The 113,551-nt window shown below is 67.9% G+C and carries 106 protein-coding genes, 1 tRNA gene and 9 pseudogenes; 50 read left to right on the top strand and 66 right to left on the bottom strand.

From position 1 onward, the window contains the following. Positions 1-81: 81 nt before the first annotated feature. From ACFQBT_RS00810 to dcd, 3 genes and pseudogenes are all read right to left on the bottom strand, one after another. Positions 82-1,811 (bottom strand): annotated as a pseudogene (locus ACFQBT_RS00810) (ABC transporter ATP-binding protein). A 48-nt stretch (positions 1,812-1,859) separates the two neighbouring features. After that, entirely contained in the window at positions 1,860-2,351 is a 492-nt protein-coding gene (locus ACFQBT_RS00805; RefSeq protein WP_377819934.1) for an alpha/beta hydrolase, read from the bottom strand. Positions 2,352-2,510: 159 nt separating this feature from the next. Further along, the gene (dcd, locus tag ACFQBT_RS00800; RefSeq protein WP_377819933.1) at positions 2,511-3,086 is read right to left on the bottom strand and encodes a dCTP deaminase; all 576 of its coding nucleotides are present in this window, start codon (positions 3,084-3,086) and stop codon (positions 2,511-2,513) included. Positions 3,087-3,176: 90 nt separating this feature from the next. Between dcd and ACFQBT_RS00795 the strand changes: the two genes are divergently transcribed. Further along, positions 3,177-3,250: transfer RNA gene (locus tag ACFQBT_RS00795), tRNA-Gly, on the top strand. A gap of 25 nt (positions 3,251-3,275) precedes the next feature. Here ACFQBT_RS00795 and ACFQBT_RS00790 read toward each other — a convergent pair. Together ACFQBT_RS00790 and ACFQBT_RS00785 are read right to left on the bottom strand one after the other, a co-directional pair. Beyond that, positions 3,276-3,611 carry a nuclear transport factor 2 family protein gene (locus tag ACFQBT_RS00790; protein WP_377819932.1) on the bottom strand — a complete coding sequence of 112 codons (336 nt, stop codon included), beginning with the start codon at positions 3,609-3,611 and terminating at the stop codon, positions 3,276-3,278. Positions 3,612-3,637: 26 nt separating this feature from the next. After that, a complete protein-coding gene (locus ACFQBT_RS00785) occupies positions 3,638-4,396 on the bottom strand; it encodes an SDR family oxidoreductase (protein ID WP_377819931.1) in 759 nt (252 codons plus the stop codon). Between the two features lie 70 nt (positions 4,397-4,466). On the opposite strand from ACFQBT_RS00785, the gene ACFQBT_RS00780 reads away from it, so the two are divergent. Together ACFQBT_RS00780 and ACFQBT_RS00775 are read left to right on the top strand one after the other, a co-directional pair. After that, positions 4,467-5,165: a TetR/AcrR family transcriptional regulator gene (locus ACFQBT_RS00780; protein ID WP_377819930.1), complete on the top strand. Its 699-nt coding sequence runs from the start codon at positions 4,467-4,469 to the stop codon at positions 5,163-5,165. A gap of 114 nt (positions 5,166-5,279) precedes the next feature. Further along, a complete protein-coding gene (locus ACFQBT_RS00775; protein WP_377819929.1) occupies positions 5,280-5,657 on the top strand; it encodes an SHOCT domain-containing protein in 378 nt (125 codons plus the stop codon). 59 nt (positions 5,658-5,716) lie between these two features. Here the strand turns inward: ACFQBT_RS00775 and ACFQBT_RS00770 are convergent. Both ACFQBT_RS00770 and aroQ read right to left on the bottom strand, forming a co-directional pair. Next, a pseudogene (locus tag ACFQBT_RS00770) lies at positions 5,717-7,371 on the bottom strand (AMP-binding protein). Between the two features lie 12 nt (positions 7,372-7,383). Continuing rightward, entirely contained in the window at positions 7,384-7,839 is a 456-nt protein-coding gene (gene aroQ / locus ACFQBT_RS00765; protein ID WP_377819928.1) for a type II 3-dehydroquinate dehydratase, read from the bottom strand. Positions 7,840-7,911: 72 nt separating this feature from the next. On the opposite strand from aroQ, the gene ACFQBT_RS00760 reads away from it, so the two are divergent. Next, complete coding sequence (locus ACFQBT_RS00760; protein ID WP_377819927.1) at positions 7,912-8,199, top strand: excalibur calcium-binding domain-containing protein; 288 nt, start codon at positions 7,912-7,914, stop codon at positions 8,197-8,199. Between the two features lie 105 nt (positions 8,200-8,304). After that, complete coding sequence (locus ACFQBT_RS00755) at positions 8,305-8,817, top strand: YbhB/YbcL family Raf kinase inhibitor-like protein (protein ID WP_377819926.1); 513 nt, start codon at positions 8,305-8,307, stop codon at positions 8,815-8,817. Between the two features lie 100 nt (positions 8,818-8,917). Here the strand turns inward: ACFQBT_RS00755 and ACFQBT_RS00750 are convergent, their stop codons facing one another. Both ACFQBT_RS00750 and cutA read right to left on the bottom strand, forming a co-directional pair. Further along, complete coding sequence (locus ACFQBT_RS00750; protein WP_377819925.1) at positions 8,918-9,349, bottom strand: Fur family transcriptional regulator; 432 nt, start codon at positions 9,347-9,349, stop codon at positions 8,918-8,920. Then, positions 9,346-10,293: a divalent cation tolerance protein CutA gene (cutA, locus tag ACFQBT_RS00745; RefSeq protein ID WP_377819924.1), complete on the bottom strand. Its 948-nt coding sequence runs from the start codon at positions 10,291-10,293 to the stop codon at positions 9,346-9,348. The genes ACFQBT_RS00750 and cutA overlap by 4 nt, the downstream gene beginning before the upstream one ends. A gap of 170 nt (positions 10,294-10,463) precedes the next feature. Here cutA and ACFQBT_RS00740 point away from each other — a divergent pair, with 170 nt between their 5' ends. Then, positions 10,464-12,317: an acyl-CoA dehydrogenase gene (locus ACFQBT_RS00740; RefSeq protein ID WP_377819923.1), complete on the top strand. Its 1,854-nt coding sequence runs from the start codon at positions 10,464-10,466 to the stop codon at positions 12,315-12,317. Positions 12,318-12,441: 124 nt separating this feature from the next. Beyond that, complete coding sequence (locus ACFQBT_RS00735) at positions 12,442-13,068, top strand: trimeric intracellular cation channel family protein (RefSeq protein ID WP_377819922.1); 627 nt, start codon at positions 12,442-12,444, stop codon at positions 13,066-13,068. Between the two features lie 411 nt (positions 13,069-13,479). Here ACFQBT_RS00735 and ACFQBT_RS00730 read toward each other — a convergent pair. Together ACFQBT_RS00730 and ACFQBT_RS00725 are read right to left on the bottom strand one after the other, a co-directional pair. Next, a pseudogene (locus ACFQBT_RS00730) lies at positions 13,480-14,915 on the bottom strand (amidohydrolase). 170 nt (positions 14,916-15,085) lie between these two features. Beyond that, the gene (locus ACFQBT_RS00725; RefSeq protein WP_377819921.1) at positions 15,086-16,570 is read right to left on the bottom strand and encodes a purine-cytosine permease family protein; all 1,485 of its coding nucleotides are present in this window, start codon (positions 16,568-16,570) and stop codon (positions 15,086-15,088) included. Positions 16,571-16,742: 172 nt separating this feature from the next. Between ACFQBT_RS00725 and ACFQBT_RS00720 the strand changes: the two genes are divergently transcribed. Then, positions 16,743-17,744 (top strand): LacI family DNA-binding transcriptional regulator, encoded by a 1,002-nt coding sequence (locus ACFQBT_RS00720; RefSeq protein WP_377819919.1) that lies wholly within the window; start codon positions 16,743-16,745, stop codon positions 17,742-17,744. Here the strand turns inward: ACFQBT_RS00720 and ACFQBT_RS00715 are convergent. Then, on the bottom strand, positions 17,725-18,021 hold the full coding sequence (locus ACFQBT_RS00715) for a protease inhibitor I42 family protein (protein ID WP_377819918.1): 297 nt from the start codon (positions 18,019-18,021) through the stop codon (positions 17,725-17,727). The two genes, ACFQBT_RS00720 and ACFQBT_RS00715, sit on opposite strands and share 20 nt — an antisense overlap. A gap of 94 nt (positions 18,022-18,115) precedes the next feature. After that, positions 18,116-19,903, bottom strand: coding sequence for an NHL domain-containing thioredoxin family protein (locus ACFQBT_RS00710; RefSeq protein WP_377819917.1), 1,788 nt, complete (start codon positions 19,901-19,903; stop codon positions 18,116-18,118). Positions 19,904-19,951: 48 nt separating this feature from the next. On the opposite strand from ACFQBT_RS00710, the gene ACFQBT_RS00705 reads away from it, so the two are divergent. The 3 genes from ACFQBT_RS00705 (at position 19,952) to ACFQBT_RS00695 (ending at position 21,627) form a co-directional block, all read left to right on the top strand. Beyond that, entirely contained in the window at positions 19,952-20,173 is a 222-nt protein-coding gene (locus ACFQBT_RS00705; RefSeq protein ID WP_377819916.1) for a hypothetical protein, read from the top strand. A gap of 115 nt (positions 20,174-20,288) precedes the next feature. Beyond that, positions 20,289-20,750, top strand: coding sequence for a hypothetical protein (locus ACFQBT_RS00700; RefSeq protein WP_377819915.1), 462 nt, complete (start codon positions 20,289-20,291; stop codon positions 20,748-20,750). 25 nt (positions 20,751-20,775) lie between these two features. Beyond that, entirely contained in the window at positions 20,776-21,627 is an 852-nt protein-coding gene (locus ACFQBT_RS00695; RefSeq protein ID WP_377819914.1) for a restriction endonuclease, read from the top strand. A gap of 309 nt (positions 21,628-21,936) precedes the next feature. Here ACFQBT_RS00695 and ACFQBT_RS00690 read toward each other — a convergent pair whose 3' ends face one another. From ACFQBT_RS00690 to ACFQBT_RS00625, 14 genes and pseudogenes are all read right to left on the bottom strand, one after another. Then, positions 21,937-23,964, bottom strand: coding sequence for an AAA family ATPase (locus ACFQBT_RS00690; RefSeq protein ID WP_377819913.1), 2,028 nt, complete (start codon positions 23,962-23,964; stop codon positions 21,937-21,939). Further along, positions 23,961-24,344, bottom strand: a complete 384-nt coding sequence (locus tag ACFQBT_RS00685) for a hypothetical protein (RefSeq protein ID WP_377819912.1) — start codon at positions 24,342-24,344, stop codon at positions 23,961-23,963. Before ACFQBT_RS00685 ends, ACFQBT_RS00690 begins: the two co-directional genes overlap by 4 nt. Before the next feature lie 576 nt (positions 24,345-24,920). Beyond that, complete coding sequence (locus tag ACFQBT_RS00680; protein ID WP_377819911.1) at positions 24,921-25,163, bottom strand: HNH endonuclease; 243 nt, start codon at positions 25,161-25,163, stop codon at positions 24,921-24,923. Continuing rightward, positions 25,160-25,522, bottom strand: a complete 363-nt coding sequence (locus ACFQBT_RS00675; RefSeq protein WP_377819910.1) for a hypothetical protein — start codon at positions 25,520-25,522, stop codon at positions 25,160-25,162. The genes ACFQBT_RS00680 and ACFQBT_RS00675 overlap by 4 nt, the downstream gene beginning before the upstream one ends. After that, on the bottom strand, positions 25,519-25,749 hold the full coding sequence (locus ACFQBT_RS00670) for a hypothetical protein (protein ID WP_377819909.1): 231 nt from the start codon (positions 25,747-25,749) through the stop codon (positions 25,519-25,521). The genes ACFQBT_RS00675 and ACFQBT_RS00670 overlap by 4 nt, the downstream gene beginning before the upstream one ends. 699 nt (positions 25,750-26,448) lie before the next feature. Next, entirely contained in the window at positions 26,449-26,817 is a 369-nt protein-coding gene (locus ACFQBT_RS00665; protein ID WP_377819908.1) for a DUF7169 domain-containing protein, read from the bottom strand. Further along, positions 26,814-27,632, bottom strand: a complete 819-nt coding sequence (locus ACFQBT_RS00660) for a hypothetical protein (RefSeq protein WP_377819907.1) — start codon at positions 27,630-27,632, stop codon at positions 26,814-26,816. Before ACFQBT_RS00660 ends, ACFQBT_RS00665 begins: the two co-directional genes overlap by 4 nt. A 101-nt stretch (positions 27,633-27,733) precedes the next feature. Continuing rightward, positions 27,734-28,027, bottom strand: coding sequence for a hypothetical protein (locus tag ACFQBT_RS00655; RefSeq protein ID WP_377819906.1), 294 nt, complete (start codon positions 28,025-28,027; stop codon positions 27,734-27,736). Between the two features lie 192 nt (positions 28,028-28,219). After that, entirely contained in the window at positions 28,220-28,384 is a 165-nt protein-coding gene (locus tag ACFQBT_RS00650) for a hypothetical protein (protein WP_377819905.1), read from the bottom strand. 314 nt (positions 28,385-28,698) lie between these two features. Continuing rightward, entirely contained in the window at positions 28,699-30,063 is a 1,365-nt protein-coding gene (locus tag ACFQBT_RS00645) for a recombinase family protein (protein ID WP_377819903.1), read from the bottom strand. Between the two features lie 59 nt (positions 30,064-30,122). Further along, a pseudogene (locus ACFQBT_RS00640) lies at positions 30,123-30,518 on the bottom strand (recombinase family protein); the annotation flags it as partial. Positions 30,519-30,564: 46 nt separating this feature from the next. Beyond that, on the bottom strand, positions 30,565-30,699 hold the full coding sequence (locus ACFQBT_RS00635; RefSeq protein ID WP_377825578.1) for a thioredoxin domain-containing protein: 135 nt from the start codon (positions 30,697-30,699) through the stop codon (positions 30,565-30,567). A 27-nt stretch (positions 30,700-30,726) separates the two neighbouring features. Continuing rightward, positions 30,727-30,915, bottom strand: coding sequence for a hypothetical protein (locus ACFQBT_RS00630; RefSeq protein WP_377819902.1), 189 nt, complete (start codon positions 30,913-30,915; stop codon positions 30,727-30,729). A 20-nt stretch (positions 30,916-30,935) separates the two neighbouring features. Continuing rightward, a complete protein-coding gene (locus tag ACFQBT_RS00625) occupies positions 30,936-31,538 on the bottom strand; it encodes a hypothetical protein (protein WP_377819901.1) in 603 nt (200 codons plus the stop codon). 142 nt (positions 31,539-31,680) lie between these two features. Between ACFQBT_RS00625 and ACFQBT_RS00620 the strand changes: the two genes are divergently transcribed. After that, on the top strand, positions 31,681-32,883 hold the full coding sequence (locus ACFQBT_RS00620) for an MFS transporter (protein ID WP_377819900.1): 1,203 nt from the start codon (positions 31,681-31,683) through the stop codon (positions 32,881-32,883). Here ACFQBT_RS00620 and ACFQBT_RS00615 read toward each other — a convergent pair. The 9 genes from ACFQBT_RS00615 to ACFQBT_RS00575 form a co-directional block, all read right to left on the bottom strand. After that, positions 32,856-34,481 carry a LuxR C-terminal-related transcriptional regulator gene (locus ACFQBT_RS00615; protein WP_377819899.1) on the bottom strand — a complete coding sequence of 542 codons (1,626 nt, stop codon included), beginning with the start codon at positions 34,479-34,481 and terminating at the stop codon, positions 32,856-32,858. The genes ACFQBT_RS00620 and ACFQBT_RS00615 overlap by 28 nt on opposite strands. Positions 34,482-34,517: 36 nt before the next feature. Next, positions 34,518-34,742 (bottom strand): tautomerase family protein, encoded by a 225-nt coding sequence (locus ACFQBT_RS00610; protein ID WP_377819898.1) that lies wholly within the window; start codon positions 34,740-34,742, stop codon positions 34,518-34,520. A 180-nt stretch (positions 34,743-34,922) separates the two neighbouring features. After that, positions 34,923-35,411: a DinB family protein gene (locus ACFQBT_RS00605; protein WP_377819897.1), complete on the bottom strand. Its 489-nt coding sequence runs from the start codon at positions 35,409-35,411 to the stop codon at positions 34,923-34,925. Positions 35,412-35,421: 10 nt separating this feature from the next. Then, positions 35,422-35,655 (bottom strand): hypothetical protein, encoded by a 234-nt coding sequence (locus ACFQBT_RS00600; protein WP_377819896.1) that lies wholly within the window; start codon positions 35,653-35,655, stop codon positions 35,422-35,424. Between the two features lie 56 nt (positions 35,656-35,711). Then, positions 35,712-36,497 carry an MBL fold metallo-hydrolase gene (locus ACFQBT_RS00595; protein ID WP_377819895.1) on the bottom strand — a complete coding sequence of 262 codons (786 nt, stop codon included), beginning with the start codon at positions 36,495-36,497 and terminating at the stop codon, positions 35,712-35,714. Between the two features lie 99 nt (positions 36,498-36,596). After that, positions 36,597-37,397 (bottom strand): carbon-nitrogen family hydrolase, encoded by an 801-nt coding sequence (locus ACFQBT_RS00590; RefSeq protein ID WP_377819893.1) that lies wholly within the window; start codon positions 37,395-37,397, stop codon positions 36,597-36,599. Then, positions 37,397-38,347 (bottom strand): cytochrome c oxidase assembly protein, encoded by a 951-nt coding sequence (locus tag ACFQBT_RS00585; protein WP_377819892.1) that lies wholly within the window; start codon positions 38,345-38,347, stop codon positions 37,397-37,399. Before ACFQBT_RS00585 ends, ACFQBT_RS00590 begins: the two co-directional genes overlap by 1 nt. Beyond that, complete coding sequence (locus ACFQBT_RS00580; RefSeq protein ID WP_377819891.1) at positions 38,344-38,634, bottom strand: CopD family protein; 291 nt, start codon at positions 38,632-38,634, stop codon at positions 38,344-38,346. Before ACFQBT_RS00580 ends, ACFQBT_RS00585 begins: the two co-directional genes overlap by 4 nt. Continuing rightward, positions 38,604-39,359, bottom strand: coding sequence for a hypothetical protein (locus tag ACFQBT_RS00575; protein WP_377819890.1), 756 nt, complete (start codon positions 39,357-39,359; stop codon positions 38,604-38,606). The genes ACFQBT_RS00580 and ACFQBT_RS00575 overlap by 31 nt, the downstream gene beginning before the upstream one ends. Positions 39,360-39,479: 120 nt before the next feature. Between ACFQBT_RS00575 and ACFQBT_RS00570 the strand changes: the two genes are divergently transcribed. Further along, the gene (locus ACFQBT_RS00570) at positions 39,480-40,367 is read left to right on the top strand and encodes a maleylpyruvate isomerase family mycothiol-dependent enzyme (protein ID WP_377819888.1); all 888 of its coding nucleotides are present in this window, start codon (positions 39,480-39,482) and stop codon (positions 40,365-40,367) included. Between the two features lie 54 nt (positions 40,368-40,421). Further along, the gene (locus tag ACFQBT_RS00565; protein WP_377825297.1) at positions 40,422-42,068 is read left to right on the top strand and encodes an MDR family MFS transporter; all 1,647 of its coding nucleotides are present in this window, start codon (positions 40,422-40,424) and stop codon (positions 42,066-42,068) included. 1 nt (position 42,069) lies between these two features. On the opposite strand, the pseudogene gndA reads toward ACFQBT_RS00565, so the two are convergent. The 5 genes and pseudogenes from gndA to pdhA all read right to left on the bottom strand — a co-directional run bounded on the left by gndA (position 42,070) and on the right by pdhA (position 48,064). Further along, positions 42,070-43,513: pseudogene (gndA, locus tag ACFQBT_RS00560) on the bottom strand (NADP-dependent phosphogluconate dehydrogenase). A 98-nt stretch (positions 43,514-43,611) separates the two neighbouring features. Then, complete coding sequence (locus ACFQBT_RS00555) at positions 43,612-44,526, bottom strand: SDR family oxidoreductase (protein ID WP_377819887.1); 915 nt, start codon at positions 44,524-44,526, stop codon at positions 43,612-43,614. An 18-nt stretch (positions 44,527-44,544) separates the two neighbouring features. Next, positions 44,545-45,897: a dihydrolipoamide acetyltransferase family protein gene (locus tag ACFQBT_RS00550; protein WP_377819885.1), complete on the bottom strand. Its 1,353-nt coding sequence runs from the start codon at positions 45,895-45,897 to the stop codon at positions 44,545-44,547. Positions 45,898-45,906: 9 nt separating this feature from the next. Beyond that, on the bottom strand, positions 45,907-46,893 hold the full coding sequence (locus tag ACFQBT_RS00545; protein WP_377819884.1) for an alpha-ketoacid dehydrogenase subunit beta: 987 nt from the start codon (positions 46,891-46,893) through the stop codon (positions 45,907-45,909). A gap of 1 nt (position 46,894) precedes the next feature. Continuing rightward, entirely contained in the window at positions 46,895-48,064 is a 1,170-nt protein-coding gene (gene pdhA / locus ACFQBT_RS00540; protein ID WP_377819882.1) for a pyruvate dehydrogenase (acetyl-transferring) E1 component subunit alpha, read from the bottom strand. A 344-nt stretch (positions 48,065-48,408) separates the two neighbouring features. Between pdhA and ACFQBT_RS00535 the strand changes: the two genes are divergently transcribed. Next, positions 48,409-48,657, top strand: coding sequence for a cold-shock protein (locus ACFQBT_RS00535; protein ID WP_377819881.1), 249 nt, complete (start codon positions 48,409-48,411; stop codon positions 48,655-48,657). A 111-nt stretch (positions 48,658-48,768) separates the two neighbouring features. On the opposite strand, the pseudogene hisC reads toward ACFQBT_RS00535, so the two are convergent. The 6 genes and pseudogenes from hisC to ACFQBT_RS00505 all read right to left on the bottom strand — a co-directional run bounded on the left by hisC (position 48,769) and on the right by ACFQBT_RS00505 (position 54,635). Next, positions 48,769-49,862, bottom strand: a pseudogene (gene hisC / locus ACFQBT_RS00530) (histidinol-phosphate transaminase). Beyond that, entirely contained in the window at positions 49,859-50,257 is a 399-nt protein-coding gene (locus ACFQBT_RS00525) for a phage holin family protein (protein ID WP_377819880.1), read from the bottom strand. The pseudogene hisC and the gene ACFQBT_RS00525 overlap by 4 nt, the downstream one beginning before the upstream one ends. Before the next feature lie 29 nt (positions 50,258-50,286). Next, on the bottom strand, positions 50,287-51,090 hold the full coding sequence (locus tag ACFQBT_RS00520; RefSeq protein ID WP_377819879.1) for an NUDIX domain-containing protein: 804 nt from the start codon (positions 51,088-51,090) through the stop codon (positions 50,287-50,289). A gap of 22 nt (positions 51,091-51,112) precedes the next feature. Then, positions 51,113-51,880 carry a hypothetical protein gene (locus ACFQBT_RS00515; protein WP_377819878.1) on the bottom strand — a complete coding sequence of 256 codons (768 nt, stop codon included), beginning with the start codon at positions 51,878-51,880 and terminating at the stop codon, positions 51,113-51,115. Positions 51,881-51,888: 8 nt separating this feature from the next. Beyond that, positions 51,889-53,841, bottom strand: a complete 1,953-nt coding sequence (locus tag ACFQBT_RS00510) for a S53 family peptidase (protein ID WP_377819877.1) — start codon at positions 53,839-53,841, stop codon at positions 51,889-51,891. A gap of 197 nt (positions 53,842-54,038) precedes the next feature. After that, entirely contained in the window at positions 54,039-54,635 is a 597-nt protein-coding gene (locus ACFQBT_RS00505; protein ID WP_377819876.1) for a DivIVA domain-containing protein, read from the bottom strand. Here ACFQBT_RS00505 and galE point away from each other — a divergent pair. Both galE and ACFQBT_RS00495 read left to right on the top strand, forming a co-directional pair. Next, a pseudogene (galE, locus tag ACFQBT_RS00500) lies at positions 54,634-55,685 on the top strand (UDP-glucose 4-epimerase GalE). The gene ACFQBT_RS00505 and the pseudogene galE overlap by 2 nt on opposite strands. Before the next feature lie 74 nt (positions 55,686-55,759). After that, a complete protein-coding gene (locus ACFQBT_RS00495) occupies positions 55,760-55,984 on the top strand; it encodes a hypothetical protein (protein ID WP_377819875.1) in 225 nt (74 codons plus the stop codon). Positions 55,985-55,988: 4 nt separating this feature from the next. Here the strand turns inward: ACFQBT_RS00495 and argS are convergent, their stop codons facing one another. Further along, entirely contained in the window at positions 55,989-57,722 is a 1,734-nt protein-coding gene (argS, locus tag ACFQBT_RS00490; protein WP_377819874.1) for an arginine--tRNA ligase, read from the bottom strand. Between the two features lie 62 nt (positions 57,723-57,784). Between argS and ACFQBT_RS00485 the strand changes: the two genes are divergently transcribed. The 16 genes from ACFQBT_RS00485 (at position 57,785) to ACFQBT_RS00410 (ending at position 76,795) form a co-directional block, all read left to right on the top strand. Further along, positions 57,785-58,507: an alpha/beta hydrolase family protein gene (locus ACFQBT_RS00485; protein ID WP_377819873.1), complete on the top strand. Its 723-nt coding sequence runs from the start codon at positions 57,785-57,787 to the stop codon at positions 58,505-58,507. 51 nt (positions 58,508-58,558) lie between these two features. Beyond that, on the top strand, positions 58,559-60,676 hold the full coding sequence (locus ACFQBT_RS00480) for a PI-PLC domain-containing protein (RefSeq protein WP_377819872.1): 2,118 nt from the start codon (positions 58,559-58,561) through the stop codon (positions 60,674-60,676). Between the two features lie 2 nt (positions 60,677-60,678). Then, positions 60,679-61,491 (top strand): hypothetical protein, encoded by an 813-nt coding sequence (locus tag ACFQBT_RS00475; RefSeq protein ID WP_377819871.1) that lies wholly within the window; start codon positions 60,679-60,681, stop codon positions 61,489-61,491. A gap of 111 nt (positions 61,492-61,602) precedes the next feature. Beyond that, positions 61,603-63,060 carry a cytochrome ubiquinol oxidase subunit I gene (locus ACFQBT_RS00470; protein ID WP_377819870.1) on the top strand — a complete coding sequence of 486 codons (1,458 nt, stop codon included), beginning with the start codon at positions 61,603-61,605 and terminating at the stop codon, positions 63,058-63,060. 28 nt (positions 63,061-63,088) lie between these two features. Next, positions 63,089-64,123, top strand: a complete 1,035-nt coding sequence (gene cydB / locus ACFQBT_RS00465) for a cytochrome d ubiquinol oxidase subunit II (protein ID WP_377819869.1) — start codon at positions 63,089-63,091, stop codon at positions 64,121-64,123. Next, a complete protein-coding gene (gene cydD, locus ACFQBT_RS00460; protein WP_377819867.1) occupies positions 64,110-67,391 on the top strand; it encodes a thiol reductant ABC exporter subunit CydD in 3,282 nt (1,093 codons plus the stop codon). The genes cydB and cydD overlap by 14 nt, the downstream gene beginning before the upstream one ends. Beyond that, positions 67,391-67,783, top strand: coding sequence for a BlaI/MecI/CopY family transcriptional regulator (locus tag ACFQBT_RS00455; protein ID WP_377819865.1), 393 nt, complete (start codon positions 67,391-67,393; stop codon positions 67,781-67,783). The genes cydD and ACFQBT_RS00455 overlap by 1 nt, the downstream gene beginning before the upstream one ends. A 23-nt stretch (positions 67,784-67,806) precedes the next feature. Continuing rightward, a complete protein-coding gene (locus ACFQBT_RS19890; RefSeq protein ID WP_417281781.1) occupies positions 67,807-68,832 on the top strand; it encodes a hypothetical protein in 1,026 nt (341 codons plus the stop codon). Positions 68,833-69,352: 520 nt separating this feature from the next. Next, complete coding sequence (locus tag ACFQBT_RS00445; protein WP_377819861.1) at positions 69,353-70,471, top strand: ROK family transcriptional regulator; 1,119 nt, start codon at positions 69,353-69,355, stop codon at positions 70,469-70,471. Between the two features lie 89 nt (positions 70,472-70,560). Beyond that, positions 70,561-71,298, top strand: a complete 738-nt coding sequence (locus ACFQBT_RS00440) for an extracellular solute-binding protein (protein WP_377819859.1) — start codon at positions 70,561-70,563, stop codon at positions 71,296-71,298. Further along, positions 71,268-71,852 carry an extracellular solute-binding protein gene (locus ACFQBT_RS00435; protein ID WP_377819850.1) on the top strand — a complete coding sequence of 195 codons (585 nt, stop codon included), beginning with the start codon at positions 71,268-71,270 and terminating at the stop codon, positions 71,850-71,852. Before ACFQBT_RS00440 ends, ACFQBT_RS00435 begins: the two co-directional genes overlap by 31 nt. Positions 71,853-71,969: 117 nt before the next feature. Continuing rightward, positions 71,970-72,926 carry a carbohydrate ABC transporter permease gene (locus ACFQBT_RS00430; RefSeq protein WP_377819849.1) on the top strand — a complete coding sequence of 319 codons (957 nt, stop codon included), beginning with the start codon at positions 71,970-71,972 and terminating at the stop codon, positions 72,924-72,926. Next, entirely contained in the window at positions 72,923-73,750 is an 828-nt protein-coding gene (locus ACFQBT_RS00425) for a carbohydrate ABC transporter permease (RefSeq protein WP_377819847.1), read from the top strand. Before ACFQBT_RS00430 ends, ACFQBT_RS00425 begins: the two co-directional genes overlap by 4 nt. Beyond that, positions 73,750-75,204, top strand: a complete 1,455-nt coding sequence (locus tag ACFQBT_RS00420; protein WP_377819846.1) for a glycoside hydrolase family 3 protein — start codon at positions 73,750-73,752, stop codon at positions 75,202-75,204. Before ACFQBT_RS00425 ends, ACFQBT_RS00420 begins: the two co-directional genes overlap by 1 nt. After that, a complete protein-coding gene (locus ACFQBT_RS00415) occupies positions 75,201-75,992 on the top strand; it encodes a hypothetical protein (RefSeq protein WP_377819845.1) in 792 nt (263 codons plus the stop codon). Before ACFQBT_RS00420 ends, ACFQBT_RS00415 begins: the two co-directional genes overlap by 4 nt. Before the next feature lie 26 nt (positions 75,993-76,018). Continuing rightward, the gene (locus ACFQBT_RS00410) at positions 76,019-76,795 is read left to right on the top strand and encodes a hypothetical protein (protein ID WP_377819844.1); all 777 of its coding nucleotides are present in this window, start codon (positions 76,019-76,021) and stop codon (positions 76,793-76,795) included. Between the two features lie 3 nt (positions 76,796-76,798). Here the strand turns inward: ACFQBT_RS00410 and ACFQBT_RS00405 are convergent, their stop codons facing one another. The 3 genes from ACFQBT_RS00405 to ACFQBT_RS00395 are packed head-to-tail and all read right to left on the bottom strand — an operon-like array spanning position 76,799 to position 80,697. Beyond that, the gene (locus ACFQBT_RS00405; protein WP_377819843.1) at positions 76,799-77,713 is read right to left on the bottom strand and encodes a M56 family metallopeptidase; all 915 of its coding nucleotides are present in this window, start codon (positions 77,711-77,713) and stop codon (positions 76,799-76,801) included. A 50-nt stretch (positions 77,714-77,763) separates the two neighbouring features. Beyond that, positions 77,764-80,094 (bottom strand): MMPL family transporter, encoded by a 2,331-nt coding sequence (locus tag ACFQBT_RS00400; RefSeq protein WP_377819842.1) that lies wholly within the window; start codon positions 80,092-80,094, stop codon positions 77,764-77,766. Between the two features lie 24 nt (positions 80,095-80,118). After that, complete coding sequence (locus ACFQBT_RS00395; protein ID WP_377819841.1) at positions 80,119-80,697, bottom strand: TetR/AcrR family transcriptional regulator; 579 nt, start codon at positions 80,695-80,697, stop codon at positions 80,119-80,121. 180 nt (positions 80,698-80,877) lie between these two features. On the opposite strand from ACFQBT_RS00395, the gene ACFQBT_RS00390 reads away from it, so the two are divergent. From ACFQBT_RS00390 to galK, 3 genes are read left to right on the top strand one after another with little or no spacing between them, the layout of a single operon-like run. Beyond that, entirely contained in the window at positions 80,878-81,633 is a 756-nt protein-coding gene (locus ACFQBT_RS00390; protein ID WP_377819840.1) for a DUF4282 domain-containing protein, read from the top strand. A 6-nt stretch (positions 81,634-81,639) separates the two neighbouring features. After that, the gene (galT, locus tag ACFQBT_RS00385; protein ID WP_377819839.1) at positions 81,640-82,737 is read left to right on the top strand and encodes a galactose-1-phosphate uridylyltransferase; all 1,098 of its coding nucleotides are present in this window, start codon (positions 81,640-81,642) and stop codon (positions 82,735-82,737) included. Then, positions 82,734-83,906 (top strand): galactokinase, encoded by a 1,173-nt coding sequence (gene galK / locus ACFQBT_RS00380; protein WP_377819838.1) that lies wholly within the window; start codon positions 82,734-82,736, stop codon positions 83,904-83,906. Before galT ends, galK begins: the two co-directional genes overlap by 4 nt. Before the next feature lie 99 nt (positions 83,907-84,005). Here galK and adhP read toward each other — a convergent pair. Beyond that, positions 84,006-85,024, bottom strand: a pseudogene (adhP, locus tag ACFQBT_RS00375) (alcohol dehydrogenase AdhP). Between the two features lie 105 nt (positions 85,025-85,129). On the opposite strand from adhP, the gene ACFQBT_RS00370 reads away from it, so the two are divergent. From ACFQBT_RS00370 to ACFQBT_RS00355, 4 genes are read left to right on the top strand one after another with little or no spacing between them, the layout of a single operon-like run. Continuing rightward, complete coding sequence (locus ACFQBT_RS00370; protein WP_377819837.1) at positions 85,130-85,903, top strand: VOC family protein; 774 nt, start codon at positions 85,130-85,132, stop codon at positions 85,901-85,903. Positions 85,904-85,947: 44 nt separating this feature from the next. Then, complete coding sequence (purB, locus tag ACFQBT_RS00365; protein WP_377819836.1) at positions 85,948-87,363, top strand: adenylosuccinate lyase; 1,416 nt, start codon at positions 85,948-85,950, stop codon at positions 87,361-87,363. Between the two features lie 37 nt (positions 87,364-87,400). Further along, positions 87,401-87,682: a metal-sensitive transcriptional regulator gene (locus ACFQBT_RS00360; RefSeq protein ID WP_377819835.1), complete on the top strand. Its 282-nt coding sequence runs from the start codon at positions 87,401-87,403 to the stop codon at positions 87,680-87,682. 10 nt (positions 87,683-87,692) lie between these two features. After that, on the top strand, positions 87,693-87,911 hold the full coding sequence (locus ACFQBT_RS00355) for a heavy-metal-associated domain-containing protein (protein WP_377819834.1): 219 nt from the start codon (positions 87,693-87,695) through the stop codon (positions 87,909-87,911). 12 nt (positions 87,912-87,923) lie between these two features. On the opposite strand, the gene ACFQBT_RS00350 is transcribed toward ACFQBT_RS00355, so the two are convergent. The 7 genes from ACFQBT_RS00350 to ACFQBT_RS00320 all read right to left on the bottom strand — a co-directional run bounded on the left by ACFQBT_RS00350 (position 87,924) and on the right by ACFQBT_RS00320 (position 94,228). Beyond that, positions 87,924-88,577: a VOC family protein gene (locus ACFQBT_RS00350; protein WP_377819833.1), complete on the bottom strand. Its 654-nt coding sequence runs from the start codon at positions 88,575-88,577 to the stop codon at positions 87,924-87,926. A gap of 43 nt (positions 88,578-88,620) precedes the next feature. Further along, complete coding sequence (locus tag ACFQBT_RS00345) at positions 88,621-89,430, bottom strand: TrmH family RNA methyltransferase (RefSeq protein WP_377819832.1); 810 nt, start codon at positions 89,428-89,430, stop codon at positions 88,621-88,623. Further along, complete coding sequence (locus ACFQBT_RS00340; protein WP_377819831.1) at positions 89,427-90,218, bottom strand: HAD family hydrolase; 792 nt, start codon at positions 90,216-90,218, stop codon at positions 89,427-89,429. Before ACFQBT_RS00340 ends, ACFQBT_RS00345 begins: the two co-directional genes overlap by 4 nt. A 42-nt stretch (positions 90,219-90,260) precedes the next feature. Then, the gene (locus tag ACFQBT_RS00335; RefSeq protein WP_377819830.1) at positions 90,261-91,322 is read right to left on the bottom strand and encodes a hypothetical protein; all 1,062 of its coding nucleotides are present in this window, start codon (positions 91,320-91,322) and stop codon (positions 90,261-90,263) included. Positions 91,323-91,413: 91 nt separating this feature from the next. Next, positions 91,414-92,595: an ABC transporter permease gene (locus ACFQBT_RS00330; protein ID WP_377819829.1), complete on the bottom strand. Its 1,182-nt coding sequence runs from the start codon at positions 92,593-92,595 to the stop codon at positions 91,414-91,416. Continuing rightward, the gene (locus ACFQBT_RS00325) at positions 92,592-93,503 is read right to left on the bottom strand and encodes an ABC transporter ATP-binding protein (RefSeq protein WP_377819827.1); all 912 of its coding nucleotides are present in this window, start codon (positions 93,501-93,503) and stop codon (positions 92,592-92,594) included. Before ACFQBT_RS00325 ends, ACFQBT_RS00330 begins: the two co-directional genes overlap by 4 nt. Before the next feature lie 65 nt (positions 93,504-93,568). Further along, positions 93,569-94,228, bottom strand: a complete 660-nt coding sequence (locus tag ACFQBT_RS00320) for a response regulator (RefSeq protein WP_377819826.1) — start codon at positions 94,226-94,228, stop codon at positions 93,569-93,571. A gap of 54 nt (positions 94,229-94,282) precedes the next feature. On the opposite strand from ACFQBT_RS00320, the gene ACFQBT_RS00315 reads away from it, so the two are divergent. Both ACFQBT_RS00315 and ACFQBT_RS00310 read left to right on the top strand, forming a co-directional pair. Next, a complete protein-coding gene (locus ACFQBT_RS00315) occupies positions 94,283-96,031 on the top strand; it encodes a pyruvate dehydrogenase (protein WP_377819825.1) in 1,749 nt (582 codons plus the stop codon). A 131-nt stretch (positions 96,032-96,162) separates the two neighbouring features. Further along, a complete protein-coding gene (locus tag ACFQBT_RS00310; RefSeq protein ID WP_377819824.1) occupies positions 96,163-96,552 on the top strand; it encodes a hypothetical protein in 390 nt (129 codons plus the stop codon). Positions 96,553-96,559: 7 nt separating this feature from the next. Here the strand turns inward: ACFQBT_RS00310 and ACFQBT_RS00305 are convergent, their stop codons facing one another. Beyond that, complete coding sequence (locus ACFQBT_RS00305; RefSeq protein ID WP_377819858.1) at positions 96,560-97,831, bottom strand: sensor histidine kinase; 1,272 nt, start codon at positions 97,829-97,831, stop codon at positions 96,560-96,562. An 18-nt stretch (positions 97,832-97,849) separates the two neighbouring features. Then, positions 97,850-99,160 (bottom strand): serine--tRNA ligase, encoded by a 1,311-nt coding sequence (gene serS / locus ACFQBT_RS00300; protein ID WP_377819852.1) that lies wholly within the window; start codon positions 99,158-99,160, stop codon positions 97,850-97,852. Positions 99,161-99,304: 144 nt separating this feature from the next. On the opposite strand from serS, the gene ACFQBT_RS00295 reads away from it, so the two are divergent. Further along, positions 99,305-100,111 (top strand): diacylglycerol/lipid kinase family protein, encoded by an 807-nt coding sequence (locus ACFQBT_RS00295; RefSeq protein ID WP_377819822.1) that lies wholly within the window; start codon positions 99,305-99,307, stop codon positions 100,109-100,111. Positions 100,112-100,168: 57 nt separating this feature from the next. After that, positions 100,169-100,906, top strand: a complete 738-nt coding sequence (locus tag ACFQBT_RS00290) for a class F sortase (protein WP_377819821.1) — start codon at positions 100,169-100,171, stop codon at positions 100,904-100,906. On the opposite strand, the gene pheA is transcribed toward ACFQBT_RS00290, so the two are convergent. Beyond that, entirely contained in the window at positions 100,903-101,820 is a 918-nt protein-coding gene (gene pheA, locus ACFQBT_RS00285) for a prephenate dehydratase (protein ID WP_377819820.1), read from the bottom strand. The genes ACFQBT_RS00290 and pheA overlap by 4 nt on opposite strands. After that, positions 101,820-102,244, bottom strand: a pseudogene (locus ACFQBT_RS00280) (DUF4446 family protein). Before ACFQBT_RS00280 ends, pheA begins: the two are co-directional and overlap by 1 nt. Before the next feature lie 90 nt (positions 102,245-102,334). On the opposite strand from ACFQBT_RS00280, the gene ACFQBT_RS00275 reads away from it, so the two are divergent. Beyond that, positions 102,335-102,976, top strand: a complete 642-nt coding sequence (locus ACFQBT_RS00275) for a TMEM165/GDT1 family protein (protein WP_377819819.1) — start codon at positions 102,335-102,337, stop codon at positions 102,974-102,976. Between the two features lie 18 nt (positions 102,977-102,994). After that, on the top strand, positions 102,995-105,103 hold the full coding sequence (locus ACFQBT_RS00270; protein WP_377819818.1) for a hypothetical protein: 2,109 nt from the start codon (positions 102,995-102,997) through the stop codon (positions 105,101-105,103). Here the strand turns inward: ACFQBT_RS00270 and ACFQBT_RS00265 are convergent. Genes ACFQBT_RS00265 through ACFQBT_RS00255 form a run of 3 tightly spaced genes read right to left on the bottom strand, consistent with a single transcriptional unit; the run spans position 104,994 to position 106,904 of the window. Then, positions 104,994-106,217: a glycosyltransferase 87 family protein gene (locus ACFQBT_RS00265; protein WP_377819856.1), complete on the bottom strand. Its 1,224-nt coding sequence runs from the start codon at positions 106,215-106,217 to the stop codon at positions 104,994-104,996. The two genes, ACFQBT_RS00270 and ACFQBT_RS00265, sit on opposite strands and share 110 nt — an antisense overlap. A gap of 25 nt (positions 106,218-106,242) precedes the next feature. Beyond that, positions 106,243-106,737, bottom strand: coding sequence for a hypothetical protein (locus tag ACFQBT_RS00260; protein WP_377819816.1), 495 nt, complete (start codon positions 106,735-106,737; stop codon positions 106,243-106,245). After that, complete coding sequence (locus ACFQBT_RS00255; RefSeq protein WP_377819815.1) at positions 106,680-106,904, bottom strand: hypothetical protein; 225 nt, start codon at positions 106,902-106,904, stop codon at positions 106,680-106,682. Before ACFQBT_RS00255 ends, ACFQBT_RS00260 begins: the two co-directional genes overlap by 58 nt. Before the next feature lie 73 nt (positions 106,905-106,977). Here ACFQBT_RS00255 and ACFQBT_RS00250 point away from each other — a divergent pair, with 73 nt between their 5' ends. From ACFQBT_RS00250 to aspT (ACFQBT_RS00235), 4 genes are all read left to right on the top strand, one after another. Then, on the top strand, positions 106,978-109,005 hold the full coding sequence (locus ACFQBT_RS00250; protein WP_377819814.1) for a DUF2339 domain-containing protein: 2,028 nt from the start codon (positions 106,978-106,980) through the stop codon (positions 109,003-109,005). A gap of 126 nt (positions 109,006-109,131) precedes the next feature. Next, entirely contained in the window at positions 109,132-109,941 is an 810-nt protein-coding gene (locus ACFQBT_RS00245) for a GNAT family N-acetyltransferase (protein ID WP_377819813.1), read from the top strand. Positions 109,942-110,025: 84 nt separating this feature from the next. Continuing rightward, a complete protein-coding gene (gene aspT / locus ACFQBT_RS00240; RefSeq protein ID WP_377819812.1) occupies positions 110,026-111,714 on the top strand; it encodes an aspartate-alanine antiporter in 1,689 nt (562 codons plus the stop codon). Positions 111,715-111,741: 27 nt separating this feature from the next. Further along, positions 111,742-113,445, top strand: coding sequence for an aspartate-alanine antiporter (aspT, locus tag ACFQBT_RS00235; protein WP_377819855.1), 1,704 nt, complete (start codon positions 111,742-111,744; stop codon positions 113,443-113,445). The last annotated feature ends 106 nt before the right edge of the window (positions 113,446-113,551 follow it).

Here is a 113,551-nt window from a genome sequence, read left to right as displayed (position 1 = left end):
TTCTCCCCGGGCCGACGCCCATCCCCGGGCCCCGGGTCGGACGGGTCGGCGGGCGCTGCGTAGTGGTGTCCTCCTCGTCACTCACGCCGCATCCACCCCCAGCTGGGACTGCACGATCTCGCGGTACGGCGTGCAGCCGGCCAACAGCTCCTCGTGCGTCCCGAGGCCGACGGACTGACCGTCCTCCAGGACCAGGATCTGATCGGCCTCGGTGATCGTCGAAACCCGTTGCGCGACGATGAAAACCGTGGCCTCGCGCGTGACCGGCTTCAGCGCGGTGCGCAACCGGCGGTCGGTCTGCAGATCCAGCGCGGAGAACGAGTCGTCGAACAGGTAGATCCGCGGCTGGGCGACCAGTGCCCGCGCGATGCACAGTCGTTGCCGCTGCCCGCCGGAGACGTTGGTGCCCCCTGGGAGATCGGCGCCTCGAGTCCACCGTCGAGCTTGCGCACGAAGTCCGCCGCCTGGGCGACCTCGAGGGCGTGCCACAACTCCTCGATCGTCGCGTGCGGGTTGCCGTACCTCAGGTTGCTGGCAACGGTCCCGGTGAACAGGTAACCCTTCTGCGGGACGATGCCGATGTGCCCCCACAACTGGGTGGGCTCGAGGTCGCGGACGTCGACTCCGTCGACCAGGACCGACCCGTCCGTGGCGTCGAACAATCGCGCGATCAGCGACAGCAATGTCGACTTGCCCGAGCCGGTCGAACCCATGATCGCGATCGTCTGCCCCGGTCGAGCGGACAGCGAAATGTCCTGCAGTACCGGCGCATCCGCTCCCGGGTACTGCATCGAGGCATGGCGGAGTTCCACCTCTCCGCGCAACCGCGACGGGGTGATCGGGTGCGCGGGCGGGACGACTGAGGGCTCGGTGTCCAACACCTGGGTGATCCGGTCGGCGGACACCGAGGCCCGCGGGATCATCATGAACATGAAGGTCGCCATCATGACGGCCATCAGGATCTGGATCAGATAGGTCATGTAGGCCGACAAACTGCCGATCTCGACGTCCCCGGCATCGACCTGGTGGGCACCGAACCACCAGACCCCCACCGTGGAGAGGTTCATGATCGTGAAGACGATGGGAAACATCGACATCATCAGCCGGCCCACCCGGATCGAGGAGTCGGTCAGCTCATCGGTCGCGACCCCGAACCGCGCGGTCTCGAACGGCTCCCTGGTGAACGCCCGGATGACTCGGACGCCGGTGAGGTGCTCGCGCAGGATCCGGTTGACGGTGTCGAGCCGGGCTTGCACCATCCGGAAGCCGGGCACCATCTTGCGCACCACCAGGGCGATGGCCACCCCCATGATCCCGACCGCTAGCGCCATCAGCCAGGACAATCCCGGGTCGGTGCGTACCGACATGATGATCCCGCCGGCCATCATGATCGGCGCCGACACCATCAAGGTCGCGCCCATCAGCACCAGGAGCTGCACCTGCTGGACGTCGTTGGTGCTGCGAGTGATCAGCGACGGCGCGCCGAACGTGTTGACTTCGCGGGCCGAGAACCGACCGACGGCGTGGAAGACGCTCCCCCGGATGTCCCGGCCGACCGACATCGCGAGGCGGGCGCCGATGTAGGCCGCCCCGATCGCGGCGAACACCTGCACCACGCTGATCGCCAACATGATGCCGCCGGTGTGCGTGATGTAGCCGGAGTCGCCGCGGGCAATGCCCTTGTCGATGATGTCGGCGTTCAGGGTCGGCAGGTAGAGGTTGGCCGCGACGCTGATCAACTGCAACACGATCAGGGCCGCGACGTACCCCAGGTAGGGCGCGAGACTGTCCCGGATGAGTCGCAGCAGCATGGTCCCTGCAGCATATGGATCGCTACCGACAGATTGCTATGCGGATTGTCATACCCCGCCCAACCGGGCCGACAGGAACGCGGCGGTCCGGGCGTGCCACTGGGTGGGCCGACGCAGCATCGCGTGACCGTCGTGGATGCTCTCGAAGGTGGCGTCCCCGCCCAGAGCCTCCACGCGGCGTACCAGCTCCTCGGAGGTGCGCGCATCGGTCACCCGGTCCTCGTCCCCGTGCAGGACCAGCAACGGGGTGCCGGCGAAGGACGCCGCCGGGTACCCCTCGGCATACCAGGGCGCCAAGCCGACCACCGCTCGCACCCGCTCATCGGGCGCTAGTTCCAACGCGACCCGGCCGCCCATCGAGTGACCGACGAGAGCGATGGGTACGCCGGGGTGGCGCCGGCCCAGCTCGTCCAGGGCCCAGCGCGCATCGAGGACCGGGGATCGACGTACGCCGTTCCAGCCCTTCACCGCGTAACGCAACACGGCGGGGTGCACCAGACCGTGAGTACGCCGCCGCAGCGCCGCCGCGAACGGGACCATGACCAGGATCGGCGGATGCAGGCGACCGACCTCGTGGTCGCTGAACGGCGAACCCCGTGGAGCATCAGGGCGATGGCATCGCCGGGGGCGACCTTGCGCGGCACGCTCAAATAGGCGTTTGCGCCGTCATGGGCCGGACCGGTGAGAGACCGGCGCCGGTCAGACATCCGACTTGTGGAAATTCTGGTAGGAGCGGCTGGCGGTCGGACCGCGCTGGCCCTGGTAGTGGGAGCCGTACTTCGCTGAGCCGTAGGGGTTTTCGGCGGGCGAGGACAACTGGAAGAAGCACAGCTGACCGATCTTCATGCCCGGCCACAGTTTGATCGGCAGGGTCGCCACGTTGGACAGTTCCAACGTGACGTGCCCACTGAAGCCGGGATCGACGAACCCGGCCGTTGCGTGGGTGAGCAACCCGAGACGACCCAGACTGGACTTGCCCTCCACACGTGCGGCGACGTCGTCGGGCAGGCTGACCTGCTCGTACGTCGAGCCGAGGACGAACTCCCCCGGGTGCAGCACGAAGGGCTCGCCATCAGCGCATTCGTGCGCCCGGGTCAGCTCCTCCTGCTCGGCCGCGGGGTCGATGAAGGGGTACTTGTGGTTGTCGAACAGCCGGAAGTAGCGGTCGAGACGGATGTCGATACTCGAGGGCTGGATCATCCCCGGGTCGAACGGGTCCAGCGCGACCCGGCCGGCATCGATCTGGGCGCGGATGTCGCGATCAGAGAGCAGCACCCGCTCAACCTACCCTGCGTTTCGATGATCAACGGCTCGCGGGTTAGACTCTCGCACTGGCTGGTCGGGGCGATCCTCCGGCCGCCGTACGCGGGCGTAGCTCAATGGTAGAGCGCCAGCTTCCCAAGCTGGACACGCGAGTTCGATTCTCGTCGCCCGCTCCAACCATCAAGCCCGCCCGCGCGGCCGCTAGTGCTCCGGCGGGATCACGAAGCTGGCGAGGTGCTCACCGTCCACGGTGAAGATACCGGTGGACTCTCCGGTAAAGACGCTGCTGCGCCAGTCGAATCGGACGGTGGTGACAGCGCCCTCAGTCTTGGCTGAGCGAATCTGCATCTGGGCGCCAGCGCCGATCGCGTCCGAGCCGGCCCACTGGCGGACCCGCTGCGAGCCGCGGTATTCCGTGCCCCAATCGCTGATCAGGCCGTCGGGGAGGAAGAGGGCCACGAACCCCTCTGTATCCGCTTCGTTGATCGCGGCGACAAATGCCGAGACCGGTGCAGGTACGTCGATCTGCTCAGTCATGCTCGCTCCTTGCGTGAGGTGGGGATTCAGCGGGTGGTGTAGCCACCGTTGGGGAAGAGGATCTGACCGGTCAGCCAGCCGCCATCGGTCGCCAGGAACAGCACGATTGGCGCGATATCTTCGATCTCGGTGAGCCGGTTGCCCATGGCCTGCGATTTGTGGAACTCAACGCGCTCCGGGGTCTCCTGGCCGTAGAAGAACGGGGTGTCCATCGGGCCGGGGGCGATCACGTTGACCGAGATCATTCGGTCGGCGAATTCCTTGGCTGCGGCCCGGGTGAAGTCCTCGACGGGGGCCTTACCGCCCGCGTAGGTGGAGTAACCGTCGGTGAAGGCGTTCAGCAGCGAGGTCGCAATCGTGATGATCCGGCCACCATCGGCCAATCGCTTGCCGGCCTCCTGGATGAAGAAATACGCAGCCTTGGCGTTGATGTCGAACATCGCGTCGTACTCGTCTTCGGTGGTCTCGACGATCGGCTTGCGCAGCACCTTGCCAACGGTGTTGATCGCGACGTCGATCATGCCGAGTGCTGCTTCGGCGTCGGCGAAGAGCGTCGCGACATTCGCCGGGACAGTCAGGTCACCGGTCAGCAGGACGCCCTTGCCGCCAGCCTCCTGCACCGCGGCCAAAGTCTTCTCGGCCTCGGGTCGGGTCTCGGGCGAGTTGTAGTGGATGGCCACGTTGGCACCAGCCTTCGCTGCGTCGCGGCTGATCAGCCCGCCCAAGTTCTTAGCGCCTGCTGCCACCAGGACGTTCTTGCCGGTCAAGTCGTATGAGTTGGCCATGGGTTCTCCTCGTTATCTATCTCGCTGCTACACCATGTGTGTATCACTTAGATACTGTTAATGTAGCACTGTGATAGAGACCGTCAAGTCGGCGTCCCCCGGCAACCGGGACCAACTCCTGGACGCCGCTGCTGCGCGCATCGAAGCCCACCCCGGGGAGGAGCTCTCGCTGCGCGCCGTGTGTGCCGATGTCGGCGTGAAGATGCCGACGCTCTATCACTACTTCGGCTCCAAACAGGGCTTGGTCGATGCCGTCGTGGCTCGCCACTTCGAGCGGTACCGCGCTCTCAAGGCTGAGCAGAAACCGTCGTCCAATGCCATCGATGACATCTCCGCCGGCTGGGATCAGCACGTCGAATTCGGGCTAAGAAGCCCCGCGATCTACGCGTTGATGTGGCAGGTCGTACCCGGGCATCGCACGCCTGCCGCGGAGCAGGCGCTCGCGGCACTCCTGCAGCAAACCCGCCGGGCGGCGGCGACGGGGCGACTGGTCGTCAGCGCCGAGGAGGCGGCCGACCACGTGCTGTCCTCCTGCGTGGGCGTCACGCTCTTCCTCATCACGTCCGCGGATCACCCGGCCGGACTGTCCGACCAGGTGCGGGACGCCACGGTAGCCGCGATCACCGGTCAGGCAATCGAGCGGGACCGCGTCGCGCCGGCGCAGCTGGCCGCAGACCTCGCCTCAGCCCTGCGAGCCAGCCCCCGCGACGCACTCGGCGCCGAGGAGAACGCCCTGTTGATTCGCTGGCTGGACACCATCTCGCGCTGAAACGGTGCGAAATGAATCACATCGAGACAAAATGCGCCAGTCTGCCGCATGCGCGAAGGCGACGGCTCTAGGGTTTTGCCCGACAGCTTGAGCACTATCTCTCAGGGGGACCCCATGCACGATTTCTGGCAATTCCTTCTCTACGCCCTGTATATCTTCTTCTTCATCGCCTACCTGCTGGTGATGTTCCAGATCATCACCGACCTCTTCCGCGACCGGGAGAGCAGCGGCTGGGCCAAAGCGATCTGGGTGCTTTTCCTGATCCTCTTCCCGGTGCTGACCGCGCTGGTCTACCTGATCGTCAAGGGCAAGGGCACGGCCGAACGGCAGGCCGGCGCCGCCCAAGCGGCCGAGCAGCAGACCCGTGAGTACGTCCGCGAGGTCGCCGGTCGCAACCCGGCTCAGGAGATCGCCGACGCCAAGGCGCTCTTGGACTCCGGCACCATCTCCCCCGAGGAATACGAAGTCCTGAAGGCCAAGGCGCTCGCCTGATCCCTGCACAGACAAACCCTCCCGGTCGCGCTGACGGGAGGGTTTGTCTCTTGCCCGGATCAGACCTGCAATCCCAGATCCGCGATCGACTTCTCCCGCATCTCCACTTTGCGGACCTTGCCGGTCACCGTCATCGGAAATTCCTCGACGATCGTCACGTAACGCGGGATCTTGTAGTGCGCCAACTGGCCGGTCGCGAACTCGCGCAGGAGTCGGCGGTGAGCGGCGCCGTACCCTCCCGCATCCGGATCCACGCGCACAACTCCTCGCCGTAGCGCTCGTCGGGCACCCCGATCACCTGGGCGTCCACGATGTCGGGGTGGGTGTAGAGGAACTCCTCGATCTCGCGGGGATAGATGTTCTCCCCGCCGCGGATCACGATGTCCTTGATGCGCCCGGTGATCTGCACGTACCCGTCCTGCCCCATGACCGCGATGTCACCGGTGTGCATCCACCCGTCGCGCAACACCTCGGCCGTCTTCTCCGGCTGCTCCCAGTAGCCGATCATCACCGAGTAGCCCTTGGTGCACAGTTCGCCCGGCTCCCCGCGCGGGACGGTGTCGCCGGTCAACGGGTCGACGACCTTGATCTCCAACTGCGGCCCGACCCGCCCCACGGACCCGACCTTGTGCTCGAACGAGTCGTCCACCCGGGTCTGGGTGGAGACCGGTGAGGTCTCGGTCATGCCGTAGCAGATCGTCATCTCCTCGATGCCGACCGCGATCACCTTCTTCATCAACTCCGCCGGGCACGGCGAACCGGCCATGATTCCGGTGCGCACCGTGGACAGGTCGTAGTCGGCGAAGTCGGGCAGCGACCATTCGGCGATGAACATCGTGGGCACCCCGTAGAGCGAGGTGACCTTCTCCTCCTGTGTCGCCTCGAGCGTCAACGCAGGGTCGAAGGCCGGCGCCGGGATCACCATCGTGGAGCCGTGCGTGATGCACGCCAGGTTGCCCATCACCATCCCGAAACAGTGGTAGAACGGCACCGGGATGCACACCCGATCGGCCTCCGTGTAGCCACACAGCTCGCCGACGAAGTAGCCGTTGTTGAGGATGTTGCGATGGCTGAGCGTGGCGCCCTTGGGGAATCCCGTTGTGCCGGACGTGTATTGGATATTGATCGGGTCGGTGTTGGTCAGCGCTGCCTGGACCTGCGCCAAGTCTTCCGCGCTGCGCCGGTCGGCGCCGGCCAGGAGTGCGTCCCACGACTGTGTGCCGATCAGGACGACCTGCTCGAGATCGGGTACGTCCGCCCGCACCTGATCGATCATCGCCGCGTAGTCGCTGGACTTGAAGCTCGGTGTCGCCACCAGCATCCGGACCCCTGCCTGGCCGAGCACGAAGCCCAGCTCATGGGTCCGGTACGCCGGGTTGATCGTCACCAGGATGGCGCCGACTTTCGCCGTGGCGAACTGGGTGATCGTCCACTCCGCGCAGTTCGGCGCCCAGATTCCGACCCGGTCGCCCGGCTGGATGCCCGCGGCCAGGAACCCGCGGGCGGCCCGATCGACGTCGGCCTGCAACTGCGCCCAGGTCCAGCGGCGGCCGGTGGCGCACTCGACGAGAGCCTCACGATCGGCGTACCTGCGCGCGGTCTGATCAAAGGTGTCCCCGATCGTGGCCTCGATCAGCGGGACGTCGGTCTCTCCGGCGGCGTAGGACGGGTCACTACTCACGAACGGCTCCTTCGGATGTGATGCGGGACACATCCGAGTATGCGCTCAGGCGAGTTTGGGTGGGTCCATCAGCCGTGAGGCGAGGATGCGGATCGCAAGTTCGTACCCCAGCACTCCGGCACCGACGATGATGCCGTCCGCAATGTCGGACAAGTAGGAGTGCGCCCGGAACTCTTCTCGCGCATGCACATTCGAGATGTGCACCTCGATGAAGGGGATACCGACGCCCTTGAGTGCGTCACGGATGGCGATGCTGGTGTGCGTGTAGGCGCCGGCGTTGATGACGATGCCCTTGTACGTGCCGCGGGCTTCCTGGATCAGGTCGACGAGGGTGCCCTCGTGGTTGGACTGCTGCCAGGTCGTGCGGACGCCGAGTGTCTGCGCGACCTCCTGGGTCCGCTTCTCGACGGATTCGAGGGTGTCGCGGCCGTAGACACCGGGCTCGCGAGTGCCGAGAAGATTGAGGTTCGGACCGTTGAGCACCAGCACGTCGATGGACATGGCCTCAGGATAGTGACGGCGTGTTGACCGATTCGGCGGACAGCCGAGGGGGTCGTGCGGATACTTGCATTTATGTTCACATCTCGTCGCATCGTCGCGGCTACCGTCACCGCAGGATTCCTCGTCAGCCTCTCCGCCGCATTGCCCGCCGAGGCTAAGGCGCCCGCGAAGCCCCCGGTCTTCGCCAATTGCAGCAAGCTGAACCAGAAGTTCCCCCACGGCGTGGGCAAGACGGGCGCCAAGGACCACGTCTCGGGCAAGTCGAAGCCGGTGAAGAACTTCACCGTCAACAACGCCATTTACAACGCGAACAAGAAGCTGGACCGCGACAAGGACGGCATCGCCTGCGAGAAGCGCTGATCGGGTAGGGCGCCGGGGATAAGGTCGGGTTATGAGCTCCGACCGAGGTGACGAAACGAGCGCTCGCGAGGCCCGGAGCCGAGGACAGAGGAGCGACCGATAGCCATGAGCCTGGATCGACCCCAAGCCCCCGATCCCTACGAGCGGATGCCGAAGCTGCCGGCGTTCACGCTGACCAGTGCTGACATCACCCCCGGTGAACCCCTCGACAAGGACTTCTCGGTCGACGGCGAGGGCGTCTCACCGCAGTTGAGCTGGAGCGGATTCCCCGCAGAGACAAAGTCATTCGTGGTGTCGTGCTATGACCCGGACGCGCCGACCCCGGACGGTTATTGGCACTGGACCCTTGTCGACGTCCCCGCCACGGTGACCTCGCTGGAGCGCGGTGCCGACATCCCGGACGGCGCATTCGTCGTCGCGGGCTCGGGCGGCACGAAGGGATTTGAGGGTGCCGGGCCGCCGGAGGGCGACGTACCGCATCGCTACTTCTTCGCGGTGCATGCCGTCGGCGAGGAGTCACTCGGCGTCGATGACTCGGTCACGCCGACGGTGGTCGCGTTCAACCTGGCTTTCAAGGGCATCGGCCGGGCTGTGCTGATGGGCACCTACCAGCGCTGATCGTTCGTATCCCTGCAACACAGGGACTCTCGACCCACGGCGGCGGGTTGCCCAGGCCGCACCCCCGCAACACAGGGACTCTCGACCCGCTGCCGGCGGGTCACTCGTGGACAGCGCAGTCAGCGCACACCCCGAGCAGCGCCGCATGCGAACGGTCGATCGCGAATCCGTACCGCTCGGAGGCGTTCCGGGCGATCTGGTCCAACCATTCGGCCGGCACGTCGAAGAACTTCTCGCAGCGCTCGCACTGCAGATGAGCGTGCTGCGGCGCGCTCTGCGCCAGGTGATAGATCGTCGCGCCGCTGGGCACGTGCGTGTGCGTGACCACCCCGCAGTCCGACAACGCCTGCAACGAGCGGTAGACGGTGGCGCGGTGCACTCCGGGCTCACGATCGGCGACCTGCGTTGCGATAGTCTCCGCGTCCAGATGCCGCGGGTCGTCGCGCAGGACCGCGAGGATCGCGCGACGGGCCGGCGTCACGCGCTCACCGTGGGCGCGTAACTGCGCGATCGCCTGCTCCACCTCGCTCATGACCCCGTCGGCTCCAGACCGGGATCGGCGCGACGAAGCAGGGGACCCAGGGCCATCGCCAGTTTCGAGGCGACGCTGGCCTGCTGCACGCCGTACTGCGCCAGATGGTCGGCGACCTCGTCCAGGAAGTCCATCCCGCCGCTGACCAGCTCGACCTCGAGCTCGTGCCAGTCGCTGTCCAACTGGTCATCGAGCAGGTTGTGGGTGCTCACGTGGTCATCGCACAGGCAGGCCAGATGGACCTCGCCGGCCAACAGATCCCGTTCCACCCGGTGGGTGCGGACCTCGCAGACCGGCACCAAGGCGGCCGAGCCGAGCAGGTGGCGCACCTGGTCGCGGAACTGCGCCGGCGGCGCGTCGTCCGCACCGAAGGGCATCCACTCCTCCATCCGGGCATCGCTCGAGCGTGGGAGTTTCAGATGCCAGCCCTCATCGGGTCCGCCCTCGCGGCGCCGCAAGGTGATCCCGTGTGAGGCCAGATCGAGAGTGGGGGTGTCGTAGTAGGTGGCCTGAAGGAGGTACCGCCGCTCATTGCTCACCTGGCCAACGCGCGGCCACTCGCCCGGCTCGGGCACCAAACCGTCGTCGGCGAGGGTGAACTTGCGCTCGATCTCCAGATGAACGGCCGGGGCGGTGTGGTCCTCGCCCGGCCCGAGGAGCGACCCGGCCAGCCACTCGGCGTACGCCGGACTGACCTGGGTGAGCGGGCTCGCCACGATCTCGGGCACGTCGTAGGAATGCAACGCGGTCACGCGCTCGGCCAGTTGGTCGAACAATCCGGCCCGTGAGGTCACGACGGCGACGGCTTCGGTGGCGGTCTCGACCTTGCCGTCCCAGCGGTAGGTGGAGTGCACCCCGGGCGTGACCTGCACGCACGCCGCGAGCCGCTCGGCGACCAGCTCAGCGGCCAGTTGCTCGGCCTCCTCGAGGGTCGGGCACGCCACCCGGACCTGGATGAAGGGGTCGACTCGTCCTGCTGCTGACTCACACCACCATCATCCCCGATGCGACGTGGATCACGGCACCACCGCGGGCGCAGACCACCGGGTTGCAGACATTACTCGTGAGTAGGACAATGATTACTGGCCAGTAACATCGCCTTCTGAGGAGCCGCATGTCCCATTACAAGTCCAACCTGCGCGACATCGAGTTCAACCTTTTCGAACTCCTGGGCCGTGACGAGGTCCTCGGCACGGGCCCCTACGCCGACGTCGACGCCGACACCGCCCGCGAAATGCTCCAGCAGCTGGTGACTCTGGCCGAGAACGACCTCGCCGAGAGCCTGCTGGACTCCGACCGCAATCCGCCGGTGTACGACCCGCAGAGCAAGACCGTTCAGATCACCCCGTCCTTCAAGAAGTCCTACCAGTCCTACGTCGACTCCGGCTTCTGGGCGATGGACCTGCCCGAGGAGCTGGACGGCACGGTGACCCCGCCGTCGCTGCAGTGGGCCAAGAACGAGCTGTTGCTGGGCGCTAACCCGGCGGTCGCGATGTACGGGTCCTCCTACATGTTCGCCAAGCTGCTCTACGTGCTGGGCAACGACGACCAGAAGAAGATCGCCAAGCTGATGGTCGAACGCGGCTGGGGTGCCACGATGGTGCTGACCGAGCCGGACGCCGGCTCCGACGTGGGCAACGGCCGTACCAAAGCCGTCCAGAACGACGACGGCACCTGGAACATCACCGGCGTGAAGCGGTTCATCACCTCCGGCGAGAACGACATGGTCGAGAACATCATCCACTTCGTGCTGGCCCGCCCCGAGGGCGCGGCGCCGGGCACCAAGGGCCTGTCGCTGTTCATCGTGCCGAAGTTCAACATCGACCTGGAGACCGGCGAGCTGACCGGCCGCAACGGTGCCTGGGTGACCAATGTCGAGCACAAGATGGGCCTGAAGGTCTCCACCACCTGCGAGATCACCTTCGGCGACAAGGAGCCGGCGGTCGGCACCCTCTTCGGAGACGTCCACGACGGCATCGCGCAGATGTTCCGCGTCATCGAGAACGCCCGGATGCTGGTGGGCACCAAGGCGATCGCCACCTTGTCGACCGGTTACCTGAACGCGCTGGAGTACGCCAAGGTGCGGGTCCAGGGCGCCGACATGCTCAACCCGGCGAAGGATGCGCCGCGGGTCACGATCACCCACCACCCCGACGTACGTCGCTCGCTGATGTTGCAGAAGGCGTACGCCGAGGGGCTGCGGGCACTGGTGCTCTACACCGCCAGCCAGCAGGACATCGTGGACGCTGACTTCATCGCCACCGGCAACGAGCACCCGGCCGACGGCACTCCGGCAGCAATGGCGGCGCGCCTCAACGACCTGCTGCTGCCGGTCGTCAAGGGCGTCGGCTCCGAGCGCGCCTGGGTGCTGCTGGGCACCGAGTCGCTGCAGACGTTCGGTGGCTCGGGCTTCCTGCAGGACTACCCCATCGAGCAGTACGTGCGCGATGCCAAGATCGACACCCTCTACGAAGGCACCACCGCGATCCAGGCCCAGGACTTCTTCTTCCGCAAGATCCTCAAGGACCAGTTCGTCGCGCTCGGCGCGCTGGCCGAGCAGATCCTGCAGACCGTGAAGGGCGGCGCGGGTGATGACAAGTTCACCACCGAGCGCGGCCTGCTGGGCAAGGCCATGGAGGACGTCCAGGGCATCATCGAGAACCTCGGGATGACCGCCATGGGCGCCTACTCCGAGGACGGCGACCCCAAAGCGATCTACAAGGTCGGCCTGAACACCTCCCGGCTGTTGCTGGCCGCCGGCGACCTGATCATCGGCTGGCTGCTGCTGCGCCAAGCCGAGATCGCCCAGGACCATCTCGACGCCGGTTCCACGGACCCGTTCTACGTGGGCAAGGTGCAGGCGGCGAAGTTCTTCACCTCGCAGGTACTGCCCCGCTTGACCGCGGAGCGGGCGATCGTCGAGGCGACGGACCTGTCGCTGATGGAACTGCCGGAGGACGCGTTCTGATCGATATCCCCTCGTTGCAGTAGCTCGGCATTCCGCGCAATCTCGGTTGTTCTCACCCAGAACAACCGAGATTGTGCGTTTTGCCGAGACACTGACGACGTCGCGGCGCGGGGAGAATGGCGCCATGACCTGGTCCCTGGCCTTCGACCTGCTCGGCGTCTTCTGCTTCGCGATTTCCGGCAGCTTGCTGGCTGTCACCCGCGGGTACGACCTGGTGGGATCGGTCGTCCTCGGCTCCCTGACCGGCCTCGGCGGCGGAGTGCTCCGCGACCTGGTGCTGCGGATCACCCCGACGGCGTTCGATCGGCCGGCCTACATGGTGCCGCCGCTCGTGGCCGCCGCGCTGGTCTTCTTCATGGCTCCTGAAGTGCAGCGCTTCCCGCGCACCCTGCTGGTCTTCGACGCGGCGGGCCTGGGCCTGTTCTGCACCGCCGGCGCGGTCAAGGCGCTGCAGTTCGGCATGAATCCGGTGGCGGCCACCTTGTTGGGTTTCACGACGGCCATCGGCGGCGGACTGCTGCGGGACGTGTGCGCCAACCGCAACCCCAAGCTGTTCGACCCGCGCGACATCTACGCATTGCCCGCCCTCTTCGGAGCGGGTGCGATGACCGCGCTGTGGCACTGGGGTGGCGGCATAGGTGCCCAGTTCCTGGTCGCGCTCGCGGTCTTCGCGATCCGTGTGCTGTCACTGCACTTCCATTGGCGCATCCCGTTGGCGGCCGGGGAGCGAGCACAACCGAGGGCGAGCTGATCCCGCTGTCGGGCGAGGCAGCAACTCGTGGCAGTTCCGTCACAGATCACGGACCGCGGGACCGGCAAGGCAGCAACTCGTGCCGGTTCCGTCACGAATCACGGACCGCGGGACCGGCGAGGCGACAACTCGTGCCGGTTCCGTCACGAATCACGGACCGCGGGACCAGCGAGGCAGCAACTCGTGCCGGTTCCGTCACACATCACGGACCGCGGGACCAGCGAGGCGGCAACTCGTGCCGGTTCCGTCACACATCACGGACCGCGGCCGGCATCACCGCGACCGGCCTGACCCAGGGCATCGTCGCGGCAAATGCCATGTGGCGCAGACGATTCCGCCGCACCGCCGACGGGACGACCGGCGCCATGATGCTGGGTTCGCCGGGATGCTGACCAGCGAACACTGAGCTGCTCAGCCGCCGTACACCCACCTGCCCGCCGCCATGGTGTGCGTCACCGTCGCGTCTGCCGGCCGCACGCCCGCGTCGAAGATGTTGGTATCCAGGATGGCCAGGTCGGCACGTCGACCGACCGCCAGCCAACCGGCGTCGTCATCATGATTGACGTACGCCGAGCCAGCCGTGAACGCCGACAGAGCCGTCCGCAGGGCCAATCCCTCATGCGGCAGGAACGGTTCTTCCTCGCGTGTCGCCGGGTCAGTGCGATGGACCGCCACCTCGATCTGCTGCAACGGATCTGCCGTGGTCACACCCCAGTCCGAACCCATCGCCAGCACTGCGCCACTGGCCGCGATGGTGGCGAAGGGGTACATCTGCGCGGACCGCTCCTGCCCCAGCACCGGGAAATTGAGCTCTCGCATCTGCGGCTCGTTCTGGGCCCAGTAGGTCTGCATGTTGACGACCACATCGAGTTCCCGGAAACGCGGAAGATCCTGCGGATTGACGACCTGCAGGTGCGCGATGTGATGACGTAGATCGTTGCTGCCGTTGGCTTCCCGCGCCGCTTGCACCGCGTCGAGGGCCGATCGGACCGCGGCGTCGCCGATCGCGTGCTGGTGCACCTGGAAACCCAGCCCGTCCAGAGCGGTGACGGTTTGCGCCAGAGCCTGGGACTCGACGTACGTCAGCCCGTTCGGATGATCACCCAGGTCGTGGCGGCAGTACGGCTCCAGCATGGCCGCGGTGCCGTTCTCGACGATCCCGTCGACCATGATCTTCACCGAGGTGGCGTGGAAATTGCCGACCTCGCGCCGGCGCTGGATCAGCGAATCGATCTGCTCAACGCCCCGGTGCCTGTCCCACCACAGCGCGCCGACCACGCGAGCCGTGAGTTGCCCTGCGCCAGCGAGATATTCGTAGGCGTCCTGGGTCGCCGGGGTCACCCATGCGTCCTGCCAACCGGTGATGCCCAGCGAGTGCAGATGCCGTTGCGCGCTCAGGATGTGGCTCGCCCACTGGTTCGTCGTGGGCGCGGGAACGACCTGCGCCTCAAAGGTGTAGGCCGCGCCCTCCTGCAACATCCCGGTCGGGGCGCCGGTTCCGGGCACTCGTTCGTACCGGCCATCGGCCGGATCCGGCGTCGCGGCGTCGATTCCCCCGCGGCGCAGTGCCTCGGAGTTGACCCACGCGCCGTGAACGTCCTTGTTGAACAAGAACACCGGGCGATCGGGCACGACACTGTCGAGATCCTCCTTGCGGGGTTGACCACCGGGGAACGACTCCAGGGCCCACCCCCGCCGACGATCCATTCCCGGTCCGGATGCGCGGCGGCGTACGCGCGGATGGCCTCGAGATAGCCCGGCAGGCCGGTCACCTCCGACAGGTCGACGTTGTCCAGATTGCGCCCCGCAAAGGGCGCGTGGACGTGCGCGTCCTGGAAGCCGGGCACCACCAAACCGTCCGGAAGAGTGACCCTTTCGGTACCCGCCCCGACGTGGTCCGCGCACGCGTCGCGGCCCAGAGCGAGGATTCGACCTCGGCGTACGGCGATCGCGTCGGTCCACGACCCGGCCGGATCACCCGTCCAGATCGGGCCGGTGAGGATCAGCTCCGCCGCGCTCACGCGTCGATCCCCTCCCGCAGATCGTGGGTGACATAGATCGGGTCGTTGGCGGCCAACTCGCGCTCGCGGGTCAGGTCGAGGTTGCGGGTGAGCAGCCAATAGAGCGCTGCGCCGACGACCAGGCCGATCAGGATCGAGTAGTCAACACCGCCCAGTTTGGCGGCAAGGAAGCCGGTGTATTTGGGCGCGTTCACCATGAACGGCAACATCACCAGGATGGTCAGCACGTACGCCGTGTTGCCGCGCCAGCCCCACCTGCCGTAGATGCCGTCGGGTTTGAAGATCTCGCTCACCGCGTAGACACCGTGGCGGACGAAGAAGAAGTCGACGAGGTTGATCGCGGTCCACGGGGTAAAGGCGTACGCGAGATAGATCAGGGCACTGGCGTAGAACTCGTTGAAGCGTGCTTCGCCGACCCAGGCGGAGATCAGCCAGACGATCACCGCCATTGCCAGGATGGTCGCGACCCGTGCGGTGCGGCCGGGTTTGAACGGCTTGAGCGAGTGGGCGATCGACAGCATGGTGAGGCTGCCTCCGTACTGGTTGATGGCCATGACCGCCAGCAGTCCGATGAGCAGACCGACCACGATGATGTCGCCGGCGCCGTTGAACAGGTTGTTGCCGGCCGCTTGCAGCGCGGGGATCAGGTTGGCCTGGCCGGTGCCCGCACCCACTACCGCGCCGAGCCCGAAGACCCAGACCGCGGACAGTCCACTGGGCAGGAAGGTCCACCAGAAGCTGGCCTTGGTGCTGGTGCTCGCCGGAAGGTAGCGCGAATAGTCCGACACGTACGGCGCCCAGCCGAGTTGGAATCCGCCGACGATGGCCAACGTGGTCATGAACGGCGCGAGCCGGAAGGGACCTGGCGCAAAGAGCGCGGCGCTGAAGTGCTCGCTGGTGCACGCCGCGATCGTGGCGAAGACCATCAGCACGATGACCGGCACGGTCAGGATGCGGTTGATCTTGTGGATCAGGTCGTAGCCGAAGATCGCGATCGTGGCGGCGATTCCGGCGGCCAGCAGGTAGCCGAGCCAGAGCGGTAGATGCAGCACCGTGTGGGCAGCATCGCTGGACAGCAGGGCATCGGAAGTGTTGTAGGCGATGTAGTTGGCCAGCGCGAAGACGAACACCGTGATCGCGGCTCCGACGTAACCGAACTGCGGCCGGGACTGCACCAGCTGCGGCAGTCCCAGATGCGGTCCCTGCGAGGAGTGGAACGCCATGAAGACCGTGCCGAAGAAGGCCCAGACGATGATGGCGACCAGGGTCCAGAACAAGGTGCCACCCAGCCCCAGGCACACGATGCCCGTGGCCATCGCGGTCAGGTTGATGTTGGCGACGAACCACACGGCACCGAGGCTGCGCAGACTGCCGTGGCGTTCATCGAGGGGAACGACGTCGATGGAGCGGCGCTCGACGCGGCCGGCAGCCTCCACGGCCTGGCCGGGCTGACCGGGTTGGGCGATGACTTCTTGGGACATGCGAACTCCCATGCAAATTTCAGTCGGGAAAGACGCGCAACGCTGCGATGAACGGCAACGCTAGGGCGTGCCAAATCGTTTTGGCAAGGCTTTCGGACAAACTCGTTCGCCGTGCGCGGACCCCAGGACCACCTCTCGGGTCCGCGCCGCGCTCGCGGCTAAGGTGACCGCCATGACCAGTCGGCGCGTGACCATCCGGGACGTCGCTCTCGCCGCCGGGGTCTCACCGACGACCGTTTCGCACGTGCTGAGCGGTAACGGCCGGGTCCACCCGGAGACGCGGGCACGCGTCAACGACCAGGTGGCGCAACTCGGCTACCGCCCGAATCCGGTCGCGGCCAACCTGCGTCGCAGCACCTTCGGTTCCGTCGGCCTCCTGCTGCCACCGTCGAGCCTCAACTACGCCTTCTACGGCGAGTTGATGATCGGCGCCTCGGAGGTCCTGCTGGAGGAAGCGACCGCGTTGTCGATCATCCCGCCGAGCACCGACCCGGGACAGCTGTCCGAGCTGGCGGTCGACGCCGTCATCATTGCCGAGCCGCGGACGAATGACCCTGTGCTGCAGGGGCTCAGCCGGTCCGGCAAACCCACCGTGCTGTGCGAAGGGACGACCGACCGCCTCCCGCCCGACACGTGGACGGTGGACAGTGACACCACGGCGAGCGTGGGAGCGACACTGGACCTGCTGCATGATGCCGGTGCCCGTCGGATTGCCGCGGTGGTCGTCGACCCGGTGCTGTGGTGGGGACGCAACGTGCTGGCGGCCATCGACGCATGGGAGCAGAGCACCGGTCGCGTGGTACGACGGGGCATCATCCCGTTCGCTGTCACACCCACCCATGCCCGCGATCAGATCCGCGCCCTGCTGCAGGATGGTTGGGCCGACGCGCTGCTGGTCTGTCACGAGGGCCTGGGGGCCAGTGCGCTGGCGACCGCCCATCGCCTCGGCCGCCGGGTACCCGATGACCTGCTGGTGGCCTGCACCGTGGACGGACCCGACCTACTCACGCTGGAAACGCCGGTCACCGCGCTCGACCTGCAGCCCCGGCAGATCGGTCAGGCGGCCGCGCGCTTGGTGCTCGAGCGGCCCAGTGGGACCGGAACGACGGTTCGGCCGCAGGTGCACGCGCGCGCTTCGACTGCTCGGAACCGACCTACCGGATCTGCACGGTGATCAGGACGCGACGCTCAGGTGCCGCCTCCCACGGGCGCCCGAATTCGCCGTACACCTCGTAGTCACCCGGATCCGCCACCAACAGTTGCGGAAGCGAGCCGTCCGGCGCGCCGGGCATCATCACCTCGGGCGGATCCGGCAGATCGGGCAGCCGGGTGACACCGTCGGGCAGGGTCCACTGCCACTCGTACCCGGTCGCGGGGCCCTTGGGGAACGGCAGCGTGAAGGCCTCTCCGGCCGTGCCCTCGAGGAGCAGTTGCGTCAGCGGTACGTCCACATCGCCATACTGGTCGCTGCGGCGGGGTCGATGCGCCGGTTGGCCGAAACTGCCCATAACCGCCCATGCTTCGGTCCCGAGCGACTGATCCGGATCACACCCCGCGCAGGTCCAGTTGCAGGTGTGCGTCCGCGGTGTCGTCGAGCACGACCGGGATACCCCAATCCTGTTGGTAGAGATGACAGGCCGCGTGCTCGCTGTCCCCGTCACAGGCGGCAGCCCGCACCGAGATGTGCAGCGTGCCGTCGCCGACGGCAGGGTCCAAGACCAGGTGCCGGGTGAGACCCTCACCGGTCCCGCCGCCGTCGCGTAGCAGTGCCCCGGGAGTCGCCGACACCATGAGTTGGGTTGGATCGCCGTACCGGTAGTCGAGCTTCTGACCGGGGGGCGGAGTGAAGGCCACGGTCAGCGTGACGGCGCCCGACGCGAGTGGCGTGGCCGGGCGCGCAGTGGTGTGCGAGTCACCCTCGATCCGTTGCGCGTCCTCGGGGACGGGTACGGCGAGCACCCGGTGCGCACCGGACTCCACCACCAGCAAGTGGCCGGCGAAGAGAACGTCACTGGGCTCCGCCAACCCCGTCGCCAGCGTCGTGACTTCGTCCCTCACCGGGTCGTAGCGGCGGATCGCGCCGTTGTAGGTGTCGGCGATCGCTACCGTGCCGTCGGGCAACTCGCTCACCCCGAGCGGGTGCTGCAGGAGAGCCTCGTCCGCGGGCCCGTCGACATAGCCGAAGTCGAAAAGTCCTTGACCCACATGGGTTTTCAGCACGAATCCCTCGTCCGAAAGCGTGATGGATCGCAAGGCGGAAGTCTCGGCGTCGGCGATCCAGACCCGCGCGCCGTCGGCGGAGGTGGCCAGTCCGGAGGGTTGCGCGAGCCACGCGTCGTGCGCGGCTCCGTCGCGGATCCCTTCGGCGGAGGTGCCGGCGAGGACGGCGACGGTGTTGTCCGTCGGGTCGGCGGCCAGATGCAACGCCCACAGCTGGTGGGTGCCGGCCATCGCGATCACCACGCGATCGATCCACCAGGTCACATCCCACGGTGTCGACAGCGGCTGTTTCAGCGCGGCCCCGCCGCCCGAGCGTTCGCGCAACTGCTCCCCCGTACCGGCCAGCACTTGGACGTGGCCGTCGGACAGTCGGATTGACCGGATCTGGTGATGAACGCTGTCCGCGACGACGACGTCGTAGCCAACCCGCTCGGCCACTTGCGTCGGCAGCACCAGAAGGCCCTGCGGTTCGTTGAATCCGCCGAACCGGGCCCGCTCGGTGCTCAGGTCCGGTTCGAACCAGACGACCTCGTGGTGCGCGGTGTCGGAGACCAGGAAGGAGCCGTCATGGTGGGCGGCGATCTTCCCCGGGAACCTCAGCGCAGTGGCCTGCGGAGTCGACGGGACGTAGGGCGAATTACCCTGCCGCAGCGTGCCTTTGGCGCGATGCTCGACGATGAGTTCGTCGATCAGGCCGGCCAGCCCGGCCGCGTGACCCTCCCCGGACATCGAAGCCACGATGGCGCCCTCGGGGTCGATGACCACCAGAGTCGGCCATGCGCGGGCGGTGTAGGCCTGCCAGGTCGTCAGCTCCGGGTCGTCCAGGACGGGGTGGTGCACGCCATACCGCTCGACCGCGGCGACCAGAGCATCCGGGTCGGCTTCGTGCACGAACTTGGGTGAGTGCACGCCGATCAGGACAAGTTCCTCGGCGTACTTCTCCTCCAGGGGCCGCAACTCATCGAGCACGTGGAGGCAATTGACACAGCAGAAAGTCCAGAAGTCGATTATCAATATGCGACCTCGCAACGAGGCCAACGTCAGTGTTTCGCCGCCCGTGTTCAGCCAGCCTCGGCCTTGCAACTCGGGAGCACGAAGTCGGATGCCAGCCATTCGAGCATTGTCGTACACAGTGAGCAGGACCGATCAAACGGAGGAACCATGAACGCAGCAACCACGGCGCAGGACTTCATCGCAGCCGCGATCGAGCAGCTACAGCGCGGCGACGCGGCGGCGGCGCTCGACACCCTGACGGGGGCACGCGCCGAGGTCGGGCTCGTGGCTGGCCGTGACGCAGGGCAGACCGTCGACGAGACTCTCGCGCAGCTCGAAGCAGCGGGCGTGCCGTGGGCGGTCGAAATGGCGGCGGCTGTGCGCGACTGAGCGTCGCGGCTGCGAGCGCCCCGCTTCCCTGTCGCAGGGGGCGGGGCGTTTCGCTGCGCCCGGCGCGCGCATCGCGAGCGCGTGCCGTGTCTAGGCTCGGCGCTAGCATCGCGGCATGTGTACGGCCGTTTCGGAAGCCTCCGGTCACGATTGGCTCGACTACCTGAGCGGGTTCTCAGGCCTTCTAGGCGTCGCGATCGCGGTCTACGCGATTTATTACGCATCGCAGCAGGCCGAGCAGACACGCCGTGACGTGATCCGGGAGCGTCGCGCGGAGTTCGACCTTGGGCTATTGGTCAAACTGCGTCATCAGATGTCACTGACAGGCGAGCAGCACATATCGGGCTATGTGGACGCGCTCATCCGCGATCCTGCCGACGAGGAAGACCTCCCGATTACGCGAGCCGTGGTTCAGCGCAAGGCGGGACCGCTCGGCACGGCCGAACTCGCGAAGCTGAAGGGGGCGGCTGCGGACGTGTGGGCGGCCAAGAGCATCTATCTGCCTCGGATGGAGCGGGAAGTCGACGAGGCCATACAGCGGAGACTCACCGCCGATGCTGCGGAGACGAGCGGCTGACGTCTGGCGGCGATACCCTCACGCCGTGGACGCCCGAATCCCGCAGTATCAACAACTCCTCTGGCCGACCGTGCAAGGGCTGCGTGCTCTCGGTGGGTCTGCCTCGATCGAGGAGATAGTCGAGGAAGTGCTACGCCGGGAGGACTTCAGCGACGACGCGCAGGCGGTCCTTCACAAGGACGGGCCGAGCACCGAGATTGAGTACCGGCTCGCGTGGGCGCGCACGTATCTAAAGGGCATGGGCCTTGCAACGAACTCTCAGCGCGGCGTGTGGTCGCTGACCGAGCGCGGGAGCACGGTCGCCGAGGGTGAGCTAGAACCGCTGCGACTCGAATACATCGCGGCGTCGCGCGCGAAGCGTGGCCCCGGCCGCGGGGCGACCCGCCAGGACGAGGACAGCGAGCCCGCCGAGCTGACGTGGCAGGAGCAGCTCCTCGACTCGCTCATGGCGATGCCACCGGCCGGGTTCGAGCGGCTCGCGCAACGGCTCCTACGTGAGGCCGGATTCGTGAGCGCGACCGTGACCGGGCGGACCGGCGACGGCGGCATCGACGGGCTCGGGGTGTATCGAATGTCGCTTGTCTCGTTCCCGGTCTTCTTCCAGTGCAAGCGGTACAGCGGCAGCGTGGGCGCGGGGGCGGTGCGCGACTTCCGCGGCGCTATGGCGGGCCGTGGCGACAAGGGCCTTCTCATCACGACAGGCACCTTCACAGCGGACGCGAAGGCCGAATCGACGCGGGACGGTGCGCCGCCGCTCGACCTCATCGACGGGGCGCGGTTGTGCGAGTTGCTGAAGGAGTACCGGCTCGGCGTCGCGGTTAGCGAGCGGACGGTCGAGGACGTCACGGTGCGGGCGGACTTCTTCGCGGATATGTAAGCCTGTCGCCGTGCCTCGGCGTGCCCATCCCGCGTAACTAAGGGTTACGCGGTGGGCACGGCACGCGAGACGGTGGGCTCGTGCCCATCGAATCGGCCGCAATGGGCACGGCAGAATTGCCCGTCATTCCGGCGGATTCTGTGGCTCGGGGCGTTCATCGTGCCCATGCGTGCCCATCGTGCCTACGTCGGTGGGCACGATGGCCGCCGTGCCCATCGCAGGGGCACGCTCTATCCACACGTTATCCACAACGCAGAACGCCCCGGCGACCTCGTGAGGAGGTACGCCGGGGCGTTGTGTTGCAGGTGCTCAGTCGAGGGCGGCATCCCAGCCGGGCGGCAGCGGGTCGGGGCCAGCGCCGGTGACCGAGCCTGCCGCTGCCGGGCCGGGGTCGACGGTGGGTAAGGCGTACCCGCCGCGCTTACCGACGCAGAGGAAGCCAGCAGCAGCCATGCGAGCCAGCGTCTCTCGAATCGTCTTCGTGCTGCCGGACACGGCGGCCGCGATCTGGGTCTGACCGATGAAGACCTCGCTCGCCTCGTGCGCCGCGACCGTGTGCAGGTACTCGCGGATATCGTTCGCGATCCGGTCACGGGTTGCCGTTGCGCTCGTCGTCGCCGGGTCGCCCTCGACCACGACCACTGAGGCGGCGACCTCGCGCAGCGCGAGCGCGTGCCGGTCTTCGGTCGGGCCTTCCTTGCGTTTGGTGCGGATCAGCTCGAATGTGCCGCGACCATCGCCCTTGACCTGATAGACGATGTCCATCGCACCACCGATCGCCGAGGATCCCCGACTATCGCCCCGGTCACCCTTGCCGCTGTGGTGCACGACCAGGACCGACCCGCCGTCGGTGCGGCGGCGGATCGCGTCGAGCGCAGCGACGAACACGCCCATATCGCGGGCGCTGTTCTCTTCGAGGCCGACGCTCATGCGGGCGAGGGTGTCAAACACGACGAGGGCGTAACCGCGCTCGGCGACCAGTTCCTCGACCTCGGGCAGGTCATCGCCTGCGATCTGCGCGGCCACGGGCAGCACGTCGAGCCACCCGTCCTCGATCGCGGCGCCGTGGTGCAGCTCCCACGCCGCGAGCCGGGCGTGTACGCCGTAGGCGCCCTCACCGAGGACGTACAGCACACGACCACGCTCGACCGGGCGCCCGAGCCACGGTGTGCCCGTGGCGATGCTCGCGGCCCAATCGAGGGCGACGAAGCTCTTACCGGTGCCGTAGTACCCGGCGAGCATCATCACCGAGTGCTTGTCGAGGGTGTCGGCGATCAGCGGCTCGGGCTTAGGCAGGGCTCGCAGTCCCGACCGGCTCAGCAGTTGCCCGGCCAGCGACCGGACGGGCCGACCCGCCGGCCTAGCGGCCTGCGGCCGTGCCGTGGACGGGGCCGACTTGCGCCAGTCGAACCCGCGCCGGGCATCGTCGGCGACGACCTCGACGGCGAACCCAATCGCAGCCGGGAACAACCGCGCCCACTCAGCCTCGACCTCGGGCGTGTGACCTTTCGCGGCCAGGAACGCCGCGCAAGCCTCGTCGTGCGCGGCCCGGGTGCCCGGCTCGTCGCGCTCAACAGCTACACACAACGCACCGACGAACGACAGCGCGGCGGCGTGCCGGTCGGTGCCAGTGTCGAGGGCTTCGAGCAGACTCGCGAGCTTGCCCGCCAGGCGCTCCCCCGGGTCGCCGTCGGTGAGGCGGTCCAGCCACGCGGCATCGTAGGTGCCGTGCTCGGTCCGGGCGGGCGCGAGCGCGGACAGCCCGGCGACCCAACCGGCGGGAAGCTCGGGAAGCTCTGCGACGGTAGGGATTCCGTTGATCGGCTCGCGGGTGACCGAATGCAGCCACCGATAGCGCGCACCCGTGGGGTGCACCGAGGGCCAAACAACGGCGTACCGGTGGGCGGGTTGGATAACGTCGATCGCCTCGCCGACACTGCCCGGGAACCGGGAGCCCGGCGGGACGCGATACAACCGGATACCCGACACCCCGCCATCGCGTGAGGTCGTCATGGCAGTGGGCGGCAATGCGCCCCACTGTGCTTCACGCTCGGCGAGGGTATCGGCGGCGGGCTTGCCGTCGTAGTCGTCGACGTCAATGCCGACAACTCCGTCAGGCAGCCGTAGGGCGGTGTTGCCGTGTTTCATGCTTCGGCGCCAGCCCTCGACGTCAGCGGGCGTCACAGGCGCAGCGAGGGCGCCCGTAGTGCCGTACGGCGGCGGGTACTTGTCGCCCGCGGGCAGCGGGAGCGGCTCGAACCCTGCGGCGAGGTATTCAAGCGCAGCGTCGGCATAGGTCAGCTCCGCATGGTCCGGCAAACCGGCGACGGCGCTCACAGCTCGAAGCTCTCGGCGACCGCGTCGGCCAGCTCGGTGGTACGGGCAAGGACAACGGGGGTTGTCGAGCCCTCGTCGCCGCCGAGGCGGAAGGCGGCGGCCTCGGCGTGCGGTCCGGTGCCGGGCTCGCCGACAGCGAACGCGAGGCCCTCGGCGTCGCACACGGCGGCCAGGACGTCGAGCGCGGCGGCGTCGAGGCTGTAGGGCGCCGCGATCACGACGCGCGAGCCGTCGAACCTGTAGCAGCGGGCGTGATCGAGGGCAGCTAGCGGGTTCGAGCAGGCGCACGTGCGGCCAGACTCGCGGCGGCAGCGGCGCCCGGCGAGGCGTCGCAGGCAGCGCGGGTTGTGGTCGTCGATCGGTTCGAGAGTTGTACTCATTGGGCGAATCTCCTAGTAGTCGAGCGGTATTCGGGCCGTGCGCCAGGTCAGGACACGCGGCGATCAGTGAGCGGAGCGATACGACGAGCCGGGGCGCTCGTCACGCCCCGGCTTGTCACATCGGCCGAGTGACCAGCTCGGCTAAAGGGTCCGCTCGACCCAGGCCAGCCCGAAGGCTGGGAATCGTTGGCCGCTCGCGCGGGTGCGCGGCGGGTCGGTCCGATAGAGACACCGCTAAGCGGGGCGCGATCTGCCCACCCGAGCTGAGCGGGCTATGTCGTCGTGACGTCGGCGGCTAGCTCCTCATCGGGGCAGCTTGGGCAGCTACGCGACGTGTCTAGCCGCATGCGAAGGCGCGCAGAATGAGGCTCGGTTCAGCCACGCCGGGCACCCTTCGGGCGGACGCCGCCGAGGATCGCACGGCCTCGCTCAGGTGCTACGACGACGAGCGATCGCTCTCCGCAGGGACACATCGAGTCCAAGGCGGTGCCGAGGCGGTGCTCGCGGGCGGCGATCGCGTGGTAGCGGTGCGAATGGGTAGTCATAGCAGTGCCTTTCGTCGGTGTGGGTGGCCGCTCACCAGTCGCCGAAGTCGCCGAGGTCGGCGAAGCGGGTCGGGGCGCGGTTGCCGCGTGCGGAGTTGCAGGAGCGGTGCGCAGGGCGCAGGTTGGCGCGGTTGTCGGTGCCGCCGTGGGAGTACGGCACGACGTGGTCGACGGTGTCCGCGCCACGCTCGCCACACAGCCAACAGACGTCCGAGACGGCGAGGACGGCGGCCCGCTCGGCGCGATAGCGACGGTTGGCGGTCCGGCCGGTCACTCGTCCGGCTCGTCTGTGCCGTAGGCGATCGCGTTGGGGGTGCTGGGCGCGTCGCGGCGTACCGGCTTCGGCGGCTCGGGGTTGTCGAGCAGCCATGCGGCTTTCCATGACTCGATTTCACGGCGGCGGTCGACTCGGAGGTCGAGGTCGGCGGCCTTCATAGCGTGGAAGCGACGCCGGAACCACTCGACCCAGGACTCAGCCGATGGGGGCGTGCGGTCCTCGATCGCCGCGAGTACGTGCAGCAGTTGTCGCACCACGGCGGCCAGCTCGCGGGCGGGCAGACCGGCTGCGATCTGGTCGGTACACACGTCGCGCAGCTCGCGCAACGTCACGAGGTCTTCATCCTCGAAGCTCATTGCCCTGCCTCTCGTAGTTCGGTGATCGCCTTATCGACCGCACGGGCGACCGAGACAAGCGCGGCGACCTCACGGGCGGGTACGCCCCCGTCCAGGCGGCGGCTCAGCAGGTCACGGCACGCGATGAGAGCGGGCTCGTAGCCTTCAGCTACGGCGGCGGCGAATTCGGGCTCAGCCGGTGCGCCGTAGGGGCTAGGACGGCCTCGGGGGCGCGTCGGATTGGGCATGGTGCCTCCTTGGGCTTTGGCGGGTCGATTTATTTGGCGAAAATTGGCCCGGTCACGCTCGATCGCCTCGCATGTGGGCAACGTCCCGAGGCGGCGCTTGGGGTACCCTGCCCGGGTCCGGCTCGAATTAAGCTGTTTTGCAATGGGATTCGCCCAGCGAAGACAGACGCGATCGCGTGCCGACACCTTGGACGCCGCGAGCGCCCCTAACGGCGTCGGTGTCGTGTGGGCGACAACGGCCGGACCTTCGAGCCTTCGAGCACCGACGAGAGGGTCGAGCTTGCCGAAGTGTTCGAGTCATCATGCGTTCGAGTCGTCGCTCGCGTGCTCGGCGATCTAGTCGAGCACGAGCCGAGAGCGACAGGCTCGCAAGGATCGGGCGACCCTCGGCCCGCGCCGTGCCACCCTGCCCGCGCGGCGGTGAGTCGCCCGAAGCGTCCGCACTTCCCACACGATCAAGCCCGACGCCGACGCGCGCACACCGCGAGACGCAGGCACCGAGCCCAAACACACGCGACAGTCGCCCGCGCCTCGCAGGCACAACATGGCCAGACTGAGACGGGGGCGGGGGCAGGACCGGGTACGGGCAGGCAGTGCCGGGCAGCGGCGCCGGGGGCAGCGGCGCCGGGGGCAGCCGCGTTAGCGGGCTACCCCCGGCGTCGGGTCATGGGGCCGGATGTCGAGCTGACACCCCGGGTGTCAGTCGAGCACGGCCTCGATCTTGCGACGTGCCACGACCAACGCGCGGGCCGCGTCGCCGAGCACCCGGTCGGCCTCAACCATCCGCGCCCGCAAGGCGAGGCGACGGCCGTCGGTCGCAACCTCTCCGACCGGGTCGGCGTACCCGGTCGCCGGGCTGTGCGTCCCGCCCGCCGTCCATTGCGTCTCGTCCAGCTCGTGAAGCAACGCAGCCAGCGCGGCAGCGTCCAGCACGACACGACGGGCAGCGCCACGCAGCGCGGCCACGTCGACCGGGCGGGCTGGGGCGACGACAGGCTCAGCCCGGCAACGGTCCAGCCGAACCGGTGACGGCTCGGGCGGCGGGGTAGCGAGTGCGACCGCGGTCACGGCTGCCGCAGCTTGAAAGACAGGCTCGGCAGATCACCGCGGGCGACCGCAACGAGCGCCAAGTCAGCGACGCCGTGGGCCTCGAAGATGCTCAGCTTTAGGCGGTCATTGCCGATCGTGTCTGCCTCCTCGTCGAAGGCGACGACCTCTGAGAGCCAGTGATCGTGTCGGGTCACGGCACACGCGGCCAGCCGGGCGAGCGCGTCTTCGGCCTTCCACACCGTGGGCGCGAGGCTCCGGTCAGCCTTCGCGGCCTGCCCGAACGCGCCTGCCTCATCCCAGCTCGGCACGTCGTACCCAGCGAACTGACTCACAACATCAGGCTTAGCGAGCCACGGCTCAGGCAAGTCGGCAGCCGCCGCCGTAAGCGCCTTCACCGCCGCTGCGAACGGCTTCGAGAGCCGCCCGGCGACCGCGCTCATGCGATCGGCGGCGGCGGCGAAGTCGTAACCGTCCAGCAGGTCGAGCACCAGAGACGAACTGAACTCGGCGCGGGCGGCGCGCTCGGTTGCCTCGGCCAGCAGCTCGGCCGTGTCCTCACCGTCGACGAATCGGCGGGCGACGTCGGCGGCTACCGAGGTCAGCGGCTCGCGGGTCGCTGCGGCGGCGCGCTCGAAGCTGGCGCGGTAGCGCGGCGGCGGGTCGAGGGCGATTCCCGCCAGCGGGGCGGCGCCTTCGAGCCATGCTTCGATACGCGCCGCTTGCTGCCGGGTCGAGGTCGATAGGGCCATGTCGCCAGGAAGCGCGGGGTCGTAGGCCTGCAGGCGACCTTGATCGATCGGGCCTGCGAGGTCAACGGGCGCGAGGATGGTCATGGGAACTCCTTAGGTGGCCGAGGCCGCAACAACATTCGGCCGGTGTGTGTAAATGCATCGCCCGGGTTGCGGTCCGGGCGAGGTTGGGTAGGTGGGGCGTTCTAGAACGGCCGCCGGGGCGTGCCCTCGGGTAGCCGCGCTAGGCCGGACTGAAGCGCGGCGATCGCAGCGTCGAGCCCGCCGCCGCTACCGCTGCGCGTCCCAGCACCGATACCGACGTCGCTCGCCGACGCGACAGGCGGCGTAGCGGCCGCAGCAGCGGCCCGCTCGGCCTCACGGCGCGCGGTATCAAGCTCAGCCGCACGGGCGGCGTCGCGGGCGTCCAGCGCGGCGCTCAGAGCCTCCCAGCGGGTCGAGCGGCCAGTCGGTTCCGATGCCGGAGTGTGGTCGGTCATCAGTCAGCCTCCGTAGATAGATAGGTAGAAGGGGCGGCCCGCCGCGTCACGAGGACACGGCGAGCCGCCCGGCCAGGAGTCGGCATCCCAAGCGACTCGAACCGGCCAGCGCCGCACGCCGAGAAGGAGTGCTCGGCGTGCGGCAGGAAGCCCGCGAGGCCGGAAAGGAAGACGGCCGGGCGGGGTCGGGGGTCAGGCAGCGAGCAAGGCGCGCAGCTTCAGCAGCTCGCGGCGATCCTCGGCGATGCGCTGACGATGCGCGGCGCTGCGGCATCGCTGCGAGCATGTCTTCGCGACGTCCACACGGCGGGCGGTGAACGGCGAGCCGCACACGCGGCAAGTCAGGGTGTTGGTCATGGGGTGCGCCCTTCAGGGGTCGCAGGGGCCGGAAGGGTCCGGCGGTCCGCACGTTCGCTCTGTTGCGGACACTTAGATAACACCGCTCGCGGGTGGGGCGGGCGGTCGTTGGTGTTGCTCACGTAAGACACCGCTAAGGGGGCGGGGAAGGTGGCTCCTCGTGTTGCGTACAGATAGGACACCGCTAAGCGGCGGTCAAGGCTCGGCCGCAAGTCGCCGTGAAGCGGTAAGGCGCGGCTCTCGCGCGGCGCGATCCTTCGGTCGTGTTCTGCACACTTGATACACCGCTAAGCGATCGACTGAACTACGCGCGCCTACTGCCCAACCCGATCCTGAAACGTCGACCGCGCAGATTCCGGTGAAACAGCCACCGACGCCCGGCGCCGGATCGAATCGGCCCACGACCGTCCGTACCCGAGGTCCGCTCCCAGCGCCGGACCGAGCGCGGTCGCCCTTACACCATCCGCGAGAAGCTCGACGACGCGCTCGACCAGCGCGCCGCGATCGCCGTCAGCGATGAGCGCCCGAAGCGCCGTGACCTCGTCACCCGTGGGCAAGCGTGATGGTCGCTCGCTCGGGACCCCGCCCGGTTCAGCGCGCCCGGAATGCCACACCAGCCGCACCCGATCGCCGCCACGAAACCGGCTGCCCCGCACGGGCGCTCGCAGAAGCTCCACACGGGACAGGCCGAGCGCTAGCAACCGGCGACGCTCCGCGAGGTCGAGCGCGTCCCATGCGTCGCGAGATTGCGCCAAGTCGAGCAAGGGGGCTAGGTCCGCGTCCGGTGTCGGTAGTTCGCTCAGCGCTCGCGCCGCCAAGTCGCGGGCTGCCTCCGCGCGCTCGATGCGGTGGCGGAGCCGGTCGCCGGACAGAGCGCCGGACTCGGCGAGGTCGAGCAGGTTCTCGACGGCTGCCTCGCGGGCTTGCAAGCTTTCGGCTAGTCGCTGGCGTTCAGCGTCGGCCTCAGGGTTGTTCGTCGTGATCCATCGCTGAGCGATCGCCGCTAACAGCTCCGCGTCGCCCTCGCTGTGCTCGGGGTCCAGCAGCGAGAGACGCCGCAGGAATGTCGACGTAACCGCCTCATCGACGAGGCCGGACACCGCCGAGGAGCCCTCGCAGCTCCCGCCCGTGCGCCGGTTCAAGCACGCGTAGGAACGCTGGGAGGGGTCGGCGCCGCTCGCCTTCCCGACGATGCTCGCGGCAGAGCCGCAGTGAGCACACACCGCCAGTCCTCGCAGTAGCGACGAGGTACCGCTCGGCTGCCGGACGCCGCGCTTGCCGGTTGGCGTGGCTCGGGCGCGGGACGCGATCGACGCTCGGATGCGCTCGCGCTCGGCCTCGGTAATCACGCCGTCGCCGACTGAGACGGAGTTACCTTCTGCGTCGAGGTAGACCTCAGCAATCGCGCGCCAACCGCCCTTGGCCGTCCGCTCCCGAAGTGAGCTAAGCCCCGCGAATCCCGGCGAGAGGAGAAGCTGCCGGACGCTGCCCGCTCGCCATTCCTCGGCGCGCGTCGGGCGGATACCTCGTCGATTCAACTCTGCCGCAATGGCCTTAGGGGTATTGCCGTCGAGCGCCATATCGGCGATGGCTCGTGCCGCCTCATACGTGGCCGGGTCGTGTTCGAGCTTGCCGTCAGCTCTGCGCCGCAGACCGAAAGGGGGCGGCCCGCTTGCCAAGTGCCGAGCCTGCGAGCGTCCGCCCGCGCACGACGTACGCGCTTCGATATCGCTTCGGCTTCCTCGCGGGCGACCTCGGCGCGAACGATGAGCGCGAGCCGTTGGTGCTCGTCGCCCGTGTCGGTGCCGTCTACGCCGAGCACTCGCCGGCCTCGCCCCGCGTGCCGCTCGATTAGCTCCGCTACCTGTTTCGCCCCGCGACGCTCTGCCCTGTCGAGCGCCCACACAATGAGCGTGCGGAAGCTGTCGCCCTCGTCGAGGTCCGCAAGTGCCTGCGTCCATTCGGGGCGCTCTTTGCGGCTGTGCCGACTGGCCCCGGTGCCTTCGCGCTCGCGGTAGACCGCGACAACGTCGAGCCCGACACGAGTAGCGAGCGCGCGGCAGTCCGCTTCCTGCTGACGGAGGGACCGGCCCCGCCGGTCGCTACCTTCCGCGTCACTCGCGGATCGGCGCACGTACACCGCGGCGCGACCGAGGGGTTCGACATGCAGTGATGCTAGCTCACGCGTTGACAAATAACGTCCAGAAGTCCAGGACGACGATCTTGCCGCGAAGGTCGGCGAGGGTCAGCTGCCGGTCGCCGGTGTTCAGCCAGCCACGACCGACGAGTTCGGGCGCACGGAGCTTGAGAACCATGCCTTTATTGTCGGCCCCGGTGAAAGCTCAGATGACAGCGGAGCCGACGGCCCAGATCTGAGCAGGCACCTGGCTCTGGGTGGGGTCTTTCGACGCCGTCGTCGCGGAGGCCGCAGAGTCTGTCGTGGGCTCAGGCGCTGGGGAACCGGTCGAGGTCGTCGGCGACGGGACATCGCTCGAGGTGGGAGTGCTACTGCTGGTCGGGTCGTCGGTCATGGGTTCGCCAATCGTGAGGGTCAGATAGTGACGGGGCCACGTAGGAGCATGACTGGCGTGCCGCCCACGGACACCGTGCGGCGGGCGTAGAGGTCGACCCCATTGCGACAGTAGGTACCTGCCCCGCTGACTCGGCCGCTGAAGCTCGGTTGACCGTCAGCGGTGCTGTACGGACCGTCGGCGCCGGTCGCGTGATACGTCCAGGTCCCGGAGTAGCGCGTGGTGTACGCCGTGAAGCCCGATATCGGGGTGGCCGAGGCGTCGACCGCCGGTATGGACCAGTTCGAATTCGCGGAGTTGGCCGACCACGAAATCGGTGCGAGGCCGGTGGGGTAGTAGAAGGTGATGTACGCACTGCTGAGCTGGGAGGGCTGCGCGTTGTAGACCCACAGGCCGCGGTCGGGATAGGAGCCGGTCCCGTCGATGGTCAGCGTCATGGTCGAAACCAGATTGCAGGACTTACCGACGTCGACCCAGCCCTGCAGACCGGGCTGCGCGCTGGCCGACACAGCGGGGGCGATCGCACCCGTCATGAGGACCGGTGTGACCCATGCGGCACCCTTGGCCACCGCCCGCCGGGTGAGCGGCCGCGCCGTCGTCTCGGGGGGCCTTGCGTGGGTCACCGCTGATCCGCCTTGTCCTCTGCCTACGCAGGTGGGGTCACCTGCTCGGTTGATCGGAGGGTAACAGTCGCGACCTGCACCGATCCTCCTATTGAAGGAAGGGAGCGGAAGCCCACATTCATTGTTTTGCAATGATTATGGGGTGAGTCAGCCACGTCTTTCCCGCGCCGTCGTCCTGCTGATGGCAGTGGCGACGGGCATCTCGGTGGCCAACCTCTACTACAGCCAGCCGTTACTGGACCTCATCAGCGGTGACCTGGGCATCAGCACCGCGAGCGCCGGTGCGCTGGTCACGATGACCCAGATCGGCTACGCCCTCGGATTGCTCTTCGTGCTGCCGCTGGGCGACCTGCTCGAGCGTCGCGGTTTGATCCTTGCTCTCTCCCTGGCCTGCGTGGGCGCGCTGATCCTGACCGCGACGGCCCAGAACGCGCCGTGGCTCTTCGCCGCCTCCATCGTGCTCGGCCTGTTGACCGTCGTGGCGCAGGTGCTCGTCCCGCTGGCCGCGACACTCGCCGAGCCGCGGGAGCAGGGCACCGTGGTCGGGATCGTGATGAGCGGCCTGCTGCTAGGGATCCTGCTGGCCCGGACCGTGGCCGGTCTGCTGGCCGAAGTCGGCGGTTGGCGCAGCGTCTACTGGGTCGCCGCGGTGGCCATGTTGGTGGTGACCCTCGCGCTGTGGCGCGGACTGCCGGTGTCCCGCCCGACCCAGCGATCGACGTACGGCGCGCTGATGCTCTCGATCGGGCATTTCATCCGCACCGAGCCGGTGCTGCGCCGGCGGATGGTCTATGGAGCACTGACGTTCTTCCAGTTCAGCGTCCTGTGGACGGCGCTGACCGGCCTGCTGGCCGGTGCGCCCTACCGCTATTCCGAGGGTGTGATCGGGCTCTTCGGCTTGATCGGAGTGGCCGGGGCGCTGGCGGCGCAACTGGCCGGCAGGTACGCCGATCGCGGCCGGGCCGTGCACCTCACCGTGATCTTCACCGGGCTGCTAATCGCCTCGTGGCTGGCGCTCGCCCTGGGCAAGGTCTCGTTGGCGGCTCTCGTGATCGGCATCGTGGTGCTCGACGCCGGGGTGCAGGGGATGCAGGTGACCAACCAGACGCAGATCTACGCGATCTCGCGGGAAGGTCGGGCACGGGTCAACGCGGCGTACATGACCAGCTACTTCGCGGGCGGCGCGATCGGCTCCCTGGTCTCGACCCGGGTCGCGGCCGCCGGCGGCTGGGTCGCGGTGTGCTGGCTGGGTGCGGCCGTCGCGGTGGCGCAGTTGATGTTCGTCGTCATAGGGGAGCGCTCGCGGCCGCGGGCCGATCAGACCAATCCGTTACGCACTGCGTAGGCGGCCGCTGCTGCCCGCGAGGTGACACCCAGGGCCTCGAAGATGTTGGCCACATGCCGATGCACGGTGTGCGGGCTCACCACCAGCGCCCGGGCGATCTGGTCGTTGGACATGCCCTGGGCGAGCAGCTGCAGCACGTCGCGCTGACGGGCGGTGAGCGGAGACGGACTCGTTCCCGTGAGACGGCCCGCACGCAGGTATCCCGGAGAGGTCGGCATCGCGGCGAGCAACTCGGCAGCTCGTCGTGCCTGCTCCCGCGAGGCCTCCGGCGAGCCGTTGGCCGCGTGCGCTGTCGCCAACTCCAGGCGGTAGTCCGCTTCGTCGAAACGCAACCCGGCGCGGGAGGCGTGCCGCACCGCGTCGGTCCACAGATCGACCCGTGCGATCTCATCGGCGACCCATGCAGCCGTCGCCGACGCTGCGGCCTTCAGCGAGTCGGTCGGGACGGCTTCTGCGATGGTGCGCAGTTCTTCGGCCAGCTGCGCTGCCTCGTCCCGGCGACCCAGGGCGACGGCGGCAGGAACCGCCGCGGACAGGACCCGGGCGCGGGTCAGTCGTTGGTCGCCCGGCACCGTGGTGAGCAGCCGGGTCATGAGTTCCCAAGCCTGCTCGGGATCGCCGCGATCGAGCCGGATGCGCGCCCGTGCGATGGTCGACTCGGTTTCGAATTCGGCCTGCGCCAACAGGGTCTCCGCCTCTTCGTACCGGCCCTGCCGACGGCGCAATTCGCCGAGTTGGGTCACGACATCGAGACCTGAAACACGCCGCGACTCGCGGGTCCGCTGCACCAGGTCGGACAGCACGTCCTCTGCCTGCGTGCACTCACCCTGGGCCAGCAGCACCGATGCGTACTGGGTGCGGCAGGCGGTGAACAGCGGTGCCAACTCGCGCCGAAGGCTCAGATCGGCGACTCGATCACACCACGAGGCCGCGCGGCTCAGATCACCGGCGGCCTGGCAGGCCGAGATCAGCCAGCACAACGACTTGCCGGTCCACATCAGATCGTCGAGGTCACCGGCGGTCGCGGCGGCGGCGGTGCCGTCGAGCATCGCCATCCCGGTGTCGACGTCGCCGAGGTGGACCCGCGCCAGTCCGGCCAGCGCCTGACCCGCCAGCTCCAGGTCGGTCGCGCGAGACTCCCTGCCGATGCGATGCGCCGCTTCCGCGTGCACCAGTCCCGCGCGCGCATCGTGCTCGGCGTTGAGGATCAGCTCGGCACGGCGCAGTTCGAGCCATCCCACCTCCACCGCGGCGGGTGTCTCCCGCAGCAGATCGCCCGCTCTGGCCAGCCAACCCCGACCCACCGCGAGACCGCGCCCGAACAGTACTGAGTCATAGCCAAGACTGGCCGCCGCCCGCGCGGCTGCCCGGGGGTCATCGAGGGCTCGGTAGCCCCGGTACGCCGCCTCACGGGCACCGAGTGCCGCGTCGGCGTCGTCCATCCACCAGGCGACCTGCGCCAGACCGTCGTAGGCGGCGGGGTCCCCGGTGGACTCGACGAGGGCACCGAACGCCTCTCGCGCTTCTTGCCACCGACCGGCGCGGAGCGCGGCGTTCGCGCTCGCGGCGGGGTCGTCGACCATGACCTCGTCAGTCATGGCCGACGGCCCGCCGGGTTGAGCACGAGGGGAGCACTAGACCCCGGCGCCGGCGGCCAGGGCCTTGACGTCGGCAGTGCTGAGGGGGCTGCCGGCGATGCCCCAGTCGCCGCTGGCGACTTCGCGGACCACACACCAGGTGACCGGGCGCATGTTCTCGCCCTCGATCTGGACCATGGCCTCGGTGAGACTGCCGATGATCTGCTGCTTCTGCTGCGGGGTGAATACGTCCTGGATGACGCTGACTTCGATGAGTGGCATGGCGGTGTTCCTTTCGTGATGGTCGGCACCGTGCCGGCGCCGATGTCATCACCATCCGCCTCGGCGACCGGTGAGCGCTTCGACATTGCGGGCCATCCTGGGAAAGCAGATCTGATGGCCTGTTCGGGCCACTCGGCGCAAGCATCCCGCCGGTGTCATGCCCGCACAAGAGCACCGCCGTCAAAGCACGATGTACTGCTTGCCGTCCAGGAGCTCGCGGACCGCGTCGAGGTGCCCGGCGTGGTTGGCTGTCTCGACCAGCACGTGGACCATGACCGAGCGAAGGTCCGGGAAGGACATTCCGGCTCCCGCCCACCACTCCTCCGTCGTCGCCGGGGGATCCTCCAACGACCGAGCGGCGACGATGGCTTCGGAGTTCGCAATGGCGGCGCGGTAGTCGTCGATGACCAACTGAGCGGGCTCGTCGGGGCCGACCTGCCACTCCGACGTCTCGTCCTCCGGCCAGAAGTCGAGCGGACCCCCGGCCACGATGACCTCGAACCAGTAGCGCTCGTCCGACAACGTCAGATGACGCAGCAACCCCAGGATCGACCACCCCGACGGCAGTACGGCGGTCCGCAGCTGTTCGTCGCTCAGCCCGTCGATCTGGTCGAGGACGTGCCTGCGTTGGCCGGCCAATCGGCGTACCAGGAGTTCTCTTTCGCTCATCTGCGCGACGCTACCGCCAGTGCTTGAACTGCCACACCCCGGCGATCATCAAGATCCCGAAGACCACGAAGACGAGGCCGACCACCCAGGCCATGAACCGGTTGTAGGCGCGCATCTTCGGGCCGCCGCCGTGGCCGTTCCACATCGCCTGGTTGCTGGCGGCGTTCGCGCGCGCGATGCGGTCGCGCAGCAGGATCTGCCCGATGCCGACGACGATCACGATGGCCCCCACGAGATAACGCATAAGCCGTCCATAGGGGCAGGTGCTGGGAGCGCGCTGGGAACGGCGGCCCGGAAGGGTTACGCGGTGCCGCGCAGGCGTCCGCTGATCAGGTGACGGGCGTGCGTCAGTCGAGGACCGATGCAGGTGCCGACCCAGAGGTGCACTCCGCCCTCCACCCGGGTGACGCCGCCCCCGGCCAGGTGACTGGCGGACAGAGCGCCACGTAGCGACGACTCACCGAGCGGCAGCGGGTGCTCATCGGGATGGAACCGGGACTTGATCGGGAAGTCCGTGCCGTCGGCAGCCAGTTCGTTGTGACCGCCGAGGATCCGGGTGATGCCGTAGCGTCGGGCGAGCGTGTCCAGCCGGCCGAAAGTGTCCTGCAAAGCTGCCAGATCCTGCACGTAGATCCGCCCCGGGTAGAGCGTGTCACCCGACAGCATGAGCCCGCGCGAAGGATCCACCACCACGATCGAGCGTTTGTCATGACCCGGGGCACCGGTGATCGACAACGGTCGGCCGCCGAGGTCGAATTCGACCACCTCAGCGGGCCATTGCTCGAAACCGAAGAACGCCTGGACTCCGTCGACGTCGATCGGCACGAGCCGCGTGCGGGGCCGGCCGGTGAACTGGGCATCGCCACGGCGGTGGTCGTAGTGGCCGTGACTGTGCGCGATGACCAGGTCGACGACGCGGTCGGCCAGGAGGTGATCGACGGTCTCCCGCAGCGGGCAGTCGGCGGAGTCCGTCGAGTCGCCGGTGTCCAGCAGCAGCGCACGCTGGGTGCCGATCAGCAGATACATGAACGGCGCTTCCGCCGTGACCGAGAGCGACTGGCGCAAGACGTAAGTGTCGTCATCCACGGCGCGCACCTGCAGCAGCGGCCCGTCGGGCTCCCCGCCGGTGGCCGTGGATCCACGGCGCCTCCAGAGGCTCCTCATCGAAGAGCACCCGGTCCAGGCTCACAATCGGCGGTCCTGCAGGACGGGGAACGACTCCCGCGCCTTGGCGATCTCGTCGAGGTCGACCTCGACCGACAGCACCTGCTCCTGCGTGCCTGCCTCGGCCAGCACCTCACCGCCGGCCGCGATCACCGCGCTGTGCCCGCCCATCGGAGTTCGGGCGTGGGTGCCAGCGGTGTTGCACGCGATCACCAGGCATTGATCCTCGATGGCCCGGGCCCGCAGCAGCGTGCGCCAGGCCTCCACCCGCGCAGCGGGCCACGCCGCCGGAATGAGGAAAACCGTTGCGCCGGCGTCGAGTTGGGCGCGGTAGAGCTCGGGAAAACGTAGGTCGTAGCACGTCGACAACCCGGCGACGAAGTCCCCTGCGTCCTGGTCGAAGAGCTCGACGGTGACCATCGCGTCACCCGCCTCCATCAACTCCGGCTCACCGGTTGCAAAACCGAACCGGTGGATCTTGCGGTACGCCGCCCACTGCTGACCGTCCGGTCCGAAAACCAGCGAGGTGTTCCACAGATCCTTGCCCTCGGGGCCGAGCGGCCCGCGCTCGACGATGGACCCGCCGTGCAGGATGCAACCCAGTGACTCCGCCAGCTCGCAAAGGCGTTGCGCCACAGGACCGTCCAGGCCTTGCGCATACTCGGGCCATTGCCGGTAACTGAACCCACCGGCGTACCACAGCTCGGGCAGCACGATCAGGTCGTGCCCGGCCAGACCGGACACCAGCGAGGTCACCCGCTCGAGGCGGTCCGGCGGGGACTCGGCGTCGTCGTAGGCCAACTGCACCAGCGCGACTCGCATCAGGAACGTCCCTTCGAGCGGGCGGCGAGCATGTCGTTGTACGCGTTCAACTCGGCGTCACCGTCGCGCTCCGCCTGCCGCTCGGCACGGCGCGCGTCGGCGCCGTCCTTGCGCGCCCACTCCATCGCGATCAGCAACGCCATCATCAAGGTTGGCAGTTCGCCCACGCCCCACGCAATGGTGCCGCCGCGCTGCTGGTCATCCAGCGGATCGGTGACCCAGGACAGGTGCAGCACCGAGAACACGTCGGGGGCCAGCAACGTGGTCCCGGTCATCAACGCGACACCGAAGAACGCATGGAACGCCACGGCCACCAGGAGCACGAGCAACCGGGCGGGCGGACTCCATCGCCGCGGGCCGGGGTCGATGCCCGTGAACGCCCAGGCGAACAGATAACCCACCAGCACGAAGTGCACCACCATCAGCACGTGCCCGGTGTGCGTGCGCAGCGACATCTCGAACCACGGCGTGTAGTAGAACGCGATCAACGTGCTGATGAACAACAGCGAGGCCACGATCGGATTGGCGAAGAAGCCGACGTAGCGGGAGTGCACGATCGCCAGGATCAACTCCCGCGGGCCGAGGGTCCGGTCCGAACGTTTGGGCAGCGCGCGCAGCGCGAGGGTGACCACCGCGCCCTGGACCATGAATACCGGTGCCAGCATCGAGATCGCCATGTGCTGCAACATGTGCGCCGAGAACATCACCCGCCCGTAGACCGCCGGCGGCCCGCTGACGAAGTAGATGAACAGCACCCAGCCGACCACCCAGCTGATGGTGCGCAGAACCGGCCACCGGTCGCCGCGCCGGTGCAGCCGCCACATCCACACCAGATAGACGCCGATCGCGATGATGGCCAGCGGGGTGAAGAGCCAGTCGAAGCGCCACTGCGTGAACCAGTTCGCTGCGGTCGGAGCCGGGGGCGCCGGATAACCGGTGATCGAGGTCACCGTGTCGGCGTTCTCGACGGTGCCCGAGGGGGTGCCGAACGGGCCAAGGCGTTACCCAGACCGAAGGCGGCCGCCATTGCCAGGATCTCGATCGCGGCCAGCCGCGCGAACAGCCCACGCGTCGGCTCGCCGAGTTGCCCGACGACCCGCCGCCGCTGCAGGTAGCCGAGGGTTCCGAGCGCCGCCAGCAGGACCGCTTTGAGGATCAACTCCACGCCGTACGCCGTGCCAAGACCCGACCATGAACCCAGCCGGTTCACCGCGAGGACGACCCCCGAGATCCCCACGATGACGTAGCACCAGGTCGCGATCTTTGAAAAACGAGCGACGACGTCACCGGCGGACTTGCCCAGCCGCGACCACACCAGGCCGAGCGCGAAAAGACCGCCGGCCCACAGGGCCGCCGAGACGATGTGCCCGGCGAGGAGTTCACGCCGGTCTCATGGTCGTTGCTCGTCGCGGAGTGACCGACCAGCGCCAACGGCAGGATCGCGAAGCCGGTGAGGAAGAACAACCACGCCTGCCCGTTGCGACCCGGCCCCAGCCAGGCGCACACGGCGACCACCAGCGCGATCAGGGCGCTGATCGCCGGCGCGCGCAGCACTTCCAGCTGCCACGTCGTCGTCCACGCACTCGACAACAGACCGGACGTGCCGAGCGGGACACCAGCCACATCGGCGTACGCGAAGACGATCCCGACCACGGCGACGAGGAACCACACGGTCGCCGACCAGGCCGCCACCCGGGCGAGGAAAGCGCGGCGCTGGGAGGTCGCGCTCTCCGGCACCAGCAGGCCGCCCAGCAGGAAAGCGCCGAGCGTCACTGCGAGTGCACCGTCCTGCATCGCGTGCAGCAACGGCAGACCCCACCGCACCACGGCGCCTGGGTCGCCCAACTGCAGCGGTGCGGCACCCTCGGCGTACCCCAGGGCGAGTGCCGTCACGGCGAGCAGGACGGCCACGGCGAGGGCGGGTACGCCGATCCGCCAGGTGCTGCGCTGCGTACCGGCCATGCATCCAGGGTAAGGATTGCCGCAGCGAAGGTTCACCCGCACGTCCCGGCAGCGGCGCGGACCGCGTTCCACCACCCGGGATGGAACGGACCACCCGGACTCCTCACTATGTTGGAGATCATGCCGACGAATCCCCCGCCGCCGACTGACCTGCCCGGCCTGATCGAGGCCTACGCCTCCACCGGCCAGGCGATCCTCGACATCGGGATGATGTGCAAGGCCGATGAATTCGACAAGCCGACCCAGTGCCCGGGCTGGACCGTGAAGGACCAGATCTCGCACGTGGTGGCCCTGGAGAACCTGACCGGCGGAGGCGTCGAGGAGGAGGTCGAGGTCCCCGATTACCCCTGGGTGACCTCCGACGTCAAAGGCTTCATGGAGCGCGGCGTCGAGTCCCGGCGCAAGAAGTCCGGCCACGACGTGGTCGAAGAATGGAAGCGGCTCTTCGCCAAGCGGATGCGGCAGCTGCGCGACACCGCGCTCGACCCGGACACCGAGGTCGACAGCCCGTTCGGTCCCCGGCCGCTGCGGAAGGTGCTGGAGGGGCGGATCGCCGACCTGTGGGTGCACGAGCAGGATTTGCGCCAGGCGGTGAACTGGCCGGGCAATCTCGACTCCGGCGGCGCCGCCATCTTCAGTACCTGGGTGCTGGACGCCTTCCCCAAGAACCTCGCCCGTCGCGCCGAGGTGCCGATCGGGACCTCGGTGATCCTGGACGTGTCCGGGCCGGTGTTGGCCCGCGAGGGTGTCCGCGTGGTGCCCGGTGAGGGTGACAAACCGTTCGGTGAACGGCTGTTCTCCGGCACCACGCACGTGGACGACATCGACCAGGCCACCGGCGAGATCATTCCGCTACCACCCGGTTCGACCGTGTCCATCCAGCTGTCGACCGAGTCGCTGACCCGCCGCGGCGCGGGCCGCGTGCCGACCGACGAATTGAGGTACGGCGTGCAGGGCGATGAGCAGATCGCCCGGCGTGCGCTCGATGCTCTGACCATCACTCCCTAGGATCGCGCGGGATTAGACGGAGGCAGCCGCCGGTTCTAGACTCTTCGGGTGTCAATGAAGTCTGAGAGCGCTCCCGCTGCTGATCACGGATCCCCCGCCCACATCAAGGCCATTCTGGCCGGCCTGATGCTGGGCATGTTCCTGGGAGCGCTCGACCAGACGATCGTCGCCACCGCCATCCGGACGATCGCCGACGACCTGCACGGCCTGTCCGCGCAGGCGTGGGTGACCACGGCGTACTTGATCACCTCGACGATCACGACCCCGATCTACGGCAAGCTCGGCGACCTCTACGGCCGCAAGAAGCTGTTCCTCTTCGCGATCACGATCTTCATCATCGGTTCGTTCCTGTGCGCGTTCGCCCAGTCGATGTACATGCTGGCCGCGTTCCGTGCGTTCCAGGGCCTGGGCGCCGGTGGCCTCTTCACCCTGGTGCTGGCCATCATCGGGGACCTCGTGCCGCCCCGGGAGCGCGCGAAATACACCGGCTACTTCATGGCGACCTTCGCCACCTCCTCGGTGCTCGGCCCGGTCATCGGCGGCCTGTTCGCCGGCGCTCCGACCATCCTGGGGCTGACCGGATGGCGCTGGGTCTTCATGGTCAACGTCCCGATCGGCATCTTCGCGCTAGTTGTCATCTCCCGCACTCTGCAGATCCCCGCCTTCCGCCGCGAAGCGCGCATCGACTGGTGGGGTGCGATCACCCTGGTCATCGGCCTGGTGCCGTTGCTGACCGTCGCTGAGCAGGGCCGCGAATGGGGATGGGGCTCCGGGAAGTCCCTCACGGCGTACGCCATCGGCATCATCGGTCTGGCCGCGTTCGTCTTCGCCGAGTGGAAGATGGGCGACGACGCGCTGATTCCGTTGCGGTTGTTCAAGATCCGGGCCGCCTCGGTCACCATCGTGGCCAGTGTCATCGTCGGTATGGCGATGTTCGGCGGCATCACGGTGCTTCCGCTCTACCTGCAGATCGTGCACGGTGCCTCACCGATGGTGTCCGGCTTCGAGATGCTGCCGATGGTCGCCGGCATGATGACGGCCGCGATCACCTCCGGTCAGCTGACCTCCCGCACCGGGATCGTGCGGCCGTTCCCGATCGTCGGCACCGCGATCGCGGCGATCGGCCTGTTCCTGCTGCACTGGATCTCGGCCGACACCCATCTGTGGCTGGTCATGATCTTCATGTTCATCGTCGGTATCGGCATCGGTAACTGCATGCAGCCGCTGACGATCATCGTGCAGAACGCCGTCCCGCCCCAGGAGATCGGTGTGGCCACCAGCGCCGCGACGTTCTTCCGTCAGGTCGGCGGCACCATGGGTGTGGCGATCTTCCTGTCGATCCTGTTCAGCACCCTGGGCGACAAGATCACGGACGCCTTCAAGACCGCCGCACCGGGCATCCAGCAAGCGGTCAAAGCCGACCCGTCGATCCTGGCCAACCCGTTGAACAAGGCCGTTGTCGAGGGCGACCAGAGCGTGCTGGCCCAGGTGCAGAACGACTCCTCCATCATCAACAAGATGGCCGACGTGATCGCCCACCCGTTCAAAGTGGGCTTCTCCGACTCGATCGACCTGATCTTCCTGTGCGCCGCATGCGTCATGGTGCTCGGGTTCCTGGTCACGCTGATGATGCCCAAGGTCACCCTGCGCTCGCAGTCCCCGTCGCAGGAGGCTGCCGCCGCAGCCGAAGCACTCGGCTGAGTCAGTCCTTGACCTTCGCCTCGGACCGGTCACCGGACCAGTTCAGGTGGAAGGTCCCCGGCTTGTCGATGCGCTGATAGGTGTGCGCCCCGAAGTAGTCGCGCTGCGCCTGGATCAGGCTGGCGGGCAAGCGCTGCGAGGCCAGGGAGTCGTAGTAGGCCAGCGCTGAGGAGAATCCGGGTGCGGGCACACCGCTGGCTGCCGCTATCGCGACGATCCGCCGCCACGCCGCCTCCCCTTGGGCGACCGCGTCGGCGAAGTACTCATCGGCCAGCAGCGACATCAGGTGCGGGTTGCGGTCGTATGCCTCGGTGATCCGGTTGAGGAACCGGGCCCTGATGATGCAACCGCCTCGCCAGATCTTGGCGATCGCCCCGCGGTCGATGTTCCAGTCGTACTGCGCCGCGCCCGCGGAGATCAGGTCGAACCCTTGGGCGTAGGCGACCACCTTGGAGGAATACAACGCGGCCCGTACGTCGTCCGCGAAGCTGTCCGGCACGCTCACCTTCTCCGGGCGCTGGGTAATCGTCTTGCGGACCGCATCCCGTTGTTCACCCTTGTCGGACACGGCTCGTGCGAATACCGCCTCACCGATCCCGGAGACGGGGATGCCGAGGCCGACGGCGTTCTGCACGGTCCACACACCGGTGCCCTTGGACCCGGCGTGGTCCAGGATCTTGTCGACCAGCGGCCCGTCGCCGTCCGGGTCCTTCTGGGTGAGGATGTCCGCGGTGATCTCGATGAGGTAGGACTCGAGGTCGCCTTCGTTCCAGGCCCTGAAGACCTCCGCGATCTGCGGGACGTCCATCCCCCGGCCCGGCGCAGCAGGTCGTAGGACTCGGCGATCAGCTGCATATCGGCGTACTCGATGCCGTTGTGCACCATCTTCACGAAGTGTCCTGCGCCGTCGTGGCCCACGTGCGTCACGCACGGCTCGCCCTCGGCGACCGCGGCGATGGATCGCAGGATCGGGCCGAGGGTCTCCCAGGACTGGTCCGACCCGCCCGGCATGATCGACGGACCGTGCAGGGCGCCTTCCTCACCACCGGAGATGCCGGTGCCGACGAAGTGAATACCCTTCTCCCGCAGGGCTTTCTCGCGCTTGATGGTGTCCTGGAAGTTGGAGTTGCCGCCGTCGACGATGATGTCGTCCGGCTCCATCAGGCCGGCCAGCTCCTCGATCACGGCATCGGTGCCGGCACCGGCCTGCACCATGATGATCGCGGTGCGGGGCTTGCTGAGGAGTCGACGAAGTCCTCAATCTTCTCCGACTCCACGAACCCGAGGTCGCCGTGCTCCGCGACGAGTTTCTGGGTCTTGGCGTAGGTGCGGTTGTAGACGGCGACCGTGTTGCCCTCGCGGGAAGCGAGATTGCGGGCCAGGTTCGAACCCATCACGGCCATCCCGACCACGCCGATGTTCGCCGTACCGGTCTTGTCGCTCATCGCGCTCTCCTCTGGTCGTCGTGAACGCCCAGCCTACGCATCGACGTACGGCAGGGACCCTCCGAGAAGGGCCGGCACTCACCCGAAGGTGACCCCCGTCAGTTCCTGCGACAGATCCCAGAGCCGCGCGGCAGCATCGGTGTCCCGCAGCGGTGCCCACAGCTTCTGCGGCCCGGGTGGGCCACCCATCCCGCCGATCCACTGCGGCCCGTAGAAGCCGCCGTCCTCAGCGGCCGAGGAGGCGACGGCGACCACCGCGGGAAGCGACGCCGTCTGCGTGGTTCCCACGACCAGGCCGTGCGAGGACAGCCACCGGATGAGCGTGACCTCCCGGTTGTCGGCACTGCGGCCCATCTCGGGGCGGGCGGCCAGCAGATTGGTCGGCGCCACGCCCGGATGGGCGAGGTTGCTGCTGACCCCCACCCGCCCGCGCCGGCGCGGCGACTCAACTCCAGGCCGAAGAGACCGACCGCGATCTTGGACTGCCGATAGGCGCGCATCCCGTTGTAGTCGCGCTCCCAGTTCACGTCGTCCCAGTTGATGCCCCCGCTGCGGGCGGCGATGCTGGTCTGCGAGGTGACCCGCGCCCGGCCGGCTTCCAGCAGCGGCAACAACCGACCGGTCAGCGCGAAGTGACCCAGGTGATTGGTCCCGAACTGCACCTCGAATCCGTCCTCGGTCTCCTGCCGGACGGGCGGTGTCATGAGACTGGCGTTGTTGACCATCCGGTGGATCGGCTGACCCTCGGCGAGCAACGTGTCGGCGAGTTCGGCCACTGAATCCAGCGACGCCAGGTCGAGCTCGAGCAGTCGCAACCGGGCGCTCGGATGACGCTCGCGGATGGCTGCGGCCGCCGCCTCACCTTTCTCCTGGTTGCGGACGGGCATCAGCACCTCCGCTCCCGCGGCGGCAAGGCGGTCGGCGATGCCCTGGCCGATCCCGTCGCTGGCTCCGGTCACCAGCGCGCGGGTCCCGGTCAGGTCCGGCAGCTCGTCGTACGTTCGCTTGGTCATGAGGTCAGTCCCGGGTGGTCAGCCCCAGACGAGCGCCTTGCCCGGGTCCGCCACCAGCGCCGCCAGGTCGGCCAGGAACTTCGAGCCGAGCTCTCCGTCGATGAGCCGGTGGTCGAAGGAGCAACCGAGCTGGGTGACCCAGCGCGGTTCGATCCGCTCGGTGCCGTCGTCGGCGGTCACGACCCAGGGCATCCGCCGGATCGCGCCGAGACAAACGATCGCCGACTCGCCGGGGTTGATGATCGGCGTACCGGAATCGATGCCGAAGACGCCCACGTTGGTGATCGTCATCGTGCCGCCGGCCTGATCACGCGGCTGTGTCTTGCCGGCACGTGCGGTGTCCACAAGTTCGCCCAGGGCAGTGGCGAGTTCGCGCATTGTCATGCGGTCGGCGTCCTTGATGTTGGGGACGATCAGACCGCGTGGCGTCGCGGCGGCGATCCCGAGGTTGACGTAGTGCTTGGTGACGATCTCCTGGGCGTCTTCGTCCCAGACCGCGTTCATGCCCGGGTTGCGGCGGATCGCGATGCACAGGGCCTTGGCTATCACCAGCAGCGGACTGACCCGCACATCCTTGAACTCGCGGTCGTTGCTGAGCCGCTCGACGAGCTCCATCGTCGCGGTGGCGTCGACGGTGACGAACTCCGTCACGTGCGGCGCCGTGAACGCCGAGGCCACCATCGCCTCGGCCGTCACCTTGCGGACACCCTTGACCGGAATGCGCGTCTCCCGCTCGCCCGTGGTTTGCGGAGGTCCGTCGATGAACGCGCGCAGATCCTCATCGGTGACGATGCCGCCGTCGCCGGATGCGGGTACGTCGTGCAGATCGATCCCGTGCTCCTTGGCCAGCCCGCGGGTGGCCGGCTTGGCAAGCACTGTGCCGGAGGCGGCAGCGGCGGGGGCGGGACTTGCAGCGCCGGCGCGGGGGCGGCGCTTGGTCGCGGCAGCCGCTGCGCCGTACCCCACGAGGTTCGGCCCACTGCCCTCCTCGACGGAGCCGCCGGGCTGGAAGGCATCGGCAGCCATCCCCGAAACGACCTGTGCCGCAGTAGGTTCCGCAGGCTCAGTCGCAGCCTCTTCGGACGCGGCCGGCGCAGCAGGTGACGGCACCGGCTCCGAGACCACGCCGTCGTTCACCTCGACGGCGATGATCGGCGTACCCACATCGACGGTGTCGCCCTCGGCGACCAGCAACTGTGCGATCGTGCCCTCCCACGGGATCGGCAACTCGACCAGCGACTTGGCGGTCTCGATCTCGACCACGACGTCGTTGACCTTGACGGTGTCGCCGACCTGCACCTTCCAGGTCGCGATCTCCGCGTCGGGCAGGCCCTCGCCGGGGTCGGGAAGGGTGAACTGCTGGATGCTCATGCCGTCCTCTCAGTACTTCAGCGACGTGTCGACGGCATCGAGGATGCGGTCGAGGTCGGGCAGGAACTCGCCTTCGAAGCGGCTCGGCGGGTAGGGCAGGTTGTAACCGCCGACCCGCAGCACCGGTGCCTGCAGGTGGTAGAAGCAGTCCTGCTGGATCTGCGCGGCCAACTCGGCGCCCATGCCCAGGAACGTGCTGGCCTCGTGCACCACGATGACGCGGCCCGTGGCGCGAGCGGCGGCCATGATGGCGTCCTGGTCCAACGGGTTCAGCGAGCGCAGGTTGATGACCTGGACCGACTTGCCTTCGGAGGCAGCGGTTTCCGCCGCCTGCAGGCACGTGCGCACCATCGACCCGTAGGTCAGCAGGGTGACCTGGGTGCCGTCGCGCACGATCCGCGCCTCACTCAGCCCCGCGGGCGCGGCGTCACGAGCGCCGAGCGGGATCTCGGCCTTCTCGTGGTAACGGCGCTTGGGCTCGTAGAACATCACCGGATCCTGGCTGGCAATGGCCTGCTGGATCATCCAGTAGGCGTCGACGGGGTCGCCGCACGCCACGACCCGTAGGCCGGCGGTGTGCGCGAAGTAGGCCTCGTTGGATTCGCTGTGGTGCTCGACCGCACCGATGCCACCGCCGTACGGGACACGGATGACGATCGGCAGTGACAGCGAGCCGTTCGAGCGGGCGTGCATCTTGGCGACCTGGCTGACGATCTGGTCGAAACCGGGATAGATGAAACCGTCGAACTGGATCTCGACGACCGGTCGGTAGCCGCGCAGGGCCAGTCCGACGGCGGTGCCGACGATTCCGGACTCGGCCAGCGGGGTGTCGACGACGCGTTCGTCGCCGAAGTCCTTCTGCAGACCTTCGGTGATGCGGAAGACACCGCCGAGTTTGCCGACGTCCTCGCCCATCAACACGACCTTGGGGTCGTGCTCGAGAGCGGCGCGCAGACCTTCGTTGAGGGCTTTGGCGAGAGAGATCTTCTCGGTCATGTCAGGCACCGGCCCCTTCGAACGACGAGACGTAGGAGACGAATCGCTCACGTTCGCGCTCGAGCGGCTTGTGCTCCTCGGCGTAGACGTGGTCGAACATCGTCGGCAGTTCCGGGTCGGGGATTTCGCGGCATTGCTTACGCATGTCCGCGGCAAAATCGTCTGCTTCCGCGTCGACCTCGTCGAAGAAGCTGCGCTCGGCGTGCGCACGGGTCAGCAGGAAGGCCTTCATCCGCAACAGCGGGTCCTTCTCCTTCCACACGTCGACCTCGGCGGCGTCGCGGTAGCGGGTCGGGTCGTCGGAGGTGGTGTGTGCACCGAGACGGTAGGTGAACGCCTCGATCAGCGTGGGCCCCTCCCCTGCCCTGGCGGCGTCCATGGCCACCTTCGTCACGGCGTACGTCGCGAGGACGTCGTTGCCGTCCACACGCACGCCCGGTAGGCCGAAGCCCTTGGCGCGCTGGTAGGGCGGGATGCGGAACTGGCGGCTGTTCGGCTCGGAGATGGCGTAACCGTTGTTCTGTACGAAGAAGACGACCGGCGCGTTGGCGACCGCGGCGAAGTTGAGCGCCTCGTTGTAGTCGCCCTGGCTGGTGCCCCCGTCGCCGGTGAACGCGATCACGGCCGCGTCCCGCTCCGGGTCGCCGGTCGCGACGGCGTGGTCGCGCTGGATGCCCATCGCGTAGCCGGTCGCGTGCAGCATCTGGTTGCCGATGACGATCGTGTAGAGGTGGAAGCGGTGCTTCTCGGTGTCCCAGCCGCCGTGGCTCACGCCGCGGAAGAGGCGCAGCATCTGGGCGGGCTGCACGCCGCGAACGTAGGCGACACCGTGCTCGCGGTAGCCGGGGAAGGCGTAGTCCTTGGGGCCCATCGCGCGGGCGGCGCCGACCTGCGCGGCTTCCTGACCCAGCAGGCTCGGCCAGAGGCCCAGCTCGCCCTGGCGCTGCAGGGCGTACCCCTCGGCGTCCAGGCGGCGCGCCATGACCATGTCGCGGTACATCGACCGCGCGTCCGCGCTGGTCAGTGCCTCGACCACGGGGGCGTAACGCTCGTTGACCTCGTTGGTCGACAGCCGTTTGCCGGTCGCGTCGACGAACTGGATGAGATCGGGTCCGCCGTCGGTAATGTCAAGTGTTGCAGGGCCGTTCACAGTCGTGCGTGACTCAGTCATGGCGCTCCTTCGTCTCCGGAGCGTGGTGACTCCGGCCTCGACTCACCCGGGCCAGCTGCGGGGTCGCCGCGTGTGGATCGGGTGGCGGATCACGGGGTGTGACACCGCTCACAATGCCAATGCGATGAGGTTACCGCGCACCCGTCACGCTAGAAGAATCGACGGGGCTACCGGTGGGTACGTTTTCACGGCGTCGGTCCCCCAAGTGCGGCAGACTGACAAGCGTGAAGAGCGCCGCCGCCCAATGGCCACCTGCCTGGTTCGGCGTGGTCTTCGCCATCGGGGTCGCGGCGCTGGTCATCGCACAGTACGTCCGCTATCGACGCCGTAAGTAGCCTGCGGTCATGTCAGACACCGTCATGCCGGGCACCGAGGCCGAGGGCGTTGTGAAGTTCTGGAAGTCCGAGAAAGGCTGGGGCGCGATCAGTTCGCCGGCGCTGCCTGCCGGACCGGATGCGTTCGCGCATTTCATCGCCATCGAGGCGAACGGTTTTCGCGAACTCACTACCGGCCAGAAGGTGCGCTTCCGTTTCCACCCTGCCGAACAGGACAGCTTCAACTACGTCGCGTCCTGGGTGCTGGCGCTCGACTGACCATCGCGCCTCGATCAGGTCGACCCGTGGCAGCCCACGCGTTGGCTGCGCGGGGTTTGGAGGCTGGTGGCTCATGGGATTGCTTCCCGTTAACCACCAGCCTCCAAACCCTCACCGACTGCCGGATCGGAAGGCGGCCGCGACTTCGATCAGCCGGTCGTTGGCCTCGACCTCGGCGATGGTGCAGCGCACCCCGTCCCCGGCGAACGGCCGCACGACCAGTCCCTGCTCGGCGGCGACCTCGGCGAAGGCCAACGCGTCCTCACCCAGCGGAAGCCAGACGAAGTTCGCCTGCGAGTCCGGCACCTCCCAGCCCTGCTCCCGCAGGGCTTTGATCACCCGGGACCGCTCGATCACCAGATCCTCGACGCGAACCGCCAACTCGTCGTACGCCGAGAGGCTGGCGATCGCCGCCTGCTGGGCGAGGTCGCTCACCCCGAACGGGACTGCTGCCTTGCGCAGCGCATCCGCGATCGGTTCGTGGGCAATGGCGTAACCAACACGCAGACCGGCCAACCCGTAGGCCTTCGAAAACGTGCGCAGCACAATGACATTCGGCTGCTTACGCCAGACGGCGATCGCATCCGCGGCCCGAGGGTCGCGACCGAACTCGACGTACGCCTCGTCGATGACGATCAGCACGTCGGAGGGCACCGACGCGAGGAAGGAATCCAACTCCGCAGCAGTGACGATCGGCCCGGTGGGGTTGTTCGGGGTGCACACCAGCACGACCTTGGTGCGATCGGTGATCGCCGCGGCCATCGCCGGCAGGTCATGCTCGAATCCTTCGGTCAGCGGCACCGGCACCGCCGTCGCACCGGACAGGCCCACGATGATCGGGTAAGCCTCGAACGATCGCCATGCGTACACGACCTCATCGCCGGGGTCGCAGGCGATCTGCATGACCTGGCCCAGGATGCCGACGCTGCCGGTGCCCGTCGCGACCTCTTCGGGTCGCACGTCGAAATGCTCCGCGATCGCCGTACGCAGCGCCGTCACGCTCATGTCCGGGTAGCGGTTGACCTGGGAGGCGGCCTCGGCGATCACCGAGAGCACCGACGGCAGAGGCGGATACGGGTTTTCGTTGGAGGAGATCTTGTACGTCGTGAACCCCTCGCGCTGGGGGCCGGCTTGCCGGGGACGTAACTGGGGATCAGGTTGAGCGCTTGACGCAGCCGCACCGAGCGGGCAGAGTCCTCGGTCACCGCTTCCACTCCATGTCATCGGGCAGCAGCGCGCTGAGCAGCATCCCGACCAGGGCCACGATCAGCCCACCCCAGACCGCGTCCCACCAGAAGTGCGCCACGTGGAAGGGCAGGTTGACCTTGCTGCTGATCCAGGACAGCAGACCCAACATGCAGGCGTTGACCACCAGCAGGAACAACCCCAGGGTGATCACGATCAGCGGCACGCTGACCACCTTCAGCAGCGGCTTCACGAAGGCGTTGAGGATGCCGAAGATGGCGGCGATCACCACCACCGCCAGCACGTTGTGCGTCGTGTCCGCCGTGGGACTGCCCAGGGTAATGCCCGGGACGATCCACGCAGCGATCCACAAGGCGATGGCGTTGACACCAACGGTAATTGCGGCGACCTTCATACCTGCATCCTTCCAGACCGGCCCGCGGCTCAGGACCAGTCGGGCGGCTCACCGTTCTCCAGGTAGACCGGGCCTGAACCGGAGTCGACCGCGCGCACCGCCTGCTCGATCAACCGCGCGGTGTACGCCGCTGCGTGCTCCTGCACCGCGACCTCGTCGCACCAGTGCAGGGACTGGATCTCGCGGGGCTCCAGGTGGATCGCCGCCTCATCGGCCGGATCGAGCCGGGCGTCGAACAGGAACAGGACCGCGTCGTCCCACCCGCGCCACGGGGGCAGCCAGGTGACGGCGGCCAACCCGCGCAGCGCGATGGTGACGTCGAGTTCCTCCTTGACCTCTCGACGTACGGCGTCCGCGGGCGATTCGTGCGGGTCCACCACTCCGCCGGGCAGGTCCCAGAATCTCTTGTAGGACAACTGGCACAACAACACCTCGCCTGCGTTGTTGCGGATCAGCGCCTGCCCGATGGCTCGCTTGATGGGCAGCGACGCATTCAGCATGCGGTTGAAGGTCAGCGGATCGCTGAGCGGTGGGTCGCCGGCCACCCGGGCCAGGCTCACCACGTCGATCGCGTCGCCGCCCGCAGAGCGGCCGGCGTCGCGCAGCACTCCCTCACGTCGCAGGCCGGCGCGGCTCGCCGCCCGGATCCCCGCCCGGTCGTCAGCCGGCACCATCGCTTCGACCCGGACCGCCCCATCGGAAAGCGCCCGCTCGACGACCTCGATGACCGACGTCTCGAGGGTCGTGCCAGCGGGCGCTGCCGGATCAGGAAGATGCAAGCGCACCGTCCCGTCGACTGCGGTCTGGCGGATGGAAACCTCCGACTCCGTCATGTCCGCAATCTATCGCTGCCGGTTACTCCTGCCTGGTCCGGATGGTGTTGACGACCAGGGCGCCGGCACCGAGGACGGCCAGCCCCAGGCCGCCGATCGGCAGCCACGGGTTGGACGAATCGGCCGGACCCTGCGGACCGTCGGTCACGATCGGCGGTCCGGTGGTGCTGCTGGTCGGGCTCGGGGTGTCGGTGGCCGTGCTGGTCGGACTCGCCGTGCTGGTCGGTGAGGCCGTCGATGAGGTCGACGACGAAGAAGTGGACGACGTGGACGACGTGGGTGGCGGCGCCGCGGCGCACTTCACGCCGCCGAGGCGCACCCAGCTGCCCTCGACGCCGGGGCTGAAGTTGACGTAAGCGCCCGAGGTCACGCCCGATGCGGCGTTCAACAACCGCACCGTCCCCACCAGGTTGGCGTTGCTCGCGAACGACGCCAGCGACACCGTCGTGGGGGCGGTGTAGGTGCCGGCAGCTCCGCCGCCGGCCACCACCACACGCGGCTTGCCACCGACGCAGGAGGTGGTCACGGTCACCCGCGAACCCAGGGCGATCGCCGCGGTCACGGTGGAGGTGCCCCCACTGGTCTGCGCGCTGGCGGTGAAGAGGCCGTACCCGCTGGTCACCGAGCCGGTCGTCCAACCCGAGCTGCTGATCGGGTCGGCGAAGGACACGCCGTACGCGGTGTCACCCGTGGCGGCGAAGGAGGGCGAACCGGTCGCGAGCAGCAACCCGGTGGCTCCGGCCACCGCTGCGACGACCGAGCCGGCGAACATTGCGTTGTTGGATTTCACGACGCTCCTCACTTGAACGCCGCGAAGAAGGCGGCCCCGTTGGGCGTTCCGACGCCGGTCACGTTGTCCCAGTGGGCCGCGCTGACCAGGTTCTCCGGCTTGGCGTCCAGACCGACGACGTACCCCTGCCTCGGGACGATCTGCCCCGCGTCGTTGCGGGCGTTGTAGAACGCACCGGCTTTGTTCGGGTAGTTGATGTCCTTGATCGCGGAAGTCCCGGCAAGCCGGTAGAAGACGGGTGCGGCCAGACCGACCTTGGAGTTGTTCTTCTTCTTGGCCAGGCCGACCGTCGCCGCCACGATCGGCGAGGCGAGGCTGGTGCCTCCGACGCTGAGGTACGTCGGCTCGTTGCCGTTGGTCATGTCCGTGAACCGGATCGTGTACCCCGTGGCCGGGTCGGCGAGTGCCGACACGTCGGGTACGGCGCGGCGCGTGTAGCCGCCCACCTTGCCCTTCTGCCAGGACGGCTGGGCGTAGGACGCGCTCTGCCCGCCGCCGGCGCCCTTGATCGGCAGGAACGGCGCGGTGAACGTGACGTCACTGATGCCGGAAGAGGTGGTGTTGGTGTTCGTCTGACGGAACACCCGGTTCTCCCAGCCGGCGGCCACGGTCTGCACGCCCTTGGACGTCAGGCCGATCGCCGTACCGCCCACGGCCGTCGTGTAGTTGCTGGAGGCCGGCAGTCCGACGCCCGCATAGCCCTGGACCTTGCCGTCGTCGCTGACGGGAAGCGTGGTGTTGTTGCCGTTGTCACCCGAGGAAGCGAACGTGCTGATGCCGGTGAGGGAGGCCTGCAGCAGCGGACGGTCCCACGCCGCCTTGCTCGCAGCGGTCTCGCCGCGGTCGCTGCCGGAGCCGAACGACATCGAGATCGTGCTGACCTGGTGAGCGGTGACCATCTTCTGCAGCGTCGCAGTCAGCGGGGCGTCGAGGCACGACCCTGCGTCGTAGTAATGAATGGTCGCGTTGGGTGCAATGGCGTGCGTGGACTGCACGTCCAGGGCCTGCTCGACGTTGACACCCGTGGGGTCGCACTGCGCGGGGACCTTCTGGCCCGAGCTGAACACCTTGTAGTTGGCGGCAGCCAACTGCGGGAAACCGGCGTCCTTCATGTAGGCGTTGGTCTGCGCCAGCATCGTCTTGTCGTTGCCCCACAGCAGGATGCCGAGCGTCGGCTTCTGCGCGGCGACGCCGGCGCTGCCGTAGATCTTCTGTAGATCCTGCGGGATGTAACCGCACAGCCCGTTGGACATCACGCCATACTTCTTGGCCTTGGGGTAGAGGTGATCACCCCAGTAGAAGGCGCACTCGGCGCTGCCGTCGGTGGCGCCGTTGGCCTTCGGGGTCACCGCGTGGCTGCTCTTGAGGGCGCCGCGCGCCGCCCGGCTGGTGTTCAGACCGCGGGCGTTCAGCGGCTCCTTCTGGGAAAGGGTGCTCAGCCCGGCCACCGCGATGACACCGCTGGAGTTGGCGATCGTCGGATCGGTGTTCGGGGCCAGACCGGAGACGGCGTCGAGCGAGGCACGCTGCATCCGCAACGACAGCGACCTGTTCACCTTCGCCACGGTGCCGGTCACGAAGACCTGGCCGGAGTCGCGGCTGACGTAGGTCACGCGGTAACCGTTGGCCTTCGCCCACGCGGACGCCTTATCGACGGCGGCCTGGCTGGCACCGAACCGGCGGGTGTACTCGGCCGGGGTCAGCACGACGCCCTTGGCGGCGAGGGCTTGTGCCTGCGCCTGGCCCGGCAGCGGCACCAACAGACTCAGCGACATGGCGGTGCTGCCAGAAGCATCACCGTGGCGCAGCAGCTTCGACTGGGTCGGGCCGGTGAATACCCGTCCCGAGCCGACCAGGACGGACGAACCGCCTCCGGTGTCCGCCGCGATCGAGGCGGCAGCGGGCAACATTGCTGCGGTGGTGGCAACCAGGGTGACGGTTGCTATCCGACGGCGATTCATTCAGGCACTACCTTCGCTGGTGAACGTTGTGAGGGCACTCGCAGGCGATTCGAAGCTCGCCGACAGGCACTGACAGTAGCGGCTGTGTGATGCCATCGACACGGCGGCGACCCGAGATCGTGTAGGGAATCCTCCCCTGGCGGCCACCGCCCGGACAGTCTGCGACCGGCGGTCGAAAATTCAACTATTCGCCACCGTCAGAAACCCGATCGGTCCGCCTGTTCCGACAGCGGCCGCAACCGGGCCAATTGGTCGAGGAAGGCGTCGACCTGCAGCGCGTCGTACCCCCGGCCGGTGCGACGCGGCGGATAGAACAGCACGGTCTCGATATCGGGAAGGTCGTCCCCGCGGGCCATCGCCACCAGCACCTTGTCGAGGAAGTCGTCGACCTCGTGCTCCACGTAGGCGCGCTTGCCGGTGCGGGTCGCGAACCGCGAATCGCGCACCCAGTCCTGCTGGGCCGGCGTCCACCGCAGCCTCGTCGCCCGCACGCTGCCGTCGTCGGACACCGCGGCCACCGGCTCCGGCTCCACCCGGTCCAGCAGATCGCTCTGCCAGAGATACACCTGCCGCAAGAACCCGTCCACTGAATCGACGGCCAGTCCGCTGGCCAACGGGACCCGGCGGATCGCCGTACCGACAACGTCGGGCAGCTGAGCACCGCGCTCCATGCTCAGCGCAATCCGATCCAGCTGCCGCTCCACGTCATCGCGCACATAACCGCCGCGCTCGGTCGGGAAAACCACGGACCGGACGGTCGCGATCTGGTCTGCGGGCCAGGGCAGGGACGCCATGGTGACAGTCTCGCACCGTAGGGTGGCCGATATGCGTGTCCTGGTCTCCGGCGGCGCCGGCTATATCGGATCCCACACGGTGCTGGCTCTGATCGCGAGCGGCCACGAGGTGGTCGTCGCCGATGACTTCCGCAACAGCAAGCCGACGGTGCTGCCCCGCCTGGAATCGTTGTCGGGTACGTCGATCCCCCTGTACGCCGTGGACCTCACCGACCCGGACAAGACCGAGCAGATCTTCGCCGAGCAGCCGATCGATGCGGTGATCCACTTCGCCGGTCTGAAGGCAGTCGGCGAGTCGGTGGCGAAACCGCTGGAGTACTACCGCAACAACCTGGACTCGACCTTCTCCCTGCTGACTGCGATGCGGCGGCACGGCGTGGGCCGGCTGGTGTTCTCCTCCTCCGCCACCGTCTACGGAGACAACGCCCCCGTCCCGTACGTCGAGACCTACCAACCGCTGTCCGCCGCCTCCCCTACGGCCGGACCAAGGTCATGATCGAGCAGGTGCTGTCCGACACCGCCCGGGCCACCGACGGATTGCGCATAGCGATGCTGCGCTACTTCAACCCGGTCGGCGCTGACGCCAGCGGCCATATCGGCGAGGACCCGCAGGGCACCCCGAACAATCTCATGCCCTACATCGCCCAGGTGGCGGTAGGTCGTCGATCCTCCCTGACCGTCTACGGCAACGACTACCCGACCGCGGACGGCACCTGCGAGCGCGACTACATCCACGTCACCGATCTGGCGGCCGGCCACGTCGTCGCGTTGAACCACCTGTCGTCGATGCAGGAGCCCGTGCGGGCCTTCAACCTCGGCACCGGCACCGGCACGTCCGTGCTGCAGTTGCTGCACGCCTTCGAGCGCGCCGTCGGTCGTGAGCTGCCGTGGCAGTTCGGCCCGCGCCGGCCCGGTGACCTCCCGGCGTACTGGGCCGACCCCACGCGAGCACAGACCGAACTGGGTTGGCACGCCACGAAAACCATCGACGACATGTGCGTCGACACGTGGCGCTGGCAGTCGGAGAACCCGGACGGCTTCCCCGACTGAGAAAGCGGCCCCATTTGCGCACGTTGTGCCACAAACCCGGGCGTGACAGGACCGGCGCTCCTACCATCGGCACCATGACCTTCGATGCAGCGGCGACGTGGCCAGATCTCTTCGAGGGCTTGACCGAGCAGCAGAAGCAGTCGGTGGATCAAGCCCTCGCCGCACTGACCTCCGACGGTTACGAGCCCGACAAGGACGAAGTGGCGGGCATCGTCAACGGGGCCAAACAGTCCTCGATCCGGTCCTTCGGACCCTCGGCAGCGTCCTCCGCCGACGGCGCCGGCGCCTCCTCCTGGTAGTCGGTTACATCTGCTCCGGGGTGGCGATCCCCAGCAGCGACAAACCGGTCTGCAGCACCTGCAACGTCAGGGCGCACAGGGCCAGACGCGAATCCCGCACGGCCGCGTCCTGCGCCTTCAGCACCGGGCAGTGCTCGTAGAACGCCGTGAACGTCTGTGCCAGGTCGAACAAGTAGGCCGCGAGGCGATGCGGTTCGAGTGTCTCCCCGACGGCGGCGACCACCGAGCCGAAATCCAGCAGTTTCAACGCCAGCGCCCGCTCCGCCGGCTCGACCAGCACGATCGGACCGTCGAACGCCACTGCATCCGCACGGCCGAGGATCGACCGGATCCGGGTCGCGGCGTACTGCAGATACGGTCCGGTATTGCCCTGCAGCGCAACCATTCTGTCCAGGTCGAAGGTGTATTCGCTGTCGTGCGCGACGGACAGGTCGGCGTATTTGATGGCGCCCACGCCGACCTGGTGCGCGATCACGGCCCGCTCGCCGGCGGGCAGGTCGGGCCGCGATTCGGCGACGACCTCCGCGGCCCGTGCGAGCGCGGCGTCGACGAGGGACTGCAGGCTGACCAGGTCGCCCGAGCGGGTCCGCAGCAGCTTGCCGTCAGAGCCCAGCACGGAGCCGATCTGCACGTGGATCGCTTCAGTGCCCTGCACCCAGCCCGCCTTCTGCGCGGTCTCCCACACCATGCGGAAGTGCAGGTTCTGCGGTGCGCCCACGACGTACAGCGCCCGGTCCGCCTTGAGATCCAGGGAGCGGTGCCTGATCGTCGCCAGATCCGTTGTGCCGTAGCCGTATCCACCGTCTGACTTGCGGATGATCAGCGGCACCGGTTTGCCCTCGCGACCGGTGTAACCGTCCAGGAAGACGCACAACGCACCATCGCTGATGGTGGCAATCCCCTTGTCCTGCAACTCATCACAGATGGCGGCGAGTTCGTCGTTGTACGTCGACTCACCGGCCAGGTCGTTGTCGCCGAGGGTGATGTCCAGCTCGGCGTAGACCCGGCGCAGGTAGGCCAGGGACAACTGGATCAGCCGCTGCCAGATCGCCAGAGTCTCCGGGTCGCCGGACTGCAGCAGCGTCACCCGCTTGCGCGCCCGCGCATCGAAACCGGGATCGTTGTCGAACTTCTCCCGCGCGTGCCGGTAGAACGTGTTGGGGTCGGTGGTCAGAAGGTCCGCCTCGGCCTCGTCGGACTCCAGCAGATGCTCGACCAACATGCCGAACGGCGTACCCCAGTCGCCGACGTGGTTCTGCCGGATCACGGTGTGCCCGATGAACTCCATCGTCCGCGCCAGGGAGTCGCCGACCACGGTGGTGCGCAGGTGACCGACGTGCATCTCCTTGGCGATGTTCGGCGACGAATAGTCGATGACGACCCGCTGCTGCGGCACGTCAGGCAGGCCGAGCTTCGGGTCGGCCAGTTCGCGGCCGGCAGCGTCGGCGATCCAGGTGGTCGCCAGGGTGACGTTCAGGAAGCCCGGGCCGGCGATCTCAACGCTGTCGATGAGTTCCGGCGCGTGCAGGTGCCCCACGATCCGGGCGGCGACGTCGCGCGGGGCCTGACCGAGCCGTTTGCCCAGCGCCATTGCGGCGTTGACCTGCAGGTCGGCGCTGGTCTGTTTCTTGTTGGCCGGACGCACCACCGGGTCCACCTGCGCGAACTCCGGTCCGAACGCCCGGGCGAGGGCGTCCTGGACCGCGCTGGTGAGGGCAACGGCGGGATCGACGGTCATGGGCTCAAGGTTAGGGCGGGGCGGGCTCCGGCTTCGAATCGGTTTCGTGACAGCCTCGGACGGTGCGCCTCGATCCCGTCCGCCGCGTGGTGTTCCCCTCGCCCGCGCCGGTTGCCTTCGAACCCGTCGCTCCGGCCCGTCTCGTGCACTGGGCCGGCGGCGCCATGCTGCACGCCGACGTCGGCTCGCCGGTGACCGTGCTGCACTTCCACGGCAACGGCGACGATCTACGCTCCTGCGCGCCCCTCGTCGCGAACGTGGCCGGCCACGGCGTCAGCATCGCCGTCGTCGAATACCCGGGGTACGGCGTGCTGGCCCGTCAGCGGGCCAGTGCCGTCTCGTTGGTGGCGGCAGCCCGGGCGGCTGCCCGACGGGTCCCGGGGCGCGTCGTCCTGTCCGGATACTCCCTGGGCACGGCGGTCGCCACCGCGCTCGCCGCGGACGGCCTCGGCGAGCGCCTGGTTCTCACGGCACCGTTCACCTCATCGCGAGAACTCGTGCGGGACATGCGGTTGCGGGCGTTCTGGCCGATCCTGCGCGACCGGTTCGACAGTGCCGCGCTGGCACCGCAGATCGGCATCCCCGCCCTCGTCCAGCACGGCGACCGCGACCGCGTTCTGCCCTTCAACCACGGTCAGCGCCTCGCTGACCTCCTCCCGGACGCCGTGTTCCGGCCGCTTCCGGGGCGCGGACACGGCGGGCTGGACCCCGTGATCGCCGACGCAGCGGTCCGAGCCGCCACGATCCCGGACGAGTCGTGGCGTGAAACGCCGCCCGCGCCCTGACGATCCGCCGATAGCATCGCGGCACCATCACCGCCCGCCCGGGAGGCACCCGTGTCACCAGACGCCGCACCGACCACGGTCCTGCGCCGCATCCTCATGGTGCTGGCGACCGTTCTCGCGGCCGCGGCCATGCTCGCCGGGCTGGCCAATTTCGAACTGCTCAACGGGAATCGTTTCGCCGGTCATGCCGACGACATCCGCAAGGACCCTGCCGTCGCTAGTGCGCTGGGCGTGATCGTCACCGACAAGATCATCACGGCCAACACCAACCTGGCCGCACTACGGCCGCTGGTGCAGAGCACGACGACGTCGGTCATCGAGAGTGACGCCGCGGGTCCGGTCTTCCGGACCGCGGTCCGGCCGCTGCACGAATACCTCACCTCCGACAACGACAGTCAGATCCTGCTGCAGGCCGCCGACATCGCCGCCATCTCGATCTCGGCACTGAAGGAGTTCAAACCGGATCTGGTGGCCAACGTGCCGGATGACCTGGACGTCACCTTCTCCTCGATCGGCTCGCAGTCCTTCGCCGCACACACCCTCCAGGCCGCTCGGTGGGTGCGGGTCCTGTCCTGGCTGCTGCCGCTACTCGCCGCGCTGTGCCTGCTGGCCGCCGTACTGGTTGGGCGTCGTAGCTGGCGATCCGCAGGTTTCACGGTCGGTCGCGTGCTGCTCTGGGCGGCAGGCACGTTCGCCGCGCTCCTGTCGGTCGGGGTCATCGCCAACACGTTCTTCACGCCGAACGGCCTGGTCCCGGCGGTAGCCTCCGCCGCGTGGTCGACGATGGTCGTCCCCGCCGCCATCCTGACCCTCATCGTCGGGTTCGCCGGGCTGATCCTGATCGGTTGTGCGCGCACCCTGCCGGTGCGCAACCTGCGCGAATTCGACCAGTGGGCCCTGCGAGCCGTGCGCTCGCGGCCCACGACGCCCGCCGGCTGGGGCGTGCGGGTGATCGGGTCGGGGCTGCTCGGCGTACTCATGGTGTTGCGCCCGGCCATGGTGATCCAGTTCCTGGTCGCCCTCGCGGGCGTCGGCCTGATCACGTACGTGCTGTGTGAAGTACTCGTCGCGGCGGGGGCAGTCGCTACCCGGCGCAACCTGGCTCCCCGGGGAGTGGCCTGGGTCCGTCGGTACGGCGCTCGTGTGGTGGCCGCACTGGCCGCCGTGGCGCTGTTGATCTCCGTCACCGTCTTCGCCTGGCCGCAGAGTACGTCGATCGCGGCCGAGACGGGGCCGGCGGACGAACGCTGCAACGGCTGGGTGCAGTTGTGCGACCGGCCGTACAACAACGTGGCGTTCGAGGCATCCCACAACTCGATGTCCGCACTCGATGAGAACTACTTCCTGGCCGAGCAGCCCACCGGGATCGTCGGCCAGCTCGACGCCGGAGTCCGGGTCTTCCTCATCGACAGTTGGTACGGCCAGTCCACCAACCGTCCCGGGGTCATCGCCAACTCCGATGCCACGCGAGCCCAGGCGGTGGCCCAGGCGAACGAGACCTTCGGAGCCAGCACCGTGCAGAGCGCGCTGCGACTGCGCAACTCGCTCAACGTCAGACCGCAGGGGCCGGTGGGGCTCTACCTGTGTCACGAGTTGTGTGAACTCGGAGCCACCGACTGGCCGAAGGTGATGGGCCAGGTCAAGACGTGGATGGACCGGCACCCGCGAGAGGTCGTCACCTTCTTCGTGCAGGACGTCGTCAAGCCTGATGACGTGGCGAAGATGCTCGGTGACGTCGGTCTGCTGGACACGCTCTACACCCCGCCGGCCAAGGGGCAGGACTGGGCGAGCCTCGGGCAGATGATCAGCAGCGGCAAACGCCTGGTGTGGTTGCAGGAGAACGAGGGCGGCGGGAGCAGCTACCCCTGGATGCTCGATGGCCCGCAGTGGTCGCAGGACACCGAGTACACCAACCCGTCGGTCTCCTCGTTCAGTTGCGCCATCAAACGCGGCGAGCCGGACAACCCGATCTTCCTGATGAACCACTGGCTGAGCGGATTCGGCAGCCTGCAGGCGGACGCCAAGAAGGTGAACGCGCGCTCGGTGCTGCTGCCGCTGGCGCAGAAGTGCGAGAAGGAGCGCGGCCAGATCCCCAACTACGTCGCGGTCAACTACGTCAACCTCGGAGATCTGAAGTCCGTGGTGCAGACCCTCAACGGGTTGGACTGACATTGGCCGCCAGGGCCGCTTCCGGCGTCCTCGCCGTGCTGGGAACGCTGTTGCTCGTCGTGGGCATCGTCGCCGGATTCGCCCGCTACGAGGTGCTCGACGGCGCCCGGTTCGCAGCGACCGCCGACCAGCTGCGCAAAGACCCCCAGGTCGCCGCCCAACTCGGGATCGTGATCAGTGACCGAGTCGTGGCCGCCAACCCGAATCTGCGCCTGCTGCGGCCATTGGTCCAACGGACCGCCACCTCCGTCCTCACCCGGGACTCCCTGACTCCCCTGGTTGCCGGTGCGGTGGAGCCGGTGCACGAGGCGATCGTGAGCGGTCGGGCCGCAGATGCGGCGTTGGAGCTGAATCAGGTCGGCGCACAGGTCGTCGATGCGCTGCGCACCGTGCGGCCCGATCTGCAGATCTCCGCACCCGCCGACCTGACCGTCGGACAACAGGCGCTCGGCGCTCAACAAGCGTTGGAGACGGCTGCCAAAGCCGCCGCCTGGGTGACCCTGGCGTCCTGGCTGAGCCCGCTCATCGGCGTACTCCTCCTGGCCGTCGCCGGCGGCCTGCGCGGCGGCCCGCGATCGGCGCTTCGTTTCGTGGGTATCGGACTCATCTGCGCGGCAACGGTTTTCGCCGTCGCCGTCGGAGTCGGCGCCTTCGCAGCGCGCTCGATCACGGTGACCTCGGTAGCCAGCGCGTCGATCAAAGCGGCGTGGACGCAGTTGGCACCGACACTGTGGATCCTGGCCGGAATCGCCGCCGTGATCGGTGTCGTGGTGACCGCGGTCACGCACGTCGGAGAAGGCCCCCGGCGCACTTAGGTCGCACTTCCTAGGCACCGCGCAAAATCCGGGAGTAGCTTCTACTACAGCGTGTAGTAGAAGACACCAAGGATCGGCTGTGCGCAGCCGCAGAACACATGGGGAGCGACCATGGATGCACATACCGCGCTAGACCTCGCGCGATGGCAATTCGCGATCACCACCGTTTACCACTTCCTCTTCGTACCGGTGACGATCGGCCTTTCGTTCGTGGTCGCGGTCTTCCATACCTTGTGGATCACCAAGCGCGACCCGCAGTGGATGCGGCTGAGCAAGTTCTTCGGCAAGCTCTTCACGATCAACTTCGCACTCGGTCTGGTGACCGGCATCGTGCAGGAGTTCCAGTTCGGGATGAACTGGAGCGATTACTCCCGTTTCGTCGGTGACATCTTCGGCGCCCCGCTGGCGATCGAGGCTCTCCTCGCGTTCTTCCTCGAGTCGGTCTTCCTGGGGTTGTGGATCTTCGGCTGGGGTCGGATCCCCGAGAAGCTGCACGCCGCGACGATCTGGCTGGTGCACATCGGCACCGTCCTGTCGGCGTACTTCATCCTGGCCGCCAACTCGTTCATGCAGAACCCGGTCGGTTACAAGAACAACCCCGAGACCGGTCGCGCCGAACTCACCGACTTCTTCGCGGTCCTCACCAACAAGGTGCAATTGGTGACGTTCCCGCACGTGCTCTTCTCGGCTTACCTGTGCGGTGGTGCCTTCGTCCTGGGCGTCGCCGCCTGGCTGGTGTGGCGCAACAAGAAGCACGAGGACCGCTCGATGTACCGCAAGGCCGCCAAATTCGGCGCCTGGATGACCTTGGTCGCCGGGCTGGGTGTTGTCGTCACCGGTGACATCCAGGGCAAGATCATGACCGAAGTGCAGCCGATGAAGATGGCCTCGGCCGAGGCCCTCTACGAGAGCCAGAGCGGTGCTCCGTTCTCGATCCTGACCATCGGCAGCCTCGATGGTCAGCACGAGAAGATCGCCATCACCGTGCCGAAACTGTTGTCCTTCCTGGGCACCGGCAGCTTCAACGGACACATCCAGGGCATCAACGACCTGGAGAAGGCTTACCAGGCCAAGTACGCCAGTGACCCGCTCACCCGGGCCGACAGCTACACCCCGACCATCCCGCTGACGTACTGGTCCTTCCGGTTGATGATGGGCTTCGGTTTCCTGGCGATGCTGATCGCCGCACTCGCCCTGTGGTCACTGCGTAAGAGCAACGGCGACAACGCCCTCACGAGCCGCTGGTGGAAGTGGCTGGGTCTGGCCGTCCTGCTCTTCCCGATTCTGGGCAACAGCTTCGGCTGGATCTTCACCGAGGCCGGTCGTCAGCCGTGGATCGTCTTCGGTCTGCTGACCACTTCCAACGGCGTGAGCCCCAGCGTGGGTCCGTGGACGGTGCTGCTCTCGCTCGTCGGATTCACCCTCCTGTACGGCGTGTTGGCCGTCATCGAGGTCGGCCTCACCTTGCGCTACGCGAAGGCGGGCGCTCCCCCGTTCGACGATCCGTTCAAGGACTCGGACGACGAGGATTCCGACGACGCCGACAAACAACTGGCCTTCGCCTACTGAGCTGCGGATCGGATAAGGAGACAACACCATGGGTCTGCAGGAGTTCTGGTTCCTGATCATCGCGGTCCTCTGGATCGGCTACTTCACCCTGGAGGGCTTCGACTTCGGCGTCGGTATGGCTCTGCCGATCCTGGGTCGCGGCCCGGACGGCGAACGCCGCAAGCGCGTGCTGCTCAACACGATCGGCCCGGTCTGGGACGGCAACGAGGTGTGGTTGTTGACGGCCGGCGGTGCGACCTTCGCGGCGTTCCCCGAGTGGTACGCCACCCTCTTCAGCGGCTTCTACCTGGCGCTGTTCCTCATCCTGGTCGCGTTGATCATCCGGGCGCTCGGTTTCGAGTACCGCGGTAAGCGCGACAGCGACGCCTGGCGACGCGGCTGGGACTGGTGCATCGCCATCGGCTCCTACGTGCCGGCGCTGCTGTGGGGTGTGGCCTTCACCAACATCGTGCGCGGCGTGCCGATCGACCAGCACCACGAGTACACCGGCAACCTCTTCACCCTGCTCAACCCCATCGCCCTGCTCGGTGGTCTGATGACGCTGACCGTGTTCTTCCTGCACGGGCTCAACTTCATCTCGTTGAAGACGACGGGCCAGATCCGGGACGACGCCCGGGCCATGGCCACCAAGGTGTGGGTTGTCGCGGCGGTCATCACGGTGGCGTTCATGCTGATCATCAACGTCCAGCAGGGTTCGATCTGGAGCTGGCTGTCCTTCCTGATCGCCGTCGTGGCGTGCGTCGGCGGCTTCCTCGCCCACCTGGCGGACCGGGAAGGGTGGGCCTTCACCGGCACCTTCCTCGCGATCGCCTTCGTGGTGGCCTCGTTGTTCTTCGCGCTCTTCCCCGACGTGATGCCCTCCAGCACGAACCCGGACTACTCGCTGACGATCTACAACGCCTCCAGCAGTCACCTGACGCTGCAGATCATGACGGTGGTCGCGGTGATCTTCACCCCGATCGTCCTGCTCTACCAGGGCTTCACCTACTGGATGTTCCGCAAGCGCATCTCCGTGGACAACATCCCGCCGGCCCAGGACGAGCGCGACCTTGCGACCGTTTGATCCGCGCCTGATCAAGCAGGTCCCGGCCACCCGCTTCCCCATCGCGGTCATCGCGGCGCTCGGTGTGGTGGCCGGGATCCTGGCGGTCGCGCAGGCCTTCGCCATCGCCGCTCTGGTCGTGGCCGTCGTGCACGGCCACGACCTGCGCACCCCCGCGGCCGCCGTACTCGCGGTGCTGATCGCTCGCGGATTGGTCACGGGCGCAGGCGATCTGGCGGCGGCGTGGGCCGGCAGCCGGATCAGTTCGGCGCTGCGCGAACGTTTCCTGGCCGGCGTCTTGCACCAGCCAGCGGACGAGCGGGCCGAATCCGGCACCTTGGTCACGCTGGCCACCGCCGGCGCCGCGAGCGTCGAACCGTACGTCGCCCGCTACTTGCCCTCACTCATCACCGCAGCGGTGGTGCCGCCCCTGGTCCTGCTGGCACTGTTGCTCACCGACTGGCCCAGCTTCCTGATCGTGGTGCTGACGCTGCCGTTGCTGCCGCTGTTCGCCGTCCTGATCGGACGCCACACCCAGGCACAGGTCGACAAGCGCTGGGCCGCGTCGAACCGCCTGGCCGGGCACTTCCTCGACGTCATGCGCGGACTGCCGACCCTCGTGGGCTACCAGCGCGCCGAGCACCAGGTCGGGGTGGTCTCGCAGGTCAGCGACCAGCACCGCAAGGCCACCAACCGCACGTTGCGCACCGCCTTCCTGTCCTCGGCCGCCCTGGAGCTGTTGGCGACGATCTGCGTGGCCATGGTTGCGGTCGCCGTCGGCCTGCGCTTGGCCGGTGGGCACATGCTGCTCGGCGTGGGCCTGACCGCCATTCTGCTTGCGCCCGAGGCCTATTGGCCGATCCGGCGGGTCGGTCAGGAGTTCCACACCGCCGCAGACGGCGTGCAGGCGATCGACGCGCTGCTGGCCGGGACTCCTTCTACTCCCGAGCCGGCCGGGGAAGGCACTCTGGCCGCCACCGACCTGACCTACCGCTATCCCGGCACCGAGCATGACGTCATCCGTGACCTGTCGCTGTCCCTCGAGCCGGGCCTGACGGCGATCGTCGGCGAGTCCGGCGCGGGCAAGACGACCCTGCTGGAGTTGCTCGCCGGCCTGCGCACACCCACCAGCGGCACCGTCCGCGGTCCGCGCACCCACCTGGTCACCCAGCGGCCGTTGCTGATCCCGGGCACCGTCGCGGACAATTTGTTACTCGGCAACGATGCGTCGACGCAGGATCTTCGAAAAGCCATGCAGCGCACCGGTTTCGACACGGTCGCCGCGTCGCTGCCGGACGGGTTGGACAGCCCGGTCGGCGACGACGGATCCGGTTTGTCGGCCGGTCAGCGCGGTCTGCTGGCCCTGACCCGCGCCGTACTCGACCCGTCGGCGGTCATCCTGCTCGACGAACCCACCGCCCACCTGGACACCTCCGTCAGCAGCGGCGTGGACGACGCGTTGCGCATCCTGTCCCAGGACCGCACCATTGCCGTGGTCACCCATGACCCGATGCTCACGATGTACGCCGATCGCGTGATCACCGTGCCCGTTGCCTCACGCGCCGAATCGGTGCCGACGCCCGTGGCCACGGATGCCGCGGCGGCGCATCAGCCGCTGGCTCAACCGAGTTCGCCGGAACCGGCCGTCCCGCAACGGCGACCGGTGCTCTGGCCGGCGAAGGGAGTGGTCCCTGCGGCGCTGGTCGGCTCGCTGGCCACCATGTGCGGTGTCGCCCTGACCGCGACGTCCGGCTGGTTGATCGTGCAGGCCAGTCTGCGACCGGTGGTGCTGACGCTGCTGGTGGCGATCGTCGCAGTGCGTACCTTCGGCATCGGCCGGCCGGTGCTGCGCTACACCGAGCGATTGCTGTCGCACAACGCGGCGCTGCGGGACCTGACCCTTCGCCGTACGGCCCTGTTCGCTCGGCTCATCCCGCTGACGCCGGCCCGGCTGGGTCGGCACCGCCGCGGTGACGTCCTGAACCTCGCCGTGCACGACCTCGACGACGAAGTCGATGCCCAGGTGCGGGTGCTGGTGCCCGCGATCGGCACGATCCTGACCCTCTTGATCGCGGTCCTCGTGGCGACGGTCCTGCTGACGGTCACCGGCCTGGTGCTGTTGGCAATCGCACTGGTCGTCCTGCTGATCGGGGTCCTCGGCTTCGTGCTGGAACGCCGTGCCCAACCCGACGTGCTGGAGACCCGCAGCGACATCGCCGCGGTCGCCGAGCTTGCTACCTCGAATGCGACTGCGCTGCAGGGGATTCACGCCCAACAGCCGGTGCTGTCGCGGCTGCGCGAAGCCCAGGCCCGCAGCGCTCGGGTCAGCCTCTCTGCCGCGACCGCGCGCGCGACGGGCGACACGTTGAGCCTGATGACCGTCGGTGTCGCCACCGTCGCAATAGCCGTGCTGACCGGTCACGCGGTTGCCGATCAGCGCATCTCGCTGCCGGTCGCGGGCCTGTTGACACTGCTGCCGGTCGCTCTCACCGATGTGCTGACCAGCGTGCCGGACATCGTGAACGCCCTGTGTCGCAGCCTGATTGCCCGTCGACGCTTGACGGCGTTGACCGATCAGGAGCCGGCGGTGCGGGACCGGAGCGCGGCGACGACGCCGCCGGTGCCGCAGCGTCCGACGCTCGAACTGGCCCAGGTCAACGCCTCGTGGGACGACGTGCACGACGCTCTGCGGCACGCCGACCTGAAGGTCGCACCGGGCGAGCACATCGCGTTGGTCGGAGACAACGGCGCGGGCAAGTCGACGGCGTTGGCCGTGTTGGCGCGACAACTGGAACCGACGGCAGGTCGTTACACCCTCGATGGGCTGGAGGTCGGCACGTGGGCACCGGACGACGTACGTCGATTGGTCGCGCTCGTGGACGACGAGCCGCACGTGTTCGCCGGCTCGGTGCGCGCCAACCTGTTGTTGGCCCGGCCGCACGCGACCGACCACGAGGTCACCAGCGCCCTCGTCGACAGCGGCCTGGGGCACTGGCTCAGCGGTCTGCCGCACGGCCTGGACACGATGCTCGGGACCGGCCAACGCGGGGTCTCCGGCGGTGAGCGGACCCGGTTGGCGATCGCCCGTGCCGTGCTGTCCGGACGGCCGGTAGTGCTCCTCGACGAACCCGTCGCTCATCTCGATGTGCCCACCGCCCGGTCGGTGCTGAGCGACGTTCAGGTTGCCCTGAGAGAGTCTTCCCTCGTGATCGTCTCCCACCAGCAGATCGGCCTCGAGGGCTGCGACCGGGTGGTCGCCCTTCGCGAGCGACAGGAGGTGAATCGCTGATGCCCCGCCACTCCTCCCTCGGCGACCTCGAACGCCAGCTCATGGACGTGCTGTGGGCGGCCGAACCCGGTGTCCGCCTCTCGTCGCGGCAGGTCCAGGAACGTATGGACCCCTCACAGGAGCGCGCCTACACGACCGTCAAGACGGTTCTCGATCGTCTGGTCGACAAGGGACTCGTGCAGCGCCGTCGCGACGGGCGGATCTGGCGTTATTACGCCCGGGCCAGCCGTCAGTCGTTGACCGCCGAATCCCTGCGTTCGGTGCTCGGCGACATCCAGAGCTCCGATCGCAGTACGGCCCTGCTGCACTTCCTCGAAGGCGTCGAAGCGACCGACCGAGCAGAGCTTCGGCGACTGCTCGACCAGGTCGAGGCAACCGACCGCCCCGCCTGACCGGTCGGCACTAGGGTGCCGCTATGAGTCTTCGCCGATCCGCCGGCGCCACCGTCGTCGCCGTGGCCCTGATGAGCGGTCTCGCCGGCTGCGGCAGCCAACATCTCACCGGTGCGGACACGGCCGCGACCACCGCTACGACGACCTCCGCGGCGCCGCCCGCCGCCAAGCACACCGCAGCCGAGCTGGTGAAGGCGATGCGCGCGAGCGTTGCGAAGGCAACGTCGTTCCAGGCCGCCGGAACCATCGAGTTCGACTTCAGCGACATCGAGGCGGAGTCGACCGGCACGGCTGACCCGGGCGGGTCGATGTCCCCCACGAGTTCCCCCGCCCAGGTGATGAGAGTGGACGCGGCCGGCACCACGAACGGAAGCGGCGTCCGCCTGACTGTGTCCTCGGACATGGGCACCATGAGCACGATGTACGTCGGCGATTCGACGTTTTTCCGTGCTGACAAGGGCTTTTTCGCCGACCTCGGCTCAACGGGTTCCGACGACTCGTCAGGGCAGCCCAGTAGTGTCGGCCCGTCCCTCGCCAAGTACGCGGATCGATGGATCTCCACCCGGGTCGTGCAGAACTCCACGCCCAGGTTGAAGCACACATTGACGCAGCTCCTGAACGAGACGGTCTCCCGTGAGGCGTTCCCCGACGCCAAGCTCGCCACCGCGACCGTGACCCCGATCGTGGACAACGGTGTGCCCGCTTACCGCGTCGACGTCGGTAAAAGCTCCTTGATCATCGCCGCTGACGATGCCTCGACGCTTCGCTACGCCGTCGTCGCTGAGTCCGACGAAACCCAGAAGTTGCGCTTCTCGCAATGGAATACGGTCCCAGCGATCACGGCCCCGGCCGACGCCATCCCCGGTTCGCAGATTCCCGGCTGGGACGCATCGGGATTGGGCCCCGAAGTGCTGGCTAGCTCTGACTCACAGTCCGACTCCGGCTCGGGCTCGAGCTCTGCCCCTTATGGGCTCGATCCCTCGGCCGGGCCCACCGGTGACGGATTCGACCCCTCGGCGGCCACCAGCTCGGTAGCCTCCGACGGCTGACCACACAGGGACACTCGACCCACACCGGACACCCCCGGCCGCCCTACGCTCGCAATACAGGGACACTCGACCCACACGGCGAGCCCGCCAACGCCCTACGCCCGCAATACAGGGACACTCGACCCACACCGAGCACCCCCGGCCGCCGCAGGCCTGCAATACAGGGACACTCGACCCACACCGAACACCCCCGGCCGCCGCAGGCCTGCAATACAGGGACACTCGACCCACACCGAACACCCCCGCCCGCCGTACGCCCGCAATACAGGGACACTCGACCCACACCGGACACCCCCGGCCGCCGCAGGCCTGCAATACAGGGACACTCGACCCACACCGGACACCCCCGCCCGCCGCAGGCCTGCAATACAGGGACACTCGACCCACACCGGGCACCCCCGGTCGCCGGCCGGCGACCTGCAGCGACGCGCCTCCTGTGACCCACGTTACCTATTTGTGACCCACCAATATCCGGCAAACCCCTTGCCAGGGGTTTGTTAGTAGCGTTTCCTAACTATCTATGAGCACCCAGGGCGCCTCTCCCCGCCGCGAAGTCCGCGGCCGTCGCGACGCGGCCAAAGTGCTGCCCGGCGATGCTCGTGCCCACAACCGCTCGCTGGTCCTCCAAGGCTTGTTCGACGACGGTCCGCTGAGCCGCGCCGACCTGGCCCGGCACACCGGATTGACCCGGGTCACCATCTCCGAACTGGTCGCCAGCCTCATCGACGATGGCCTGGTCGCCGAGGTCGGAACCCGCACCGAGTCCCGCCAGGGCAAGCCCGCGACGCTGGTCGACCTGGCCCCAGAAGGCCCGGTCGTCATCGCCCTCGACCTGTCCGGCGATCACCTGGTCAGCGGCGCCCTCGTCGATCTGGACGGCGCCATCCTGGCCCGCCAGAGCAAGCCGATCGTCGATCTGCAGTACGCCGTGGCCGACATCATCGAGGTAGCGACCGCGCTGGTGGGAATGAGCACCCGCCCCGTTCTCGGAATCGGGATCGGCACCCCCGGAATCGTCGACGTCACCGGGTCGGTCGTCGTAGCACCGAACCTCGGCTGGGAGAACCTGGATCTGGCCAAGCGGGTGAGCTCGTGGACCGGACTGCCGACGTACGTGCAGAACGACGCCAACGCGGCGACGCTGGCAGAGGGGACGTTCGGCGAGGGTGACAACAACGGACTCTTCCTGGTGACCATCGGCGCCGGCGTCGGCGGCGGGGTCCTGATCGACGGCCGGCCCCTGGTCGGCCCGCTGCAGTCCTCGGGCGAGATCGGCCACGTCGTGGTCGAACCGGGCGGCCCCGAGTGCGCCTGCGGCAACCATGGCTGCCTCGAGACGTACCTGTCCGCGAACGCGTTGCGGCAGGCCGACGAGGAGGGCCGGCGGCGGGCCGGTCAATTACTGGGCACGGTGATCACCCCGGTGGTCACCACGCTCGGAATCGCCGATGTCGTCTTCTACGGCGACGCGGACGTATTGGACGGGCCGGTCATCGAGGCAACACGGCAAGCGCTCGCCTTCCAGACCCTGCCCTTCGTGGCCCAGCGGATCCAGGTCCGTCAGGTCCCTCGCAGCGCCGAGCACGTGCTCACCGGCGCTGCCGCTCATGTCCGCTATCGAGAGCTCGGTGTCGTGTGACGCCTCCGACCACTAGCCAACCCGCCTGAGAACACCTCTCCTACAACGTAATTCAGGGCAATCCGCATTATCACCACCTAAGGGGAATCATGAAGATCAAGAACACGGTGAGCTTCACTCTCGCCTCCGTCCTCGCCGCAGGGGCGCTCGCAGCGTGCAGCAGCGGCAGCACCACGACCGGAGGGAACACCTCCGGCGCGGCCGCCACCACCGGAGGCGGTGCCAAGACCATCAACCTGTGGCTGGCCGGCAAGGAGGACACGCCCAAGGAACTGACCGACTGGCTGGCCAAGACCTGGACGACCAAGTACCCCGGCAGCACCCTGAAGATCACCCACATCGACTGGCCGGAGCTGACCACCCGCCTCAACACCGCCCTGCAGAGCGACACCCCGCCGGACGTGGTGGAGGTCGGCAACACGCAGGCCGCGGCGTACACCAGCGTTGGCGCCTTCACCGACCTGACCAGCAAGATGAGCGAACTGGGCGCCGACATCGGCCCGAAGAGCTTCATCGAGTCGGGCAAGTGGGACGGTAAGAACTACGCCGTGCCCTACTACTGGGGTTCGCGCTACATCTTCTACAGCAAGAAGGCCTTCAAGGACGCCGGTGTCGCCGTGCCCACCACGCTCGCCGACTTCAACAAGGCTGCGGTCACGTTGAAGCAGAAGCAGGCCGGCAACTCCAAGTACTCCGGCTTCTGGGTGCCCGGCCAGGACTGGCGTAACGGCATCAGCTGGCTGTTCGCCAACGGCGGCGACATCGCCACCCAGGAGGGGGCAAGTGGGTCGGCAAGTTGTCCTCGGCCAACAGCATCAAGGGCCTGACGCAATGGCAGGATCTGGCCAAGAACTCCACCGTCGCGCCGAAGGACGGTAAGGACGCCGAGCCGTGGACTGCCTTCAACAACGGCCAGAACGCCATGTTCATGGCGCCCAGCTGGGCCCGGTGGAGTGTCGACAAGTCCAAGACCGCTGACCTGGGCGCGTTCGCGCTGCCGGGCACCGACGGTGGAGCGGCCCCGGTCTTCGCCGGTGGTTCCGACCTGGGCATTGCGGCCAAGTCCAAGAACCAGGACCAGGCGTTCAACCTGTTGAAGCTGATCTACAGCGACGACTACCAGAAGCTGCTCGCCAAGAACGGCCTCGGGCCGGCGAACTCCAACTTCACCTCGCTGATGGGCACCGACGAGTTCGCCAAGGCCGCGATCTCGGCGGCCAGCAACTCCAAGCTGACGCCGACCTCGCCCAACTGGGCCGGCATCGAGACCTCCAACGTGATGGAGGCGTTCTTCGGCAAGATCGCGAGCGGCGCTGACGTGGCCAGCACCGCCAAGGCGACCGATGCCGAACTGGAGAAGGCGCTGAACGCCAGCTCCTGATCCACCGGGCTCGCAGAGCCCACACCAACTACGTCGGGAGTCCGGCGACCCCGCCAAGCCGGGCTCCCGACGTACACCAATCTTTCTGCCCAGCAATCGAATCGACCAGGCCAGGACATGACGATCCTCATCAACGAACCCGTGACCGTGACGGGCCAACAGCCCAAGAAGGTACGGCGCCAATGGGTCAGTCGGTCACTGGGTCCCTGGTTGTTACTGCTTCCCGCCATCGTCGTGCTGGCCATCGGACTGGGCATCCCGCTAGTGCGCCAGTGCATCATGGCGTTCCAGCACTACGGCCGCGCCCAACAGTTCGGACAGCCGGCCACCTTTAACGGGGTCGACAACTTCAAGGCCGTCTTCACCGATCCCGACGTATGGGCCGTGGTCATCCGGTCCCTGGCCTTCTGCGCCGTCAATGTCATCGTCACGATGCTCATCGCGACCGCCATCGCACTGCTGATGACCCGCATCTCGACCGTGCCGCGGATCATCCTGCAGGTTTGCCTCCTGCTGGCTTGGGCGATGCCCGTCATCGCAGCAATGACCGTGTGGCAGTGGCTCTTTGACACCTCCTACGGCGTCATCAACTGGACACTGGTTCACCTGGGGTTCTCCGGTTTCGACCAGCACAACTGGCTGATCAATCCGCTGTCCTTCTTCTTCGTGGCCACCGTGATCGTGGTCTGGATGAGCGTGCCCTTCGTGGTGTTCACCCTCTACGCGGCCCTCACCCAGGTCTCCGACGAGATGCTGGAGGCCTCCGCGCTCGATGGAGCCAGCGGTCTGCAACGACTCCGCTACATCATCTACCCCACCATCCGACCGGTGATCTCGATCGTGGTTCTGCTCCAGATCGTTTGGGACCTGAGGGTTTTCGCCCAGATCAACTACTTGCAGGGCGTCGGCGGAACCGTCAGTGAGACCAACCTGCTCGGCACGTTCATCTACCAACTCGGCGTCGGTAACAGCAACTACGGCGTCGCCTCGGCGTTGGCCCTGCTGGTGCTGTTGATGACGCTGATCATCAGCTCGGGTTACATCCGCTCGTTGCTGAAGGAGGCTCAGGCATGAAATCCAAGGCAATGCGCACCCGCGGCTGGAACACCGTCGCCATCCTGCTCGCGGTCCTGTGGGTCTTCCCGGTCTACTGGATCGTCAACAGCTCGCTGCAACCGATCGAGAAGCTGCGCGGCACGACGCCGGCCTTCTTCCCCAGCTTCGACTTCTCCGCCTACAGCAGGGTTTTCGGTGCGGACTTCCTGGCCTCGCTGAAACTGTCGCTGATCGTGACCCTCATGGCGATCGTCGCAGCGGTGATCTGCGCCTTCATCGCCGCGGTGGCGATCTCCCGGTTCCGCTTCCGGGGCCGCATCTCCTTCATCCTGATCGTGCTCGCCGTGCAGATGATCCCGCCGGAGGCGTTGTTCATCTCCCAGTACAAGATGCTGGCCGACTGGAACCTCTACAACACCGCCTTCGGCCTGGCGCTGCTCTACACCGCGATGATCCTGCCCTTCACCATCTGGATGCTGCGCGGATTCGTCGATGGCGTGCCGCTGGAGCTCGAGGAAGCCGCGATGGTCGACGGGTGCAGCCGCATCGGCGCGTTCTTCCGGGTGACCTTCCCGCTGCTCGCGCCGGGCCTGGTCGCCTGCAGCGTCTACGGATTCCTGCAGGCCTGGAACGAATACACCCTGGCCGTCGTGGTGATGGACCCCAACAACCGGACCCTGCCGCTGTGGCTGCGCGGACTGTCCAGCGTGTCCAACCAGGCCGTCGACTGGCCGGCCGTCATGGCAGGGGCGACCCTGGTCGCGGTGCCGGTGATCGTGTTCTTCATGATCGTGCAGAACAAGATGGCCTCGGGCCTGGTGTCGGGTGCGGTGAAGGGTTGATGAGCGCCGACATCAAACGCGCGGCGTACGGCGTCCTGCTCGCCGCGTTCGACGGCACCTCGATCCCGGCTTGGCTACCCGCCGCCTACGAGGCCGGGCTCGGCGGAATCTGCCTCTACGGCAACAACATCGCCGAAGGATCCTCACTCGCGGCGCTGGGACGCGAGGTACGCGCCCTGGCTCCGGACGCCGTACTCACCTTGGACGAGGAGGGCGGGGACGTCACCCGGCTGCACGCTCTCGACGGTAGCCCCTACCCGGGCAACGCCGCCCTCGGTCGGGTCGACGACGAGGACGCCACGCGCGTGGTCGCCGCCGCCGTCGGTACCGAATTGCGCGATGCGGGAGTGTGGTTCAACCTCGCGCCGGTGGCCGATGTCAACAGCAACTGGCGCAACCCGGTGATCGGCACCCGCAGCTTCGGTGCGGACGCGGAGCTGGTCGGGCGGCACACGGTGGCCTATCTCACCGGCCTCGCCGACGCGGGTGTCGCCGGCTGTCTCAAACACTTCCCCGGCCACGGCGACACCGCGACCGACTCCCACGTGTCACTGCCCACGGTGACAGCCGACGCGGCAACCCTGCGCGAGCGCGAGCTCCTGCCGTTCCGGATGGCCATCGCGTCACAAGCGCCGGCCATCATGACCTCGCACGTTGTGTTGCAGGCCCTCGATCCCGGCCGCCCCGCGACCCTGAGCCACCGGGTCCTCACCGAGCTGCTGCGCGACGAACTGGGCTACGACGGGGTCATCGTCACCGACGCGCTCGATATGGCCGGTGCCAGCCAGGGTCGCGGAATCCCGGCCGCTGCCGTCGAATCCCTCGTCGCCGGAGCGGATCTACTGTGCCTGGGCCCGCTTCTCGGACCGACGCCGACGGTACTGCTCGAGTGCGTGCAGGCCATCGAAGCCGCGGTCCGTGACGGCAGTCTCGCGGCCAACCGGCTGCTCGACGCAGCGCAGCGCGTCGGCGCACTGCGGCAGCGATGGACCGGCGCGGCCATGCCCGATCCGGCCACCATCGCCACCGGACGCGCTCGAGCACGAGCCGTCGCCGACCGGGTCGTGTCCGACGCGCCCCACCTTGCGCCCGGCCCGGTCACGGTCCTCCGCATCACCAGCGGCACGAACCCCGCTGTCGGAGAGACGGTCTGGGGTCAATTGGCCCTCGGCTCGAGTACCGACGTCGCCGTCGATGCGCTCGATCAGACTGTGCCGCCGAGCGGACCAGCGGTGATCGTCGGGCGCCGGGCCAGCAGTGATCCTCGGGTCTGGGCGTGGCTGGCCCATTGCCTGGAGCAGAATCCGGAAGCGATCGCCGTCGAGCTGGGCTGGCCCACCCCCGCCGCCCTGCGACACCCGGCCGTGGTGTGCACCTGGGGGCAGGCCCGCGTCCTGACCGACGCTCTTGCGGAGGCATTGCGTCCCGGGTCGCACCTACGATCAGACAGGTGAGCATCGCACGACCTCGTCTTGCCCGAATCGCCGCTTCGTGCGCGTTGGCGCTGAGCCTGACCGGTTGTGCGTCATCGATCCATCTGACGCTGCCCTCGGGCGCCACCAGCTCGACGCCTCCAGCCAGCCCTACGCCTTCAGCAAGCCCGACACAAAGCACCACCCCCGGTAGCAGCGCGTCGAGTACCGGCGGCTTGCCCACCGCCGAGGACCTCACCCGCCAGATCGCCGCGAACTTCACCACCGCCAAGAGCGCTCACCTGGTCGCGACATACACCAAGAACGACGAAACGCGGACGCTGGACGTCTCCGGCACCGTGGACGGCAGCAACCAACGCACCGTGCTCACCATCAACAAGGACAACGTCAAGGCGGAGATCCGCACGGTCGACGCGCGCGTCTACGTGAACGGCAACGAGGCGTACTACCGATACTCCGGGGTGCCGAGCTCCCGGGCCAAGCAAGTCGCCGGACGCTGGTTGTCGATCCCGGCAGCCAGTGCCGCATCGACCACCCGGGACTTCACGTTGCGAACCATCTTCAGCGACCTGAACTCCAACCTGTCCAGGAGTGAGAGCCGCGGCCTGACCGTCACCGAGTCGAGCCGCGACGGGAAGAAGATCTGGCAGGCAGCCAACGCCCAGACCACGATCCTGGTGGCTGCCGACGGCAGCGGCCGGCTGCTGCGCGCATCCAACAAGGGCCTGCTGAACACCCAGGCCTACACGTTCGACCAGTGGGACTCGGCACCCACGGTCGATGCCCCGTCGAATGCGGTGACGACCTGAGCGCGACCAGCACCTACCATGACCGGATGACCCGTCACGTCACCCGAACCACCCTGTCCGTCGCTGCTGCTGGCCTGGCCCTTGCGCTGGCCGCCTGCGGCGGCACCACCACGGTCAGCACGACCGGCAGCAACTCCGCCGGTGCGAGTACGACGACCGGAAGCTCCACCTCCTCCGCCAGCCCGACGTCGACCACCAGCGCCGCCGCGGCAACTCCCACCGTGCAGGGTGCCGTGCGCCAGATGAACGCCGGCTTCGCGCAGGTCAAGAGCGCGCACGTGGTCGCCGAGGATCTCGATGGCAAGGACACGATCAAGATCGAGCTGGCCGGAACCGTCGACGGCAAGAACCAGCGCGGCTCGATCTCCAACAGCTCCGCCACCGACGGCGGTGTGGTGCAGTTCGTCGTGGTCGACGGCAAGGAATACGTGAACGGGGACGCCGCGTACTACAAGTCCTCGGGCAACACCAAGGGCTCGACCTACGCCGGTAAATGGGTGGTGGTTCCCTCGACCGCCGCCCAGAGCTTCAGCGATCTGACCCTCAAGAGCCTCTTCGATGAGATGGAAAGCGACTTCAGCGACGCCAAGACCACGAAGATGAAACTGACCACCGTTTCCGAGAACGGTGTGCCGGCTTGGCGGATCGCCGACAGCCAGACCACGGGGATCATCGCCGCCGACGGCTCGGGACATCTGATGCGCGCCGAGCACACCGAGGGCGGCAAGACCGAGAGGTACGTCTTCGACCGGTGGAACGCTGTTGCCCCGGCCACCGCACCGGCGGGGGCCATCCAGGGGTGAGGGTCAGTACCCCGCCAGCGCCCAGGCGGTGACCGCCAGCGGCAGCGCGATCAGCACCGCGCTGACCAGGCTCACGATCACCGTCTGGGCAGTGTAGGAACGAGTATCGGCCAACCGCTCGAGACGCGCGACGGCCGGGGCGCCGCCGGTACCCATCGCCCCGGCGGGATGCGGTGCATCCGCCAGCAACACGATCGCGCGGGCCACCGGCGTGCGACCCACAACCTGTTCGGCGCCGCGGTCGGCGAGGATCTCCACCAGCAAGCGGCCGCGACTCAGCCCGTGATCACTGCGCAACGCGGTGGGTACGGCGGTGTGCAGCACCGTGAAGAACTCCAGGATCAGGTCGTGCCGCTGCCGTAGGTGGGCCACCTCGTGCGCCAGGACCGCCTGCAGGCCGACCGGTCCCAACCGCTCGCCGACCGCGTCGCTGACCACCACACGGCCACTGAGGCCGGGGACGCAATACGCCGTCGGCGTCTCGAGCGCGAGCACGCGCAGGGAGTGCGGCGGGCTGCCCAGGGCGCGCCATCGACGTACGTCGGGTAGCGGCTCGCCGCCGGGATCCACCGCGAGCAGGTCGACGAGTTCGCGATGTTGGCGCCGGGAGGTCCGCAACGCCGTACCCACTCGATGGCCCCGGACGGCCAGGCGACCGCACAGGACACCGGAGATGACGACGGCCACCAGCACCAACGGCAGGTGGGCAGCGGGATTCGGTAGGTCGGGGCCGTCACGGACGACGCCGAGCACGGCCACGGGGGCGAGCAGGACGCCGGCCAGGATCGCGGCGACCGAAACCGCCTGCCACAGGAACAGGCTGGAACCCGGCGCGCGCACCTGACCGCGCCACCGCGGCAGCACATGGGTCGTGAGCACGCATGCCGCCGCGATGAACAGAAGAATCAGCGCCGGCACCCCTCCATTGTCTCGCAATCGGAGGGCTGCCGGCGCCGGTTCGCAGGCGATCAGACCGGGTCGGGTGCTTCCTCGTGGGCGGCGTGCTTGGGCGTGTGCTGCGAGGAGTCGCCGCTGATGGCCTGCAGCTTCTCGCCCTCGACGTCCACCGCCGGCAGGATCTTGTCCAGCCACTTCGGCAGCCACCAGGCCTTCTCCCCCATGAGGAACATCGCCGCCGGGATCAGGGTCATGCGGACCAGGAAGGCGTCGAAGAAGACGGCGGCCGCGAGCGCGAAGCCCATCGAGACGATGAACTGCTGACCTTGCAGCATGAACGCCGCGAACACCGAGATCATGATGCAGGCCGCGGCCGTCACGACGCGGGCACCGTGCCGGAAGCCGTCGACGACGGACTCATGGGCGTCGGCCCCGTGCACGTGGGCTTCTCGCATCCGGCTGACCAAGAACACCTGATAGTCCATCGCCAGGCCGAAGACGATCCCGATCAGGATGATCGGCAGGAAGCTGACGATCGGTTCGCCGGAGAAGATCCCGAAGGCGCCCTTCTGGAAGATCATCACCGTCGCACCGAACGTCGCGAGGACCGACAGCAGGAAGCCGATCGTGGCGGTGAGCGGGACCAGGATGGAGCGGAACACCATCATCAGCAGGATGAAGGCCAGGCCGACCACGATCGCCAGGTACTTCGGCAACGCCGAGGTCAAGGCGTCGGAGACGTCGGTCTGGATGGCGGTGACCCCGGTGACGCCGACCGTGGTCTTGGTCTGGGATTCGATACCTGCCTGACCGTCGCGCAGGTTCTGCAGCAACGTCGTCGTCGCCTCGTCGTCAGGACCCGACTTGGGCGTGATCAGGATCTGCGCACCCGTGGAGTCCTGGTTGACCGCGATCACCTGGGCGTTGGCCACGTCACCCTGTTTCGCGGCCCACTCGGTGACCCCGCCGAACGCCGCGAGGCGCTCCTTGGGGTCCTGGATCCCGGTGGCGTCGACCACGGTGATCAGGGGCGCGGCCCGGCCGGGGCCGAAGCCCTCGGTGATGAGGTCGGCGGCCTTGCGCTGGGTGGTATTGGTTGCCGCCGTCGAGTCGGTCGGCAGCGCCAGGTGCAGATCCTTGGCCGGCACCGCCAGCACGATCAGCACCAGCGTGATGATGCCGCCGATGACGGCCGGTCGCTTCCCGATGAAGCGTGCCCAGCGGACACCGTTGTTGATGACTTTGCCGTCGGAGTCGAGTTCGCGGTGCGGGGTGCGGAACGAGCCACCGAACGCATGCGACTTCAACATGCCGAGGATCGCCGGCAACAGGGTCAGGGCAACCAGCACCGCGAAGAACACGGTGCCCGCAGCCGCCATACCCATCGTGGTCAGGAACGGGATGCCGACGACGGCCAGCGCGGCAAGTGCGATCAATACGGTCAGGCCCGCGAAGACCACCGCGGAGCCGGCCTTTCCGACCGCCAGACCGGCCGCGTGGGCGCGGTCGTCGGTGTTCCGCAGTTCCGAGCGGTACCGGGACAGGATGAACAGGGTGTAGTCGATCCCGACCGCCAGACCGATCATCGTGGCCAGGATCGGAGTCGTGGTGCTGATAGTCGTGAACTTGCTGGCGATCATCACCCCGATGGTCCCTGCGCCGACGCCGACGAAGGCCGACAGGATCGGCAGGCCGGCGGCGACCAGGGAGCCGAAGGTGATCAACAGGACCAGCGCCGCGACCGCGACACCGAGCAGCTCTCCCGAGCCACCCTCGACATCGAAACTCTGCATGCCGCTGCCGTTGACCTCGGCCTGCAGACCGCTCTTGCGCGCGTCGGCCAGTGCGTCCAGCACCGCATCCTGGCTGGCCGGCTTCACATCGGTCACCTTGGCGACGTCGAAGTCGAAGGTCATCGTGCCGATCCGGCCGTCGGCGGACAGCGGTAGCAGCGCCTTGGCGTTGGCCTCGGCGACCGCCTGCGGCTGTCCCTGCTTGACCGCGGCCTGCACCGCCATCTGGTACTGCGCCGCCGAGGCCTGCACCGGGTTGACCAGCGTCTTGGCGTCCGCCGGCATCTGCGGGACCTTCTTCAACTGCGCGATCAGGTCGTTCACGGCATTGGAGTACGTGGGCTCCTTCAGGGTGTGACCCTTCGGCGCAGCGACGACGACCGTGACCGATGCCTGGTCCTCGGCGTTCCCGGTGCCCGGGAAGAGCTTCTGCTGCATCGTCTGCGCTTGCAGCGACGGGATGCCGGGGATGGAGAAGGTGTCCTGATAGGGCTGCTTAACCGCTCCCGCCAGGGCGCCGAACCCGACCAGCGCCACGATCCAGGCGGCCAGGAAGTAATACCACTTGCGGTACGCCGCGTGGCCGAGCTTGTAGAGCAGAGTCGCCATGGTTCCTCGTTCGGTGAGTGCGGTTCAGCGGATGGAAAGTAGGGACCGGGCCACCCGCAGGTGGTCACGGACGATGGTGTCGAGGCTTCGGTCGTCGGGGCGCTCGACGAATTGGTCCAGGGCGCTCCCGAAGACCCCTTTGATCACACTCAGCGCGACGCACGCCTCTTCGCGCGGCAACCCGGAGCGTTGCTCGACCAACTCGGTCATGGTCTTGGCGATGTCATCAAAGCGTTCGATCGCCGCGTTGAACACCCTCGGATTGGCGATGAGGCAATCTCGCATGGTGGCCCACTGCTCGCGGGTGAGTGGTCCCCACACGGTCAGCAGCGCGCAGACCAGTTCGCCGAGATCGCCGAGAATCTCACCCTGCGGGCCACCGGCCACGAACCTCTCGACGGCCTCGGTGGGCAGGCCGGGACGGGCGCCGAGGACGGCATCGAGCTTGCCCGGGAAGTAGTTGAACAGCGTGCGCCGGGACACCCCGGCCTGCTCGGCCAGTTCGTCGAGGGTGAAGTGGTCGTAACCCTGCTGGACGGCCAGACTCTGGGCGCAGAAGGTGATGCGCCGTGCCGTCTGGTCTCGGCGCGTCAGGGTGGACATGAACAAAACGTTTGCATTTTGATGCCTCAAAGTGCAATTCGGGTCGGTGTGATCCGCGCCTCACCCGGGTGCGCGGCAGACCGCCGCGTACCCCTCGGCGCGTAACCCGAGGGTGTGGGCGGCCTCGGCTAGGTTGAGAACAAGAAGCACTCCCGACGCGATTCTTCGAGGAAGACGACCATGACCGACTCCGATACCCCTAACACCCCGGACCCCCAGCAGCCCGCCCAGCCGGGCAGTCTCGGTCAGTCCTACCCCGGTCCGGAGCACACCCAACCGACCACCACGCACGGCACCCCCGCCGGCGGTCAGCCGCAGGCGCCGTACCAAGCCCCTACCCACCAGCAGGCTCCCCAGCCCGCCGCCGCGCAGCAGCCCGCAACCGGCCAACCGGCGCCCGGTCAACCGCGCCCCTCGCAGTACCAGCAGCCGACACAGGGCTATCCCCAGCAGGGCGCTCCCCAGGGCGCGCCGCGTCAGGGCTACCCCCAGCAGGGGTATCCGCAGCAGGGGTACCCCCAGCAGGGCGCTCCGCAGCAGGCGCAGCAGCCGAGCGGTCCGGGCTTCGGTCAACAGGCGGCAGCGGTGGGCGGCCAGTTCGCCAACGATGCCGGCAAAGTCGCCAAGGGCGCCGGTGACGGTCTGGGCGCGCTGTTCTCGGACCTGCAGTTCAAGAAGTCGCTGACCGGCAGGCTGGCCAGCATCGTCTTCCTCGGCGCCATCGTGTGGGCGGTGCTCAACCTGCTCAGCAACCTGACCTACTACTGGGGTTCCACCAACGGCTACAGCAACATGGGTGGCGGTTCGGCGACGTTCCACACCATCGCCGACATCATCTGGTTGTTGTTCTTCATCATCTCCGTGCGGATCCTGCTCGAGGTGGCGCTGAATATCGCCAAGATCGCCGGTCGCGACAAGGACTCGAGTAGCAAGTAAGCCGCCGTGGAGCGCACCGAGGCGCTGCTGGCCGACGGCCGACAGATCATCTGGTACGACGCCGACGGCACCCACCGGGTGCCGTCGGTCGATCGCCGGCCCTTGGAGCCGTCGGTCGTCATGTCGCAGATGCGGCATGACCCGCTGACCGGTGAATGGATCGCCGTCTCGTCGGCGCGGCAGAACCGCACCTACATGCCACCGGCCGATCAGTGCCCGCTGTGCCCGTCGCGCGATGGCCGGATGACCGAGGTCCCCTCGCCCGAGTACCAGGTCGTAGCCTTCGAGAACCGTTTTCCATCTTTCGCCACGCAGATCGAGGGCGTGATAACCGAGAACGACGGGTTCGAGCAGATCCGTCCCGCGACCGGTCGCTGCGAAGTCCTGTGCTTCACCAGCGATCACAATTCCACCTTCGCTGCGCTCACCCCGGCCCAGGCACGGCTGGTGGTGGACGCGTGGGCCGACCGCACGACGTACCTCAATGAACTCGAGGTCGTGAAGCACGTCTTCCCGTTCGAGAACAGGGGTATCGAGATCGGGGTGACCCTGCAGCACCCGCACGGGCAGATCTACGGCTACCCGTTCATTCCGCCCCGGGCGTACACCGAGTTGATGCACGCCGCCGCCCACCGTCAAGCCCACGGGCGGAACCTCTTCGGCGATCTCATCGCGTTCGAACAGGCGGGGCCGCGGACCGTGGCGAGCAACGAGGAATGGCTCGCGTTCGTGCCGTTCGCGGCCCGCTGGCCGGTGGAGGTGCATCTCTACCCGCTGCGGCGAGTGCACGACCTGAGCGAACTCGACGAGGCGCAACGCGACGCGTTCACCCTCATCTACCTGGACATCCTGGGCCGCTTCGACCGCATGTACGACTCGCGGCTGCCCTATATCGCCGGCTGGCAGCAAGCGCCGGCGCCCGATCCGGACAATCCCGACACGACCGCACTGCGCGACGAGGCATGGCTGCACCTGGAGCTCACCTCGATCCGGCGCGGGCCGGACAAGCTGAAGTACCTCGCCGGCTCCGAATCCGGGCAGGGTGCCTTCATCGCCGACATCCTGGCCGAGCCGCTGGCCGCGCGCCTCCGGGACCTGGCATGAGCGCGGTCCGGACGCCAGCGCCCCGCTCGGTCGATGATCTGGAGGCCACCTTCCGCGACCGGTTCGACGCGGCACCGGACGGGGTGTGGTTCGCACCCGGCCGGGTGAACATCATGGGCGAACACACCGACTACAACGGCGGATTCGTGCTTCCGATCGCCCTGGCGGAAGGCACCTGGGTCGCGGCGCGCCGTCGTGACGACGACACCGTGCGGCTGCACACCGACTCCCCCGACGTACCCGATCCGTCCGCGAGCGTCCACCTCGGTGAACTGCACGACGGAGAGTCGGTGGGGTGGGCCTCCTACGCCGCCGGAGTGGGTTGGGCGGCCGCGCAACGGGGATTCGACGTACCCGGCCTGGACATCGCCGTCACCTCCAACGTGCCCACGGGAGCGGGGCTTTCGTCCTCGGCGGCGTTGTCCTGCGGTACGGCGCGTGCCTGGGTCGATCTGGCAGGTTGGAGTCTGACGGACACCGAGGTCGCCGACCTCGGTCGGGACGCCGAGAACCACATCGCCGGTGCACCCACCGGGTTGATGGACCAGTTGGCTTCTGTCTGCGGGAGATCCGGGCACGCGATGCAGATCGACACCCGATCGGTCGAGATCACCCAGATCCCGTTCGACCTGTCCGCGCACGGCCTGGCGCTGCTGGTGATCGACAGCCGTGCGCCGCATGCTCTGGTCAGCGGGGAGTACGCCGAGCGGCGGCGATCCTGCCAGGAGGCCGCCGCGGCGTTGGGCGTCCCGGCGCTGCGCGACGCCACCGTGGCCGATCTGGACGGTCTGCCCGATCTGTTGCTACGTCGCGCCCGGCACGTGATCACCGACAGTGCCCGTGTCGAGCAGGTCGCCGCGTTGCTGACCGACGGCTCCGACCCGCGGATGATCGGACCGTTGCTCAACCAGTCGCACCTCTCGATGCGCGACGACTTCGAGATCACCGTGCCGGTGACCGACCTGATCGCCGAAACCGCTGTGCGCGCAGGGGCTTATGGCGCCCGACAGACCGGCGGTGGCTTCGGCGGGTGCGTGATCGCCCTGGTCGACCAGGACGCGGCCGAGACGGTCGCCGAGGCGTGCGTGGCGGCCGCGACGGCCGAGAACTTCAACGAACCGGCTTCGTTCGTCGCCGTGCCGTCCGACGGTGCTCGCCGGATCAGTTGATCCCGCCGTCAGAAACTCGGAAATCTGCACTGCCGCGGACGGCGTGGGCGCACGCGACCGAGACAGTGACGACGGCCGAGTAGGTGACCGCCCCGCCGTTCAGTAGCGGATGACCACGCGACCCTCGATGGCACCGTCCTTCATCTCATCGAAGATGTCGTTGATCTCCTCCAGGGACCGGGTGGAGATCGTCGGATGGATCAGGCCGCGGGAGTAGAAGTCCAGCGCCTCGATCATGTCCTGGCGCGTGCCCACGATCGACCCACGGACCGTGAGGCGCTTCAGCACGATGTCGAAGATGGGCGCCGGGAAGTCACCGGGGGCAACCCGACGAAGACGATGGTGCCGCCGCGCCGTGCCATTCCGATGGCCTGCCCGAACGCCTCCGAGTGCACCGCGGTCACCAATACTCCATGGGCTCCGCCGGTCTGGGCCTGGATCGCACCGATGGGGTCTTCGGTCGCCGCGTTCACCATGACCTCGGCGCCGTGTTCCTTGGCCAGGTCCAATTTGTCGTCGGCGATGTCCACCGCGGCGACTCGCATGCCCATGGCCTTGGCGTACTGCACCGCAACGTGCCCCAGACCGCCGATCCCGGAGATGACGACCCACTGCCCGGGCCGCACCTCGGTCTCCTTCAGCGCTTTGTACACGGTGACGCCCGCGCACAGCACCGGCGCCACCTCGTACGGGTCCGAGCCGGCTGGGATCCGCGGGGCGTACGTCGCGTCCACCAGCATGTATTCACCGAAGGAACCATCGACGGAGTAGCCGCCGTTCTTCTGCTGCTCGCAAAGGGTCTCCCAGCCGCTGCGGCAGTATTCGCAGTGCCCGCACGCCGACCACAGCCACGCGTTGCCGACCAGGTCGCCGACCTTGAAGCCTTCGACTCCCTCACCGACGGCCTCCACCTCGCCGACGCCTTCATGCCCGGGCACGAACGGCGGGCTTGGTTTGACCGGCCAATCTCCCTGCGCCGCATGCAAATCCGTGTGACAGACGCCGGAGGCAACCAGCTTCACGAGCAGCTCTCCGGGCCCGGGGGCGGGCTTGTCGTACTCCCCGACGGTGAGTCGGTCACCCAACTCCGTGACGTACGCAGCCTTCATCGTGCTCATCAGCATCTCCTGACGTCGCTGGCTCCGCCCCGTTGCGGAGCCGGACTTCAACGCTACTGGCCGCAAGGTTGCATCGGGGTTTCGCGAGCGCCGTACGCTCAGGGCATGACCACGCGCGACACGAACTGGCCCGCCGGCTATCCCTGCTGGATCGACATCAGCTTCGACACCGAGCATCGCCGCTTGCATCACGCGGCGACGTTCTACGGCGAACTGTTCGGCTGGCGGGTCGAAGAGGGCGACGAGCAGTACGGCGGCTATCGGATGTGCTTCAAGAACGACGCCGCCGTGGCCGGCCTGGCCCCGAAGATGGATCCCCAGCAGCCGAGCGTGTGGCTGCTCTACCTGGCCAGCGACGACGCCGCGGCGACGACGGCCGCGGTCCGGCAGTACGGCGGCCAGGTCATCGTGGAACCCATGGATGTGGGCAACCTCGGCACGATGAGCGTGTGCGTGGACCCGCAGGGCGGCGTCTTCGGCGTGTGGCAGGGCAAGGAACACCACGGTTTCGAACTCATCGACGAGCCGGGCTCGGTGGGCTGGTCGGATCTGCTGACCCACGACGGCACCGCCGCCCAGGAGTTCTACGCAGCAGTCTTCGGCTACACCTACCGCGAAGCAGACGCCGACGGCTACTTCTTCATCGAGAAGGACGGTCAGGTCGTCGGCGGTCTGCACCAGGCGCCGCAGGACGTACCGGTCGGCTGGCTGGTGCACTTCAACGTCGCATCGCGTGACGCCTCGGCCCAGATCGCCCAGGAGCTCGATGGAGAAATCATCATGACGCTCGACACCGTCGCCGGGCCGGAGGCGACCATCCAGGGCCTGGGCGGTGAGTTGTTCAACCTCGTGGAGCCGACGACCAATTTCACCCTGTAGCCCGCGTTTTGCCCCGCGATGGGCGGGCACGGGAGAATCGGGGCATGCATTCGCTGGCCGACATCACCCCGCCCATCGCCCTCGGTGCCCTCGACGGCCGCTACCGCGCCGCCGTGGCGCCGCTGGTCGATCACCTGTCGGAGGCGGCCCTCAACCGGCAGCGGGTGCACGTCGAGATCGAGTGGCTGATCCACCTGACCAGCGAGCACGTCGTCCCCGGGGTCCGCGAACTGACCGGCGCAGAGCAGGACCACCTGCGCGCCATCGTCGATCACTTCGGGGCCGACGACATCGCCGAGCTGGCCGAGATCGAACGGGAAACCGTGCATGACGTGAAGGCGGTCGAGTACTACCTCAAGCGTCGGCTGCCGGCGATCGTGGGCGACGCGGACGCGGCCGGGTTGTCGGAATTGATCCACTTCTGCTGCACCAGCGAGGACATCAACAACCTGTCCTATGCGCTGATGGTGCAGGGCGCGACACAACAGGTCTGGCTGCCGAAGGCCACCGCATTGGTGGACCAAGTCACGACCATGGCCCGGGATCTGGCCGAGACCCCCTTGCTGGCGCACACCCACGGCCAGCCGGCGACGCCGACGACCATGGGCAAGGAGTTGGCTGTGCTGGCCCATCGCTTGGGTCGCCAACTGCGCCGGGTCAAGGACGCCGAGTACCTGGGCAAGCTCAACGGGGCCACGGGGACGTACGGCGCGCATGTCGAAGCGGTGCCCGGCGCCGATTGGGTGGGCATCTCCAAGTCCTTCGTCCAAGGCCTGGGCCTGACCTGGAACCCGCTGACCACCCAGATCGAGAGCCACGACTGGCAGGCCGAGCTCTACTCCGACATCGCCCGCTTCAACCGGATCCTGCACAACCTGTGCACCGACATGTGGACCTACATCTCGATGGGTTATTTCGCGCAGGTCCGCGGCCAGGGCACCGTGGGTTCCTCGACCATGCCGCACAAGGTCAACCCGATCCGCTTCGAGAACGCCGAGGCCAACCTCGAGGTCAGCAACGCGTTGCTGGACGTCCTCTCGGCGACGCTGGTCCAGTCGCGCCTGCAGCGCGACCTGACCGACTCCTCGATGCAGCGCAACGTCGGCACGGCGTACGGGCACTCGGTCCTGGCGATGGACAACGTGAGCCGCGGGCTGGCCGGTCTGGACGCCGTACCGGATGCGATGCTGGCCGATCTCGAGGCGAACTGGGAGGTGCTCGCCGAGCCGATCCAGTCGGCCATGCGCGCGCTCGGCGCCCAGGGCGTGCCCGGGATGGAGCAGCCCTACGAACGGCTCAAGGAACTCACCCGCGGCCGCCGGATCAACGGCGAGGATCTGCGCGAGTTCGTCAAGGGGCTCGGCCTGCCGGGTGAGGTCGAGGAGCGGTTCCTGACGATGACTCCCGCGACGTACGTCGGTCTGGCGCCCAACCTGGTCGCCTACCTCGACATCCACTGACGTATACCCCGAGGGGGTATCAGTGTAGGCTTGAGCTATGGCTGGGTACACCGGGAGCAAAGACGACTACCTCAAGCGGCTGCGTCGCATCGAGGGACAGGTGCGGGGCGTGCAGCGCATGGTCGATGAGGACACCTACTGCATCGACGTCCTGACCCAGATCAGCGCGATCACCAAAGCGTTGCAGTCGGTCAGCCTGGGCCTGCTGGAGGATCACATCGGGCACTGCGTCGTTGGTGCCGCCCGCGAGTCCGACGAGGCCGCGCAGGCCAAGGTCGAAGAAGCCTCAGCCGCCATCGCGCGGCTGGTGCGAAGCTGAAGGAGACGCAATGCAACAGCAGGTGAAGGTGTCGGGCATGACGTGCGAGCACTGCGTGCGTGCGGTCACCGAGGAGTTGACCGCGCTCGACGGGGTCAGCGATGTCCACATCGAGCTGATCAGCGGCGGCGACTCGCCGGTCACCATCCTCAGCGAGGATCTGGTCGACCCCGAGCTGATCGCCGCGGCCGTCGACGAGGCCGGCTACCAGGTGGTCACCGGGGACTGAGGTCCGAGGACCTCAGATCGTGACGTCGCCGTTCGGCGTCGCGAAGGTGATCGACATCAGACCTGGGGTGCCCTTCGGCGCCGCGAAGTCGAACACGATCTCCGGCTCCCAGTCCTCACGGTCCACCCCCGGCTCACCGGTGAGGCCCAGCCATTCGCGAACCCGGTCCGGAGAGCCCGCGATCGCCATGCCTTTGAGCGACGCGTGGGCGGGGCCGTCGGTCGACGGGTGCGGGACACCGTCGCCCCACTGGATGAAGAACGGCACCTGCGCGTCGTTGGTCAAGCCCTTCACGCCCAACTGCTTCCAGGTGAGCTCGATCCCGTCGGGGCGGTGCCGCAGACCCGGAGCGGAGGTACGGCCGACCAAGCCCTCCGCGATCGCGATGTCGTCGACGCCGACGACCCACGCCATCCAACCGCCACCACCGATGGAGCGGGCACGGACCGCCTGACCGAAGGGCGCCTTGTCCGAGGCGGGGTGGTCGAGGACCTCCACAACCTCCAGGAACCGGCCGTCGAGTAGCGGGATGATCGAGTTGCGCGTGCCGAAGCGGGGGTGCACACCGCCATCGACCGGTTCGGTGCCGAGCTCATCGCCGAGGCGCTTGGCCGTCGCGATCAAACCATCGGGCTCTGCTGCGTAGACAACGTGATCGACTCGCATGTTCAGATGGTGCCACCTGTGATCGCCCACACCGAATCGGGGGTCAGCCTCCGCTTCGTCGCTGCCGGACCGCTTCGTAGATAACGATCGCCGCCGACGTCGCCACATTGAGCGAATTCACTATGCCGGACATGGGGATTCGGACCTTCACGTCGGCCGCGTCCAGCACCTCTTCGGTCAGCCCGGTCTTCTCGGTGCCCACCGCGATCGCGACCGGACCGGTCAGGTCCACGTCCGTATGCAGCGTGTCCGTGTCGGGGGTAGTGGCCACCAGACGTACGCCGTGTGCGGACAACCACTGCAGCGTCGCCGTGGTCGGGGCCGCGGCGACCGGCACGGAGAAGACGGTCCCTTTCGAGGCCCGCACGACATTCGGATTGCCCCAGTCGGTCACCGGATCGGCAGCCACGAACGCATCGACGCCCGCCGCGTCGGCGGTCCGCAGCATCGCACCGAGATTGCCGGGCTTCTCGACCGCCTCGGCCACGAGAAGTAACGGCTGCGCCGGTAGTTCCAGGTCCTCGGGGCGCGCCAGGACAGCAGGGACGACAGCCAGGAAACCGTCCGCTCCCTCGCGATAGGCCACCTTCTCGAACGCAGCGCGACTGAGGGTGATGACCTCGGCGCCCGCGGCCGTGGCCGTGTCGACGACGTCCTGCTGGCCCGCCGGATCCGCCATCAGGTCCGGGCAGAGGAACAGCGTCTGCGGGCACACCCCGGCGGACAGGGCCAGGCCCAGCTCGTCGTACCCCTCGACCAGGGTTTGCCCGGTCTGCTCGCGACCGCGACGGCGACGCAGCGTCGCGAGGGCTTTGAGTCGCGGGTTGGCCGCGGACGTGATGTGCAGGCTCACAACAGCGAGCGCAGGACGGTGGCCGCACCGTCCTGCTCGATGGTCCCGGTGACCTCGTCGGCGACGGCCTTCACCTCGTCCGGGGCCTGGCCCATCGCCACCCCGCGCGCGGCCCACTCCAGCATTTCCAGGTCGTTGCGGTGGTCTCCGACCGCGACGGTGTCGCAGGGTTCGACGCCCAGGGATCGGCGTACCTGCTCCAGGGCGGAGGCCTTCGAGACGCCCTCGGGGTTGATGTCCATCCACGCCGAGAACCCGACCGCGTAGTTGACCTCGTGCAGACCGAGCCGCTCGGCCAGTTCCAGGAAGTCCTCCGCGGTGCCGCTGGAGGAACGGAAGGTCAGGCGCGTCGTGGGGTGTTGCTCCAACTCCTCCCAGGAGACGACCTTCTGCACTCCGTTGAGCTCCCCCTCGGGGAACGGTGCGCTGAGCAGGAAACCCTCGCCCAGCACCTCGACGGCGACGGTCGCATCCGGCCACGCGTCCCGCAGCTTGCCCAGCACCGGGCCGGGGTCGAAGGTGACCGTCTCGATCACGTGATAACCGGCCGGCGCGGCCGGGTCGAGCGTGATCGTCACGGCCCCGTTGGAGCACACGACATAGCCGTCGGTCAGACCGATGTGCTCGGCGATCGGGGTGGCCGCGATGACGGACCGGCCCGTTGCGATGACGACGTGATGGCCCGCGTCGACGACGGCGCGTACGGCGTGCCGTACCGCATCCGACATCGTCCCGTCGAAGTGCAGCAACGTGCCGTCGACGTCCAGGGCCACGAGCTTCCGGGTCACGCGCTCACTGTACGGGGCGTGGACCCGGCGGCAGCGTAGGTATCAGTTGCGTCGCAACAGGCCGAGCACCCCGGCGGCGGCCATCAGGATGCCGGCGACCAGGGTGACCCATAGGCCGACCCCCGGCTTGTACGTCACGGTCAGCGCCACACCGGAGTTCTTCAGCTCGTCGGTGTCGATGAAGTGCGAGATCTGGGCGATCCGGAAGATGGCGAGCCCCATGATGATCAATCCGCCGGCGATGGCGGCGATCGCACCCGGCAACGGCAACCTGCCCAGCAGGGCCAGCACGGCCAACACCAGGACCACGACCGCGATGACGATCACGATCCACCCGGTCGTGATGCCTCCGCTCGACGTGACGTTGTCCGCGAACTCGCGAAGGATCTCCGAGTTGTTCGGCAACGTCACACCGACCGCCCCCACGCCATTGGCTGTGACACCGATGTCACCCTGCGCCAACAGCGGGATGTTCAGGGTGGCGGTGAGCCAGTTGAGGAAGGAGCCCAGGATGGCCAGCAGCGATCCGACCGCGGCACCGATGGCGCCCAGGCGCGCCAACGAGCTGACCGGCGCCTTGGTGGCCGTGGATTGCCCGTAACCGGTCGCGCCGTAGGCCGGTGCGCCGTACGGCTGGCCGTACTGCTGGGGCTGGCCGTATTGCTGGGGCTGGCCGTACTGCTGGGGCTGGCCGTACTGCTGGGGCTGGCCGTACTGCTGCGGCTGCGCGTACTGCTCGGGCTGGCCGTACTGCTGCGGCTGGCCGTACTGCTGCGGCTGGCCGGACTGCGGGGGTTGGGCGTACTGCTGCGCATCGCCGTACGCCGGCTGCTGGGGTGCGTACTGCTGCGGCGCCTGACCGTAGGGCTGCTGCTGCGGCGCCGACTGGCTCTGCGGCGATTGGTAACCCGGGGGCTGGTAGGAGGGCGCGCCGTACGGGCTGCTGACGGGGGTCTCCTGGGTCGGCGGGGTGACCGGCGTTGCCTGGGTGACATCGGCGGAGTCCGACGACGGGCTGCCGTACGGCGAGGCGGGGGGCGGTGCCTGGGGCGCTTGCGCCTGCTGGGGATCCGGCTGCTGGGGGTCGGGCTGCTGGTCGGTCATGACGGTCTCCGCGTTCGTGCGATGGCGCCGTGCGGCGCACTCCTGCCCTCAATCTATGAGGAAAGGAGGCGCCGCACCATGTCGGGAATACTCAGTCGTCGGTGAGGGCAAGGGCCTCCCGGTAGCTGAGCCGGTGGCCGGTCTGCAGCAGCGACCGCCGGTACAACCGCTCCGCGATGCGCACGATGTAGTACGCCGCGGCCAGCCCGATCAGCAACGCGACCACCGGTTCCCACCATGCGGCGTCCCCCGACACCACCCGCACGGGCATTGCGATCGTCGAGAAGAGCGGCACGTAGGACGCGATGGTCAGGAACAGCCCCTTACCGGTGATCCCGACGATGAAGACGATGACCACGAGCATCGTCAACGGAGTCGACGTGGATTGCAGGTCCTCGTTGCGGGTCGCGAGTGCCCCAGCCACCGCCCACACTGCGGCGAAGGTCACGAATCCCACCACGAAGAACAGGACGAACCAGAAGATGCCGCTCGACACCTGCGACAAAAGGTCACGACGACCGGTCGCGACGAGGCCGATGATGCCGGCCAGCGCGAAGATCGCGACCTGGGCCAGGGCCAGGACCGTGTTGCCGACCACCTTGCCGATCAGCAGCTGCCGCAACGGAATCGCGCTGGCCAGGATTTCGACGATCCGGTTCTGCTTCTCCTCGATGACGCTGCTGGCGATCGACATCCCGAACAGCAGCGCCGCGATGTAGAACAGGAATCCGAAGACCAGCCCGATGATCTTGCCGGTGCTCTGCTGGTCATCGCCCGATTGCAACAAGTCGTACCTGACGGTGCTGCCCTTGGCCAACTGGTCCAGGGAGACCCCGGCGGCGGCCGCGTTACGTTGCAACGCATCCTGCTGGACCGCTTGCGGGATCCACGTCTGCGCGGCACTGTCCTTGCTGGACTTGCCGACCAGTCGCCAGCCGCCGTCACTGGTGGGAAGGAGCGCCACATCCGCCTTGCCGTCAGTCACGGCACGCTCGGCCGCCGCTTGATCGGCGTACGTCGAGGTCTTGAAGGTCACCTTGTCCGAACCGGCCTCGTGAGCGGCCTTTTCCGCCTGCTGGGTCACGGTCGTCGCGCTCGAACTGAGCACTGCGACGTTGGTGGTCTGGGGCCGGCTGGCCAGGTAACCCTGGACCGCCAGGGTGCCCAGGATCAATGCCAGCACCACCACGGTCGAGACGATGAAGTTGCGATCCTTCAGCTTGACCGACATCTCCCGGGCGGCCACGATCCGCCACAACTGGTTGGTCTTCATGCCGGCACCTCCTGCTGGCTGTGAGCTGTTCCTGCGGTCACTTCGCGATAGATGTCGGCCAGGCTGGGCCGGATCGGCCCGAACTCCTGCACCGAGCCCCGGGCCATCGCCTCGCGCAGTACTGCGTCCGACTGCTCCGGCGAATCGAACTGCACGACAGCGGTATTGCCTTCGATGTCGACGACGTGCACGCCCTGATCGCGCAGCCATCCGGCGTCGCCGCCCAGGACCAAACGGTGGCGGACCGCCTCCGTGGCGCGCAGATCGTCAGCGGTTCCCTCGGCCACGACCCGGCCGCGGGAGAGGATGACCAGCCGGTCGCAGAGCCGCTCGACCAGATCCAGTTGGTGGGAAGAGAACAACACCGGCACACCGCGTCCGGTGAACTCGCGCAGCAGCGCCGCCATCGAGTCGACCGCCGCGGGGTCCAGGCCGGAGAAGGGTTCGTCCAGCACCAGCATGGTGGGATCGGCTACCAACGCGGCGATGATCTGGACCCGCTGCTGATTACCGAGGGACAGCGATTCCAGTTTGTCGCCGGTCCGCTCGCCGAGGTCGAACCGCTCCAGCAACTCGGTCGAGCGGGTGGCTGCATCCTGCGCGCTCAGGCCGCGCAGCCGGGCCAGGTAGATCAACTGGTCCAGGATCGGCTGCTTGGGGTAGAGGCCGCGCTCCTCGGGCATGTAGCCGAAGCCGCGACGGTCGGCGGTGGTGATGGCCCGATCCTGCCAATCGATCTGTCCACCGTGTTGGGCCAGAACGCCCATGATCATCCGCATCGTGGTCGTCTTGCCGGCGCCGTTACCGCCGACGAAGCCGGTCATCGCCCCGTCCGGCACGGTGAAACCGACCCGGTCGACGGCCAGGTGGTCACCGAACCGTCGAGTGACGTCTCGTAGTTCCAACATGCTTGCGACGCTATGGCCGACGACCGGGCCCGCGGATCCACCCGCGGGCGGAGATCGACCTGCCGCTACTCCCCCGGCAGGACGAGGCCGCTTTCGTAAGCGCGTACGACGGCCTGCACCCGGTCGCGTAACTGCAACTTGGCCAGGACGCTCGACAGGTGGGTTTTGACGGTGCTTTCGCCCAACACCAGGTGCTGCGCTATCTCCGCATTGGACAGACCCTTGCCGACGAGGGTGAGCACCTCGAGCTCACGCGGGGTGAGTTGCTCCAGAGCGCGGTCCGGCTCCGGGGTGGGGGTCGCCGTACTGCGCTCGATCACCCGGCGGGTCACCTCGGGCGCCAGCAGGGCGTAACCACGGCCGACGGTGCGGATCGCGTCGGCCAACTCCTCGGGGCTGGTGTTCTTCAACAGGAAGCCGCTGGCTCCCGCGGCCAGGCCTTCGAAGAGATAATCGTCACGATCGAACGTCGTCAGCAAAAGCACCTTCGCGGTGCCGGCCGACACGATGCTGCGACACGCGTCGATGCCGTTGCACCGGGGCATCTCGACGTCCATCAGGACAACGTCCGGCGCCAATCGGGCTGTCGCCTCGACGGATTGGGCACCGTCGGCCGCTTCACCGACGACCTCGATGTCGGGCTCGACCGACAGCATCATCGCGAAACCGCTGCGGACCAGGGCCTGATCATCGACGACCAGGATGCGCAAGGGTGCCTCGGACATGGCTCGACCATATCCAGCGGCTAGCGTGGGACTACCCGCCGACCGAGAGGACGCATGCTCGTGAAACTCGCCCAGCAACTTGTCGGACAACTGCAGGACGCCGGGGTGCGCCGGATCTACGGGATCGTGGGCGACAGCCTGAATCCCATCGTGGACGCGGTGCGGGAGACCGGGGGCAGCGCCAAGGGCGGGATCGACTGGGTCCATGTCCGGCACGAAGAGGCAGCGGCGTTCGCCGCCTCCGCCGATGCCCAGTTGACCGGTGAACTGGCCGTGTGCGCGGGCTCCTGCGGCCCGGGCAACCTGCACCTGATCAATGGCCTGTACGACGCGAACCGCACCGGGGCGCCCGTCCTGGCGATCGCCAGTCACATCCCGAGCGTCCAGATCGGGCAGTCCTACTTCCAGGAGACCCACCCCGACCGGCTCTTCAACGAATGCAGTGTCTACAGCGAGTTGATCAGCACCCCGCAGCAGTCCCCGCGGGTCGTGCACGCGGCTATCTCGCACGCGCTCGGCGATGGCGGCGTGGCGGTGGTGACGCTGCCCGGCGATCTGGCGTCGCTGGACGCGCAGGGTGAGGCACCGGCGTACGTGCCGATCGAGCACGGCCACCTGATGCCCGCGCCGACCGTGGTGCAGCAGTTGGCCGAGGCGATCAACGCCGCGTCGCGGGTGGCGATCTTTGCCGGCTACGGCACCGGTGAGGCGCACGATCAGGTGATTGCGCTCGCCGAGAAGATCGGTGCGCCCATCGGGCACAGCCTGCGCGGCAAGGACCAGATCCAGTGGGACAACCCCTATGACGTGGGGATGACCGGTCTGCTCGGGTACGGCGCGGCAGCCGCCGGGATCGAGGACGCCGACCTGTTGCTCCTGCTGGGGACCGACTTCCCCTACGACCAGTTCCTGCCCGATGTGCGCACCGCTCAGGTCGACCGGCGGGCCGCGATCATCGGGCGCCGGACCGGGGTGGACCTGCCGGTCCACGGCGATGTGCTGCCCACGTTGCTGGCGCTGGAGGAGTTGGTCGAGCCGAAGAAGGACCAGAAGTTCCTGGCCAAGACACTCAAGAAGCACGAGCGGCTGATGAGCAAAGCCGTTGGTGCGTATACGAAGAACGTCGAGACCCGAGTCCCGATCCACCCTGAGTACGCCGCGTCGATCCTGGACAAGGTGGCGGCGCCGGACGCGATCTTCACCGCGGACACCGGTATGTGCAACGTGTGGACGGCCCGCTACATCGAGCCGTTGGGAACGCGCCGGTTGATCGGGTCCTTCCTGCACGGGTCGATGGCCAATGCCCTTCCGCAGGCGCTGGGCGCGCAGTTCGCCTTCCCGAACCGTCAGGTGGTGGCGGTCTGCGGCGACGGCGGGCTGTCGATGCTGCTGGGCGACATGCTGACCGCCCGGATGTACGACCTGCCGATCAAGGTCATGGTGTTCAACAACGCCACGCTCGGCATGGTCAAGCTCGAGATGCTCGTCGATGCCATGCCTGACTACGGAACCGACACTCCCTCAGTCAATTTCGCCGATATCGCGGCGGCAATGGGCTGGCATTCGATCCGGGTCACCGACCCGCGGCAGTTGGAGGGCGCGTTCGGGGAATCACTTGCCTCGGACGGTCCGTCGTTGGTGGACATCGTCACCGATCCGCGCGCGTTGTCCATCCCGCCCAAGATCACCTCCGACCAGGTCTTCGGCTTCGCGACGGCCATGAGCAAGATCGTGCTCAACGGCGGCGCCGGGGAGGCCGTGGCGATGGCACGGTCCAACCTGCGCAACATCCCGCGCGGCTGAGGACTTGCCTCGACGGCCGGCCAGACGAAACGGCAGTGATCGCTGGCGATCACAGGCTTGCCCTGGTGGGGTGACGGTATGGCTTCAGACCCGGCGCCGAGGACGTTGCTCGCTGGTCCCGTCTGCTCCTCGTGCGGGCCGCGACCTTCGTCCTCATCACGCACTCGGCCGTCGCACGTCAACTCGGTATCAGTCAGCCCGCGGTGACCAAACAGCTCGGTGCCACGAAACTCGCTGACGTCCAACGCCTCGATCGGGCGCTTCTCCTCGAGGCCTGCCCGCCTGATGCCGCGCCAGTTCACGTCTCGTCGTCGGACGACGACGCGACGCAGCGGGCCTGGCTTGACCAAGCGACCGCCTGGATGTTCGGTGAATCGCTGGTCGAAGCCGTCGACGAGCCACCTTTTGATGCCTTGGTGACGGTGCCCATGGGGATCGGACACAACGAGGTCGACGAGTTGTCCGGCATGCTCCAGCGACTGCTGCGGCGGGACGTCATCATCCACCCCGTCGCCGGGTGAACCCGACCTACACCAGGAAGGGGATCCGCGCCCGCACGCGGAACCCTCCGGTCGCCCGCGGACCGATGTCCGCTTCGCCGCCGAGGGCGGCGACGCGTTCGCGGATGCCCTGCAGCCCCAGGCCCGTCCCTGCGGTCCCCGCCAGAGTGGAGCCGCCGTCGAGAACCTCCACCTCGACGTACGCGCCATCTCCGGCCCGCACGACACGCACAGTCACCGACGCAAACGTCGCGGAGGAGTGCGCGCGCACGTTGGACAGCGCCTCCTGCACTACCCGATACACCCCGAAACCCGCTGCTGCGGGCACCCGCTCGGCCAGGCCATCGACGTCCACCAGCACGTACGTCGTGCCAAGACCCAGCGTGTCGAACTGGGCTACCAGCGCCGGGACGTCCGCCAACGTCGGTGGCGGAGTCCTCGACTCGGCGTCGTCGCCGCGCAACGTTCCGACCAGGGAGCGCATCTCGGTGACGGCCGAACGGGCCGATGACTCAACGGTTTCCAGCGCACCGGCCGCTGCTGGCGGATCAACCGTGAGCACGCGTCGCGCGGCGGCTGCTTGCACGCCCATCAGCGCCACGTGATGCGCGACCACATCATGCAGCTCGCGGGCGATCCGGACGCGTTCGTCGACGACCGACCGGTCACGCAACTCGGCGGCCTGTCGCTCGATCAGCCCCGCCTGGCCGGCCAGCGCGGCCCGCTGCCGGGCGTTGCGCCAATCCAGCGCTCCACCCAGGATCGCGCCGCCGAAGTAGATCGCGTTGATCAGGTAGATGTAACCGGTCAGCGCAGCATAGGGGAACGGGCCCGGAGACGAGGCACCGTTTGAGGTCCGGTGGACCAGATCGACAGTCACCCACACCATCAACGCAGCGACGCACAACAGCACGACCGCCACCGTCCGGCCACGCGGCGCACCCCAGGCGATTGCCGCGTAGAAGACTGCGAGGAAAAGGAATTGCAGCACGAGGCTCACCGCGAGCGGCGGTAGCAGGATCCCGGTCACGAGCCACAGCACCGTGATGGCTGCGACGGTCGCCACCGGGAATCGCCGGCGCCACACGATGAGCACACCCGCGAGTACCAGCGGCAGGTGCTGCACCACTTCCGGTGCGGCGATCTGGCTCAGCGAGCCCAGGCTGCGTTCCAGCTCCAGACCGACCGCTCCCACCACCAGGAAGCCGACCGCAATCGCGATATCCCGGCGCCACCAACGCGAAGGAAGCGGTCGACGCCATGGATCTCCGACACCGAAAAACGCCCCAACTGTCGCCACCGGGCCAGGCTAGCCAGGTCAGGTGACCGGCTTGAGGACATCCTCACCGACGTACGGCGCGAGCGCGGCGGGCACTCGGACCGAGCCGTCCGACTGCTGGTGGTTCTCCAGAATCGCCACCAGCCACCGCGTCGTCGCCAACGTGCCGTTCAGCGTTGCAACGATCTCCGACTTGCCCTCGTCCGTGCGGAACCGGGTGTTCAGGCGGCGGGCCTGGTACGTCGTACAGTTCGAGGTCGACGTCAACTCGCGGTACCGACCCTGGGTCGGCACCCACGCCTCGCAGTCGAATTTGCGCGCCGCCGGGTTGCCCAGATCGCCCGCCGCGGTGTCGATGATCCGGTACGGCACCTCGATCTTGGCCAGCATCTCCCGCTCCCAGCCCAACAACCGCTCGTGCTCGGCCTGCGCCTGCGCGGGATCGCAGTAGACGAACATCTCCAACTTCTGGAACTGGTGCACCCGGATGATCCCCCGGGTGTCCTTGCCGTGCGAGCCGGCCTCGCGGCGGTAACAGGTCGACCAGCCGGCGTAGCGCTTCGGCCCCTTCGACAAGTCGATGATCTCGTCGGCGTGGTAGCCCGCGAGCGCCACCTCCGAGGTACCGGTCAGGTACAGGTCGTCGGCTTCGAGCCGGTAGACCTCATCGGCGTGTTCGTCGAGGAACCCGGCACCGGTCATGATGTCCGGCCGGACCAGCGACGGCGTGATCATCGGGGTGAACCCGTGCTCCACCGCGAAGGCCAGACCCATCTGCAACAGACCCAGTTCGAGCCGGGCGCCGACACCGGTCAGGAAGTAGAACCGCGAGCCGGCGACCTTGGCGCCCCGCTCCATGTCGATCGCCCCCAGCTTCTCGCCGAGGGCCAGGTGGTCCAGCGGCTCGAAATCGAACTGCGTCGGGGAACCCACGACCTCACGGACCGTGTAGTCGTCCTCCCCGCCGCTGGGTACACCGTCGACGATGATGTTGCCGACCTTCTTCAACAGCGCCTCGAAGGTCGCCGACTGTTCGTCGGCCTGGGCCTCCAGCGACTTCACCTGCGCCGCGAGGGCGGCCGCGTCGGCGCGGGCCTGCTCGGCCTGTTGCTGCAGGGCCGTGACATCCTCGCCGCGTTTGCGGGCGGCGTTCAACTGGCCCATCGCGGCGCCGACCTGCTTGCTGACCGACTTCTGCTGCGAGCGCAGTTCCTCGAAATGCGACAGCGCGTTGCGTCGCGCGGAGTCGGCCGCCAGGATCTGGTCCACCAGGGACTCGTCGGCTCCCCGGGCTCGTTGGCTGGCCTTGACCCGCTCCGGGTCCTCCCGCAACACCTTGATGTCGATCACGATCGACAAGGCTAGCCTGGCCCTGGGATAGGTTGCGGTCATGCCCACGGCTGCGGTGATCGTCAACCCGACCAAGGTGTCCGACGCCGCCACCCTGCGATCGCAGGCCCGCGGCGTTTTCGAGCGCCACGGGTGGGGGAACCCATGTGGTTCGAGACCACCGCGAAGGACACCGGGCGCGGTCAAACGATCCAGGCCATCGAGCACGGTGCCGATCTGGTCTGCCCGTACGGCGGGGACGGGACCGTCCGCGCGGTGGCCAGTGGTGCTCTGGGCAGCGGGGTCCCGTTGGGACTGCTCAGTGCCGGTACCGGGAATCTGCTGGCCCGCAACATGAAGCTGCCGCACCGGCGGTTCCAGGACGGCTTGGTGGCCGCGCTCACCGGCACTCCCCGGCCCATCGATGTCATGCGGATCACCATCGACCGCGACGGCTCCGGTGGGTGGAGCGAACCCGAATACGGCCTGGTGATGGCCGGATTCGGCCTCGATGCAGACATCCTCGGCGGCACCCCCGAGGCCCTGAAGGCCAGGCTGAGCTGGCTGGCCTATCCGGTCAACGGGCTGCGGCACATTCGGCACAACCACATCCCGATGACCGTCACCTTCGATGCCGATCAACCGGTCGACACCGAGGTCACCACCGTCATCGTGGGCTCGTGCGGACTCCTCACCGGCGGGGTGCAACTGATGCCCGGTGCCCGCTTCGACGACGGTGAGCTGGACGCCGTCATAATCCGCGCCGGCGGTGCCCTCGGCTGGCCGAAAGTCGTCACCAGCATTTTGAGCCGCTCCAAACGCTCGACCCACGCGGTGGAACGCCGGGTCGCCGAAGCCGTCGACCTGCGAGCCGGTACGCCGACCCCCATCGAGATCGACGGCGACCACCTGGGCAGTGCGATCGGCGTACGCCTCGAAGTGCTGCCCAGCGCGCTGAGCGTCCGCGGCTGATCCGCCGCCGGCCCGGGCGGCGTCGGAGCGGCCAGGTTCACCAGGCACACTCTGAGCATGACTCGCCGCCTGCTCGCCCCCGCCGTCCTGGCCGCGGCCGCACTCACGCTCAGCGCGTGCGGTGGCGGGGCTTCGAACTCCTCATCGGGTACGCCGAGCGGCACCACCGGCACCGCCGCGACGAGCAGTTCCGCACCGACCAGCACCTCGACCACCGCCACCTCCTCCGCCGGCAGCGCCACGACCGGTCATTCCCCGAGCACGAGCACGGGTTCGACGGCTACAGCCGGCAGCGTCCTGCCGAACCCCACCGGGTACAGCACGCCGACCTCCGTGATGCCGGTCGGCAACGGCTGCGTGCCCGCGCGGTTGTCCGTCAGCAGTGTCGGCATCGACGGCGAGCAGGTCGTGGCGATGGGCACCAACGCCCAGGGGCAGATCTACCCGCCGCCGAAAACGACCATGTGGTACGACAAATCGGCCCAGTTGGGCACCAGCGGTCGCACGGTCATCGCCGGCCACGTGACCTACGACGGCCCGGATGAGTTCTACGACCTGGACCGGGTGCGCACCGGTGCACCCGTGGACATCACCTGCACCGACGGGCGCCACCTGACCTACACGGTCACCGACAAACGATCCGAGCTGAAGACGAAGGTCACGACCGACCAGCAGGTGTGGGGCGGCAGTTCGTCACCGGTCCTGGTGCTCATCACCTGCGACAAGAACAGCCCGCTCATCGGTCAGCACCACCTGAACAACTACCTGGTCTGGGCCGAACCGGCCGCCTCCTAACCCAGCGACCGCAGCCATTCCCGCGCATCGGCGAAGGCTGCGTCGGTGGCGGCTGGTTCAACGGTGGCAGCTCGCAGATCGGCCCGCGGGTACGAACCCAGGAAACGCACGTCCGCGGCGGTCCGCCGCAGTCCGAGAAGGGCGTCCGCGACCCGTTCGTCGCGCAGATGCCCCTCCAGATCGATCGAAAAACAGTAGCTACCCATCGCCGCACCGGTCGGCCGCGACTCCAATCGGGTCAGGTTGATTCCGCGGGTCGCGAACTGCTCCAACAACTCCAGCAGGCCCCCGGCCCGGTCGGAGTGCTGGTAGAGCACAAGCGTGGTCTTGTCGAAGCCGGTCGGTGTCGGCAGCCAACCGGGCCGCGCCACCAGCACGAACCGCGTCACCGCCGACTTGTTGTCGCCGATGTCCTCCGCGAGCACCTCGAGGCCGCCGGCGGCGACCGGAGCGCAGACGGCTGCGTCGTACGGCGCGGGCTCACCGGCCGCGAGCGCCGCCTCGAGTGCCTGGGGCCCGGCGGCAGTTGACAGCGCCGGCACGTACGTCGCGCCGGGAGTGTTCGCTGCCGCCCAGCCGCGCACCTGTGCCCAGGCGTGCGAGTGGGTGCCGATCGTGCGGATGTCCGCGAGCGTCGTACCGGACGGCGCGACCAGCACGAAGGTGATGGGCACGAGGACTTCCCCGACGATCACCAGTTGCAGTGCGTTGAGGGCGTCGATGGTGGCCGGGACACCGCCCTCGATGGAGTTCTCGATCGGCACCATCGCGGAGTCGACGTCGCCGGACTGCACCGCGCGCAACGCGGCGTCGACGGTGGCGAAGGGCACGTGCTCGGCGCCCTGCGCCGGCCGCCAGGACAGCAGAGCCGCCTGGGTGAACGTGCCCTCGGGACCGAAGTATCCGTAGCGCATCAGGCGTCCTTCCGGTTGGTGCGGGCGGCGGCAATGGCCTGCTGCTCCTCGGGGGTGAGCTTCACCTCGGAGCGCCCGGAGAGCACACCCTTGGCGTAGGTGCGCGACTCGTCGCGGGCGTGGATCGAGGTGATGACCAGTCCGTCGCCGGAGTCGTCCAGCAGCGCCGCCGAGAACGATAGCTGCCCCCGGAATCGCCGAACGCGTCGTACCGCACGACCGCGACGTGCCGCAGGGCGGCGGCCACGTGCGGTGTGAGCCCGTCGACACGCGCGGCGAGGGCGCCCAGGTGCCGCTCGATCGCCGTACTGCGATCGGCCTGGCGGGTGAGCACCGCGAGCGCGTCACGTCGCTGGTCCGGGGGCCACAACGCCGTGAACTGCCGCTGGATCGCGCGCAACCGCAACAGCGCGGCCGCCGCCACCAGCAGCGCCAGCACGGCGAGGGTGAGGGCCAGCGCGAGCAGGGCGGTTTGCACGGATCGAGGGTACGGCGTAGGTAGACTTCGCGGGTCATGGATATCGGGCTGATGGTCACCGTCTTCGTGACCATCTTCCTGGTCGAACTGCCGGACAAGACGTTCATCGCGACCCTGGTCCTGGCCACCCGCTACCGGCCGATCCTGGTCTGGATCGGGGTGTGCGCGGCCTTCCTCGTGCAGACGGTGGTCGCGGTCGCGTTCGGCGGCCTGATCGGCCGGTTGCCGGAGAAGCCGGTGCATGCCGTGGTGATGGTGCTGTTCGCGATCGCCGCGGTCCTGCTGATCCGCAGTGCCAAGGACGCCTCCGCCGAAGAGGCCGAGACCGAGGAGGAGTTCGAGCAGAAGACGACCCGGCCCGCGTCCGGTTTCCACGCGGTGACCGCGTCGTTCCTGATCCTCTTCCTGGCGGAATGGGGCGACCTGTCCCAGTTGGCGACCGCCGGTTTCGTGGCCAAGAGCGGCGGCGGCCTGGGTGTCGCGCTCAGTGTGGGTGTCGGCGCGTTCCTGGCGCTGGCCGCGGTGTCGGGGCTGGCGGTGCTGCTGGGCCGCAAACTGCTCGACCACGTACCCCTGTCGATCATCCGGCTCGTCGGCGGTTTGGTCTGCGCACTGTTCGCGGTCCTGCTCGCGTTGGGACTCTTCGGGGTCTCGCTGCCGTCCTGGCTACCTATCTGAGCCGCTTAACCTTGCGGGGTGATCCGGCGCTGGCTTCTTGCGGTGGCCGTCGTCGTGCTCGGGATCAGTGCGGCGTCGGCCGCGATCAGCGCGTTGTCGGCCCGGCCCGCGGTCCAGACGATCAAGCAGCCGGGCCGGTTGGTCATCGTGTCGATGCCCACCCTGACCTTCGACGGCGCGAATTCGCATACGACGCCGGCGCTGTGGGCGATGGCCCGCACCGGCGCGGTCGCCGCCCTGACCACCCGCAACCTGACGGCGCACAGTTGCAGCAACCAGTCCTGGTTGACCTTCGGCGCCGGATCGCGCACGACCATCGGCCAGCCGGTCGGTGAAACGCCCACCGGCGCTCGACCGGGCACCTGCAGTCCCGAGTTGCAGCCGGTGCAGGACGGCGAGGGCGCCTACTACCCGGATTGGGCCACGTGGCGCGCCTCAGCACCCGGCGCCGGCACCACCACCGATCTGGGGCTGGTCGCCTCGTCGTTGGAAGCCCACGGGCAGTGCCTCATGGCCGCCGGCAAGTACGTCGCTCTCGGGGCGGCCGACCGGACCGGCCGGATCGCGCACTACCAGCGCAGCGTCGACGACGTGTCGCTCACGACCTGTCCGGTGACCTTGATCGGCCTGGACGGACCCGACGACCGCTACCTGTCGCAACTCCTGGCCCGGTTGCCGGCGAAGACGACGCTCGTGGTCACCGGGGCCGCCGACGACACCACACCCGAGTCCCTGCGCGCCGTGGCCATCATCGGCCCGCGCGTGCGGCACGGCCTGGCCACCTCCGCCTCCACCCGACAGGTGGGGCTGCTGCAGACCACCGACCTGTCAGCGCTGACCCTGTCGCGCATCGGGTCGGCCGCTCCCACCCTGCCCGAGGGTCGCGCGCCCGTCGTGCAGCCCACCGGCAGCCCCACGGCGCCGGTGGTCCGGGTCACGCAGTTCACCACGGCGCTGCAGATCGAGCACGCGTTCGTGCTGCCGTTCTTCGTGTGCTACCTCGGCGGGACCGCGATCGCCTGCGCCATCGGTGGGGTGTGGTGGTGGCTGAGCCGGACCGGATTCAGCCGGGGCTTGCGACGCTACTTCGCCGGTACCGCGGCGGTCGTCGCGGCGACGCCGGTGGCCACCTTGCTCGTCGGCTTCCTGCCCTGGTGGCGCGCCGACCAGCCCCGGGTGGTGCTGGGTATCTTCACCTTCGCCGGAGCGGTGTTCATCGCGGCAGCCGCCTTGCTCGGACCCTGGGGGCGCTACCGACGCGGACCGACGGTCTTCCTCGGGGCCTTCACCCTCGTCGTACTCGGATTGGACGTCGTCCACGGCTCGGCGCTGCAGCTGACCTCGCTCACGGGTCTGCAGCCGGTGTACGGCGGCCGGTTCTACGGCATGGGCAACGTTTCCTACGCGTTCTATGCAACCTGCGGGTTGTTGGTCGCGGCCTCGCTGGCCGGCGCATTACTGGACCGCGGGGCCCGGCCGCTGGCGGTTCTGACCGTCCTGTTGATCGGTGCGGCCGTCGTGGTCGTCGACGGCTACCCGGGATGGGGCGCGGACGGCGGCGGTACGGCGGCCCTGATCCCCGCGTTCGCCTACCTGGCGCTGAACGCCGCCGGGCGACGGGTGACCTGGCGGCGGATCCTGCTGATCCTGGTGGTCAGCGGGGCGTTCGTTCTCGGGCTCGCCTTCCTGGACTACCTCCGGCCCGCGCAGAACCGCACCCACCTGGGCGATTTCATGGCCGGGGTGATCCACGACGGCTCCGCCGGTCCGCTGGCCCGGATCTGGCAGGCGAACTGGACGATGCTGGTCTCGTCCCCGGTCAACCTGCTGGTGCCGGTGCTGCTGGTGCTGGCAATCATCGCGCTGGGCTTGCCCAACTCCCGACTGGGCCGCCCGTTGCGCCCGTTGTTCGAGCAGGTGACGTTCTACGACCGGGGTCTGGCGGCCGCGGCGGTCTGCTGGTTGATCGGCTTCGTCAGCAACGACTCCGGGACCGCCATCCCGCCAGCGGGACTGCTCATGGCAATACCGCTGACGGTGCTTCTCGCGGCGAGTCCGGCCTGGCGGCTCGACGACGTACCGCCGGGAGCGACCACGCCAGAACGCCGAGTAGCAGCACTGAGATAAGGCCGTAACTGTCGTTGAGCAGTTGCCAGCCGGGATTGCCGCTGGAGGAGGCCGGGAAGTCCAGACCCTGCTGCAGTCGCCACTGACCCCACCACGGCAGCGGCATCGTGAACAGCGCCCAGACAATCGCGGCGGCCAGGAGTTTGCGGACCTGCAACAGCGCTGCGAGCGCCACCACCACCCACACGAAGTGGTGGATCCACGACACCGGCGAGATGAGAACCCCCACGATGCCCACGGCGGCCGCCTCGTGCCAGAACCACCCGCGGCGGTGCGCGCGTCGGGCGATACCCAGTCCGACGACCATGACGATCAGCACCAGGACCAGCCACAGAGCACTGGAGTCCCAGTGCGCTCGTAGCAGGATCCCCCGCAACGCCTGGTTGGACGTGCCGTCGTTCAGGCCCAGTCGGTCGGGGTCCTGTAGGGCGCCGCCCCAGAACGCAAAACTGGCGTTCGGCAACAACAAGAATGCGGCCAGCGTGAAGCCGGCCGCGCTTGCGGCGGCGGCGGCGGCGCGCCACTGCCGGGTCACCAGGAGGTGAACGATGAAGATGCCGGGGGTGAGCTTGATCGAGGTAGCCAGCCCGATCAGGACACCGCGCGGGATCCGGCCGCTGCGCTCACCCAGATCGAAGAGCACCAGCGCCATGAGGAAGATGTCCACCTGACCGAATCTGATGCCGTCGCCGACCGGCTGGAGGCAGCCCACCGCGGTCCAGATCCCGGCGAGCGCAAGCGGCCACCACCGGCCGCAGCGCTGGGCCGGCTCCCGGAAGAGCCACCACACCAGGGCCGCGAGTACGGCGAACTGGGCCAGCGTCCACAACCATCCGGCCAGCCCGAAGGGGATGAGAGCCAGCAGGATGGCGAAGATGGACGCGATCGGCGGGTAGGTGAAGGGCAGCAGTTGCGGCGGCGCGGTCACGGCCGCGTAGACGGGCCGGCCGATGAGGTTGGAGATGCCGGCGTTGCGGTACACCTCGAGGTCGACCAGCCACCGGGTCGGCGGGGTCTGTACCACGAAGTGGTTGATCAGCATGTACGGACGGATCAACGCGACAAGGATGGCTGCCGCCCAGATCCAACGGGACGGGCGGGCGGCAACGGTCACCCCGGCATTCTGCCCTGTCCCCGGATCACGGCGGCGCGGCCGTAGCCGTCAAGGACGCTCGAACCGTGTCGATCTGCCCCTGGTGCGCGGCCCAGTAGGCCGGTGTGGCGGTGATGGTGATGCGGTGCTTTACCCCGGCCGGATCGAACGCGATCACGGCCCAAGCCCGCACCGGCACCTGCGCGACGCACGTCCACTGCAGTTGCAACCCGATGAGGCCGTGCTGCTCCCAGCGCGTGACCGGCACCTTCGGGGTGAAATCGGAGAAACAGCTATGTCCCCGGCCCTGGGTGAAGTCCCAGATGTTGGTGGGGTCGACGTTGTACTGCAGGATCCCTTCGCCGATCAGCGCACGTTCACGCGCGGCTGAGACATCCGTGCCGGCCCGCGGCGCCGTATCGATCTCGTGGGTCACGGTCAGGTCGGCCGGCTGCTCTCCCTGGCCGCCGACCAGCCACACGCTCATATGGACCAGGTCCTGCTGGGCCCGGGCGACGTCCTTGCGCAGGACGGCCCCCATTGCGCCGGCAGGGCCATCTGCAGCGTGTAGTCCTCGACCGTGCCCTTCGGGGGCGTCGAGCTACGCGTGGTCGACGCCCCGGGCACCGAGACCGTCGTACTGCAGCCCGACAACGTCAGCCCTACCGCTGCGACCGCCAGTCCGCGGCGCACCTTTCGCGTCTCCATGGCCGGGACGGTATCGGCGCCGACTCATCGACCGCAGAAGTTATCCACAGCCTCGGTCGATTAGTCTCGGGCCGTGGTGCGGCGTTGGGTGATCGCGGTCGTGTCGATCGCCGCGTTGTTCGCCGTCGCGTACGGCATGACCGGGCTCGTGACCGCCCAGCCCGACCCGAAGCCGGTGGCGACGAGCGGCTCGGTGGTGCTGGTCGCCGTACCCGGACTGGCCTGGACCGACGTCTCCGCCACCCGCACCCCCGACCTGTGGCAGGTGCTCGACTACGGCGCGACCGCCAACCAGGTCGTGCACACCGTGGGATCCACCGCGTGTACGCCGAGTGCCTGGCTCACGCTCGGGGCCGGACACGGCGTCGACGCGGCCGGGTGCGCTGCGCCGGCCCCGGTCGTGAGCGGGGGCACCGCGACCTGGCCGTCCTGGGCGCAGTGGCGATCCGCGGACTCCGGCATCGGCCTGCTCGGCGCAACCGCGACCCGGCACGGTCGCTGCATCGAAGCAGTCGGACCGGATGCGGCTCTGGCCGCGGCGGATTCGACCGGTCGCGTGTCCCATTACGCGGCCTCGCTCGCGACGGCATCGTTCACGACCTGTGCAGTCACGTTGGTGACAGCATCGGCCACCGAGCTCAACACCATCGTGGGGAAACTGCCCGCCACGGCGACGCTGATCGTGACGGGCCTGTCCGACGGGTCGTCCGACGACGCAGGTCTGCGGTTGGCCTACGCCCTGGGCACTGGGGTCCCGGCCGGGGTGCTGCGCTCAGCTTCGACCAAGCAACCGGCCCTGATCCAGACGGCCGATCTCACGGCGACGATGCTGCAGACGCTGGGCGCGTCCTCGCCGCCGGCTGGCGTGCACGGTTCGCCGCTGCAGGTGGTCCCCACCCCGCAAAACGCCGTGACCGCGACCGCGAACAACGCCGCCCTGGCCCGGGCGGTCTCGGTGAATCACGCCGTCCTGGTGTGGTTCTGGCTCGCGTGGGCCGTGCTCTTCGTCGGGTTGCTCGCGATGGTTGTGCGCAGCCGCCCCCGCTGGACCCGGCCCGCACTGGCGTTTCTCGCCGCCGTCCCTATCGGCACCTTCCTGGCCGGGTTGCTGCCCTGGTCGCGGTGGCCGGCGCCGGCACTGTGGCTCGTGGTGCTCTCACTGCTCTGGGCCGGGGTCATCGTGGCGATCGCCTACGCGGGACCGTGGCGGCGCTGGATCGGCTCGCCGTGGGTGACAGTGGGTGCGGTCTCGTCGGCGGTACTGGCGCTGGACGTCATGCACGGCTCGTCGCTGCAACTGCCGGCGATGCTGGGCCTGCAGCCGGAGTACGGCGGCCGTTACTACGGGATGGGCAACGCCGGGTACGCCATCTTCGCGACCGCCGTGCTGCTGCTCGCGGGGCTGCTCGGCGGCCGGTTGATCGCGGTCGACGAACGCCGCCTCGGTGCCTGGACCATCGGATTGCTCTGCGGCGCAGCGGTGCTGGTCCTGGCCGCCCCGATGTGGGGCGCCGATTTCGGTGGGCCGCCGCCCCTGCTCATTGCCGGCGGCATCATGGTGGTCCTGTCGTTGGGCCGCTCGCTGTCCTGGCGACGACTAGCACTGATCGTGGGCGTCGCGGTCCTGCTGGCGGTGATCGCGGGAGTCATCGACGCGTTGCGGCCGGCGTCGTCACGCAGCTATCTCGGCCGCTTCTTCGCCGGTCTCTTCGACGGCTCCGGCGGCATCGTCGGGGAGAAACTGGGGGCGAACCTGCGCCTGCTGGTGGCGACTCCGGTCAGTCCGTTGATCCCGTTGGCGTTGATCTTCTGCGGGTACGTCGTGTGGCTGGCGGGCCGGCCCAACCAGCCCGGGTGGTCGTGGGCCCGGCGACTGGGCGACGCCGTGGGTCTTTCCGAGCCGCTGGAGGTCGCGGCCGACACCCGGGTCGGCGCTGAGGAGGTGCCGTTCCTGCGGGAGACTGCGATCGGCGTCCTGGTGATGTGCGCAATAGCTATGTGTATCAACGATTCCGGGGTCGGAATCCCAGCCATCGCGGCACTGATCGCGTTCCCGTTCGCAGCAGTTCTGGCCACCCGCGATCCGCTGACCACCGCGTGACTTCTGCCCGATGTGTGACGACATCGCCACAAGTCGCTGCCCCCAGCAGCCCCCGCATCACGATGTGTGACGACAGAGCCGAAAATCTGGTCGTGCACCACGGCAGCCCTCTGACAAGGTGGCCACGTGAATTCGTTGCTGCAGCAGTTCCACCAGCAGATCCGTCTGGCGAACCGCGAGTCAGAGGGCGGGCCGGGGATCGTCCGGGACCTGGACGGACCGGTCCGGCGCCGCTACCCGGTCACGCCGGGGGCGTCGTACGCCATGGTCGAGTCACCCGAAGGGCTCGGTGACGATCCGGATCACTGGATCGCCCGGACGGCAGCGTTCTTCACCGCTCGCGGGGAGCGCGTGGAGTGGAAGACGTACTCCTACGACGAGCCGGCTGATCTGGGAAACCGCCTGCAAAGCAATGGTTTTCAGAAGGAGGATGACGAAGCGCTGCTGCTCGGCGAATCCGCTGCTCTTGTGCACGGGGTGGCGCTCCCCGCGGGTGTGACTCTGCGAGAGGCGGATTCGCCGCAGGATTACCACCGCATCCACGAGTTGATGCAGACCATCTGGGGTCCGCGCGATGGCGACATGACCGAGGAGCTGCGCCGCGAGAAGGAGGCCGACCCGACCAGCCTCGACGTCGTCCTCGTCGAGCAGGACCGCGAGACTCCGGTCCTCTGCGCCGCCTGGTGCCGGTACTCCCCGGGCACCGACTTCGCGTCCATGTGGGGCGGTTCGACGCTGCCCCGGTGGCGGCGGAAGGGTATCTACCGCTCGACGGTCACCTGGCGGGCGCAACGTGCGATCGACCGTGGCTACCGCTACATGCGCCTGGACACCTCACCGGACTCCCGGCCCATCCTGACCAAACTGGGGCTGCAACACGTCGCCGAGACCACGCCGTACGTGCACAGTTCACCACTCACCCGTATGGGTGATTGAAGGTCGCCGGTCGATGTGAGCCGGGCGTAGCTTGCCACAGGTAACCGCAGGTCACAGCAATGATGAGCGGATCGGGGCAGGCATATGTCGTTACTCCGGGACCATGCCGAACTGGCCATTTTCCTATGCATCGCGGGCGGCTACCTCGTCGGCAAGCTGCACCTCGGCCCGATCAAGCTCGGCGGCATCTGCGGGACGCTCATCGTCGCGCTGCTGATCGGGACCCAGCACGTCAAGGTCGACAACGACGTGAAGGTCGTCTTCTTCGCCCTGTTCATCTTCTCGTTGGGTTACATGGCCGGCCCGCAGTTCTTCGCCAACCTGAACAAGCGCAGCCTGCGCTTCCTGGTTTTGTGCCTCATCGAGATGGTCAGCGTGCTGGCCATCGCCTTCTTCCTCGCCAAGGCCTTCAAACTCGACCTGGGCACGGCCTCCGGCATTCTCGCAGGCGCAGCGACCGAGTCCGCTGTCGTCGGCACGGCCACAGAGGCCATCGGCAACGTCCCGGGTCTGAGTTCCCAACAGATCACCCAGTACCAGAACAACGTGGCCACCGGTTATACCGTCTGCTACTTCTTCGGCCTGATCACCATCGTGCTGCTGACCAGCCAGATCTATCCACTGCTGCTGCGGATCAACCTTCGTGACGAGTGCGCCAAGATCGCTCGATCGATGCGCGGCTCGAGCGACGCCATCGCCTCCGGTGAGGTGGTCGCCGCCCCCGCTCTGGTGGGACGCACCTTCCAGGTGTCCCAAGCCGCAGGCAAAACCGTCGCGGCCATCGAGTCCGATCTGAACGATGACGTCTCGGTCGAGTCGGTACGTCGTGTCGGGGCGCCCGACCTCACCGTCGACTCCGACCTGGTGCTGCAATCGGGTGACACACTTCTGCTCGTCGGCGAACGCACCGCGGAGATCAAGGCGGACTCGGTCATCGGTCCGGAGGTGGCCGGAGACCCGGAATCCCAGAGCCGGGTGGCCACCAAACAGGTGACGCTGACGCAGAAGGAGGTCGACGGCAAGACCCTGGAGCAGATGCAGGACGAGTACGGCGCGTTGCGCGGCTCCGGCGTCTACGTCACCGAGTTGATCCGCTCCACCGATCAACACCTTCCGGTCACGCCGGCCACGGTGCTTCGACGCGGCGACATCGTCACGCTCGTCGGTGCCCGCGCCGCGATCGACCGGCTGATCAAGAAGATCGGTGTCACGGTCACCAGCAATGCCACCGACTACATCTACCTGGGTCTCGGCATCGTCGTCGGCTCGTTGATCGGCCAGTTGTCGGTCAAGCTCGGAGACGTGCCGCTGTCGCTGGGCACCGGCGGCGGCTGCCTGGTCTCCGGGCTGATCTTCGGGTGGTTCCGATCGCGCACCCAGGTGATCGGCGCCTACCCACCCCAGGCGGCCACCACACTGAAAGATCTGGGTCTGTCGATCTTCATCGCGTGCACCGGCCTCGCCGCCGGCCCCGAAGCCCTCCCCATGCTCAAACAGCACGGCCTGCTCCTACCGCTCGCCGGGATCGGCATGGTGCTCATCCCGGCCACCATCTCGTTGATCGTGGGCCGCCGACTCCTGAAGATCCAGGACCCGATCCTGCTGGGTGCCATCGCCGGCCAGCAGTGCTCGACCCCGGCCATCACCTCTTTGACCCAGACCGCGGACAGCTCCGTGCCGATGCTGGGCTACACGATCACCTACGCGCTCTCCAACTTCTTACTCCCGCTCACCGGTCCGATCCTTGTCGCGATGCTCGTCGCGGCGAAGTAACCCGAGTCGAGACCGGAGGTACACCAGGTGTGGACCTTCCTGACCGACCACGTGTTCCGGCCGCACCCCGAACTTCTGGTCTTCATCACCGTCGCCATCGGCTTCTTCGCCGGCAAACTGCACTACCGCTCCATCGCGCTGGGCGCCGTCACCGGATGCCTGGTGGCCGGCCTGGTCATCGGAGCACAGGTCAAGGTGCAGATCGACGGCACGGTCAAGAACCTGTTCTTCACCCTCTTCCTGTTCGCGCTCGGCTACAAGGTGGGCCCGCAGTTCTTCCGGGGACTGAGAAAGGACGGCCTACCTCAGGTCCTCAATGCCGTGATCGTGGCCGTCACCGGCCTGCTGGTCTGTTGGCTGTTCGCGTCCATGCTCGGCTACGGGCCGGGCCTGAGCGCCGGGTTGTTGTCCGGCGCCCTCACCCAGTCGGCCGCCATCGGAACCGCGAGCGATGCCATCGCCAACCTGCCCGGCCTGAGCGCAGCGCAGGTGCAGCAGCAGCAGAACCTGGTCGCCGTCGGGTACGCCGTGTGCTACCCGCTGGGCACCATCTTGTGCGCAGTCCTGCTGGCCAACGTGCTGCCCAAGCTCTACCACTGCGACCTCGCGGCCGAATCGGCAGAACTGTCAAAGGAACTCGACACACCCGACGACGACCCTGACACCCGCAACGCATACGAGGAATCGGTACTTCGGGCCTACACCGTGGATCACGACGAGCTCGTCGGCAAGACCATCGACCAGTTCGAGCAGGATCAGAAGCAGCACGGACGGCGGATCTACATCACGCGGGTCCGTCGCGGCGGGACCATCATCCACCACACCCAGGACACCGTCCTGCAGCGCGGGGACGTCGTCGCGGTCAGCGCCCTGCGCCACGACCTGGTGGACTTCGACGCCCGCACCAATATCGGACCGGAAACCGACGACGTCACCCTGCTGGGCTACCTCAGCGAGACGATGCGCGTCGTCGCGTCCAACGACCACGAGCTGGGCCGCACGATCTCCGAACTACGCCAGCAGCCGTTCATGGTCGGGGTTTACATCGACAAGCTCTATCGGGCCGGGTCGGAATACCCGTACGTGCTGGCCACCAAGGTCGAGCGCGGTGACACGCTCATCCTGACCGGTCCCAAACGCCTCGTCGACCCGGCGGCCAGAGCCATCGGCGTACCCGTCCCTACGAGCTTCGCCACCGACATGGTGTGGGTCGGACTGGGCACGTTCCTCGGCGGCTGCCTCGGCATCCTGGCGGTGACCGTCGGCGGCGTCCCGATCTCCCTGTCCACCTCCGGCGGCGCCCTCATCATGGGTCTGGTCTTCGGCTGGCTGCGCGGCAAATACCCGACGTTCGGTCACGTCCCGCCGGGCGCCCAATGGATGATGGACACCCTCGGACTGTGCGTGTTCGTGGCCATCGTGGGCTTGAACGCCGGTCCGTCCTTCGTGTCCGGTCTCAAGCAGGCCGGCTGGGGGTTGCTGGTCTTCGGAGCGATCGCCACCGTCATCCCGTTGATCGTGGGGTTCTTGTTCGGGCACTACGTGCAAAAGATCCGCTTCCCGATCCTCATGGGTGTGCTCGCCGGCGGCCAGACCACTACCGCAGCGATCGGTGCGGTCAACGAGACGTCGCGATCGCAGATCCCCACGCTGGGGTACACGATCCCCTACGCCATCAGCAATGTCCTTCTGACCATCTGGGGGGCGGTCATCGTCATCCTCAACCACTGATCCGAACACACGACTCGTCCGATAGGAGACCCGCCATGACCACCCAGACTTTCACCCGGGCCGAGATTCACCGTCTTTCGCAGCTCAGCCCCTTCGAACTCAAGAA

This window comes from Branchiibius cervicis, from assembly GCF_042661605.1.
Taxonomy (GTDB): Bacteria; Actinomycetota; Actinomycetes; order Actinomycetales; family Dermatophilaceae; genus Branchiibius; species Branchiibius cervicis.
Note: the sequence above shows the minus strand (reverse complement) of the source record. Positions and strands in the feature narration are given on the sequence as shown.

Excerpts from the sequence above, each read along its gene's own strand:
- ACFQBT_RS00805 (WP_377819934.1), bottom strand. The coding sequence starts at position 2,351 with ATGGTCCCGTTCGCGGCGGCGCTGCGGCGGCGTACTCACGGTCTGGTG.
- ACFQBT_RS00790 (WP_377819932.1), bottom strand. The coding sequence starts at position 3,611 with ATGACTGAGCAGATCGACGTACCTGCACCGGTCTCGGCATTTGTCGCC.
- ACFQBT_RS00785 (WP_377819931.1), bottom strand. The coding sequence starts at position 4,396 with ATGGCCAACTCATACGACTTGACCGGCAAGAACGTCCTGGTGGCAGCA.
- ACFQBT_RS00775 (WP_377819929.1), top strand. The coding sequence starts at position 5,280 with ATGCACGATTTCTGGCAATTCCTTCTCTACGCCCTGTATATCTTCTTC.
- aroQ (WP_377819928.1), bottom strand. The coding sequence starts at position 7,839 with ATGTCCATCGACGTGCTGGTGCTCAACGGTCCGAACCTCAATCTTCTC.
- ACFQBT_RS00760 (WP_377819927.1), top strand. The coding sequence starts at position 7,912 with ATGTTCACATCTCGTCGCATCGTCGCGGCTACCGTCACCGCAGGATTC.
- ACFQBT_RS00755 (WP_377819926.1), top strand. The coding sequence starts at position 8,305 with ATGAGCCTGGATCGACCCCAAGCCCCCGATCCCTACGAGCGGATGCCG.
- ACFQBT_RS00750 (WP_377819925.1), bottom strand. The coding sequence starts at position 9,349 with ATGAGCGAGGTGGAGCAGGCGATCGCGCAGTTACGCGCCCACGGTGAG.
- ACFQBT_RS00740 (WP_377819923.1), top strand. The coding sequence starts at position 10,464 with ATGTCCCATTACAAGTCCAACCTGCGCGACATCGAGTTCAACCTTTTC.
- ACFQBT_RS00735 (WP_377819922.1), top strand. The coding sequence starts at position 12,442 with ATGACCTGGTCCCTGGCCTTCGACCTGCTCGGCGTCTTCTGCTTCGCG.
- ACFQBT_RS00725 (WP_377819921.1), bottom strand. The coding sequence starts at position 16,570 with ATGTCCCAAGAAGTCATCGCCCAACCCGGTCAGCCCGGCCAGGCCGTG.
- ACFQBT_RS00720 (WP_377819919.1), top strand. The coding sequence starts at position 16,743 with ATGACCAGTCGGCGCGTGACCATCCGGGACGTCGCTCTCGCCGCCGGG.
- ACFQBT_RS00710 (WP_377819917.1), bottom strand. The coding sequence starts at position 19,903 with ATGGCTGGCATCCGACTTCGTGCTCCCGAGTTGCAAGGCCGAGGCTGG.
- ACFQBT_RS00705 (WP_377819916.1), top strand. The coding sequence starts at position 19,952 with ATGAACGCAGCAACCACGGCGCAGGACTTCATCGCAGCCGCGATCGAG.
- ACFQBT_RS00700 (WP_377819915.1), top strand. The coding sequence starts at position 20,289 with ATGTGTACGGCCGTTTCGGAAGCCTCCGGTCACGATTGGCTCGACTAC.
- ACFQBT_RS00685 (WP_377819912.1), bottom strand. The coding sequence starts at position 24,344 with ATGAGTACAACTCTCGAACCGATCGACGACCACAACCCGCGCTGCCTG.
- ACFQBT_RS00675 (WP_377819910.1), bottom strand. The coding sequence starts at position 25,522 with ATGAGCTTCGAGGATGAAGACCTCGTGACGTTGCGCGAGCTGCGCGAC.
- ACFQBT_RS00670 (WP_377819909.1), bottom strand. The coding sequence starts at position 25,749 with ATGCCCAATCCGACGCGCCCCCGAGGCCGTCCTAGCCCCTACGGCGCA.
- ACFQBT_RS00660 (WP_377819907.1), bottom strand. The coding sequence starts at position 27,632 with ATGACCATCCTCGCGCCCGTTGACCTCGCAGGCCCGATCGATCAAGGT.
- ACFQBT_RS00655 (WP_377819906.1), bottom strand. The coding sequence starts at position 28,027 with ATGACCGACCACACTCCGGCATCGGAACCGACTGGCCGCTCGACCCGC.
- ACFQBT_RS00650 (WP_377819905.1), bottom strand. The coding sequence starts at position 28,384 with ATGACCAACACCCTGACTTGCCGCGTGTGCGGCTCGCCGTTCACCGCC.
- ACFQBT_RS00635 (WP_377825578.1), bottom strand. The coding sequence starts at position 30,699 with ATGGTTCTCAAGCTCCGTGCGCCCGAACTCGTCGGTCGTGGCTGGCTG.
- ACFQBT_RS00630 (WP_377819902.1), bottom strand. The coding sequence starts at position 30,915 with ATGACCGACGACCCGACCAGCAGTAGCACTCCCACCTCGAGCGATGTC.
- ACFQBT_RS00615 (WP_377819899.1), bottom strand. The coding sequence starts at position 34,481 with ATGACTGACGAGGTCATGGTCGACGACCCCGCCGCGAGCGCGAACGCC.
- ACFQBT_RS00610 (WP_377819898.1), bottom strand. The coding sequence starts at position 34,742 with ATGCCACTCATCGAAGTCAGCGTCATCCAGGACGTATTCACCCCGCAG.
- ACFQBT_RS00605 (WP_377819897.1), bottom strand. The coding sequence starts at position 35,411 with ATGAGCGAAAGAGAACTCCTGGTACGCCGATTGGCCGGCCAACGCAGG.
- ACFQBT_RS00600 (WP_377819896.1), bottom strand. The coding sequence starts at position 35,655 with ATGCGTTATCTCGTGGGGGCCATCGTGATCGTCGTCGGCATCGGGCAG.
- ACFQBT_RS00590 (WP_377819893.1), bottom strand. The coding sequence starts at position 37,397 with ATGCGAGTCGCGCTGGTGCAGTTGGCCTACGACGACGCCGAGTCCCCG.
- ACFQBT_RS00575 (WP_377819890.1), bottom strand. The coding sequence starts at position 39,359 with ATGGCCGGTACGCAGCGCAGCACCTGGCGGATCGGCGTACCCGCCCTC.
- ACFQBT_RS00570 (WP_377819888.1), top strand. The coding sequence starts at position 39,480 with ATGCCGACGAATCCCCCGCCGCCGACTGACCTGCCCGGCCTGATCGAG.
- ACFQBT_RS00565 (WP_377825297.1), top strand. The coding sequence starts at position 40,422 with ATGAAGTCTGAGAGCGCTCCCGCTGCTGATCACGGATCCCCCGCCCAC.
- ACFQBT_RS00555 (WP_377819887.1), bottom strand. The coding sequence starts at position 44,526 with ATGACCAAGCGAACGTACGACGAGCTGCCGGACCTGACCGGGACCCGC.
- ACFQBT_RS00550 (WP_377819885.1), bottom strand. The coding sequence starts at position 45,897 with ATGAGCATCCAGCAGTTCACCCTTCCCGACCCCGGCGAGGGCCTGCCC.
- ACFQBT_RS00545 (WP_377819884.1), bottom strand. The coding sequence starts at position 46,893 with ATGACCGAGAAGATCTCTCTCGCCAAAGCCCTCAACGAAGGTCTGCGC.
- pdhA (WP_377819882.1), bottom strand. The coding sequence starts at position 48,064 with ATGACTGAGTCACGCACGACTGTGAACGGCCCTGCAACACTTGACATT.
- ACFQBT_RS00535 (WP_377819881.1), top strand. The coding sequence starts at position 48,409 with ATGTCAGACACCGTCATGCCGGGCACCGAGGCCGAGGGCGTTGTGAAG.
- ACFQBT_RS00525 (WP_377819880.1), bottom strand. The coding sequence starts at position 50,257 with ATGAAGGTCGCCGCAATTACCGTTGGTGTCAACGCCATCGCCTTGTGG.
- ACFQBT_RS00520 (WP_377819879.1), bottom strand. The coding sequence starts at position 51,090 with ATGACGGAGTCGGAGGTTTCCATCCGCCAGACCGCAGTCGACGGGACG.
- ACFQBT_RS00510 (WP_377819877.1), bottom strand. The coding sequence starts at position 53,841 with ATGAATCGCCGTCGGATAGCAACCGTCACCCTGGTTGCCACCACCGCA.
- ACFQBT_RS00505 (WP_377819876.1), bottom strand. The coding sequence starts at position 54,635 with ATGGCGTCCCTGCCCTGGCCCGCAGACCAGATCGCGACCGTCCGGTCC.
- ACFQBT_RS00495 (WP_377819875.1), top strand. The coding sequence starts at position 55,760 with ATGACCTTCGATGCAGCGGCGACGTGGCCAGATCTCTTCGAGGGCTTG.
- argS (WP_377819874.1), bottom strand. The coding sequence starts at position 57,722 with ATGACCGTCGATCCCGCCGTTGCCCTCACCAGCGCGGTCCAGGACGCC.
- ACFQBT_RS00470 (WP_377819870.1), top strand. The coding sequence starts at position 61,603 with ATGGATGCACATACCGCGCTAGACCTCGCGCGATGGCAATTCGCGATC.
- cydB (WP_377819869.1), top strand. The coding sequence starts at position 63,089 with ATGGGTCTGCAGGAGTTCTGGTTCCTGATCATCGCGGTCCTCTGGATC.
- ACFQBT_RS00455 (WP_377819865.1), top strand. The coding sequence starts at position 67,391 with ATGCCCCGCCACTCCTCCCTCGGCGACCTCGAACGCCAGCTCATGGAC.
- ACFQBT_RS19890 (WP_417281781.1), top strand. The coding sequence starts at position 67,807 with ATGAGTCTTCGCCGATCCGCCGGCGCCACCGTCGTCGCCGTGGCCCTG.
- ACFQBT_RS00445 (WP_377819861.1), top strand. The coding sequence starts at position 69,353 with ATGAGCACCCAGGGCGCCTCTCCCCGCCGCGAAGTCCGCGGCCGTCGC.
- ACFQBT_RS00440 (WP_377819859.1), top strand. The coding sequence starts at position 70,561 with ATGAAGATCAAGAACACGGTGAGCTTCACTCTCGCCTCCGTCCTCGCC.
- ACFQBT_RS00430 (WP_377819849.1), top strand. The coding sequence starts at position 71,970 with ATGACGATCCTCATCAACGAACCCGTGACCGTGACGGGCCAACAGCCC.
- ACFQBT_RS00425 (WP_377819847.1), top strand. The coding sequence starts at position 72,923 with ATGAAATCCAAGGCAATGCGCACCCGCGGCTGGAACACCGTCGCCATC.
- ACFQBT_RS00420 (WP_377819846.1), top strand. The coding sequence starts at position 73,750 with ATGAGCGCCGACATCAAACGCGCGGCGTACGGCGTCCTGCTCGCCGCG.
- ACFQBT_RS00410 (WP_377819844.1), top strand. The coding sequence starts at position 76,019 with ATGACCCGTCACGTCACCCGAACCACCCTGTCCGTCGCTGCTGCTGGC.
- ACFQBT_RS00400 (WP_377819842.1), bottom strand. The coding sequence starts at position 80,094 with ATGGCGACTCTGCTCTACAAGCTCGGCCACGCGGCGTACCGCAAGTGG.
- ACFQBT_RS00395 (WP_377819841.1), bottom strand. The coding sequence starts at position 80,697 with ATGTCCACCCTGACGCGCCGAGACCAGACGGCACGGCGCATCACCTTC.
- ACFQBT_RS00390 (WP_377819840.1), top strand. The coding sequence starts at position 80,878 with ATGACCGACTCCGATACCCCTAACACCCCGGACCCCCAGCAGCCCGCC.
- galK (WP_377819838.1), top strand. The coding sequence starts at position 82,734 with ATGAGCGCGGTCCGGACGCCAGCGCCCCGCTCGGTCGATGATCTGGAG.
- ACFQBT_RS00370 (WP_377819837.1), top strand. The coding sequence starts at position 85,130 with ATGACCACGCGCGACACGAACTGGCCCGCCGGCTATCCCTGCTGGATC.
- purB (WP_377819836.1), top strand. The coding sequence starts at position 85,948 with ATGCATTCGCTGGCCGACATCACCCCGCCCATCGCCCTCGGTGCCCTC.
- ACFQBT_RS00360 (WP_377819835.1), top strand. The coding sequence starts at position 87,401 with ATGGCTGGGTACACCGGGAGCAAAGACGACTACCTCAAGCGGCTGCGT.
- ACFQBT_RS00355 (WP_377819834.1), top strand. The coding sequence starts at position 87,693 with ATGCAACAGCAGGTGAAGGTGTCGGGCATGACGTGCGAGCACTGCGTG.
- ACFQBT_RS00350 (WP_377819833.1), bottom strand. The coding sequence starts at position 88,577 with ATGCGAGTCGATCACGTTGTCTACGCAGCAGAGCCCGATGGTTTGATC.
- ACFQBT_RS00335 (WP_377819830.1), bottom strand. The coding sequence starts at position 91,322 with ATGACCGACCAGCAGCCCGACCCCCAGCAGCCGGATCCCCAGCAGGCG.
- ACFQBT_RS00330 (WP_377819829.1), bottom strand. The coding sequence starts at position 92,595 with ATGAAGACCAACCAGTTGTGGCGGATCGTGGCCGCCCGGGAGATGTCG.
- ACFQBT_RS00325 (WP_377819827.1), bottom strand. The coding sequence starts at position 93,503 with ATGTTGGAACTACGAGACGTCACTCGACGGTTCGGTGACCACCTGGCC.
- ACFQBT_RS00320 (WP_377819826.1), bottom strand. The coding sequence starts at position 94,228 with ATGTCCGAGGCACCCTTGCGCATCCTGGTCGTCGATGATCAGGCCCTG.
- ACFQBT_RS00315 (WP_377819825.1), top strand. The coding sequence starts at position 94,283 with ATGCTCGTGAAACTCGCCCAGCAACTTGTCGGACAACTGCAGGACGCC.
- ACFQBT_RS00295 (WP_377819822.1), top strand. The coding sequence starts at position 99,305 with ATGTGGTTCGAGACCACCGCGAAGGACACCGGGCGCGGTCAAACGATC.
- ACFQBT_RS00290 (WP_377819821.1), top strand. The coding sequence starts at position 100,169 with ATGACTCGCCGCCTGCTCGCCCCCGCCGTCCTGGCCGCGGCCGCACTC.
- pheA (WP_377819820.1), bottom strand. The coding sequence starts at position 101,820 with ATGCGCTACGGATACTTCGGTCCCGAGGGCACGTTCACCCAGGCGGCT.
- ACFQBT_RS00275 (WP_377819819.1), top strand. The coding sequence starts at position 102,335 with ATGGATATCGGGCTGATGGTCACCGTCTTCGTGACCATCTTCCTGGTC.
- ACFQBT_RS00260 (WP_377819816.1), bottom strand. The coding sequence starts at position 106,737 with ATGGGGGCCGTCCTGCGCAAGGACGTCGCCCGGGCCCAGCAGGACCTG.
- ACFQBT_RS00255 (WP_377819815.1), bottom strand. The coding sequence starts at position 106,904 with ATGGAGACGCGAAAGGTGCGCCGCGGACTGGCGGTCGCAGCGGTAGGG.
- aspT (WP_377819812.1), top strand. The coding sequence starts at position 110,026 with ATGTCGTTACTCCGGGACCATGCCGAACTGGCCATTTTCCTATGCATC.